Below are 115,343 nucleotides of genomic sequence, written 5' to 3'. Positions count from 1 at the left end.
TTGATGGCATAGCAAAGCAGGCGCATAACCGCGGCGATTCACAAACACCATGACCTGATTACCAGCATTTAGCTGAACTTGCATCTTATCAATCATGCCTTGCGCAATGCCATATTGCATTGGTTGGCCTTTAATATTCATTAAACGCTGTGCTGGCATTGCTGCACTGCCGGCTCTATTCGGCAACAAGATGTGCCGATACTTCTTCTCTAAAGCATTATGCAGACTCTCTAGGGAGGGTGTTGCACTTCCTAAAACTAAAGGAATATTCAATTGCCTTGCTCGATAAACAGCAATGTCTCTTGCGTGGTACTTTAAATTATCTTGTTGCTTGAAGGATTCGTCATGTTCCTCGTCGACAATGATCATTCCTGGGTTTTTCATTTCGGTAAAGATTGAAGAGCGAGTACCGATGATGATGCCTAGGCGACCCTCTTTAGCTTGCTGCCAAACTTGCAGTCGTTCTGTATCGTTCAAATTGGAATGTAAGGTACCAACTCTAATCCCAAAACGCTTTTCAAAACGCCCCACGGTTTGTGGCGTTAGTCCTATTTCTGGCACTAAAATTAGTACCTGTTTACCCGCAGCCAATAGGGGTTCTATAATTTGCAAATAAACCTCTGTCTTACCGCTTCCTGTCACGCCTTCAATCAACATCGTGTCGAAACTGTTCGCAAGATTGATGGTCGATATCGCCATTGCTTGCTCAACATTTGGAACCGGTTTTTCTGCAATGCTCAACTCAGCCTTCCAATCATTGACCTTTTCAACAAGCTCTATTTTTTCGATCAAGTTCTTTTCAGTCAGCGCTTTGATAATTGCTGGCGTAAATTGTTGCTTAATGATGGAAACGCGCAAGGGTCCTTTCTCAAGCATACGGTATAGATCAAATTGTTTCGCTGAACGAGCTAATAATTCATCTACCTCTTCATGCGCGCTGCTTGCTGGCGTGAGTTGTAAATAACTTTCTGTAGCAACCGAGGGTTTGGTTTTGCCACTTTGTTGTTTCCTCAAAGCGGCTGGTAATAAGGTGTGCAACACTTCTCCAATGGGGTAATGGTAGTACTCACTCATCCATTTTCCCAATTGCAACATTTGCTCAGAGCAAACTGGACTGCTATCGAGCACTTCAAGCACAGACTTTATCTTCGTGATTTCATACTCAGACTCAACGCCAACGCGCAATACAATGCCGACACACTTACGCGGACCAAACGGCACTAGCACTCTACAACCAATGAGAGCATCGTCGCCGCTGTCTGCAACAGCAGCGTTTGACACATCTAGCATGTCAATTTTGTAGTCGAATAATTGCGGCATTGGAACTGAGATGGCCACTTGTATAACTTGCAATGAAACCTCGTTGTTTTTTTAACTATCTAGTCATTCATACTGGTATTTGAGCATGAAATATTAATAATATGATATCAATCTTTGTTGAGTAGCTTCGAAATATTTTACTTAAATATCGTTCTATAACTCGAGATAGCCACAAACTGTATGATTGGCCCTGAATTAAAGCCCATTTCAACAGTTATTTCTTGATTAAGCGCACCAAGTCCATTATCATGCGCGTCCAAATTTCCGCAGTTGAATGTTCAGCTGCTTTTTAATTAATTGCGTTTGGTGTGCAACTTCGGGTTGTATAGCGAGACGGCCTAAATATATAAGGTATCCCAATGAAAGAAGGTATTCACCCTAAGTATGACGTAATCGAAGCAACTTGTTCATGTGGCAACGTCATGAAAGTTGGTTCTACTCTTGGTAAAAACATCAACTTGGACGTATGTTCTTCATGCCACCCATTCTACACTGGTAAGCAACGTAACGTTGACACTGGTGGTCGTGTTGATAAGTTCAAGAAACGTTTTGGTGCACTTAAAGCGAAGTAAGTTCTTATCGAACCCGCTTTATTTGCTAGAAAATTTAAAAAGAGTGCATTGCGCTCTTTTTTTATGCCCGTGTTTTATTGAACTGCATTTTCTGAGCGCTTTCCTCAAACAAATCTCTTATTCCAGTTTCGCTCAGTCCCAATTAACCCGATTAACCCAATTAACCCAATTAACCCAATTAACCCAAAACCAAGTTAAGCTATAGCTAAGTTAATCCAAACATAATATTCATTATAAGCGCTAGATTATAAAACTAAATAAAGCCTCAATTACTTATATAAAATCATGGTCTTACCAGTTCTTAATAATTTGCCTTAATGCCTTTTGTTTCCTTCATTGTTGAGCAATATGTGCTACATTTAAATTCTCAGAGAAACTTCCGTGTAAGTGACTCCGAAAACTTACTAAAACAGTATCATAAATACCTTCGAAAGGACCCTGTTCACAATGCCAGATTTTCGCCAACAAGCTCTCGATTATCATGAATTCCCTAAACCAGGCAAAATTAGTGTTGAGCTAACCACACCCGCCGATTCGGTTACTGACTTAGCACTTGCTTATAGTCCCGGTGTTGCAGAGCCAGTTCGTGAGATTGCCGCTGATCCGAGCGCAGCGTATCGCTATACGGCCAAGGGAAACTTGGTGGCGGTAATCACTAATGGTACTGCTATTTTGGGTCTGGGTAATTTAGGACCATTAGCATCAAAACCAGTTATGGAAGGTAAAGCGCTTTTATTTAAACACTTTGCCGGTCTTGATTCGATAGATATCGAAGTGAAACACCGCACCACTGAAGAGTTCATAAATACAGTCGCGAATATTGCTGATACTTTTGGCGGGATCAACTTAGAAGATATTAAAGCACCTGAATGTTTTGAAATCGAACAAGAGTTGATTAAGCGCTGCAAAGTGCCAGTGTTTCATGACGATCAGCACGGAACAGCAATCGTAACCGCCGCTGGCATGCTCAACGCACTAGAAATTCAAGGCAAGAAAATTGAAGAAGCTATATTTGTGTGTATGGGAGCGGGCGCAGCTGCAGTTGCATGCATGCAGCTTCTTATTAAGTGCGGAGCGATGCGCGAGAAAGTGTACATGCTTGATCGCAATGGTGTTATTCACACAAGACGTGAAGAACTCACACCACACAAAGCTTTATTTGCCAACAATACCGACAAACGTACTCTTGAAGACGTACTCGAAGGTGCAGATGTTTTCTTAGGCTTGAGTGGGCCAGACCTTTTACCTCCCGAAGCACTAAAACTGATGGCACCAAACCCTATTGTGTTTGCTTGCTCCAATCCAGATCCTGAAATAAAACCAGAATTAGCACACGCCATAAGAGATGATTTAATAATGGCAACCGGGCGTTCAGATTATCCTAATCAGGTAAACAACGTACTATGTTTCCCGTTTATTTTCAGAGGTGCTTTAGATGTTAGAGCCTCTGTCATAAATGATGAAATGAAAGTTGCAGCGGTTGAAGCTTTGAGAAGTGTATCCAAAGAACCTGTTCCAGAAAAAGTGTTGGTCGCCAGCCAATCTAAATCACTGGAATTTGGCAAAAACTACATTATTCCAAAACCCATGGACCCGAGACTTTGCAAACGTATCGCAACAGCAGTTGCTAAAGCAGCCATTGCATCTGGTGTGGCAAAAATAGAAACTATTCCTGACGATTATTTAGATAATTTCTAGTAAAAAAGGGCGTTCTTCACAAAGAACGCCCTTTCTATTTGAGTCATGTCTCGCTAAGCAGAGATTTATTACGCTGCTGCAGACTCTTTCTTTTGAACTGGCTTGCTCATTAGAATGTAATCATATGCAGCCAAGGACGCTTTAGCTCCTTCACCCATAGCAATTACGATCTGCTTATATGGCACAGTGGTCACATCGCCACAAGCATATATTCCTTCTTCGCTTGTTTGGCCTTTTTCATTAATAATCACTTCACCATATTGTGTTAAATCAACAACACCTTTGAGCATTGTACTATTCGGGACTAAACCGATTTGCACAAATACACCTTGCAATTCTAACTGATGCGCTTCGTTTGTTGCACGGTCGACATACTCAATTGCATTCACTTTGCCATCTTTCGCATGAATCTCTTTAGTCGCGGCATTCTTAATGACTTTGATGTTATCTCGTGCATTGATTTGATCAATCAACACTTGGTCAGCCTTCAATTCAGGTAAGAACTCAAAAACCGTAACTGATTTTACGATCCCTGCTAAATCGAGGGCGGCTTCAACACCTGAATTACCACCACCAATAACGGCAACATCTTTACCTTTGTAGAAAGGACCATCGCAATGAGGACAGTAAGCAACACCGTTACCAATATTCTCTTTCTCGCCAGGGACGCCTAGCTCTCTCCAGTTGGCCCCAGTAGCAACGATAATCGTTTTGGTTTCAATCACTTCACCTGAGGTTAAGGTCAAGGTTTTGATTTCGCCTTTTTCAATCTTGTCGACACGGAGGTGCTCTCGTATAGTCACCTCATAATCGTTGAGGTGCTCCATCAAAGAGGTCGTTAACTGTGGACCGGTCGTCTTAGGCACAGAAATAAGGTTCTCGATCCCCATGGTATCTTTAACTTGACCACCAAAGCGGTCGGCAACAATTGTCACTTTCAAGCCTTTACGTGCTGAGTAAATCGCTGCTGCAACGCCTGCTGGACCACCACCAATAACGGTGACGTCTTGTAAAGGTAACTGCTCGGCATCGTCATTCGCTGCAAACATTTCTGGCTGAGTCTCAGACAGTTTATCAATCAACTTCGCTGTATCAATCTGACCTGTGGCAAACACTTTTCCATTCATGAAGACAGTCGGTACACCTTGGATCCCGTTTTCTTCAACTAAGTCAGGGTAAACACTACCGTCGATCATTTCTGCTTCAATATTGTCGTTTAGCAAAGCAAATTGATTCATTGCTTGCACAACGTCTGGGCATGCGTGGCAGCTCAGGCTCACATAAACCTGAAATTTAAGTGGGTTTACCACTTTCTTGATCATGCTCTGAATGCTCTCATCAAGCTTTAGCTTAACGCCACCGGCTTGCAGCACTGCCAACACGAATGAATTAAATTCATGACCACCAGGCACTCCTGAGAATGTGATACCACTTGGCTTGCCATTTACTTCAAGACCGAAGCTCACTGGACTACGAAAACGTGCTGGCTCATCTCGTTCTTCGAAAATGATTTTTTCAGAAATCGATGCAAATTGACTAAGCATTTCCTTTAGCTCTGCACGCTTCGTATGCTCCCCTGTCTGCAACACTAACGTGACTGATTGCTTCATATCTAGTGTGTATTTTTTTAGTGCATTCAATATATCTTGCGTTAACATTTTTATTCCTTCCTTTCACTTAATTGGGCTGAATAGCAAAGGGCTTCACCATTTATTTTTACCTATTCATCAAAAAAAAGTCGCATAAAAGCCGGCTCAAGAGTTGAACCACAATGTTTGATGAGTAGGTTAATGTAATAGTTGGATAAAATAAAAGGTGAAAGCCTCTGCTTTCAAAATCTGGTTACTTCTACCTTGCTTTGCAGCATCGTGACTTCTCTAACTGTTCTATATATTGGGGAGCGAGCGCTCCCCAATCGTAGATTTTAGCTAAGCTTAGATCTTACCTACAAGATCAAGGCTTGGCGTTAATGTAGCTTGACCTTCTTCCCAAGCTGCTGGGCATACTTCACCGTCATTGTTTGCAACGTACTGAGCCGCTTTTACTTTACGAACCATGTCAGCTGCAGAACGACCAATACCTAAGTCATGGATTTCAGCTACTTTGATGATACCGTCTGGGTTTGCTAAGAAAGTACCACGAAGTGCACGGCCTTCTTCCTCGATCATGATGTCAAAAGCACGAGTTAAAGCGCCAGTTGAATCAGCAAGCATTGGGTATTTAATTGTACCGATTGCGTCGCTCGTGTCATGCCATGCTTTATGTACGAAGTGAGAGTCAGTAGAAACTGAGTAAACTTCTACGCCAAGGCTAAGTAGTTCGTCATGCTTTTTCGCCATGTCTTCTAATTCTGTCGGACATACAAATGTGAAATCCGCTGGGTAGAATAAGAAGATTGACCATTTGCCTTTTACATCTTCGCTAGTGATAGTTTTGAACTCACCATTGTGAAAAGCTTCTACTGAAAAATCAGGGATTGATTTGTTAATCAAAGACATTGTTTATTTCCTTTTAGATTACTGGTTAAAGTTATTAATAAAACGTTGACCGTTTTGCTTGATGTAAAGATAAGTGTTTTGAGTAAATAAATAAATTGAATAAAATCGATTCTATCAACCAATTAAATCGATTAAGCCTATGCTTGCTACTACAGGTAATTTTTAAAACATAAACTGACTTATTTCAATGTGAAGCTCAAAGTGAAGCACCTTGTATGCGCTTTTTTTTGCAATTCAAAGAGTCGTTTATTTACTTCTTTCCACCCGAAACGTCTTATATGGTTACGACAAAAGCAGATTTCAAGAATAAGCGAGTAATTTACCAATAAATTTCGGCGCTCATTGCAACTTTGCGACTTTTTTCCATCACTCTGATAACACTTGAGAGTTTATCGTCAATCCAACTGTCGAGATCTTCAGCATCTTGTAAGTCGACTTCCTCCAATGCACTTCGCAAAAACAATAAAGCTTTAACCTCATCGATGCCTTCAATAAGATCTAACCAAGGCGCTCTGAATTTACCGCGGCTCTCCGCAAACAGATCAGCCAATAGAAAGCCATTTATCAGCGTCTGACGAAGCAGCACTTCAAGGGCTATGTACTTTGTATAATCCATATCAACTTTTGTAGGCAAACTTTGCATAACCGTCTGCCAACCTTGTGATAACCAGCCTTTCGCGTGTTTGATAACCGGTATTTGATGTCCGCTTGCTTGTGACTGCCAAGGTTTTTCAATGAGTAATCTTGAGGCCCCGAGTTGTACTTGGCTGCTTTCCATGGATACCAGCAACTGCTCTGGTGATTGCACCGATAACAAACCTTCCCGTCGCCCATTCAAATAGCTCATCAAAGCTTGATGTTTAGGCACCCGGCGACTGAACGGCCCTTTATTCGAGCGTAGTTTGCGAATACACAGCAAGTCGTCCTGCCAAGACCATTGCTCCGACAACACAAGAAGTTGCTTATGTAAGTTGAGCAGTTCCTGACACTGCAGCACGGGCAAGTACAAAGACACACCTTGCAGCAATAATTGAACACTTTGCGCTATTTCCTTTAAAGCACCTGAATGACCTGATTGCAAATAGACATACTCATGGTGTTGCCAATGTGACAAGGCGCATTCTATCGCTTTGCACAATCCTTCTTCCGTCGTTTCCTCGGCTTTCAAGTCGAGAAAATCAGGTAACTTTACAGAATCTAAAACAGTCCCATTCATCAATTGATAGCCACGGGCCGCTTTGGTGATATTGCTCAAACGTACGGGCGTCACTTTGCTAATTTCATCGGCCAAATCAAACAAGGCTGTGGGCAAGCCTGACTTTAGTTCAATCTCTATTTCACCAATTGGAAGCGAACCCAAACTGTGTTTCACTTCACCAGAATCAAACACTAACTCGATGTGATTCTCACCATCCACAATATCAAAAGTGACACGGTGAAAATGTGTGGAAAACTGCACTTGCAACTGCCGATTTACGTCTTCGACATCAATGTCGTCTGACCAAATTTCAGGGTCGAACTTTTCTAAATCAGGATACGGCTTATCTAAATTCACGTTGTACTCAGGACGCTGATGTAAACCGCCTTTAACATTGCCCTGCGTTTTTATTGTCTGTTCAATATGATCATTCACACGCCTAATTCGGCACCCCATTTTACGCTTCCCTAAGAATTGCTCGGGTGTATCGTAATAATCGTTGAATACATCAAATGCGCTGCGAGTTACTTTACCTTTTAACTTTGGTAATAATGCTTGTTCGAAGCTAGTTAGCGCATCTTGATCAGTGATGAGTTTTAGTTCAATTTCCATGGGCTTCAACTTGTTAATCAGCTCAGCTTGTGAATATGGGTGTACCATATCCTTGAATGCCCATGTGAGCAAACTTTTCAAGGCATTCGCAAGTAAAATAGGCACTATCCGAATATGAACTTGTGAAAAATTTGCGCAGGCCCTAGAATCACCTACAAGACTTCATAACACTGTAGGCAACATGCGATTTTCGATTCTACTTTTTTCCATATTACTGGTTTATTCGCTATTTAGTCATCAGGCGATGGCTCAATCTACTCCATCAGAATCAGCTAATAGTAGTGAGCAAGAAGATATTCGCTATATCTCTGATGAACTATTTATATTCATGCATGCTGGTCCTAGCCGCAATTTCCGTATCTTGGGCTCAATTTATGCGGGTACAAAAATAGCTATTTTACAAATAGATGAAGAAGCTGGTTTTGTAAAAGTTAGAGACGATCGCGGACGCACTGGCTGGGTTGAGAATGACTTTGTGAGTCCAGAGCCCTCTATTAGAGTTGCTCATGAGCGTGCTACCAAAAGATTAGCTAGTCAGGAAACCAGTCTTAACTCACTGCAGACTCAGTTGAGTCAGGCTCTTAAAGAACGCAACGAAGCTGAACAAAAAATCGTCGTTATGAATAATGAGCTATCCGAGAGCATTGAGAGAAATGCAGACTTAACCACCCATATTGAACAAAAAGCTCAAATTGACCAAGCACTTTGGTTTACACGCGGCACGGTGTTAGCTCTTATAAGCGTTATCATTGGGTTTTTGCTAGGTTTATTCGCTCGTAAAAGAAACAAATCTAATCCATTGATGTAATTCCTGCTGGGGCAGAAGCTCCAGACTTGTTCACCCAACCATTGCTTTTAAAGGCTGAATGAATGCTAACATTTTTGCTCATCATCAATATCGCGGGTACCGCTGCGTTTGCCGTTTCCGGCGCATTATTAGCAGCTAAGAAAAAGATGGATTGGGTAGGTTTTGTGTTTATTGGCAACGTCACCGGTATTGGCGGCGGTACACTGCGCGATGTCATTCTTGACGTTCCTGTTTTTTGGCTTGTTGACTGGTATTACGTCGTTATTTGTAGCGTTTCTGCCGTAATTACTTACTTTGCTACTCAGCAGATTTCTCGCAAATCGAATGCCCTACTCTGGGCCGATGCCTTGGGCATGGCATTATTCAGCGTCTTAGGGGCGGAAAAAGCATTAAGACTTGGTGCGGAAATTCCTGTTGCGGTCATCATGGGTGTTTTCAGTGCTTGCTTGGGCGGTATTATTCGCGATGTCATCTTAAATGACGTGCCTGTCGTATTCCAAAAAGAAATTTATATTACAGCCTCATTGTGCGGCGCAATTGCCTACTGCGTTAGTTTTAGTCTACTGAGCATCATTGGATTCTATGCGATTGGAATTGGCTGCGTTGTCGCATTCACTGTACGTGCCATTGCAATTGTTACGAAGCTATCAATGCCTGCGCATAAAGGCCTGCAATAACTCGCGTTAATTGATAAACAACTGCCGTGAGAATGCTTGTGCTTAGTGACATTATCAGCAAGCAGAATAGTCTAAGTTCAGCTTTCAAACCTATAATCAAATGATGGAGCAGGCGTCACCTACTCCATATTTCTCTTTACTTGCTACTCGTCATCTTCAATCAAGGTCATTAACGAAGTATTACCACCAGACGCAGTAGTATCAACACTGATGGTTTTTTCCGTGACTAAGCGCTGTATCAAGTTGTCGTTATACTCCGCTGTGATCACCGGTAATATTGCACCTTCTCTCTCAGCTAACTTCGCTGAAATGTAAGCGCTTCGATCTGTACTACTATCGACAACAACACCGGCCAAACTTTTATTCATGAGCAAAGCTTCAAGGTGGCGTAAATTCGCTACTTGGAAGACGGTATTTGGCGCGCCAGTGCTGGCTAGTTTGTCCTTAAAGGTCAACGCCTCTTCATAAAATAAATCAGAGACAACTGAAATGACTGTATTACCTGTAGCCAAAGCAGTCACAATCGACAGTACCCAATACTCAAAGGTCACATCTTTATCTGCGAAACAGACCAAGACACCTCTAGGCTCAAGATGTAAGGTATTTGATTCACCTGTTGGCCCAGGCAATTTCGTCGGTGCGCGTAATCTTCTCTCGATCGCAATTAGCTGAGTACGAGCCGACGCTAAAGTCTTATTCAAGTCGTCTGCCAATTCTTCAACTATCTCGACTGTTGCGATTTTAGCCAGTAATTGGCGAACAAACGAAATGCGGTCATTCAAAGGCGTTAAGCGCCACTTATTTTCCACCGACATTGCAGATGCCATAAGTCCATTAGCCTGCTCAAACGCAACTTCATCACTTTGGATAGCTTTGTCGTCGGTAAACTTATTCACTTGAGATGAAAACTTCGGCGTCGCTTTCTCTTTCATTAAACGAGGCAAGTAGTTTGGACCGCCCGCTTTAGGACCCGTTCCTGAGAGGCCTCTACCACCGAAGGGCTGAACACCTACGATAGCGCCAATCATGTTGCGATTGATATAGACGTTACCCGCTCTTGATAGTCGCGCTAACTCATATGCACGCTCTTCGATGCGAGAATGAATACCCATCGTTAAACCAAAACCAGTGCTGTTGATTTGTTCAATGACTTTATCGATTTCTTTGCCTTTGAAGCGAACTAAATGCACGCAGGGACCAAATACTTCTTTTTCCAGTACGTTGATGTTATCAATCTCGAAGAAGTGTGGCGCGAAGAAGGTACCATCGTTTTCTTTAGGCAGCTCGCACTTATAAAGCAACTTGCCTTTTCCCTTCATGTATTCAACATGATCAGTAAGTGTTTTAAGCGCACGCTGATCAATAACTGGACCAATATCAGTTGATAGCAAAGACGGGTCACCTAGTGACAACTCCTTCATCGCACCAACAATCATGTCACTAACGTCATCAGCAATGTCTTCTTGCACAAATAAAACGCGTAAAGCGGAGCAACGCTGACCTGCACTTTGAAATCCTGAAGCAACAACATCATCTACAACCTGTTCAGGCAATGCGGTTGAGTCCACAATCATGCAGTTCTGACCACCCGTTTCAGCGATCAAAGGCACTTGCTCAGTACCACGAGCTGCTAATAATTGTGATATCAAAGTACCGGTTTGCGTTGAGCCAGTAAACATGACACCTTGAATACGCTCGTCAGGAAGTAATACATCACCGACGTCAGGGCCTCTTGCTATGACAAGGTTTACCGCATCTTCAGGTAAACCTACTGAGGTCATCAATTCCAATGCTCGTTTAGCAATTAAACTGGTTTGCTCTGCTGGCTTAGCAATGACCGTATTGCCCGCAACAAGTGCGGCAGCTATTTGTCCTAAGAAAATAGCGAGAGGGAAGTTCCAAGGGCTAATACATAACACAACCCCACGTGCTTGAAGTCTGTTCTCTGGATCGAGGCGCTTAGCTTCAACTGCATAGTAGCGACAGAAATCAACGGCTTCACGCACTTCATCAATGCTATCGACAGTAATCTTTCCAGCCTCTTTAATACATAGGCCAATTAACTCGTCCATATGCCGTTCAAGAATGTCTGCGGTGCGCATCAACAATCCTGCTCGATCGTCAACAGATTGTTGTGACCATACTTTGGCCGCTTCCGTTGTACGATCGAGCATAGCCAACATTTCTTCTTTGCTGTGCACTTTATGTGTGCCCACGATTTCACTGAGTCGAGCGGGGTTTCGAACGATAATTTGTCCATCAGCCTCTTTCACATTTTCCAATGCTTTGATGTGACCTTCAAACCACTTGTCTAATCTCATGGATAAATCTTGAGTAGCGTTTACGTCGTAAATATCAATCCCACGTGAATTGGCTCTATCCGGCGCATACAAATCAACCGGCATGGCGATTTGCTTGTTCTCACGCACTTGTAATCTTTGCGTGCGCTCGACAGGATCTTCGAGCAAAGACTCGACCGGTTGCGTGTCATCAACTATCGCGTTGACAAATGATGAGTTGGCACCGTTTTCTAATAAGCGGCGAACCAGGTAAGCGAGCAAATCTTCATGTACACCTACTGGCGCGTAAACTCGACATTGAATATTGTCTTTCGTTACTACTTGGTCATATAAAGAATCACCCATGCCGTGTAGACATTGGAATTCAAAACCTTCTTTATCATCACCGGCAAGCTCGATAATGACCGAGGCTGAATACGCGTTGTGCGTGGCAAACTGAGGATAAATACTGTCACGATAAGCTAATAATCTATTTGCACAGGCATGATATGAAACGTCTGTTGAGGTTTTGCGTGTAAATACAGGGAAGTCATCAAAACCACCTTGTTGAGTGTGTTTAATTTCAGTATCCCAATAGGCACCTTTCACTAAGCGAACCATCATTTTTCTGCCCACTTCAAGGCTCAATTGACGCAGCCATTCAATGACAAAAATTGCGCGCTTTTGATACGACTGAACCGCTAGGCCAAAACCATCCCAGCCATCAAGTTCAGGATCACTAAATACTTTTTCAATGATATCGAGGGAGATATCTAAACGCTCTGATTCCTCAGCATCCACCGTCAAACCAATATCGTATTTCTTAGCCATTAGGCAAAGGGCTTTTAATTTGGCTGGGATTTCTTCCATCACGCGATCATATTTCGCAAAATCATAACGCGGGTGAATAGCCGAAAGCTTCACGGAAATACCAGGACTCTTACGAGGGCCTCGTCCATTTGCCGCTTTACCTATAACTTCAATCGCCTTTACGTAGCTTTGGTAGTAACGCTCTGCATCACGGCTAGTTCTAGCGCCTTCTCCGAGCATGTCGTAGGAATAAACGTAGCCTTGAGTTTCTTTAGTGGCAGCTCGTTCAACCGCGTCTTCAATCGACTCGCCCATCACGAATTGGCGCCCCATCACTTTCATCGCTATTTTCATTGCGCGTCGAATAACAGGTTCACCTAATCTGCCCATGGTTTTTTTCAATAAACCAAATTGTTCAGACTTACGTTTGTCGGCATAGTTGACCATATTGCCGGTGAACAAAAGGCCCCAGGCTGAAGCATTTACAAACAATGAGTCACTATTTCCTAAATGAGGAGTCCACTCACCTTTTGAAAGTTTGTCGCGAATAAGTTCTTCTTGAGTATGTTTATCTGGCACTCGTAATAAAGCTTCTGCCAAACACATCAAAACAATACCTTCGGCGGTAGATAAAGAAAATTCATTTAATAGGGCATCAACGCCACCATGACCTTCTTGTTCACGGCGAATTTGCAAAACCATCGTTCGAGCTCGTTCCCATGCGCGTGAACGAGCGGCCATGTTCACTTCGGCCTCGGGCAAAATATGATCAATAGCTTCAGACTCACTAATACGATAAAACTCACGTATCTTCTGACGTATAGGACAAGAATTATTGATACTATTGTTCACTAACATTGTTCGCCTCATGATTGTTATTGCACTGCTTTTTACGCTCATACCGTGCGTTTAAATTGCGCCAATTAGGCACCCTAAAAGTTTGCGTACGATAAGCTTAAATGCATCGAAAAACTACCTTTGTAAGCAAAAAAAGTGTGCTATTTTTGTAAACCTCTTCAAAGACCTTTATATACAATGTTTTATGCACGCTTTTATGCTCAATAAATTTGTTAAAAAACAGCAAACAAATCCGCGTTTTCATTGGTAGTTTTGCACTAATCAGCTATGATTGAGTTTTACGAAATACAGGTAGCCTTATCTTCATTATCCAAGGCTCCCTAATATCGAGCATTTTTTGATCCGCGACGGTATTCAATCATTAGCGCAGATAAGGATTTTTATATGTACAGGCATGGTTTTTATTCAAGTTCATCAACATCACTGCAACAAGGTAAAGTGTCTCTTTGGCTCTCGGTGCCAGTAGGCTTTATTGCGACAATTATAATACTTTATTTTTTATTCGCTGATACCCTTTTGAAAAGTTTAGCACAAGACGCATTAGGTGATGCATCAGGGGCAGAAGTGAACATAGAAGAAGTGAGCCATACCTTGTTTCCATTCGGTCTCTCATTAACACACCTGCAAGCAACAGATAGCGCAAACCCGATTCGCAATAAAGTTGAAGTGGCAAAAGTATCCGCTGACGTCGATTTGATGCCTCTGTTAAACAAAAAGCTGATAGTGAATGAACTCCTTATTCAAGACCTTGAGTTTGACACCAAGCGAAGCGCTGCGGGCGAAGTTTATGTTCAACCCGATGCTCAAGCTTCGAGTTTCGCATTTCCGACATTAGAGGATTTACCTAGTGTTGATGAACTTCTTGAAAAATCGCCATTAAAAACAACGGCAGCTGTTGCTCAAGCACAAGAAGTTGTCACGAAATACAAGCAACCGATTCAAGAAAAATATGCGGCACTACCAAGCAAAGAAAAATTAACTGAGTACAAAAATCGTTTGGCCGCTTTAAAGGAAAAGGACTATAAAAATCCAATAGAATTAGCTGCCGCCAAAAAAGAGTTTGATGAAATCAAAGACTCAATTAGCAAAGATAAAGCGAATATCAGTGAGTTTGTTGACTTAGCTAAGGAAGCCAAGGCAGCATCTGCTAGCTCTGTCGCGGCATTGAAAAGCGCACCGCAAGAAGATTATGCATTATTAAAAGGTCTTGTTGCCGGTGATGAAGGCGCTATTGGTCAAGTCACTCAGCATCTTTTCGGCGAGAAAGCCAAAATGTATACAAAGGGCCTTCTTGTGGCAATGGATATGTTGTCAGGTAACAGCGAAGCGGTAAAAAATGAAGAAGAAGTTGTTGCTGATGACGGTTTGCCGAATGTTTGGATAAAGAAAGCAGCGGTCAATATTAAATGGCAAGATGAACAAATAGAGACAGCATGGCAAAACATCACCGACCAACATGCACTTGTTGGCAATCCGACAACCTTCTTGGTGAATTCGAGTAAAGCTAATAATTGGAACAACATCGACCTCAAAGGTAGCTTTGAAATTATCCAAGGTAAGGTGAATTCAAATCAAGATTGGGACATAAAAGGTCTTGTTTTAAATGCGGTCGAGCTGGTACCTGAAGAATCCAAACAAAAACTTAATGCCTTACTTGAGTCAGGTTTACTAGCAAGTAAGGGCGGTTTAAAAGTGGTTGATGGTAAAGTATCGGGTTCATCGGTATTTGACCTCAGCGCTCTAAACTTAAAAGCGAGTGGCAAAAACGACCTTACCAGCGCCATGGCGGAAGTGATTTCGGGTCTCACTGAGCTTAAGCTGAATACTGACTTTTCCGGCAGTCTTACAAGCCCTTCAATTAAAGTAAAATCAGATTTAGATAAAAAAATGCTTCAAGCCCTTTCTAGTGGCTTGACTGGCAATAGTTCTGGTAAACTAGGTGAGCTGAAAAGCAAATTGAATGCAAAAGCGGCTGAACAACTTGGACAGTCGAGTCAAGAGTTGAAGGCCGTTGAGACACTGTTAGCTGCCGCTCAAGGTGATACAGATAGCATCAATGAGCTATTAAAATCACAAATGAGCAATGCGTTAGACAAAAATAAAGATAAGTTACTCGATAAACTTGGCGACAAATTGTTTGGTAACGATTAACACCTAAACCACTAAGGAATGAGTGATGCGCAATAGATGGATACTCGTCATATTGATTGCCCTGCTAGGCTTGTTGCAGGCTCGTCTTTGGTTCGGCAAGAATAGCATTGCCGACTACAAACTGATGAAGTCAGAAGTAGAAGAACTGCAAAAGCAGAACGCAAATCTAAAACAACGGAATGCACTTTTAAAAGCTGATATCAGTGACCTTCAATTAGGCTTAGAGTCCATTGAAGAAAGAGCACGCAACGAACTAGGTCTGATTAAAGAAGGCGAAACTTTTTACCGAATTTTGCCTCAAGAGTAGTAATTTTGACAGCAGTAAACACATTTTTAGCCGTTGTACCTGCCGCCGGTATTGGTAGCAGAATGAAGTCTTCGGTGGCGAAACAATATCTAAAAATTGGTAGCCACACAGTTATCGAGCATACGCTTGATGCTTTGCTTTCTCATCCTCAAATTAAACGTATCGTTGTTGTCTTACATCCAAATGATGCCATTTTCGACACCCTGCAAGTTTCACAACACCCTCAGATCGATAAGGTAATTGGCGGTGACGAACGCGTCGATTCAGTCCTCAGTGGTTTGCGGCATTGTCATACCAAATATAGTACGGATGAAAGCACTTGGGTTTTAGTGCACGACGCTGCTCGCCCTTGCCTGACTCATCCAGAAATCGATGATTTACTCGCGAGCGCCAACACCTGTGAAGGTGCTATTTTAGCTGTTCCCGTTGCCGATACGATTAAGAAAGCAAACAGCAAGTCGAACGACGAAGTCGCGACAATACAAGAAACTATCGACCGTTCACAACTATGGCAAGCGCAAACACCGCAGTTTTTTCCACTTGCAAAGCTAATTGACGCAATTCGGTTGGCACGGCATGACGAGGTGAAAATTACTGATGAAGCGTCTGCGATGGAGCATTGCAATGCAAATATCAAACTCGTTGAAGGTCGCAGCACGAATATAAAAATTACGCGTCCGAGTGATCTCTCACTCGCCTCGTTTTACTTGAACACTGTATCCACAAACAATAATAAGTAAGGAGACTCTCTATGTTCCGTATAGGCCATGGTTACGATGTACACAAATTTGGTGGTATGGGCCCAATTACCATAGGTGGTATTTGTATTGCTCATGAGCGCGGTTTAATTGCTCACTCCGATGGTGATGTCGCCTTGCATGCACTTTGTGATGCACTGCTTGGTTCCTTAGCATTGGGTGATATTGGTCATCATTTCCCAGATAGCGACAAAGCTTATGAAAACATCAGTAGTATCGAATTGCTGCGACAAGTTTATCAACGCATTCAGGATCTTGGCTATATGCTAAGTAATGCTGATATTACGATTGAAGCTCAAGCGCCCAAAATGGCACCGCATATTACTTTTATGCGAGAAGCGATTTCCGACGCAATGGGCGTATCAGTGAAAGATATCAGTATCAAAGCAACGACAACTGAAGGACTTGGTTTTGTTGGACGTGAAGAAGGCATTGCCTGTCACGCAGTCGTCCTCATTTGTCCGCGAAGATAGATAATTACATGTCATTATCTGTTTCACATTGGTCAAGGTTATATGGTGACGCTCTTGGCAGCGCCACTCTAAAGCAAGAAATGCACGACTTCATTGTTGAAGAACAACTTGGCTTCGAGCCTAGTGGTGAAGGCGAGCATATTTTTTTGTGGCTAGAAAAAACCAACTTAAATACCGCGTTTGTTGCTGAATCACTCGCTAAGTTCAGTAACTTGCACTTGCGCGATATCACTTACGCCGGACGCAAAGATAAATTTGCCCTGACTCGCCAGTGGTTTGGTGTGCACATTGCAAATAAACAAGAGCCGAATTGGGATGAGTTTGACCTAGAAGGTGCTAAAATTCTAAAAGTCGCTCGTAATGATCGCAAGCTCAGAGTAGGTGTGTTGAAAGGCAATAGATTCGAGCTCACCTTACGCAATTTGACAGCAAATGATGATGAGAAAACAGAGTTCAATATTCAAGCCTTAGAAGAACGGCTAGCGCTTATCAAGCAGCATGGTGCCCCAAATTATTATGGTAGCCAACGCTTTGGTGAAATGAGAATAACACCGACGGAATCGAATGAAGCCGCTCCTGATAACAAGGTCGTGCAAGGAGGCAATTTAGCCTTAGCCGAAAAGTTAGTTGCGGGCGAAGCAATACGTAATCGCAATAAGCGCTCGATGGCAATTTCTGCATTGCGAAGTTGGCTATTTAATCAGGTTATTCATGAACGCATCGAGCGAGACTGTTTTCTGCAGCCTTTATTGGGCGACGCTATGCAACTAAGCGGTTCAAATAGCTTTTTCGTCTTTAACGATGACGCAGAAAAAGAGAAAATAATAGAACGCTTGTCCGAAAATGATATCAACATCACTGCACCCTTGTGGGGCGATGGCAAACTGCACTCGGACAAAGCGGCGAAGGCTCTTGAAGTTGACTGTGTAAAGCAGTTTCCTGAAATCATTCGAACGCTCAACTCACTCGGCCTCAAACAAGAAAGAAGAGCCATTCGAATTGTGCCGCAAGATTTCACTTGGCAAATAGAAAATAAACACTTAAAAATGCAGTTTTCACTCCCCGCTGGTTGCTTCGCAACTTCAATTGTCAGGGAGTTATTAGATGTATAAACAGACTAAAAATTTACAGGCAACTTTCAAATGAATATATTGCTAAGCAATGATGATGGTGTCAATGCAAAAGGCATTGCAGTGCTGTATGAGCACTTGTCGAAGGAACACGAGGTCACTGTCATTGCCCCCGATCGCAACTGCAGTGGAATGAGTAATGCATTGTCCTTACGCACACCTTTGAGAATAGAGGAAATGCCAAATGGCTTTTACTCGCTGAATGGAACACCTTCAGATTGTGTGCAGTTAGGGATCAATAAGTTTATGACGAACGAACCTGATTTAGTGGTTTCTGGTATTAATCATGGTGCCAATTTAGGGGATGACACTATCTATTCTGGAACGGTTGCTGCGGCCTTAGAAGGTCGTCATGTCGGCTTACCCGCCATCGCCGTTTCTTTATGTAGCAAAACCGAGGATCATTTCGCATCCGCTGCAAAAATCACTTGTGACATTATTCGACGATTAGCATCGCATCCGCTACAGCAGAACGAAATTTTGAATATAAATGTGCCTGCTATTCCTTATGAAGATATAAAAGGCATAGTAGCGACTAGGCTCGGTAAGCGTCATCGTGCTGAAACGATGGTTGAAAGTGAAGACCCTTTCGGCAATACAATTTATTGGTATGGCAAATTAGGCAATGAACAAGACGCAGGTGAAGGTACAGACTTCGATGCCGTCAATAAAGGTTATTGCTCGGTAACCCCCATGTCTGTGGATATGACAGTGCATCAAAAAGTCAGCAAAATGAATACTTGGTTAAACACCAAAGTCACAAATAATTAGGAAAAGACATGGCTATATCATCACGCAAGGGTATGCAGCTCGCGCAATTGTTAGAACAAGAAGGTGTAAAGGACAATAGGGTACTTACTGCCATTGCTAACACACCTCGCGAAATATTTATCCCTGATGCGTTGAAACATAAGGCTTATCAAAATACAGCCTTACCCATCGGCCAAGGTCAGACAATTTCACAACCTTATATCGTCGCGAAAATGACGGAGTTGTTATTGAGCGCGCCAGTACCACCAAAGAAAATTCTTGAAATTGGCACAGGCTCTGGTTATCAGACAGCAATTCTAGCAGGTATCTTTTCCCAAATATTCTCTGTCGAACGAATCAAGGCTTTGCAATTCCAAGCGAAACGTCGCATGAATCAACTCGACCTGCATAATATTTCAATGAAGCACGGAGATGGTTGGCAGGGTTGGAACAGCAAAGGGCCTTTTGATGGCATCATTGTTACCGCGGCAGCTGCACAACTACCCCAAGCCTTACTTGAGCAATTGAATGACGGTGGTCGCCTTATTATACCAGTGGGTGATGCGCAGCAAAGTCTGAAATGTATTGACCGCCAAGGCGAGGAATTCATTGAGGAAACGATTGAATCAGTGCGCTTCGTCCCCTTGGTCGCGGGTGACTTGCTATGAGGATTTTTGAAACTTGTTATGACTTGTGCCTTAAATGGGCGCAGCATAAACATGCTGAAAAATATTTAGCTGGCTTGAGTTTATCTGAATCCATGTTTTTCCCAGTGCCACCCGATGTCATGTTGGCGCCGATGGCTCTGAGTCAACCTCTGAAAGCTTGGCGTTTTGCTGCAATCACAACTATTGCATCGGTTATCGGTGGTATCTTGGGTTATGCATTGGGTTACTTTGCTTTTGAATCCTTAATTCAACCTTTAGTTATCGAATTAGGCTACCAAGACAAACTAAGCAAAGCGACTGCTTGGTTCGCGGAGTACGGTGTATGGGTGGTCTTTTTGGCAGGCTTTTCTCCTATACCCTATAAGGTTTTTACTATCAGCGCAGGCTTCTTACAAATGGCCTTACTTCCGTTCATTATAGCTTCAGCGATTGGTCGCGGTTTACGCTTCTTCTTGGTTGCAGCACTTATGAAATATGGCGGACCAATGATGGAAAGAAAACTAAAAAAATATATAGAAATTATCGGTTGGGGCACGGTCGTACTTGCTGTGGTCTTGTATTTAGTTTTCAGGTAACAGAAGCATGCAAACCTTGCACAAACGAACGATACAAAGCCCATTAATTGTCGGGCTTGTTGCCATTTCGTTTGTTTTTCTCAGCTCCTGCAGCGGCCGCTCACAGCCAGCCCCAGTTGTCTCCCTCAATACTTCAGTCACGAAGCAAAATAATCTTACTGAAATAGAAGGGGAAACTTACCAGGTACAAAAAGGAGATACTTTATTTGCCGTAGCCTTTTATAGTGGTAACGATTATCGCGACATCGCCAGCTATAATAACCTTCAAGCTCCCTACAACATATTCCCAGGCCAAGTTCTGAAATTGGTGCCAGCACCTGCTCAAAATAACAGCAATAAAAACAAGCCTATAAGTGGAAACACAGATAGAACGGCTAAAGTTGTGGTTGACCCTAAGAATACACAGGCGTATGGTGACAGTGAAGGTAAAATCAATCATAGAAGTATAGAAAAAACACCTAGGATATCGAAAAACCCAGTAAATACAGTAGCTTGGATTTGGCCTGCAACTGGGAAATCAACCTCAGCAGTGGTCGGTAGTGATGGTACAAATCGAGGGGTCGATATTAAGGGTGGCTTGTATTCCCCAATATACGCGGCAGCTAGTGGTAAAGTTGTTTATGCAGGTAACGCACTTAAGGGATATGGAAATTTAGTTATTATCAAACATGATAATAACTTATTAAGCGCTTATGCGCACAATGATACTATTCTAGTTGGTGAGCAGAGTTATGTTAAGCAAGGACAAAAGATCGCAACGATGGGTCGCACTGATTCTAGTGATGTCATGTTGCATTTCGAAATTCGTCGAAAAGGGAAGTCTCTCGACCCTTTCAAATTCTTACCTAAAAAATAATTCCTTTATTGGCTCATCCTTCATTGGAAATGTATTTTTGCCTGTCACTAAATTAACTTCACGAAGTTGATAAGGGGGTTCTATGAGCACAATACAAAAAGAAGCAAAGACCTTATTTAAAATTCGAGTTGATACTGAAGACCTTGATACGATAGAAGATATCGAAGAGACTCCAGACATTGATCTGAACGAGACTAATTTAGTCGGTGATGCGAAAAGCTCCTCTCAGAGCAAAACCAGCGACGAAATTACCACTAAGCAACTCGACGCGACTCAGATGTATTTAGGTGAGATTGGCTTTTCACCTTTATTAACAGCCGAAGAGGAAGTAAAGTTTTCCAGAGAAGCATTGCGTGGCAATGAAAAGTCTCGCGAGCGAATGATAGTCAGCAACTTACGTTTGGTTGTCAAAATAGCACGTCGATATAATAATCGAGGACTAGCATTATTGGATTTAATCGAGGAAGGTAACTTAGGCCTGATTCGAGCCGTTGAGAAGTACGATCCTGAGCGCGGTTTCCGCTTTTCCACTTATGCAACTTGGTGGATACGTCAAACTATTGAGCGGGCGTTAATGAATCAGACTCGCACAATACGTCTTCCCATTCATATCGTGAAAGAGCTCAACCTATATTTGCGAACAGCACGGAAACTATCTCAAGAATTAGATCATGAACCAAGCGCTGAAGAAATAGCCGAAGCTACTGGCGAACCCGTCGCTAGCGTTCAAAAAATGCTTAAGTTAAATGAGAGAATTAATTCTGTCGACACACCAATTGGCGGTGATGAAGAGAATAAAGCCTTACTTGATATCATTGCAGACGAACAAGATACTAGCCCGGAAAGTAAGTTACAAACAAGCGATATGAAGTTAAACATCATCAAATGGCTGCAAGATCTTAACCCCAAACAAAGAGAGGTCTTGGCTCGACGATTCGGCTTACTTGGCCATGAGCCAGCTACTCTCGAAGATGTAGGAACCGAAATAGGATTAACGAGAGAGCGTGTACGCCAAATACAAGTTGAAGCTTTGAAACGCTTGAAAGAAATAATGCGCCATCAGGGTCTTGATATAGAGTCTTTATTCACTTTCGAAGGATAAGCGAAGCTAACTATCATGAATTACGCTTTTATTCGCCTGTTGATGTCGGGACTTATCGCTTTTTTCTTCTATGCCGCTTGGGCCTATTATGCAAATAGCTTAGTCACTGATGATATTCAGGTTTTATACAAAGCAGCCTTAGTTCAAGGTACTTATAGTGGAGGTATTACCCTCTTATTCACTTTCATTTTGGAGCTTAGTTATAAAAACTTTAAATCTAAGCGTTACTGCCTTCCCTTTATTGTTCCCAACATGTTTAAATTTTCACTTTTTAGTAAAAAATGTGCCACGTCGCTCACAATAGAGCAGTCATTAAGGGAAATTGAGAGTGCATGCAAAGGAGTTTGTTTGCCGGGAATATTATTGACTCCCCTACCCGCGATCGTACTTCAGAGTATCTTTGTAATAAGCGTGAACATTCTATTTGAGACACCCAATTTATGGCTGACCGTTGCACCATCAATATTTTTTAGTACCATATACGGATATTTATACAGCTTTTCTTTAGCGAAAAAACTTAAGCTCGCTCAAGTGTAACAAAAGTATAGTCGTGAGGGTTTTTGTCATCTTTTTGATGGGATTCTCGGGCCACTTCTTTCCAGTTGGTATGGGCTTCGTAGTCGGGAAACTGAGTATCACCTTCAACTTTCAAATCGATGAACGTAAGATAAAGCCGTTGTGCTTGAGCCAACATAGATTGATAAATAGACCCGCCACCAATGATCATCACTTCATCATACGCAGAAGCTTCGAGCATCGCAGCTTCTATCGAAGACACAACGGTAGCGTCATCCAGAGTGTAGGACCTATTGCTTGTGATGACGATGTTTGGACGGCCCGGTAAAGCTTTACCAATCGATTCGTACGTCTTTCGACCCATCAACACCGGCTTGCCCATAGTAAGCGACTTAAAATGTTTTAAATCAGCTGGCAAGTGCCAAGGCATGTCGTTGTCAGCGCCGATTATCCGGTTATCTGCCATGGCGGCAATCATTGATATCATGTTTGTGAGTCCGATATAACGTTCAATAAGCGCTTAGTGTACTATTTACTTCAGATAAATTACTTCTGATGAAGCACGTCCGATAGTTTACTTCTGATAAATTACTTCGACATCATAGTCGTCGTCATCCCAATCATCATCGTCAAGATCATCATCTGCTTCATCGTTTTGATGTTCAGCAATAACTTGCTCATGATAATTATCCCATTTGAAAGTAGGCTCTTCTTCCTTGTTGAACATTTCTTCCTCAGGTGGAAGTGAGTCGATAAACTCCATAAGATCTTGGCAAAGCTCGTCAACGTTTAATTTTTGGAATGCCGAAATCTTATAATAATCATCTTCCCAACCTAATTTAGCTGCAATTTCCGCACAAAGCGCATTTGCTTCGTCTTCCAACATTAGGTCAATCTTGTTGAATACTAACCAGCGTGGTTTTGCCGCTAATTTTGGACTATATTTGTCCAGTTCATTTAGAATTGTTAAGGCATTTTCAACTGGGTCTGAACCGTCCGTTGGCATTATATCGATAAGATGGACTAATACTCTGCAACGTTCCAAATGCTTTAAAAATTGAATACCAAGGCCAGCGCCTTCTGAAGCGCCTTCGATTAAGCCTGGGATATCAGCAATAACAAAGCTAGCTTGACTATCAAGACGAACCACCCCTAAGTTTGGCACTAAGGTTGTGAACGGATAGTCTGCCACTTTAGGTGTCGCCGCTGAAACAGAGCGGATGAATGTAGACTTGCCCGCATTCGGCATACCTAACATACCAACATCAGCCAATAACATAAGTGCGAGCTCAAGCTTACGAATCTCACCTGGCGTACCATTAGTTTTGATGCGCGGAGCTCGGTTTGTACTACTCTTGAATCGAGCATTGCCTAAACCATGATAACCGCCCTGAGCAACTTTCATGCGTTGACCATGCTTAACTAAGTCACCGAGTAATTCCCCAGTGTCTTTATCAGTCGCACGAGTACCGACTGGCACAGGTAGAATTAAATCTTCACCGCCGCGTCCAGTGCAGTTTGCACCTTGCCCGTTAGTACCACGCTGAGCTCGATGGAATCGTTCAAAACGATAATCGATAAGTGTATTTAAATTCTCGTCAGCTTCAAGATAGACGCTTCCGCCATCACCGCCGTCACCACCATCAGGGCCACCTTTAGGTATGTATTTCTCGCGTCTGAATCCAATAACGCCGTTACCACCGTCTCCAGCTTCTACGCGTATTTCTGCTTCATCAACAAACTTCATATCTTTTCTCTAAACCTGTGGTTGGTGCATGTCAGCAAAATAATCCTATTGCCTCCATACGAAATTACATCTTCAGTATAACAGTTTTTGTTCTACTCGTAACTGGTCTTAAGACCAGCTTTTATCTCAAAATTTACTCATGCTCTACGTATAATAGTTTTTCTTAACATGTTGCCACTCACTACTAACAATCAACACATATCGCGATATTTAGCCGCATTTCCTTACCATTTTAAGTATATCAACTCATTTTTGTGCAAATCGCGTTTACGATCTGAGCTTGAAGCAATTTACCAAGTTCCCTTCCTCAAAAACCACGACAAGCTCATCCATGAGTGCTTAAACAATCACATCCCTGTGATTGTAAATTTTTGAGGAAGGGAACTTGGTAAATTTCTTCTCTTCAACTTTTGTTGTTACTTAAAATTTTAGTGCTTCGTGCTGGTTTTGCAACTTCATTGATATTAATTTTTCTTAGACAGCGCACTAAATATAAGTTTGCATGCTACCAAACCGCTTTTAGACCTTACAACTTACCCAAAACATCAGCACAACTAACGCTCACCACCAATGTAAGTATCTTATGGCAGAGTCCTTCCCTCAAAAATTTCAAATTTCATGGAAGAAATTTGTAAGCGCGCCATGGATGGCCTCGCAGCGTTTTTTGAGGGAAGGACTCTGCCATAAGGTACGGAATCAACAACCGAAGTAAGTTACGCCAACACCAGCTGACGTAAGGTTCAGCAACACCAACTGTCGTAAGGTACGCAAACATCAAATGACGCAAGATACCGCAACGTCAATTTAAGCAAGGTACAAAACAACAAAGTGCATATGAAAGCAAAGCGACAAAGCAAAAAAAACCCCGCTGAAAGCGGGGTTTCCGATATGCTTTAGACCGAATTACTCAGCAACGATGCTGACATACTTACGGTTTTTAGGGCCTTTAACTTCGAACTGTACTTTACCCTCTACAAGAGCGAATAAAGTATGGTCTTTACCGATACCCATATTGTCTCCAGGGTGGAATTTAGTTCCACGCTGACGAACGATAATGTTACCAGCTAATACAGATTGACCGCCATAGCGTTTTACGCCAAGACGTTTACTTTCTGAATCGCGACCGTTTTTGGTACTACCACCAGCCTTTTTATGTGCCATGAGTAATCGCTCCTATTATGCGTTGATTGCAGTGATTTTCACTTCTGTGAACCACTGACGATGTCCCGTTGTAGAACGACTATGCTTACGTCGACGGAACTTAACTACTTTAATTTTTTCGCCACGACCGTGAGTAACGATCTCAGCTGTAACTTTACCACCAGCAACATAAGGCGTTCCGATTTTTACGTCTTCGCCATTGCTGATCATCAAGATGTTATCGAATTCAACTGACTCACCTGGAGCCACTTCGATCTTCTCAAGACGAACGGTTTGACCTTCGGCCACACGGTGTTGTTTACCACCACTTTGGAAAACCGCGTACATATATTTCTCCGCTCTGCGCATACAAGCGCTTTTATTCAAAAAACAGGGCGCGAATTGTACGTTATGGTTTGCGATCTATCAAGCACAAAACCTAATTTTATTTAGTCTATTTTGAATTAGTCAAAAAAAGCTAAACAAAACAGTCAAAGTCACGCTTATTTGCATCAGTTTTGTACATGCGATTATAGATTAATGTACAATAACGGGCATTAATAATATTGATACAAATTAGGGCCTCGCCGAGTTAAATATGGATTTAGCAAGTATTCAAACACTATCAGCATCAGACATGCAGGCAGTTAACAAACTTATTCAAACGCAAGTTGATTCTGATGTTGCCTTAATCAATCAACTCGGGTTTTACATAGTTAATAGCGGTGGCAAGCGATTACGCCCATTATTAACAGTTTTAGCCGCTCGTGCTTTAGATATTAAGAATGACGAGCATCATACCCTCGCCGCAATTATTGAGTTCATTCATACAGCAACTTTATTGCATGACGATGTAGTTGATGAATCAACGATGCGTCGTGGTCGAGAAACCGCTAATGCGGTGTTTGGTAATCAAGCTAGCGTACTAGTAGGCGATTTTTTATATTCTCGCGCATTTCAAATGATGGTTAGCTTGCAGCGTATGAAGGTAATGGACATTTTATCAGATGCAACGAATCGCATAGCGCAAGGCGAAGTCATGCAATTGATGAATTGTAATGACCCAGATACTACTGAAGACAGTTACCTTGAAGTCATCTACAGTAAGACGGCACGATTATTCGAGGCAGCAACACAATTGGCCGCTATTCTGACTGAGCAAAACGAAGAAGTTGAGTTGGCAATGCAGGCTTACGGCAAGCATTTAGGAACGGCTTTTCAATTAATCGACGACGTTCTTGATTACTCAGCTGAAGCGGATGATATGGGTAAGAATGCCGGAGACGATCTTGCTGAAGGCAAACCAACTCTCCCTCTTCTACATGCTATGTGGAATTGCGAGCCTGCAGATGCAAAATTGATTCGAGATGCTATTGAGAACGCTAATGGCATGCCTCACTTTGATCATATATTAGCTGTCATGCAGGACACAGGGTCGCTAACATACACGCAAGAATGCGCAGAACTCGAAGCTCAAAAGGCTAAAGACGCTCTAAGTATCATTCCCAATAGTGAGTTCAAAGACGCCCTTATCGGTCTTGCCGACCTTTCGGTAAACAGAAGTCACTAAGTTTAATCGAACATGATTTTGGTAAGTACTCCAAACCGGGTGCTTGCCAAGTAATCACTTCCACTGCCAAGTCATTGAGTGAAGCTTCATAGAATCAAAAGTCATTAAACAAAAAAACAATAATTAAAGAACAATTAGGTATAGTGCATTTGAATAAAGCGCATTTAAATAAAGCGCATTCGCTCTATGAACAGCCATAATTGCTTAATATTTTTGGTTGTATCAACCAACTTTAGGTCGCCCATATGCCTAATTTTGTTCAATGGTACTCCACGAAAAAAAGGCATTCGACGAAAGTAGGCTTGCCCATTTTTGTGATAGACATAATGTTGAGTTCGAATAAGGACAAAAACAATAGGAAAACAGAGGAGCAACCAAATAGTCCACTGTTCATAAATAAATGAAATGATTTGTAATGGCACAGCACCATACAAAAGCGTATAAAAGACGCTGTTAAGAATAGAACGTTTCATAAAATCCTTTTAAAAACTTAATCTACTGACGACACTACTTCTCTCCATGAGTTGTGTTTAAACAATAGCAGAATTTTTGCTCAGTAAAAAGCGTTGTTAACCGTTCCTGTACTAAAAAACAAAATTAGTGCGCCCGCGACAAGAAGCAGCATACAAGCGGGCACATTTTCTATGATATTAACTATGGCGTAGCATATGCCCTTTCGCGCATTCGAGCTGCACATACTTAAATACTGAGTTATGGACTTAGTTGCTGTTTAGGCCTTGCTATTTAGACTTTACTGCTCGAATCTAAGCATTTATAACTAGCTAGACCTAACAACTTGAACCTAACTACCTAGCCCTAGCTCCCTAGTCATATTTTCATTACGTTCACGATGAACGATAATATTGTCTTCTATACGAATGCCGCCGAAAGGTCTAAATTCATCCACTACGTTCCAGTTGATAAACTTAGATTGTGCCGAGCCTTTTAGCTTAGCCAATAAACTATCGATGAAATATAATCCTGGTTCAATCGTAAATACTTGCTTGGCTTCAATAGTTCGTGTGCATCGCAAGAACGGATGGTTTTCTGGTGGTGGATTCGGTGTACCGCGATCATCTCCGGCATGTCCTGCAACATCATGCACTTGCAAACCCAAGAAGTGACCAATACCGTGTGGGAAGAATGTATTCACTATCCCATTCTCAATACAATCCTGTGCAGACAGATTTACGACGCCGAAATCATGCAGAATTTGTGCAATGCCAACATGAGCAGCCAGATGAATGTCAACATAGCTCATACCCGGTTTCATTTGCTCACCGAGCTTTATTGTCAATGTATCCACAGCTTTAATTAAATCAGCGAAGTCATGTTGTTTAGCACAGTAGGTACGCGTGATATCAGAAGCATAGCCATGATAGCTGGCGCCCGCATCAATCAGAAAGGTACGAAAATCTTTAGGTGCTACAGCGTCAGTTTGCATGTAGTGCAATATCGCTGCGTTCTCATTCAGCGCAACGATATTGTTGTACGGAACTTCATTTTCGCCTTGTCTCGCCGCTCTCAAGTACGCGCTATTGATATCGAACTCACTCTTTTCATCAAAGAACGCAGTTCTGGCTGCTGCATGAGCACCTACCGCAATGGCATTAGAATGGCGCATACATTCCAGTTCATAATCAGTTTTGTAAGCGCGTTGCCAATGCAAATAGTTTAATGCTCTATCAGGATTTACAAATTCGAAACCGAGAGCTTTTGCCACTTCAATGTATTCGCCGATATAGGCATACTTTATTTTGTCGTATGGTAGATGTTTTTCGACGGCATTAGCCTGTTTGAGATACACAATGTCAAAATGCTCAACCCAAAACTCAGTAGGTTCAGGTGGCACTTTGTGCCAAAAATCCTCTGGGCGGTAAAATATCAACTTAGGTTTGTCGGTACCATTAACCACCAACCAACAGTTAGGGTTATCAACAACGGGCAGCCATGCTTTAAACTGAGGATTTACTTTAAAGGGATAATAATTGTCATCCAAGAACATAATTTTACCTTGTCCCGAATGAATGATAAGTCCATCGATATTCTCTCGCTGAATAGCTTCTAAAGTGCGAGCTTGTAGAACCTTAATATGTTCTGCATAAGATGCTGAGTGGCTTGACATTTTTGTCCTCTTTAATGCTTTAAATTTGGCCTAGGTTGTATACTTTAAGTGCTGTCTTCCTCGACCTAACGTTACTGACTTTGCGTTGAATATTGCGAAGGCTATCATGCTACAGCCAGCTTGTCAGTGAATTAGGAGTAACTAACACTGACTCACTGTACAGCTAAGTATCATCGGCGATGCTAGTTGGGATCTGCATTTGCACTAACTCTCCAAACACAGACTCCTCGATTAATTTAGGGCTTTGCGGCAAATTCATTTCAGACAACTGATGTTGATATATTTGCTTGTATGCCATCACTGCTTTAACGTAATTTCGCGTTTCCTTATATGGGATTGTTTCTACCCACAAGTCTGCGCCAACGGTTTCGCTATTGGGCAACCAGCCTTTTACTCGACTCCAGCCCGCGTTGTAGGAAGCGGTTGCCAAAACCATATTGTTATCCACTTTATCCATCAAGTAGCGCAGATATTTACTGCCTAATTTGGCGTTAGTATTTGGGTTCATCAAAGAGCGATTCGACACTCGTTTATTTTCTAAGTATCTAGCGGTTGAGGGCAAAACTTGCATTAATCCAAAGGCTTTTGCAGATGACACTGCATCACTCATAAATGAACTTTCTCTGCGCGCGATGGCAAACGCCCACTCAGGATCAATTTTATTGCGCTCAGCTTCTTTGGTTAAAATATCAGAGTAAGCCATTGGAAAGCGGCGCGATACATCGTTTAAGTAACCTGAATTGGCGAATGTAAATATGGCTTGGTCGTGCCATCCCCATTGCCCCGCTAGGACTGCCGAGGCCAGTACCTCGTGCTCCGTTAACTGACTTTGCAGAAAGCGCCATTCCACTCTGGCTTCATGAAAACGACCAAGCTCTTTCAATTCGTATGCACGTTTGGCGCTAGGTAGTTGTTCAATACGATGCATTACTGCGCTTTCAATTTCCAGTGGCTGGTTTTGAAAATTAAATGACTGCCCTAGCCTAGCACTGGCAAGAAATCCGTAGTAATGACGCTCGCCAGCTAATTGCTGATATAAATCCTGCGCTTTTTGCTTGTTGTTCAATGCATCATAGCTGCGAGCAAGCCAATATTGATATTCGTTGGCATTCGTTAGCGTTGGTGACGCTTTTTCAATCAAATTAATGATGCTCGACCAATTTTTGTCATTCAACAAAATGGCTAAATGCCAACGCAAAACTTCTGGGTCTAATTCTAAAGATTCGGACTCAATTAGCCATGTTTCAGCATCTTCGTGCTTTGCTATCGCCAAGCTCACGGCGAATTTGTTAGCGACATATGCACGTTGTTCTTCAGTAAATGTGAATTTTTTCTGTGCCTTTTGCCATGTTTGGATCGCCCCGTTTTTATCTCGCCAAATTAAACGGCCTAAACCATACTTAATTATTTCCGTTTCTATTTCCGGATAATTGCCTATGAACTTGCTCAAGCGCTTTACCGTTCGAGGGGACTTTCTTGTTTTGTGCCATAGGTCTGAAAGATATTTTTTCTCGTCTGGCAACAGCGTTCGTAAGTACGAAATAATGGTGTGTTGTCCACCGTTGGCCGCTTTTGCGATGCGTTGCAGGATTAAATCCTCAGTTAACTGACCGTCTGCTTTCCACTTTTTAAAAAGAGGATCACAATCTTTAGGTTGTGATTTGCTCACATTCCATAAGTCAGCAATTTTTGGATATAACTCTTCTTTACTCACTCCATCTTCAAGCTGATAGCGCAAAAACCGGCAAGTTAATTTAATGTCGCCAACTTCTCGATAGAATTCTAAAAATAACTTTTTGCGGTTTTTCTTAGCCAAGTAGCGTAACCAAGGTCTTAAAATCCGACGCTCTGATGGTGTGCCTTCATATTCGCTAAGAAAAGCGCTTACTTGTTCCGCTTTCTTTGTCGTTAAGCCGTTAAGGATTTTAGTTTCTATGAGATAAGGTCTTAACGGGTAATCGCCCAAGTTAATAACGAGTTCCGCAAAATCTTCGTCACTTGTGTACCATGCTTGCTTTTCGATTCTTAAAAATTCGGCGCGTTGGCTTTCCAATTTTTCTTCGAAAGATTGGTTTTCAAAGGAGAGAGCACTATTCGAGAGAGAAATAGTGAATATCAAAACAATAGCGGAAATAAGTACTTTAGCCTTTAACAATGCGGCTCCCATCAAGTTTAGAAGTTAATTAGCTTAAACAAAGAAAAAAATAACTGGTACAATGAGTACTTGAAAACGTAGTATTCGTATCCATGTTGATTACCTAGCATTTTGTTCTATGTTAATTAGTAACATATTATTCAGTATATGGTTCAACAATAGTATAAAACACCTATCGGAAAATGGTGGGCAATCTTAACAATTTCTATCAAGCGTTTTGTAAATGTCACAGGAGAATATAATGATCTTTGAAGGCAAGAGTCTTTCAGTTGCACTGACAGACGACTCTATCGCTGAACTTGTGTTTGATGCACAAGGTTCAGTCAATAAATTCGACAGACAAACTGTTGAAGAACTCGACCAAGCCACAGCAGCCATCGCTGCCTCAAGTGATGTAAAAGGCGTATTAGTCCGTTCAGCAAAAAGTACCTTTATTGTAGGTGCTGACATTACGGAATTTACAGCATTATTTGATATGAACGAGGCAGATATCTTAACGTGGGTTGCAAAAACTTCACAAGTGTTTGACCGTTTCGAAGATTTAGCAGTTCCTACCGTCGTTGCCGTGAATGGTTTCGCGTTAGGCGGTGGCTGTGAAATGGCATTAGCAGGCGATATCCGTGTTGCAGATACAACAGCTAGAATTGGTTTACCTGAAGTTAAATTAGGCTTAATGCCAGGTTTTGGTGGCACAGTTCGTCTTCCTCGCATCATTGGTGCTGATAACGCGCTCGAGTGGATGACAACGGGACGCGATCGTCCTGGTGCAAAAGCTATGCAAGAAGGCGCTATTGACGCGGTAGTTGCACCTGAAGATTTGCACGAAGCAGGTCGCAGCATGCTGAAGGATGCCATAGCAGGCAAACTAGATTGGCAAGCTCGCAGAGCTCAAAAGAAAGCGCCACTAATGCTAAATGAAAATGAAGCCATGATGAGTTTCTCTACTGCAGCAGCCATGGTTGCTGCACAAGCGGGCAAACATTACCCGGCTCCTCATAAAATGGTAGAAACAGTTAACAAAGCGGCTGCTCTTGACCGTGATGGTGCTCTAAAAGTTGAAAATGAAGGCTTTGTAGTTCTTGCAAAAACCGATGCTTGCAAAGCACAAGTCGGTATTTTCTTAGCTGATCAACTGGTGAAGTCGAAAGGCAAGAAAGTAGCTAAAGGCGCAAGCAAAGAAGTGAAGCAACACGCTGTGTTAGGTGCTGGTATCATGGGTGGCGGTATCGCTTACCAAGGTGCGGTTAAAGGCATCAAAACGATCATGAAAGACATTAACCAAGGCGCATTGGACCTTGGTTTAAAAACAGCAGCAGGCATACTTGAAAAAGGCATGCAGCGCGGAAAAGTCGATGCTAAGAAAATGGCGTCGACACTCAACAATATCGTTCCAACTCTTGACCAAAATGCCATTGCAGATGCGGACTTGATTATTGAAGCGGTAGTTGAGAACCCAAAAATTAAGGCCTCTGTGCTCGCGGATACTGAAAAAACCGTTGCTGAAGACGCAATTATTTGTTCAAACACGTCAACTATTTCAATTAACCAATTGGCGAAAAGCTTAAATCACCCAGAACGTTTCTGCGGCATGCACTTCTTCAACCCTGTACATAAAATGCCTTTGGTTGAAATCATTCGTGGCGAGAAAACGTCGGACGAGACTATTAGTGCGGTAGTTGCTTCAACCTTGAAAATGGGTAAAACCCCAATTGTTGTTAACGATTGCCCAGGTTTCTTAGTTAACCGTGTTTTATTCCCTTACTTTGCAGGCTTCAGTCAGCTAATCATTGACGGCGCAGATTTTACTGCCGTTGATAAAGTAATGGAAAAAGTATTCGGTTGGCCAATGGGCCCTGCATTCTTACTTGATGTTGTAGGTATGGATACCGCGGACCATGCGTCTAGTGTTATGTCTGATGGCATTCCAGAGCGTATGCAGAAAATCGATAATGATCCGGTTACTTTGCTTTACAAAGCCGGTCGCTATGGCCAGAAGAACGGTAAAGGTTTCTACGACTTCTCTGTTGATAAACGTGGTCGCCCAACTAAGACAGCATCTGATGAAGCTTACGCTTTATTTGAAGGTCATGTTGCAGCTAATAAAGTATTCGATAAAGAAGAAATTATTGCTCGCGTTATGATCCCAATGGCTAACGAAGCGATTCGCTGTTTAGAGGAAGGCATTGTTGCTAGTGCTGCAGAAGCGGATATGGCTTTACTCTTCGGTTTAGGCTTCCCTCCATTCAGAGGTGGTATTTTCCGTTACATTGAAACCATGGGTCTCGCAAACTTTGTCGAATTAGCAGACAAATATGCAAGCCTAGGTCCAATTTATCAAATTTCAGATGGCGTGCGCGAAATGGCGGCTTCTGGAAAATCTTATTTCTCACAATCAGCCTAAGTCACCAGAGGAGATAAAAATGAAAGATGTCGTAGTTATCGATTGTATTCGTACCCCGATGGGACGTTCCAAAGGTGGCGTATTTAGAAATGTGCGTGCCGAAACATTGTCTGCGCACTTAATGACGAAACTCGTTGAGCGCAACCCAGGTGTTAACCCAGCTGAAATTGAAGATATTATTTGGGGCTGTGTTCAGCAAACCAAAGAGCAAGGCTTCAATATTGCTCGCAATGCTCAGCTATTAACGTCAATCCCAAGAAGCACAGCGGCTGTTACTGTTAACCGCCTATGTGGCTCATCTATGCAAGCCTTGCATGATGCGGCGTCTGGCATTATGTCAGGCCGCGGTGATATATACATGATTGGTGGTGTGGAACACATGGGTCATGTGCCTATGGATTTCAATCTCGACTTCCATCCTGGTATTGCAAAGCATGCCGCTCGCGCATCAGGAAGTATGGGAATGACAGCTGAATTGCTTGGTCGTCAAAACGGTATTACTCGTGAAATGCAAGATGCGTTTGCCGCTCGCTCACACCAGCGCGCTCACAAAGCAACTGTTGAAGGTCGTTGGAACGAAATAGTTCCTATCGAAGGCCATGATGCAAATGGCGTGTTGAAACTCATTGAGCATGATGAAGTAATTCGCCCTGAAACTACCGTAGAGGGACTTGCTGGCTTAAGACCCGTATTTGATCCAGTAAATGGAACAGTCACAGCAGGTACGTCATCAGCCCTCTCTGACGGTGCATCGGCAATGTTAATCATGTCCGCTGACCGCGCAAAAGAGCTCGGCTTAACACCACGAGCGAAGATCCGCGCAATGGCAGTAGCTGGTTGTGATGCGGCAATAATGGGCTTTGGTCCTGTTCCTGCTACACAAAAAGCGCTGAAACGTGCTGGGATGACGATGGAAGACATTCAATTAGCAGAATTCAATGAAGCTTTCGCAGCCCAAGCATTGTCTTGTATCAAGCGCTTAGGTTGGATGGATGAATACGAAGATAAAGTTAACTTAAATGGTGGTGCTATTGCTTTAGGTCACCCTCTAGGTTGCTCTGGTTCACGTATTTCTACAACGCTAATTAACTTGATGGAAGCTAACGACAAAGAAATTGGTTTAGCAACTATGTGCATTGGCTTGGGCCAAGGTATCGCGACTATTTTCGAACGCGTTTAATCGCTAGTATAATGACTAAGGGACGCCATTTATGGTGTCCCTTTTTTTATGTATATTTTCCAATAAGTTCTCTAAATTCTTCTTTTTCTTTAACCGACGAAAAAGCAGTTTTAGGAATGATCAATGCAAGGGTATTGTCCAAAAAAAGGTATAGGTCACCTTTGTTTTCTTCCACCGATTCTACACAAGCCCAAGAATAGAAAGACTGCGTAAGCGTCTGAGTTTCTCGTATGCCCTCTTCGGATATTTCTACCGTTTTTTCTCCAAGCATAATGCCATCTTCTTTTGGTTGCATTTGCCGTTGAAGCTTTATCATGTTGAAGACAAAATTGACGACGAATATCAACGGAAGTATGGCTCCGAAAGCCGCTGAGCTCCAATCAATTGAAAACTTTTCGTTTGTGAAGGATTGAATGGTCAACATGAAAAAAATAACAGCAAAAAACCAAATCACAAAGTTGATCAGAAAAGCGCCCTTTTGACTCTTTTTATCTGACACTCGCTTGAAAGCATATTTCGAATACTCCTTGAAACAATCTAAATCGATCTTAAAACTAACTATTGAGTTCATTTAAGCTCCTATTATGATTACAACACCCTGTTCACGCACACATAAACGCGCACGATTAGCTTAGTGTTCCTTTTGTCTGTTAGCACTTTCACTTTGCCACAAGCGCTTCGTACCAAAAAGATAATAAGCACCATAAACACAACATACAATAGAACTTACCATCCAAAAGGCCATAGAGTTTTGATGTATTGCAGGGCTTGTTGTGAGAAAAGGAAGTATGAGACCAGCCACGCCACGAATTAGATAAACCGCTGTAATTAGTACCAAACAAGTTTTAAGTAATGGTAATTTTACAATGAGTCCAGCTCCAGAAAACGCATAAAGCCCCCATACAGAGAGAATAGAGGCGATAACTAATGTAGCAATGGTTGGGTAAGTGTCTCCATCTGCTGCCATTTGGGCCATTTGCTCACCGGCACCAAAAAACCGATACCAATCTGGGCCGCCAAATATGCAGGCGATATGAAGAAGGGCTGCCAAGATACTTAAGCAGCCCGCTGTAATGAGTAGGTTATTCCGTTGCATGCAAATCCTTTTGGCTTATAGACGCTCACAAATGAGCGTGTTCAAATTCTTCGTTACGGGCTAATTCAAGCACTTAATCAATTGTTAACTCAAGACTCACAGGGCAATGATCTGAACCATGCACATCATTCAATATATCCGCATTTTTTATATTTTGCTTTAATGCAGATGACACCATGAAATAATCGATCCTCCATCCTACATTACGCTGTCTTGCGCCTGCACGATAACTCCACCAACTATATTTTACTGTGTCTGGGTTTACATCACGGAACGAGTCTACATACCCAGCGTCTACTAAGTTATCGATACCATCAATTTCAATTTGTGTATAACCTGCGCTTTTATTGTAATTCGGCTTTGGTCTGGCAAGATCTATGTCTTTATGTGCGGCGTTTAGATCACCGCAGACGACGACTGGTTTTGTTTTTTCAAGCTCTTTTAAGTAAGTCAAAAAGTCGGCATCCCATTGCTGGCGATAAGATAAACGCTTTAACTCACTACCAGAATTCGGTGTATACACAGTCACTAAGTAGAAGTCTTTAAACTCTGCACACAATACACGGCCTTCTTGATCGTGTTCTTCAATACCAATATCACGGCTAACATCGATGGGCTTAACTCGAGATATAATACTCGTGCCTGAATATCCCTTCTTCACCGCTGAATTGGCGAATATATGATAACCTTCAACTTCACATAGTGCCTCAATCACTTGTTCATCTTGCGCTTTCGTTTCTTGCAAACACAGCACGTCGCAATCCATTGATGCAAAAGACTGCATAAAGTCTTTTTTCATTACAGCGCGAACACCATTTACGTTCCAAGATACTAGTTTCATTTATTTCTCCACAAGATTACTTTTGATTCAGCGTGCTTTCGAGTTTCTCGAATTTAAAATTTTGCGAAATAATAGCTTCGCAAATTAATAGTCGCGTGAGCATTGTATAGAATCGACAGTCAATGCCAAGTGATAGTGGTGTGTCCTAGTAGAAAAAATGTATCAAAAAGGACATGCACATTTTCCGTACACTCGCGTTCCTGTTATTGGATGATCAAACTCTAGCTTCTCTGCATGCAATAAGAGTCGACTTGAAGCTTGATGGCTTTGAGCTGTTCCGTAGAGATCACAGCCGAGAATTGGATGCCCTAAATATTGGCTGTGAATACGCAGTTGGTGCGTGCGACCTGTTTTCGGATAAAACATCACACGACTGGCATTAGGTTCATTTGAGCGCTCGATAACTTGATAGTCTGTGAGCGCTTGCTTACCGCTAATTTGACATACTTTAAGGCGCGGAAACAACTTCGGATCTTTGGCAATGGCTGCGCTTATTTGCCCACGCTCATCATCAAGATGCCCATTTAATATGCTTTGGTAAATTTTGGTGACCGTACGTAATTGGAATTGCCTTGCTAAATTGGCATTGGCTGCTTTATTTAATGCCACCAGCATAATGCCTGAAGTACCCAGATCGAGCCTGTGTACCATGCTTGCAGTAGGATATTCCTGAATTAATCGATAATGCACCGAGTCATTGTTTAAGGGGTTTTTACCTGAAAGCGACAACAAACCGCTGGGCTTGTTTATTAATAAAAAATGCTCTTCTTCGACGAGTACTTCTATTTCTTGCATGCAAGGAGGAGCAACAAAATCATCTACGATGCTATTCATGCTCAATTCCATCTACAGTGCATATTGAGATCACTTCCCTGCAACGAATTCTTGCCAAGAATTTAGTACATTACTGAAGTCTTCTAAGCCACAGCCGGATATGGATTCCTGATCATACAATTCTGTGCCTTCGGGCAATTCGATTGGCGCATCAACGTCCAAAATTTTTGACCTAACTTCAACTTCATATGGGTCAAGCGACAAATTAATATCATTTCCTTCCAAAACAAATTCTTTGATTTCCTTGCTTTGCAATTGCTCAATTGCCTCGAGTATGCTGGAAATCTTACTTTGATCATCTCCCAGCTCTTCTGCAAACCAATGAGAGAAAATCTCGCTGCCCATATCGAATTGAGCAATGGGTTTACCTTGTTGATCACGCACAAATTGATAATTCATAAATATCTCAAGGTTAACAGTCATCACTTTGAGCGATAACAGACTGGTTCGAGTAAATTTCGCCTTTTTCTTCAAGATGAGTTAGATATACTCGGACATCAAACTCTATTTGATGATAGTCGGGTAACATGTGCTGACAAAGCTGATAAAAGGCTTTGTTATGCTCCTTCTCCTTCAGATGAGCAAGTTCATGCACCACAATCATATTTAGAAATTCTATCGGCGCATTCTTAAATAAAGTGCTGATACGAATTTCATTTTTGCTTTTCAATTTGCCGCCTTGAACTCGCGATACAAAGCTATGCAAACCTAGCGCATTATTAACAACGTGAATTTTCTTATCGAATATAACCTTACTCAAAGGCTGTGACTTTTTAAGGTACTGATTTTTTAAGCTCATCACATAATCGCGCAAGGCTGCGTCATTGGGAACATCATTAACCGTCGGGTATTTCTTCAGTAAATAAGCTGTTAAGCGATCCTGCTCCAACAACTGTGAAATTTGATGCTGCAGGTTAGGAGCATATGAAGCCAAATATTTTAACGAAGACACGTTGTCACTATTTATATTTGTGAATGAGGCCTTAGTTTACTCCGCTAACGATAGACTGTCATTAGCTGCTTATGCCACTCCAGCTTATATTGCATAGTTTACGCTTTGTGTTTATGCTTTTGGATTCAAAGCAAAACCTACTTCCAAGGAGTGACTACTATGTCTGGGTGGAAAGTGCCTTTCTCAATTCGCACCTTGCTTATCATAACCCTATGCACATCCCTTATTGCCTGTAATCAACAGCTGAATTCTGAGCATAGTACTTCTACCACTAAAGCCGCTGTCGCGATGCCTGACAGTTATAGTGCCGATGTAGCCCGAGATATTTTGCAAAAAGGAGGAAATGCAGTTGATGCTGCAATCGCGGCTCAGTTTGTATTGGCGGTTACTTTACCAGAAGCAGGAAATATTGGTGGCGGTGGTTTCATGCTTGTCTATAAGGATAAGAAAGCCGATTTCATTGATTATCGAGAGCAAGCGCCATTAGCAGCTCATAGAGACATGTATTTAGATGAAAACGGAAACGTTATTCCTAATCAATCCGTTTATGGCGTCCTTTCTACCGGTGTTCCGGGCACAGTTGCCGGTATGTGGTTAGCACACGAAAAGTATGGCACCTTGCCGTGGAGTGAATTAGTTCAACCTGCAGTTACCTTAGCAGAGCAAGGCTTTATTGTTCATCCTAAATTAGAACGGTCGATTGCACGATATGCTAAGAAATTAGAGAAACGTAATATCAATGTCAATTTTAATGACTATTTTGGCGCAGCAACTGCGAATGAATTATTTAAGCAGCCAGAGCTAGCGAGCACACTAACTCGCATAAGGGATCAAGGGAGAGACGGTTTTTATAAAGGCAAAACGGCTCAAATCATCAGTGAATTTATGCGCAAAGAAAATGGACTCATCACCGAGCAAGATTTGCTTTCATATCAAGCAAAGAGCCGCGCAGCGATTAAAGCAAAATGGCGTGACTATGAAATATTGACTTCACCACCGCCAAGCTCTGGGGGAATCGCTATTCTTCAGTGGCTAAAAATGTACGATCTGTTAAGCGAAAAACAAACTAGTTTAGAACCAAACTCTACACCATACATACATCTCTTAGCAGAGATAGGAAAACGAATTTTTGCTGATCGTGCGGAGTACTTAGGTGATCCAGACTTTATATCAGTTCCTGTCAAAGAACTCCTCTCAGATGACTATATTGCGATGCGCAGCCAAGGCATTTTGCGAGATCAGATTTCAGTCACTGAGAATATCAAACCGGGATTGAAAGAGAGAGAGCAAACTACGCATTTTTCTATTTTAGATAAATGGGGCAATGCCGTTTCCAATACTACGACCATTAACATCACTTTTGGAAGCGGCGTAATTGTAGAGGGCGCAGGTTTCATACTCAACGATGAAATGGACGACTTCAGTGTTAAACCAGGTGTCGCCAATGTTTTTGGCGCTGTTGGTGGTCAAGCTAATGAAATTCAAGCAAAAAAACGCATGTTGTCTTCAATGGCCCCTAGCATGGTTTTGCAAGACCATGATGTCGTGATGGTGACTGGTGCGCCAGGTGGAACAACAATAATCAGTTCCGTATATTTATCAATCTTGAATGCTCTTGAGTTTGGAATGCGCGCTGAAGAAGTAGTAAATAAGCCTCGCTTCCATCACCAATTATTACCTAAAAACGAAATACGTCATCATGCAGGGCTAGATGCACAAGTCATCACAGAGCTCGAAGCAATGGGTTATACCCTTCGAGAATCAAGGTTTGGCGACTTGCAGGTGATCATCGACACACCACAAGGGCTAGAAGCGGCGTCAGAGGCTTATGGGAGGGGGATATCCCTAGTATTCTAAGCACTATGCGATATAAAGTAGAATTACAAGCTCAATGTAACAAATTTAGATTCAGCCACTTTTCACCTTAACTTGGAGCGACATTCATGCGGGACAATATCATTCGATTTCTAGGCAGTATTTGCGCATCTGTATTTGCGATCCTACTCACAGTAGGACTATTAGATTTAATCTGGTTCACGCTCATATCTGGTGACTGGTATAAAACAGAAATGAACGGCCTATTAAGGGAGAATTTTATCTTGTGGCCTTGGCTGATATTCTATTTGCTATATGGTTGCATCACATTCATCCTCGCCGTTGTTCCCAATCGAGACAAACCGCTCTACTACGCCGGCATTGATGGCGCCTTACTAGGTTTAGCCAGTTACGGTGCTTATAACTTAACGAATTATAGTATCTTGGAAGGCTTTTCCCTTTTAATCATGATGATCGATTGGATTTGGGGAGTGTTTCTAACAAGCACAAGTGCTTTGTCTGGATGGTTTGCTTTTCAATTAATGCGAAAAGATAAGTGAGTACAAACGTGTACTCATAAAAAAATTGCAACAGGAGTTGATGACAAGCTATTAAAAAACCAAAATTGTCATGCTTCCTGCCAAAATTGACACTGTAGCAAATGATAGTTTAATGAATAGAATGGAAGGGTTAGTAATTTAGAATACTAATTACTATCATTTTATAGTTGAACATTTGCTAACTCGGCTCTATCCCCCCTATTTGCAGATAGTCAGAACAACATACTCAACAAATTTATTGAGCCTCTAAAAAGTGGACCGTTTCCTGCAACACAGTCATTGTTAGCAACTTTTAGCTACGCATTTTTACTGAGCATTTTCTAACACTGTACAGCTAAAATTTCGAATCCTCTATATGAAATAGGTAACAATATGGAATTAGATCCCTTAGTACTCTCGCGAATTCAATTTGCATTCGTTGTTTGTTTTCACGCCATATTTCCAGTTTTTACGATCGGTTTAGCAAGCACAATTGCAGGTTTTGAAACCTTAAGTTTCAAAACCGGTAACCCTATTTGGCAGAAACTTTCTAAGTTTTGGATCCAAGTGTTTGCCGTTGTATTTGGAATTGGCGTTGTGTCTGGCATTGTAATGTCCTTCCAATTTGGTACTAACTGGAGTAACTTTTCTTACGCGACGGCTAATTTTCTCGGCCCTGTTTTGAGTTACGAAGTGATTACCGCGTTCTTCTTGGAAGCCGCTTTCCTCGGTGTGCTGCTGTTCGGACGAGACCAAGTACCACAGGGTGTTCATTTATTTGCAGCAATCATGGTTGCGACAGGCACTTTTATCTCTTCATTTTGGATTTTGTCAGCCAACTCTCTTTTGCAAACACCAGATGGATTAGAGCTTATAGATGGTATGTATCACGTAAAGTCTTGGGCTGACGCGTTATTTACCGCCTCTTTTGCTTATCGATTCGTGCATATGGCTCTCGCTTCATTCCTTACTGCGGCACTCGTTGTAGCCGGTGTCAGTGCATGGTTTATTATTCAGAAACGAGAGTTGGAGGCTAATAAAAAAGCACTTTCAATCGCAATGTGGTTCTTGTTAGTTTTAGCGCCTGCACAAACTATTGTTGGTGACTTTCATGGTTTAAATACATTGAAGCATCAGCCTGTAAAAGTGGCCGCCATGGAAGGGAATTGGGAAACATCTACTGGCGTACCACTATTACTTTTTGCCATTCCAGATCAAGAGAATCAAACGAATCACTTCGAAATTAAGATCCCCAAACTCGCGAGTTATGTTTTAACTCACGAGTGGGATGGTGAAGTTCCTGGTTTAGACCAAGCACCTATTGAGGAGCAGCCGCCAGTATTTATCGTATTTTGGTCCTTTAGAATAATGGTTGGCCTTGGTTTACTCATGATTATATTTGCAGTTTGGGGCTTAGTATTGCGTCATAAAGGCCGTATTTATAAGTCGCCAGTATTTTTGAATGGTTTACGTTTAATGAGTTTGAGTCCCTTCATCGCCGTTCTAGCGGGCTGGGTAGTAACGGAAGTGGGTAGGTCGCCATGGTTGGTTTATCAACAAATGACTCATGCACAAGGTTTGACCCCCTCCCTCACTGGCGGAATGGCATTGTTTACTCTAATTGGTTATATCATCGTTTATGGCCTTGTATTCAGTGCCGGCGTTTACTACTTATTAAAAGTATTTAGAGGAGGTGTGGAGAAAGCAAATGCACCTCATGAAACAGACGAAATAGAACGTCCTAGCAGACCCTTTTCCGCAGCACACGTTGCCATTGATGGAGATGAATAAACATGGAACAACATTTTGATTTAACCATTATTTGGGCCGGTATTATTGGTTTTGGACTGATGATGTATGTATTAATGGATGGCTTCGATTTGGGGCAAGGGATACTATTTCCTTTCGCACCAAATGAGAAAGCCCGCGACACCATGATGAATTCTGTTGCCCCGGTGTGGGATGGAAATGAAACATGGTTAGTGTTGGGAGGAGCAGGACTTTTAGCCGCTTTCCCTTTGGTCTACTCAATTTTCCTACCTGCACTTTATATCGGGGTGTTTTTGATGCTGGCTGGGCTGATCTTTAGAGGCGTCGCTTTTGAATTTCGCTTTAAAGCCAAGACATCTAAGCATTTATGGAGCTGGTCTTTTGCAGTTGGTTCAACTGTCGCTGCATTTGCACAAGGCGCAGTGGTTGGTGCCTATATTCAAGGTTTCGAAACCGAAGGCTACGTATACTCTGGTGGAGCGTTAGATTGGCTAACGCCGTTCACGGTTATTACGGGGCTTGGATTAGTCGCCGGTTATGCGCTTTTAGGTAGTACCTGGCTTATCATGAAAACAGAAGGCGAATTGCAAGATTGGGCCTACAAGATTACGCCTCGCCTACTAGCGGGACTATTAATCGTTTTTGCTATTGTCAGCTTTTACACACCTTTCGTTGATGAAAGAGTGAAGCTTCGTTGGTTTGATAACATCAGTTTAATATGGCTCTTGCCTGCGTTAACACTGTATTGCTCCTTTATTGTTATCCGTGCTGTGAAAAAGAAACAAGATGGCACGCCATTCGTAGCAACTATGGGGATTTTCTTATTCAGCTACCTTGGTTTGCTAGTAAGTAAATGGCCATATATCGTGCCACCTAACTTTACCATTTACGATGCAGCGTCATCCTACAATTCACAACTGTTCTTACTATTAGGATTCCTGTTTGTTATCCCCATTGTATTAGCCTATACAAGTTGGACTTATTGGGTGTTTAGAGGGAAAGTCAAAGAAGGTGGTTACCACTAAGTTGATGACACAAACTGAGACAATTCGGCCTGCTCAAACAGGCCGAAACTTTCTAAATTCCCACGCGAGATCACAGCGCTTTCTGCTCTCAATGGCAGTATTAAGCGCGTCGTTGTCGACCGTATTGATGCTAGTTCAGTGGTTGAGTTTTGCTCTAGCTGCAGAGAAGCTCATCATTGAAGAAGCATCATTCGAAAGTATTGAATTCTGGCTGCTACTATTTGTGTGCTCGGTTATCGGTAGAGCACTGTTAACACGAATGCAAACTGAGTTTGCACAAAAAGCCAGTTTGAATATTAGGCGCACTATACGGAATGAACTCTTACTCCATTGGCGCATTTCAAACCCACTTCGAATTAAACAAGTATCTGCTGGAGCGTCCGCTGCACAATGGGTAGAGGAAGTAGAAACGATGGACGGTTATTTCTCTCGATACTTGCCACAACAAATGCTAGTAGTCATATCGCCACTTCTTATTTTAGGAGTTGTTGCATATTTAAACTGGTTATGCGCTTTACTATTATTGATTTCCGCTCCACTTATTCCCGTTTTTATGATTTTGATCGGTATGGGTGCGGAAAGTCTTAACCAAAAATATTCAACAATCAGACAACGATTGGCAGGCCACTTTCTCGATCGTGTCACACACCTTTCGACCATTAAAATACTAGGTGCAGAGGACGATGTTTTTCAGGAAGTCGCAGCGCAAAGTGATGACTATCTTAAAATAGTAATGAAAACACTCAAGCTTGCTTTTCTATCATCTACCGTACTGGAGTTTTTTACCAGTATCGCCATTGCTAGCTTGGCTATTTATATCGGGTTTTCTTTATACGGAGCAATTACTTGGGGCCCCGCTGAGGAACTGAGCTTATTTACCGGCTTACTTATTTTAATATTGGCTCCTGAATTTTTTCAGCCACTGCGCAATTTATCTCAATATTATCATGATAGAGCAAGTGCTTTAGGAGCTGCTAATAATCTTGTTTTAATGCTAAATGAAGACAAGCCGTTAGATAAGGATACAAATAAAAATGAACATAGTAAGGCCCACACCGAAGAAGTAAGCCCAAAGCTAGGGAGTTCACCAAACGTTAGTGAACAAAGCTTAAGACAATACACCTTGCATTTAAACGGGCTACGTATCGCTTATCAGAAGCAGAGTCCCATGAGCCAAGAAATTGAACTTAAATTGAATACAGGGCAAACCTTAGTCATAACCGGTAGCTCCGGCAGCGGCAAATCAACTCTGTTGAATATTATCGCGGGCTTCATACCCACTGTAATTGGAGAATTGCATATTTTCCCCAAAGAAAAGGTACCCATTGCTTACTTGCCTCAAAACGCGTGGATCAAAAATGACAGCATCTATAACAACCTTATTGCTTTGGCGCCCGCCGCTACCAAAAAAAGCATGTTCGATGTCCTGCACTCTCTCGGTTTAGCAAGTGAATTAACACTCAATCATGATGGCCTAAATACTATTATTGGGGAGCATGGCCAAGGGCTCTCTGGTGGTCAGATGCAGCGAATTGCCTTAGCTAGACTCATGTTAAATCCTGCACCTATCGTTTTATTAGATGAACCATCTGCGAGCCTGGACCTAATCAGTAAGCAATACATTATTGAAGCTCTCAAGGAGCTGAAAACAAAAACTATTTTAGTTATCGCAACTCACGATCCAGCTCTAAAATCTCTCGCTGATATACAAATCAACCTCGATAAAATAGAAGAAGGCAAAGATGCAGTATTGGTTTAATTTACTTTTTAAAAGCCAAAACCATCGTTTATATTGGGGCGTATTTTGGGCTTTCATGACCGCGCTTTCTGCCATTGGTTTGTTAGCGTTATCTGGTTGGTTTATTACGGCAACGGCGTTAACTGGCGTAGCAATTGGCGCTGGAATATTCATTAAATTTGATATGTATTTGCCAGGCTCAGGAATTCGCTTTTTTGCTTTAAGTAGAACATTGAGCCGATACATTGAAAGAATTTATAACCACGATACTATTTTACGCCTGATTTCGACTTTCAGGCTACGCCTATTTAAGGGGCTTTCTAGCCTTCCTTTCAGTGAATTGCGAGCCACTTCCGATAGTGATTGGTTAAGTAAACTTACGGCCGACCTTGACTCTTTAGATAGTATATTGATCCGCTATACAATTCCTCCTATTGTCGCTACGCTCCTAATAGTAACACTAAGTTTGTTCTTAAGTTTCATATGGTTTGAATTAGCTATTTATCTGGGGGCTTTCTTACTATTGTGCATCGCTTTTACTATTATTCTCAGCATTAAGAAAACAAAAGGCTTCGCTGAATCATCATCTCGCACTCTCAGTGAGTTAAGAGCCGACATTATAGAACATTTAAAAGGTGCAACTGTGCTTCAGTCTCAACACCTCATGCAAGCCCACGAAGCGCCGATTCTTAAGCGTTTAGATGAATTTTACAAAGTTGAGAATGCTTTCAATCAAAGCGTGGCAAACATTCAATTACTATTAGATATAACGCTTGGTTTGGTCATAACAGTTTTGGTTTTTATTGGCCTTTATTCGGTAGAGTCATCGAAAATAAGCGCGCCAACGGCGGTTATGTTGGTTATGTTATTTATTGGCGTATCCGAGATATTACAGAGTTTACCTAGTCAATTTAGCGCTTGGGGCAAAACAAGTTTTTCAGCAAATAGATTGAAACCTTTAGCAATGAGAAACAGTGATAAAGTAGAAGCTAAAGAGATAGTTGTTGAGTCAATCTCTGTAAGAGTCTCTAAACACCCAAACATACCGAAAAGCCATGAAAGTGAGCTTATGTTTACATTACAAGCCGAACGACTTCACCTTATTTATGGTCGCTCGGGAACGGGGAAATCTTCCTTGGCAAGGTTAATGCTAAATACGGACAAATTTGATTCAACGAACACCAAAATTGTGCTCAATTCAAAGACTAATCTGGCTGATATCCCGTGCACTGATTGGCATCGAAATATCGCATACTTGGAGCAAAGTAACGCCATACTCGCCGGTACACTTGTCTATAACCTCACATTAGGTATGAGTTCGATTTCCGAAAACCTAATATGGGAAGCTTTAAAGTTGGTAGAACTAGACACTTGGGTTAAAAACTTACCACAAGGATTGAATACTTGGTTGGGTGAAACCGGTGGAAAAGTATCAGGTGGACAAGCAAGGAGAATTGGTCTTTGCCGAATTCTTTTAAGGCGCCCACAGTTCGTAATTTTAGACGAACCGTTTAACGGCTTGGACGGTGATATGACTGAACGTATTTGGCAAAACATACAGCCATGGATTTTGCAAAGAATGACAGTCTTACTTACCCATGAAAAGCCTACTTTTTTAAATGACAATGAGGTTTTTAACCCTCAGTGCTTAGATGTTGAAAGAGATTAAAGTCAGAATAATATTCAAAAAATACATAGATAGCCAAGATAAAAGTAAGATTAAAGATTCAAAGGTTTATTTAAACGATTAGCGGAAATATGATGAAACGAATTAATAAAATCATAGCAATTATAATTGCTCTAACTTTTCTAGCGGCTTGTGTCAGCTCTCCTTTTAGAGCCTCGATTGAAGCTCCCCCCAAGCCATCAACTAAAGAAATTCAAACCCTAGAGTCATCGGTAAAATGGCAGGTGAAAAGCAAAGAGTACCAGCTTATTACGCGTAAAATTTATAAGGATGCAAGCCAAGTTATCATGAACAAGGCTACACCAAAGGTACCTTGGGTTGTCATCATGGATGTAGATGAAACCGTATTGGATAACAGTCAATATCAGGTGGATTTAAATATGAATGGGCTCAACTATTCAAAAACTAGTTGGGACAACTGGGTAAAAGATAGAAAAGCAAACTTAGTACCTGGCGCTAAACAGTTTATCGAGACTGTCATTAGTAAAGGTGGAAAACTAGTATTAATCACCAATCGAGATAAAGCTCTCGATAGCTTTACTTGGGAGAATTTACAAACTCTCGACCTACCAGTTAACGAAAACAACACTTGCTTAATCGGCAGAACCAAAGCTGATATTGATGCGGTAAACGATGTTAATTACATCAATGATAAAGATCTTCGGCGTGAGCAAGTTACTAATGGCAGCGCCAGCTGTTACTCAAGCGCCGACAAGGCCTCATTGACTTGGAAAAACAAGCAAGCTGTTCTAATGCAAGTTGGAGACAATATTGAGGATATAAATAATATCACTCAAGAGAATGCCGATATTGATAGTATTCTGCCGCGCTGGGGACTGGACATCATTATATTGCCCAATCCGATGTACGGCTCCTGGAATTGATCAAGTCACATTTACCCTTCAACACACTTAAGTGCAAAGTAACACCTAGTATCCTTGGGCAACGATGGCGTCTGCTAGACGCCTAAAGCCTACAATATTAGCGCCTTGAACGTAATTAGCTTTGTCATTGCCTTGCGCTCTGCTTTCATCCTCACACGCTTGATGAATGTCGCTCATCTTCTGCTGCAGCTTTTTATCTAGCTCGGCCTCGGTCTCATAACGCATCATTGCATTTTGCTGCATCTCAAAACCAGAGACGATGACGCCACCTGCATTTGCTGCTTTCCCTGGTGCATAATGAAGTTTGCTTTTAAGCAGCGTGTCAGATGCTTCTTGTGTGCATGGCATGTTCGCTCCTTCAACAACACCAAAACTAAGGTTTTTAACAATCTTCTTAGCAGTATCACCATTAATTTCATTTTGCGTAGCGCAAGGTATGCCAATATCGGCTTTAAGTGACCACGGAGACTCATTTTTCTTGTAAAGTAAGCCGTCTTTCTTAGCTAAGCTTTCCAGACTGTTTGTTTCCTTTTTACCTTCCTCTAACAACCAGTCAAGATGCTGCTGTGTCAAGCCCTCTTCAGCAATGAGAACACCTCTGCTGTTTGATAGTGAGAGTACTTTAGCGCCCAGTTGTAAGGCCTTTAAAGCAGCATGCAAAGCTACATTGCCGGCACCAGAGATCAATACACTATGCCCGTCAATCTGCTTGTCTTGGCTCTTAAGCATCTCTTGGACAAAATAGATAACACCGAATCCAGTCGCCTGCGCACGCAAACAACTTCCGCCCAAAGCAATGGGTTTACCAGACAGCGCGCCATCGTATGATTTGGCAAGACGAAGATATTCACCGAACATATAGCCAAGCTCTTTGTCACCTACGTTTATATCTCCTGCGGGCACATCTGTATTGGGACCAATATGTTTATAAATTGCTTGCATGTAGGCATTGCAGAAACGTCGAATCTCGTTCTCTGAGCGCCCTTTCGGATTAAAATCAGATCCCCCTTTCCCTGACCCCAGTGTCAGCTGAGTTAGCGCGTTTTTAAAGCTTTGCTCAAAGGCTAAGAATTTCAGTGTCGAAATATTCAACTGTGGATGGAAACGGGTTCCACCTTTGTATGGCCCAAGCGCGTTGCTATGTTGCACTCGCCATGCTCTGTTTACCTCTGGGTAGCCCTTATCGTTTTCCCAAGTCACGGTGAATTCTAATATTTGATCATGCGTTAATATTCGCTGTAAAACATTGTGCGCTTTATAGTCCTCGTTTGCGTTAACAATCGGGACAATATATTCACAGACTTCTTTCGCTGACTGTAAAAACTCATCTTGGTTTGGATTCTTCTCCTCTAACCAACTTATGGTGCGCTCTAGTAATGACATCAAATATCCTCATTTTCATTTATAGAAATAGTCCAGCAAATATCTGCCGGTTTATACAGCGAAAATCGCATGCATTATCGTTCAAATGTTAGTTTGAACTGCTACTCAGTAAGTCCAAGCTCCAGTTTGGGTGGCAGTCTTCTTGTTTAGCTTTTTTAAGCCACAATAAAGTATAGGTGGCGACTAAGGCCCCGGAAACAAGGTTGGAGACCGCTATCCCAATATAGACCCACGTTTCATCAAACCAAATGGAAGCAAGCATGCTCAGGGGAACATACAGTGCAAAAGTGCGTACTGCGTAGTAGCTAAATCCGCTTATCGATTTACCGAGTGAATTAAATGTCGCAGATGACACAATAACAAAGCCATAACCAACCAAACTAGCCGCCACAATAAGCAAATAAACTGTTGCCTCTTCCGCTACATTTTCGTTCGAGGCTAGTAATGACGTGAACACATCTGCGAAGGCGAAAAACACGCCGGCAATTAACGCTGACCAAGCCAGACAAAGTAAGTAGCAATACTGTACCGACTTGATAACTCGCTGTTTATTGCCAGCCCCCCAATTTTGTCCAGCAATTGGACCAATAGAGGCTGAAAGCGCTAGCATAGGTATGCACGCAAACGACTCTATTCTGGTTGCGACACCAAAAGCAGCAACCGTTTCCGAACCGTAGGCCGCGATAATGGTGGTCACTATGCCTATGCCAACGGGATTAACGACGCTTCCCGCCCCAGCTGGTAACGCTATTTTCAATACAGACTTGCACGAATCTTTAAACACCTCTAATTCTGGTCGACACAGTTCGATAATTTCCTCTCGGTAATAAGCGACATAAAGGGCCAAAATAAAAGTTACAATTCTCGCAATCATAGTGCTGATGGCTGCGCCCTCAATATTCATTGCAGGAATTGGTCCGATGCCGAAAATTAAGGCTGGCGTAAGCGCGATGTTAACGGCCGCTGCAAAAAACATGATAAAGCTTGGCCAAAGTGCATTGCCAACCGATCTAATAATGGCGTTGGCTACAATTGGTATAACTAGGAATGGCATCGATATATACCAAATTTCCATGTATTGAATAATGTAGGGCAGTGTTTTTTGCGTTGCGCCCATCAGCTTAAATAAAGGATTAATCGTAAAATAGCCAATTGCTGAGATAGTGATTACCAATACTACTGCTAACAGAAGGCTATCAGTAGCCAGACGTTTGGCTTGTCCTTTGTTATCAGCGCCGATGGCTCTGGACACTACTGAGGAGGCACCAGCACCCAAGCCGCTCGATAGACTAGCTATCGCCATTGTTACTGGAAAAGTGAAAGACAGTGCTGCGAGCTGGTCAGTGCCAAGCTTACCGACAAAGTAGGTGTCGACTAACGCCACTGAGAAAACCGCTATAATGCCAAAAATCATCGGTAACGCGAGTCTTGCAATAATAGGCAACAAGGCCCCTTCAACTAGACTGTTGTCGTCCTGTGAGCTTTTCTTTTTCGTTGACTTGGCCAAAATAGTCCTTCATGTCTGCTTTCTTCTTGAAATGTCGACAACTGACGTTATCGTTATAATTTAATAGGTATCCTACGTTGATTTAGCAAAAATAGATTAGGTAGAAGACCCTAAGGGATACTTCTAGGGTTTATTTTGGTGAGGAGCTATTGTCGCTCTTAGGTTAATAAACACTATTTGAATGAACAAAACCATTCGCAACAGAAGTAGTTATAAAGCTTGCTTTAGTTGCTTGATTATTAATCCGCAGGAAATAAGGTTAGCGCAATGACGGTATTACGATGAGCTTAGGCACTTGGCCTAATCCACACTGGCACACCATTTAACACTGCGTTGCCAGATAGCTCATCTACCACCAACTCATCGGTCAAATCATTCACGCTCACACCAGCATGTTGCTGTGCTACTTTCCAACGCATGCCTTTTCTATTGTGACCCCAGCCATGTGGAATTGAAATAACGCCAGGCATGATTTTCTCAGTAATTTCTGCTGGTAAACTAATCTCTCCCACTCGCGACCTAACCGTGATCATTTGCTTATCGTCAATGTTGAATTGTGCAGCATCATCTGGGTGAATTTGAGCTGTGCAACGTGACCAACCGTTATTAGTACCTTTCACCATACGTTGACTGTTATGCAACCACGAATTATTTGTTTTTAAATGACGACGACCTATTAATTGCAAACTACCTTCAACCGCCTCTGGCTGTTCAAAGAAATGTTTTTCTAACCGCGTTAAATCAGCCATAAAGTAATCGAAACTCAAATCGATCTTTTTATCCTGATGATAGATTGCGTTAGGTAAGTCGCTCTGCAACGGCCCTAAATCTATACCGTGGGGTAACTCCAATAGCGTTTCTATACTTATCGGTTTTCCCTCATGCTGATAAAGCCCCATTTTCAACATATCATCCACAACACCAGTGGGTGTTTTGTTCCATAAGTGTTGATATTTATCAGTCGCGACTCCATTCAATTTGTCGAGTCGCTCAGCTAAACCAAGGTAAATTTGCCAGTCCGTTTTGCTGTTTTCTTCAGGTGGGAAAATGGCAGGTGAATACTTTGCGCTATTTCTTACTGCGAAGTTATGGAAAACAATATCATAGTGATCGCGCTCTAATGCCGTCACTGGCGGAAGAATAATATTCGCATGCCTTGTCGTTTCGGTCATAAAGAAATCGACTGCCACAACAAAGTCTAAATTTTCAAACGCGGCATCCAGTTGCTGACCATTAGGAGTAGTTAAAACGGGATTTCCGGCACCAATTACCATCGCTTTAATTTGTCCCTCTCCGGTCGTTATCATTTCTTCAGCTAATGCTGACACAGGAAACTCTCCAGCAAACGCTGGAAGCTTTCTAACCCGTGTATGAAATTGACCCATTGAGCCTCTGCCCGAGTGAGGAAGTAAGTCTGCTGCAGGCTGGGTAAACATCATGCCACCGCGCTTGTCTAAGTTACCCGTTAATATGTTGAATAACATAATTAAGTACTGAGTTAAGGTACCAAAAACCTGCACGCTGGCGCCCATGCGACCATAGCAAACCGCTGACTCTGCTTCACAAAAATCACTGACTAATTGCTCAATTTGTTCAGCTGTCATGCCTACTTTATTCGCCACTTTATCTGCGGTGTACGCTGCGGTGTACTTCTTAATATCCATTAGCTGAGGTGCAAATTCTTGCAGTTTTCCCGGTGATACTTTGTTACTTGAAAATAGCGTGTTGATCATTGCTAGTAATAATAAGGCATCGGTACCCGGTTTGATAAAATGGTGTTCACTGCTCATATCCGCAGTTTCAGATTGCTTTGGATCAATGACAACGACCTTGCCATTTCGTGCTTGAATGGCCTTAAGTCTGCGCTTGATGTGAGGGACGGTCATGATACTGCCGTTCGATGCTAAAGGGTTTCCACCAATAATCATAAAATACTGCGTATGATCAATGTCTGGTATCGGAATTTGTGACTGGTGACCAAATAGTTTTCTACTCACTATATGATGAGGGAGTTGATCAACGGATGTTGCTGAGTAGCGATTGTGTGAGCGAAGTGCCTTGTAGAAATACGGGCCAAACAAAATTGACCCCATATTGTGCGCATTGGGATTGCCTAAGTAAGTCGCGATAGATTCAATGCCGTGCTTTTGTTGTGTTTCGTAAAGTGCATTCGCAACTTTATCCAAAGCTGTTTCCCATGAGATCTCTTGCCAACCATCAGCCGTTTTTTCCAAAGGCATTTTGATGCGGTCAGGATCATCATACAAGTCCTTTAATGCCATTGCTTTTGGGCACACATGACCTTCACTGAATGGATTTTTCTTATCACCCACTATTGATAGGATATCTCTGCCCTTCGTCGTCACTTCAATTCCACACATAGCCTCACAAAGTGTGCACGTGGAGTAATGTTTTTGTTCAATGTCAGTGTTTAAGTGAGCCATGAGTTATACCAAATTAGTCATTGATGAATATAAATTAGCGGGTATGCGAATTATAGACAAGCATCATCTATATTTATGTCTTATTTATCGCGCTGCTTATTGATACATTGATTGTTTTTGTAACGAATGAAAATTGAACAGCCCCTCGAATAAGAGGCTGTTTTTAAGAAGTTCGTATTAATTATCTAAGGTTTCATAAATATGGCGAGACATACTCTTTCTGTCACCATTTCTTAGGGTGCGAACTTTAGTAAACCAACTCCACCATTTACGCTCAGTGACGTCATCGAAATCAACTCTCACGCCATTGAAGGTCGCATCATTCACTACAGTTGCATAATTACCGCCTGCTCTATCGTCGGTAATTACTTCAAAGTGGTCAGCACTTTCTCCCATCAATACAACAAAGTTGTTAAACATTAATGAACTTGGTGCTCGGCTGCTTTTCAGTTGGCCATTAACACGAATGCTTCTGTTACAAGATTCATAATTACCTGCGTAACGAGCACCACAAGCACTATGCAAGGGAACAACGCTGTCATCACTACCTTGGATGAAAGGTTTAGTTAAGCTCGCGAAAGCACTACCTGTGCCCACAAAACGTAAACGAGGGAAGGCGAGGTTTTGTGGCGCTATGCTGCGTGCCGCAGAAGGGCGCAAGTCATTTACGACACCTAAGTTTTCAGGCACGACATCTAAACCAAGAAATAAGCCCACTACAACACGAATACTACTTTGAATAAATCCGCTGCTTTGTGAAACTGTTACGGCTAAATCTGCTAACTCAGTACCACCACCAGCACCAGCCAGATCGATTACAGCTAGTACCTTTACTCTGTTTTGGTCAATGCCCCATTGGCCCAATCGTGATAGAGCATCTCGAAGCACTAAATCACCAGTAGAATGAGTTACCCAAATACAACCTTGGGCACATTTACCATTATTCTCTAAGTCTTGAAAATGGCGTTTGAACTGATTTTTGATACCACCACTGACGCGATCAGCACTTGAGAAATAATGATGATCGTCGGCACGTTGTGTCCAAAATTCGCCAAAATAATCAATTGATCGTTGATTCAAATAAGCTTCATTTGGTGGAATGTTTTGTAGATCATCCATTTGAAATCCATGGACTAAAATGACAGGTTTACCGTTGATATCGGCCTGAACTGTTCCCGCCAGCATACCGAATAGCAATACTAATAGTGCTCTTGTTTTCATGTTTCACCTCGTTGTTTACAGTAGCGAACTACCAACGGGCAGCTCTTCCCCACTATGTTATTTTTATTATGAAATACTAACTTTTATTCAGTAGCTACTATGTTTTCTAAACACGGTTGCTACTTTAGTTCCCTAAACTTCTCAGGAATTCCGCACGTTCAAGAGCAATAGGATCGACATGTTTCACGTCGTCAAATTGATCGAAAGAAAAACCAGGCACTGCATAGCTCTTTTCTAGCGACTTACCGGGGACATCAAACTCTTCGTTATCATCAGCGCCTCTGTAGAGATTAATGTTTCGCAGGTTATAAGGGCCCTCTGAACCTGAATATTTAAGTGCTTGAATATGGGCTTGCAACAGAATTTTGCGAGAACCTTTTGATAAACGTGCCTCAGATTGCAAAGATATCAAAGGCTTAGCAGTTTCGGCATCTTCAAGCACTGCGCGTAAAAAATAATACCCTGACTCTTCAACGTCGAGTTTCACCGGTATATCTAAATTTGCGCCATTAGATTCAACGCGCCCAATACCGACAACATCCGCTGATGATTGAAAATATCGAAATCCTTGAGTAATAAAAAATTCTTCCCCATCAACTTTCACTAACGCTTTAAACAGCATCTCCGGTGTGAACTCACTATCTGAAACGCTAGCTGTATCCACACTTCCGACAAATAAAGAGCCATCTGAACTTACTAACTCTACGGGTGTTTGTAAGTCCTTCTTCGAGCTTGCAAACTTACTATCAACTTCAACATAAGCGCTAGATGGCGCACCCTTCACTGATAACTGAATAGCAATTGTTTCATCTTGAAAATACTGGAACTTATTCAGCGCAACCTTGACATTTAAAGTACCACCACCCTGCATGGGAAAAGGAATACTAAACTTCGCGTCTTCGAAAGGTGCAGGTTCGTAAACATCGTTCGGGTTTCGAATAGGTTGCGAGCCAACAGGAAACTGTGCTGTGTCCATATACGTATCCGCGATTTGAGAAAACTGAGCTTGGAAAATGACATCATCAGAAGGGAAATCATCGGAAATAAGCAAATCATCAGTTTGGACTTGACGTATTTTTGGTGATTCTGCCTGCTGCGGCTGTATGTTTGCAACTTGTGTGCTTTCGATTGGGCGCTTTTCAATTTCTTCGGGCGCACCAAATAACATGAGACTTGCAGCCACACCGATAATTAATAATACACTTAGTACAATGAATGCATTTTTCATCGAATTCGACCACACCTCAGCTCATCAGACCATTACTATATAGAATGGAAACCTGATTGTTAAGTTTTTATCTATATTTTTTACATTTAATTAACACAATAGTCTTAAGTATTACGTTCTAGCTTGTTCGCAGTAATTGCTTACAATTTCATCATGGTTAGATTTAACTTGTATTGCTAAAGTTAATAGCATGCATTGATTTAACAGGAGCTAACAGCATGGAATTTATTATAATGTTTAGTATCGGGGGCTTTGTTTTATTGCTATGGCTAGTGCCATTTATATTGATTATGTCTTCTGCTCGCACCCGTGGAGGGGAAAAAGTAGCTTGGTTATTGCTTATGTTATTCGTTTCTTGGTTCGCTTGGATATTCTATTTGGTACTTGCTCCCTTAAATGAAACGAGTGCTTCGAGATACCATTCTTAGCTAATAAAACCGATACTATTTTAATACAAAAAGTGTACAGTGGTGTCGAAAGTAGATACATTTGTTACGTACTTTGATAATAAGTGAATTTTAATAAGTGAGGATAAATGAAAACATTATTAGTTAGCGGATTTATCGTAGCAACATCCATGGCAACAATGTCATCTGCGGCGCATGCGCAAATTGTCAGTTCCGATGCTGTTATGCAAGCCCAAGAATCACATTACAATAAACAGAAACTTATTGGCTTAGTAAGCCGAGACGATGTGCAGCAAAAGCTTCTTTCGTTTGGTGTTCAACCACAAGATGCACTTAAGCGCATTCAAGCAATGACGGATGAAGAAGTTACGCAACTGAATCAACAATTAGGCGAAGAAAAAGCTGGCGGGATTGTTGGTGCAGTTTTGACAATATTAGCCTTTTTGGCCATCACCGATTTAATTGGTGTTACCGACGTATATCCATTTATTGAGCCAATCAATAGCTAGTATGACAAATAAGACATGGCGCCATAGTTTCTTAATAGGACTCATGGCGCTTTTTTATGGCTGCCAAGCTACCCCGCAAGCAGACTCATTTAATGCAAACATGCTAGAAAGTTTGCCTCATGAGCATTTGATCGCTTCAGTGCCATTTTTTCCTCAGCAAGAGTTTTATTGTGGCCCCACGACGTTGTCAGAAGTATTCAATTACTACGGCACTCAAGATAGTCCTGAGAAGATTGCACCAAACACATTTATCCCCAATCAAGAAGGCACTCTGAAAGTAGAGATGAACGTTGCGGCTAGGCAACATGGTTTCCTTGCCTATACGGACACAGGCACCCTAAGCGATATCATTTCACTTGTGAGTGATGACATTCCTGTGATTGTTTTCCAGAATGTTTCGACGTCTTGGTTTCCACAATGGCACTATGCTGTGGTGATAGGTTACGACATTCCTAAAAGAAAATTCATTCTGCATACTGGTCTAACGCCAGAACACATTATGTCTTTTGAATTATTTGAACGCACATGGGGAAGAGGTGAGTATTGGATGCTAGCACCTCTACCTCCTGAAAAAAACAGTCAACACCTGAAACCTTACATATACATCAATGCAGCCTATGACATGTTGACGGTCACAAATGAACAGAAAGGGATTCGCTTCCTTATTTCCGCTACTAAGCAATGGCCTAATAACTGGCTACCGTACTTTCTGATTGCCAATCACTTTATTGAAACAGCACCCGAGAAGTCAGTAAAGTGGTTCGAACAAGGTATGGAGGTCGGCCAATTTGAATCAGCCTATTTAAATAATTACAGCATTGCATTGTTAAATATAAAAGAATATGGAACAGCATTGAAAGTAATTAATAGTGCGATATCACGCTTCGAAGATGAGGCTATTCTGAAAGCAACAAAATCCAAAATTGAAAAGGAAATTCACCAGATCCGTGGCGCTTCAACTCAAATTTGATTTATCACCTTTGGTGGTAAGTAGAGAGTGAATTCATTAACAGGTTCAATAAGGACACTGTGTGCTGATTGCTGTTCTTCTTGTGTTACCAAACCCAAACGCCATCGATCGCAGTTTGCTTCGGCCTAGGATATAAAAATTTTTAATACTTCCTAGGCCTGTTGCTTCCCTACTTTGTTAAGTAGTTCAGCTTGCTAAAGACAAGCTTACTTTCTTCTAGGCTGTCTCTTTCTATCGCCTTGACCTTCGCGATTGCCATTTGGAGCATCTGTGCGAGGTTTTCTTGGCTTCTTGGGGCGCTTTGCTTTCAACGGCTTCAGTGCTACAGCCGGTAGCTTATCGTGGGGTTCAAAACCTTTGATCACTTCCGTTGCTATCACTTCACCGATTAAGCTTTGAATTTCACTGATGTTCTTTTTATCTTCTATCGTGGCAAAGCTATAAGCATGTCCGGCTGCGCCAGCTCGGCCTGTACGACCAATTCTATGCACATAATCTTCAGCAACGTTAGGCAGATCAAAATTGACAATTTGCGGAAGCTCGTTGATATCAATTCCTCTAGCTGCAATGTCTGTCGCAGCAAGTACTTGAACCGCACCACTTTTAAAGTCGGCTAATGCTCTTGTTCTGGCGCCTTGGCTCTTGTTTCCGTGAATTGCCGAAGCGGTAATGTTTTTCTTATTCAAATGTTTCGCTAAGCGATCTGCACCGTATTTTGTGCGGCAAAAAACCAAAACTTGGTGCCAATTATTCTCGACTATCAAATGGCTAAGCAATGCATTCTTATTAGTCTTATCTACCGGAATGATCACTTGTTCAACCGCTTTTGCTGTGCTGTTTTTCGGATTCACCGAAATTTCTACTGGGTTGTTTACAATCGTCTTCGCTAACTTACGAATATCATCCGAGAATGTTGCAGAGAAAAGTAGGTTTTGTCTTTTCTTCGGTAGAATGGCCATGATTTTCTTGATGTCATGAATAAAGCCCATGTCTAACATGCGATCAGCTTCATCTAGCACCAATATCTCAAGATCAGAAAACTTAACTGCCTTCTGCTGATACAAGTCCATTAAACGACCAGGCGTCGCCACTAATATATCAGCGCCTCTGCGGAGTTTTTGCATTTGTGGGTTTATGCCAACACCGCCAAAAACCACTTGGGTCTTCAGGTTCAAATGTTTGCCATAAAAACTAATGTTCTCGTTAATCTGAGCAGCTAACTCTCGGGTTGGCGTTAGTATTAGCGCCTTTACATTGTTCGATGTTGCAGGTTTCGAATTCTCAAACATTGAAAGAATTGGCAATGTAAACGCGGCAGTTTTACCTGTACCTGTTTGCGCTGCGGCCATGACATCCTTGCCGTTTAATACAACCGGAATACCTTGTTCTTGAATAGGTGAAGGTTGTTTATAGCCTTTTTCTTCAATAGCTTGAAGAATAAGAGGGGATAATCCTAAGGATTCAAATGACATGCATATACTCGTTTTAAACTGATAGGACTTAACTTAGAGTTAAGTAGGGATCGTCTAGCAATTTTTAATGTAATTTGCTATTCGATATTAAGGCGGCAGAGGGTACAGCAGAAAGCAAAAAGCCGCAATATAAATGCGGCTTTGATTTAGTCTATTAAAGCTTTTCAACCTTATAGCCTTGGGCTTTTAGTTTAGCGAAAATACTATCTTTACCCGCTAAGTGAGCTGTGCCGACAAGCACAAATTCCGTTGGCTCATCCTTCAGCATTTTCGTGATCTTAGGCATCCAATTATTATTGCGCTTCACAATTAAATCGTCATAGATAACAGGTGAGCTCGACGCCATTTCTTTAATAACGGTTTCGTTCAATCTATCCAAATCACCATTTTTCCAACTCAATAGCATGTCGTCCATTACCATTGGCAAAGTTTCAATTTCCTTCAAGGTATAATTGATCATGGCGTTTTCATCATCCCCACCCAAATTAACAATGAAGTCTATTTGCTCATCAATCGATTCAAACCATTCAATGCCCTTGCCGTCTTTGCTGGCTTTCGTTGCGTAAATTTTGTCAACGCCCTCTTGATCGAAACCGTTTGCCTGGTATTCCATCACAGTAATGGTCAGCGCCGTTATTGAAGGTTTTAGTGCATGAAAATTCTCAATTGGCATGCCTTTCGAGTCTAAATATTCTTTCAAGGCTGCGTAAGTTTGCTTATTTAATCGAGTTTGTAATGTACTGCCATCGCTTAATGTCATTTTTGACATCAGCTTTTGCTGGAACTCAGCGCTTTGCGCCCCCATGATATCTGTCTCAAAAATCACTTTATCTGAAGCGGCGTAGGCCTCATCATACTCCGGAGATAAAGGTAAGTTATCAGCATTTAAAATGTGAACGGTGCCACCAAAATACACGGTATTCTTACCATCACTCACTTTCCATACTGAAGCAGCCTGCAGTGACAGGGGAAGTGTTAAAATTGCCGCTAAGGCGAGTTTTTTAAATATTGTCATAAACATCCATTAGGTAGTTATCGATACAAACACATAGTATGACATTTTAGCGCCACTGAATATGTTGCCGTAAAATCCTGAAACAAATATAGTCGTGACTCATCGTCGTACTAAATTTAGTATGAGGGTAATTATTCCGCCTCCATCATATGAAAAGGAGACAAATTTGCTTCAAAAACATGTAGGTTTTGCGCTAAGTGTTATTGCTATTGGCCTCTTCGTCCCGGGCATTTTAGCGCCTATGTTTTCTTTGAATATGGAACTCGCCGTTTTTCTTTCTGGGCCAACGATTTCATCTGAATTGATTAACAAAGAGTTGTCGATAGTTGGCACGGTGCAGGAGTTGCTTCATGAAGATAGAGTTCTTGTCGCCATTCTCATATTTACATTTTCAGTGATCATTCCGCTGATGAAGACCAGTCTGATAACAAGCGTATATTTCACTCACAATATAGAGTACCAACACAAAATAAGTAAATTTGTCGCGGCAATTGGCAAATGGTCAATGGCTGACGTATTTGTTGTCGCGATTTTCTTAGCGGTGCTTTCGACTAATCACGCTCAAAGTGCCGAGGCTCATGAACTATCTTTTCTCGGCATAACTTTAGACTTTGAAGTAAGCACACAAACCATGTCGAATGTAGGAGTCGGTTTTTACTATTTCGTGGCTTATTGTCTTGTTTCTTTATTAGGCTCCCAGCTAATGCTAAGCGCCATTAACAATGAAATAAACTTAGTTAAAAACACCCACTTACGAAAAAATGTTGACAAAACACCAGAAAATGCGGTTAAAAGCATCGAAAAGGAGTAGACTAACTATCGAAAACTATAAAACCAAAGAACTTCCTTTTGGTAGCTAACGCAAAACCTTTGCCTATTAAGATTTGGAAACGTCATTGCATTTTAGCTAAAATGGCCACGATTGATTAGGAAGATTGATTGTAAGTAAGACGGGTGCAGAGTATCAAGAAATGGATGATAGAAAGCTTTATACAACGATTAATAACGCCGACATTCGACAGTTTTTAAAAAAGTCCAACTGGCAAGGCCTAGCCCTCGTCAGTGCTAACTGGGCACTTATATTATTCGCTTTTATCATTTCAGCTATTTGGCCACATTGGTTAACATATCTATGCAGTATTATTTTGCTGGCGAATAGGCAACTTGGTATCGCTATTTTGATGCATGAAGCTGCGCATTACATGCTTTTCAAAAATAAGAACCTCAACATTTGGGTTGGTAGAACTCTTTGCGGCGCACCTGTTATTGCCGACTTAGATGCATATCGCACCTATCACTTGCAACATCATAAAGACGCTGGAAGCAAAGACGACCCCGACTATCCCAATTATAAAGATTATCCAGTAACAAGAATTAGCTTTATTAGAAAACTAGCTCGAGATATTTTTGGGATTACCGGCATCAAAACTTTTTACGCCACCCTAAAAATGAATGCTGGCTTGGTAAGTTATGATTTCGTTTATAAAAATGTAGATCAAAAAAGAGGCTTATCATCTAGGCAAATAATAAAGAATTTGATCAGTGGTTTATGGCTTCCAGTCCTAAGTAATGTTGTTTTATGGCTGTGCTTATATCTTTCAGGTAATGGTAATTTGTATTTGTTATGGGTGATGTCCTATTTCACTGTGTACCCTTTATTCTTGCGTATTAGGAATGCAGCGGAACATGCAGCGGTACCAAACCTTTTAGATAAAGAACCACGCTTGCATGCCCGCACTACTCACGCAAGGTGGTGGGAGCGTCTTACGGTAGCTCCCAATTACGTGAACTATCATTTAGAACATCACCTGCGTCCCAACATTCCTTGCTATCAACTAAAGGACTTTCATCAATATCTAATTAGAATTGGCTACTATCGTGAGACTAAAATTGCCAATGGCTATTTAGACGTTATCAAGCAGTTAACTCGCCCCGCCTAGCCGGCTATTGAAGGTTAATCTTATTGTCTTTAATATCCGCTTCGATCAGCTTGCCATACTGCTTAACGCTGTCTCTTATCTCATCGGCTTTACCGACAATCACAAACTGCATATTTTCCTTTGGAAAATACTTTGCGATCACTTCTTTACTTCGCTCTAGTGTTAACATATTAACTTGTTGAGTAAAGCGATTGATAAAAGACTCGTCAAAATCATAAACAAACATCTCTGCTAACAAAAAGGCAATATCAGATGAAGTTTCGTATTTAGGAGGAAATTGACCTTTCACATAAGATTTTGCTGATTCCAAGGTTTTCTCATCAAGACCTTTTTCCCACAATTTCGAGTATGTTTTCAAGGCTAAATCAATTGCTTCTGTCGTAGTTGAGGTTTTTGTGAAAGTTGAAATCAGAAAGCTCCCACCTTCTTTATTACTGGAGAAACGACTACCTGCACCGTATGTAAGGCCGGTGTTGACTCTCAATTCATCATTCAACCAACTAGTAAACCTACCACCTAGGATTGTGTTGATAACAGAAACCGCAACATAATCTTTATTGCTTCGCTTTATACCGGGGCCGCCAATCACAAAAGTGCTTTCCGTTGCATCTGATTTATTTACTAAAAGCACATTAGCCTGACTTGGAGCGCTTAACGCTTTGCTAGGCTTAGCAGTAATTTTCTCGCCTTGCCATTCACCAAATAAGCTCTTCAATCGTTTTGCCATTTCTTTTGTTTCAATATCACCTGTAACAATCACCGCTGAATTATGGGGGCTAAACCATGTTTTATGAAATGCCTTCACATCATCTAGAGTAATACTCTGCACTGAATCAACGTTACCACTGAGTGAATTGGCATACGGATGATCCGCATATAAAAGGGCATTAAAAAACTGTCCAATCTTTGCTCTTGGACTTTCTTTTTGACGCTCTAGGCCAGCTAGGTATCGTGCCTTATCTTGCTCAAACTCCGCCTTATCAAATGCCGGAGTTAACAAGATGTCACGAAACAAAGGCATAACTGTGTCGATGTCTTTGCTAGCCAATGACGCACTTAATACACTGTATTCGAGGGCTGCACTACTGTTTGTTTCGGCACCAATGAAGTCGAGTTTCTCTTGCAGGTCTTGTCGCGTTAATGACTGAGTGCCTAGTAGCAAATTACTCGCAGTCATTTGCGCTAAACCGGCCTTGTCATCATTAATCGCTCCAGCTTTAACTATGGCCACTACATCAACTAATGGCACTTCATCCTGCTTCATTAAGTAGACTGTCAATCCATTCTTTAGAGTTAGCTTTTCATATGCAGGCAATGTAAATTCTGTAGCACTTGTGAAAGTAGCGAGAGTTAATAAGGCCGTGGAAGTAAGACCTACTATTAGTTGATTAAAGATCGTTTTCATTGCTATCCTCCTTGGCGTCCAAGATTCCTACAGTACGATTTGCTTTGCGCAGGTATTTTTTCGCTACGCGTTGAACATCTTCCTTCGTCACTTTATTAAGCGAGTTTGGTAGTTCAAATAGTGCTTTGTAATCGCCAAAATAAAATTCGTATGAACCAATGGTATTGGCTTTGCCGTTAATTGTGGCCATCTCTCTATAGAAATCGACTAATTGGCGATTTTTAACTTTTTGCAACTCTTGGTCAGTAACACCGCTTTTCATCACTTCATTTATTTGAGCAATGAGCCCTTTCTCTAAAGAGACTGCGTCCACATTCGGAGCGGCAATGGCATAAAAATAGAATAAGTTGGGATCGATTGATTCAGAGGCAAAGGCAAACACCTGTGCAGCCAATTCTTGTTTGTAGACCAACTCTTTGGATAACCTTGAAGTATCACCATCACTTAAAATACCTGCTAAGACTTGCAAGGCGTAATAGTCCTCGTGCTTGGTTTCTGGAACATGATAAGCCAGCATCACATTGGGGCTGCTGACTGATGCTTTTTGAACATACACGCGTCGCTCACCGATTTGCTCTGGTTCAACTGTGTGCACAGCTCTTGGCTCTGCTTGTGCTGGAATGGGTTCAAAATACTGTTTCGCTAGGCGCTTCACTTCATCAAGTTTAACCGCTCCAGCAATAACAACTATTGCATTGTTTGGCGCATAGTAGGTTTTGTGGAAATCCTTTAAATCTTGCAGCTTCCAGTTAGCAATATCAGACTCATGTCCAATAACGGACCAGCTATACGTGTGAGCACGAAATGCGGCTGCTTTAACTTGCTCACTCAGCATTCGATAATTTGAGTTCTCTAGCCCAGTGGAGCGCTCTGATGTAACAACGCCACGTTCACTTTCCACAACCTCAGCGTTAATATCGAGGTTCTGGATACGATCAGCTTCTAAATCGAACATTAATTCGAGTGCATCGGCGGGAAACCAATCAGTGTATACGGTCGAATTCTCTGTTGTGTAAGCGTTGTTAGAACCACCAGCGGCTTCCATAGTGCGATCAAACATCTTCGGCCCATACTTTTTTGAACCGTTAAACATCATGTGTTCGAAAAAATGCGACAAACCTGTAATTCCCGGATATTCGTTTCGTGAACCTACCTTCCAAAATAAATACATATTTGCATTTGGAATTGAATCGTCTTCAAGAACGATTATTTTCATTCCATTGTCTAAAGTAAATTGTTTAATATCTTCAGCTTTGGTTAAGGCTTGAGACTGGTTTGAAAGCAAAACGGTCGAGCAAAGTGCGTATAACAACCACTTTTTGATTCCGGGTAATTGCATTAGAAAACTCCAATTATTTCGTTAGCATACGAGCACTCGCTTGTGCTGCGCGCGAATAGTAAAGAGTCCCCAGGAATTAAACAATCTATGCTTTGTTAACAAATGTAACATCATTAAGTTCCCTTCAAATACCGTCGATTATTGAAAGTGAATAAACCTTTCAAAAGCAGACACAATTTATGCATCAAACCAACTTTAGTACAGCTGTGTAGCTCGCAAAGCAATGCTAATGTAGACCTTCGTAGAGCGCAGTATCATGTGCCGCGATAATTTGCATAGCTTCAGTTTAAGGAACCAAGGATTGGTTTCTTAAGCTGTATGGAAGCATGCTTATAGAATCAATTACTTTAAATAATTTAAGGATGAATTAAATATGAAAAATTTGACTGATGCAGAACAAAAGATGATTAGCGGCGGGAATCCTCTAGCAGGCTTCTTATGGACTTATTTGGGTGAAAAGTTAGTTGAAGCAGCCCTTGAGGCTGCGTCGGAGGTAGATGATATGTACCAAAATCCTGATATGCGCCTGCCGTACAATCGACTTTAAGCAAAGTGTGCGCTTATAAAAATGTAAAGGCCCTCGAACGGGCCTTGTTTCTTTAAAATCTTATCTAAATTTTAGGCCTCAACCTAATCAACGAAGGCTTAGACTAAACTTAACATTGGAGCAATTAATGAAAAGGTCTCACTTTGGTTTATTGGCGTTTACTTTTCTACTATTGAGCATCTGCTCATTGTTTGTTATTCATAGCAATTTTGTAACAGGCTTAGCTTGGAATATTGTTCCGCAATGCCTGATACTATTATTTTTTATTAGTTGTATTGCTTATGTCTACCCTAACATCTCTAACAAAGGCTTTGTCATATATAGTACTTCAATGATGCTAGCATGCTTAACGAATCAATTAAGCGAGTTTTGGTCTTCGACAAGTCTTTTAGTAGTAGCGTTTATGTCGGCTCTTTTCGTAACTGGACTTAGCAACTATGTTTACTTTAAATTTGCCAACAGACTTTAAGTCATCAGGAAACATCTGTGATTAAGTTGTCGGTTGACAATAAAAATGAAGAAAAAAAAAGGAAAATGACAACCCACCGTAAACTTAAGCGATACAAAGATGGCGCCTCTAACTCACTAAAAAACACACTAATATCTAAAATAATAACACTGTTTCATTGACATGTTGTTGCTCACATAATAGTGTTTTTAGCGGCAATAGGATTTGCCGATTTTTTTAACATGTAATTTAAACAGGAGTTTAATTAGATGAGACTTAGAAATAAAACTAAACTTTTTGCTTGTATGGCGGTTATGGGGATGGCATTCGCCGCACCTAGCTTCGCTGGGACCGTTTGTAGTACAAGTGTTATGACTCAAGAAGGTAGCATTGACGCGAATGATTCGCTTATGTATGCGATGGAAAGCTTTATCTTGAGTAAGGACTTTGACCCTTCGTTACCATACAAGGTGACGAGCGAGAAAAGTCAGTGTAGTAAATTGAATAAAGCCCAACAATCTAAATCTACATACAAAAACACTCTAAACGGTATTCCACTGCCAGACCCTAATCCTTCTGAAGGTGATACAAGAACTGTCACTCGAACAAGACCCGATGGAACTAGATCCTGGGCTTACACATATACTGATGGTGCGTGGGTGTTGACCGGATGGAGCTTCACTCCAAAAGCTCATGAAGAATCAGATATAGAACAATAAACTTCAAATCAGTTAATAATTTTGAATTTCAAAGGTCGCTAATAGCGGCTTTTTTTAACTGTAAATATTGGCTTCAATGGCGTAAATACCGCTTTAATTTTTCGCATACATATTCCAAAAAACATTGAATACTAACTAACTAACGCTACCAAATATTGTAAATCAATAAATTGTTAGATAGTTTGTTAACAAATTTTCTTTTGGACCAACATTGGTTGATTCGTCGGATTTAATTGGTCACACGTGCTTTACGAATGAACGACTACTAAACAGGATCGAACAAAAAAGGACTGAAATAAACTGCTGGTACTAAATTAAATTGTTAGAAAGATCGGTGTTTCGGAGATTGATTAATTACTTGGATGAGTTATTTTTGTGGGGATGTTTTTAAATGCAGAAATAACGAGGCGATGCAGACGCATCACCTCATAAGAAACTTAGATTGTTTCAACGTTTGCAGCTTGCAAACCTTTTTGGCCTTCTTCTACTTCGAAAGACACTTTTTGGCCTTCTGGAAGAGTTTTATAACCTTCAGCAACGATTGCTCTAAAATGAACAAAAACGTCTTTGCCGCCATTGTCCTGAGTAAGAAAACCATAACCTTTATCGGCGTTGAACCACTTAACTGTGCCTGTAACTTTAGACATGTAAACCTCAAATATATATAAATTTAACCGCGCAAATAGCTGCGCATTTCGAATTTCTGGCAAGATGACTTACTGAGATTTTACTTACAAATGGAAAAACGTCTAACTGATGGTCACGGACGTGAACAAAGAGGTTTATAGCACTTACAGTAACAAACTAAATAACATTGTCTTTTCAGAAACGACGCTAGTGTAGCACAAAAAATGCCATTGCAAATTATTATTCGTTGAAATTGCTAAATAAACGAACAAAAATCAACATTGGCATTCGTATAAAATTCGTACAAAGCGTTACGGACGTAGCGCTTTGTCCCCTCTTGCCAATCCACAAACACCAGTGCGCGCAGACTCAATAATATCCGCGCATTGCGACATTACATCTTCAAAAGCACAAAGCTTGTCGCTCGTGCCTGTAATTTCGATGGTGTAATTATTAGAATTGACATCGAGTATGCGGGCGCGAAAAATGTCAACGTTTCGCTTCACTTCTGCTCGAGACAATTCCGTTCTTGTTGCAACCTTAATTAACATCAACTCACGCTCGATATGCGGTCCTTCGGTTAACTCCGCCACTTTCAAAACGTCAATTAACTTATTCACCTGCTTTGTGATTTGCTCAATAACTTTATCATTACCCTGGGTAATGATCGTCAAGCGAGATAAGCTTTCGTCATCTGTTGGTGCAACACACAATGAGTCCACGTTAAAGCCTCGTTGAGAAAAAACACCTACAATTCTTGATAGTGCACCTGGTGCGTTTTCCATTAGTACTGAAATAATTCGTCTCATTATGTACGCTCCGTTTTACTCAAGCGCATGTCGTCCATGGCACCGTACTTAATTTGCATTGGATATACGTGTTCACTTTGGTCCACCATGATATCCATAAAAACAAGGCCTTCTGTTGCAAAACAACGCGCCATTGCATCATCTAACTCGTCCAAGTTATCAACTTTAATGCCTGTGTGGCCATAAGCTTCAGCTAGAGCTACAAAATCGGGCATTGAATCCATATAAGAATGTGAATGACGTCCTTTATAATTCATATCCTGCCACTGACGCACCATACCTAATGCGCGATTATTTAAGGAAATAATTTTTATAGGCAAGCCATATTGTAAACAGGTCGACAACTCTTGAATATTCATCTGAATACTACCATCGCCAGTAACCACAACAGATACGGCATCAGGGTGTGCGAACTGCACGCCCATTGCTGCTGGAAGACCAAAGCCCATAGTTCCCAGTCCACCTGAGTTAATCCAGCGTCTTGGTTTTGCAAATGGATAGTATAAAGCGGCAAACATTTGGTGCTGGCCAACATCCGAGCTTACATAAGCATCACCTTTCGTGTGCTCATACAAAGATTGAATAACTTTCTGTGGCTTAATGACTTGGCTTGATTGATCAAACGCCAAGCAGTTTTTGCCACGCCATTCTTCAATTTGCTCCCACCAATCAGCTAACTTTTCTTCCTGAGCAGTGAAGTCTGCATTAGCGAGTAAATCAAGTATCTGTAGAAGCACTCTGTCAACTGAACCCACGACTGGAATATGCGCATTCACAATTTTAGAGATTGAAGCGGGGTCGATATCAACGTGAATAATATCAGCGTGAGGACAAAATTTATCAACGTTATTGGTTACCCGATCATCAAAACGAGCACCCAAAGCGATAATACAATCTGAATTGTGCATGGTTTTGTTAGCTTCAAGCGTTCCATGCATGCCCAACATCCCAACAAACTGTGGATGCACGGATGGGAAAGCACCTAAGCCCATCAAAGTACTACAAACTGGCGCCTTTAAAAGCTCAGCTAGTTGTGTCACATATGGGGCGGCTTCTGCTGCGATTGCACCACCACCCACGTAAAGAACAGGGCGTTGTGCTTTTAACATCGACGCGACTGCTTTTTTAATCTGCTTATTATGACCTTTCGTCGTAGGATTATATGAACGCATTGAAACGTCACTTGGAAAAACGTAAGGGTGCGAATCTTGAACATTCACTATGTCTTTTGGAAGATCAACAACAACAGGACCTGGACGGCCTGTATTGGCTATATAGAAAGCCTTGGCAATCGCCATTGGGATGTCTTCAGCTTTTTTGACTAAAAAGCTATGTTTAACGACGGGTCGAGATACTCCAACCATGTCACACTCTTGGAAAGCATCCTCGCCTATATGCATTGAAGGTACTTGCCCTGACAAGACTACCATTGGAATAGAATCCATGAATGCGGTTGCAATGCCAGTGATAGTGTTTGTAGCACCCGGACCTGAAGTAACTAGAACAGCACCCGTTTTCCCGGTTGCGCGAGCGTAGCCATCAGCCATATGTGCCGCGGCTTGCTCGTGGCGCACTAGGACGTGCTTGATATCTTCTTGAGCATAAAGGGCATCATATATATCGAGTACCGCCCCGCCCGGATAACCGAACAAGTGCGTTACACCCACATCTTTTAGCGCCTCTACCACCATAGCGGCGCCAGACATCATCTTCACAGGACTCTCTCCTTAACTGTTTTATCATAAAATACGAGCTTATAGCTGGAATATAGCCCAGCACAAACAAAGATAAAACCCAAAAGTGAGAAAAAGTGAAATTATCATCCTAATATGCGTAATAAATAGGATGAATATACCAACGAAGAATGTTAATAGCTTGTAAACAGGATGTGCAGCCTAATTAATCATCCAAATCAATATCTATATCATCATCTACGTCATTTACTAAATCGTCATCTAATCGGCTATCGCTTGACGCTTTTTTCGTACCATGAATACTTGCATATTTTGGTCGATTTATACGATTTTGATATTTTAACCAAGCGCGCTCAGCGATTGTATCAGGTTGCTTTCGTCCAAACGCAGCATCGATGAAGCCTTGTTCCTCTTCACTTGAAGGGGCTAAATGACCATCGACGAGCGCGGCAATTAAACAGCCATATCGTGATAATGCTTGACTCTCAGCGATAGAAAAATCGCCAGAGCGGGAAAAACCATAAGGATAATGTTTAGGATCGCTAAACATACGTTTTAAAAGTGATTCGCTATTCATGTTTAACACAAGAAATTGCTCCCCGAAATGAGACCAAAAAACAATGGGACTTGCTTACAGGAGGCATTAGTAATCTGAACTTGAGGTGATGTCAATAGCTAATTTTAATATCATTATAAAAAGCAACATTTCGTTGCTTTTATACTAGTAAAAATACTGTCCGGGCCGGTTATTTATGGTTTTTATCCACCCATGCCCAATGCATTTCAGCAATAACTGGCTCATTTCCGCTTTCATCAGTTACTTTTACATCAACAAGAAAGTCGCCTTTAGGCTCTGTTTGTAGTTTATGAATCTGTTCATCACTCAAGCTCGCCACAGCTTGCATATCACCATACGCTCTTTTTACGTATTTAAGATTCATGCTCTTTATTAACGGCAAGCGATCACTTGGTAAATTTATGCCGACGACAAAGCCAGTTGCCGATTCAGCGATCAGCGCCATTGCCGCTGCATGCACGGAGCCAATGTGGTTTTGTACTTTTGTCCTATTTTTAATGAAAAAAGTAACGCTTTTCAAATCCGTTTCTTTTATGTCAATTTTGCATGTTCCGACGAGTTTAACTTTATACCTGAACACCCACGTAAGTATTTTAAAACGCACAAAAAGCGGCGCTTTCATCACTTTATCAACAAAAGTTCTTAATGGGTTTACAGAAGACATATTAATTTCCGCGTTTAGTTAAATTATATATTAATGAGGGAGGTCGAAGTCTAACAGTAGAGCAGTTTTAGTTTAAGCTCAAATGTGCCTGAGGATATAGAATGAGATAGTAGAAACAAAAAAAGCACAGTAAAAACTGTGCTTTTTTTTGAATTTGGAGCGGGAAACGAGATTCGAACTCGCGACCCCGACCTTGGCAAGGTCGTGCTCTACCAGCTGAGCTATTCCCGCAATCTGGAGGCGCATTCTACAAAAATATCGCCACAGTGCAAGCTTATTTTCCAATTATTTTCAAAATAAGCCTCAAGCGCTTAAATCTTAAACACATTCTCACGATAGAACTTCATCTCGTCAATTGACTCGATAATATCATCTAGTGCCAAATGGACTCCCCGCTTTTTGAAGCCTGTTAGAATCTCTGGTTTCCACCTAGCTGTTAGCTCTTTTATGGTACTCACATCGATACTGCGGTAGTGAAAATATTCCTCTAACTCTGGCATGTATTTAACAAGGAATCGTCTATCCTGACCAATGGTATTTCCGCAAAGGGGTGACTTTCCTTTTGGTACATACTTCTCTAAGAACTTAATTGTTTCTTTAGTTGCTGCATCTACGTCGTATTCACTGGCTCTGCAGCGGTCCGTTAAGCCCGTTGCACCATGTGTTTTTATGCACCACTCGTCCATATTATCGAGCACATCATCTGGCTGGTATACTGCGATAACAGGACCTTGCGCCAAAATATTAAGTTCTTTATCAGTGACGATAGTTGCAATCTCCATCACAACGCAAGTTTCAGGATCTAGCCCTGTCATTTCCATATCGATCCAAACTAAGTTTGAGTCATTTAGTACTTCGTTCCCCGCCATGATTACCCCAGCTGTTAAATATCATGAAAATTATAGCTAAAAAAGGTAACATGCGTTTAAGAATTTCGCCAACAAGTATTCAATACACAAGGTTCACGTGGCTAAAAAACCTAAATTATCTGATCGCCAAAAACGACAGGTCAAAGATAACCGTACAAAACGCTTAGCAAGTAAACAAGTTGTGCACAGTGATGAGCATTTAGGTGCCGAGTTAAAAGGTCGCGTCATTGGCCGCTTTGGAAAACACGCAAACGTAGAATCCATTGAAGATGGCAGCGTTCACAAATGTCATATTCGACGCACAGTAAACTCTGTTGTTTGTGGTGATAACGTTTTATTTCGTCCATCACAATCCGACGACTCACGAGACCGCGGTGTGATTGAAGTCGTTTTGGACCGAGTTACCACACTAACTCGCCCAGACTTTTACGATGGGGTAAAACCGATTGCGGCGAACATTGATCAAATCATCGTAGTAAACGCCATTGTTCCTCAACTCTCCGCACATATCATAGACAGGTATTTAGTTGCTTGCGAAGACGTCGGCATACCGCCGGTGATTGTGATAAACAAGATGGAACTACTCAGTAACGAAGATCGTGAATACGTAAAAGAAGTTGTCGAGATCTACGAGGAAATTGGCTACACAGTAATTTACATGAGCTGTGTTACTCAAGAAGGTGTTCTTGAACTGTCTGGCTTGTTAAAAGATAAGATTAGTGTTTTTGTTGGTCAAAGTGGTGTTGGTAAATCAAGCATTATTAACCAACTTCTTCCGGATGCCGAAGAGGTAGTTGGTGATATATCTAAAAACTCAGGTCTTGGTCAGCACACCACGACTGCAGCTAAACTCTTACACTTCGAACAAGGTGGTGACTTAATTGATTCTCCTGGTGTCAGAGAGTTTGGTCTTTGGCATTTACCGGTCGAAAAAGTTACCTCAGGCTTTATAGAGTTTCGTGATTATATTGGTGGCTGCAAATTTACTGATTGCAAACATGGCACTGATCCAGGTTGTTTAATCAGACAAGCCGTTATGGAAGGGAAAATCACCGAGGATCGTTACGAGAGCTACCATAAAATTGTAGATTCCCTTGAAGAAAACCGACCCGCTTATTCGAAAGGGTAATTTCACATAAGAACTTAATTCCTCATTCTTTTATTCTTTGTTGTACAATGAGCGCGAATAAATTATGGAGAGAATCCAGTGTTAGATTGGTTTAAAGTTCGCGTTCAATACATACTTCCAAAACACCTGCTATCTAGAATGGTCGGTTGGCTTGCGGCCGCTGAAGCAGGCTTTGTTACTCAGTTTTTGATCAAGATATTCGTAAAAGCATTTAAAGTAGATATGTCAGAAGCGAAACACTCTGACCCCAGCTACTACAGAACATTTAATGCATTTTTCACACGCGAACTAAAAGATGACATTCGTCCAATCGAAGATGATGAGAAGCAACTTTGTCATTCCGTCGATGGCCGTGTTAGTCAATTCGGAAAAATTATTGGCGATGATATTTTTCAAGCCAAGGGTCACAACTACAGTTTAACAACTCTATTAGGTGGCAAACCTGAACTCGCAAATGTTTTCAAAGGCGGCGACTTTGCTACCATTTATCTATCTCCGAAAGATTACCATCGTATTCACATGCCTATCGATGGCAAACTTACAGACATGCTGCATGTACCCGGTGAATTGTTCTCAGTTAATCCATTAACCGCTGCAAACGTTCCAGGCTTATTTGCTCGTAATGAACGAGTTGTCACTATCTTTGATACGCCCGTTGGTAAAGTTGCAATTGTGCTTGTAGGAGCAACAATCGTTGCTAGCATCGAGACAGTTTGGGCAGGTAACATTACACCACCTGCAGGCAAAACGGTGCAGCACTGGCAGTATGAAGACCAAGAAATTACTTTGAACAAAGGTGAAGAGATGGGTCGCTTTAAGCTAGGTTCGACAATTGTTGTTTGCTTTGAACCAAATGCTGTTGAATTTACAGATCTTCAAGCCGGAATGGTGACTCGTTTGGGTGAAGCATTTGCATCAATTAAAGAAGATGAAGACAACTCTAGCGACGCTAAGTAATCTTGATGGATCCAGTCAAAAAAAGCCTAATATCATTGCATATTACAGTAATGTTATTAGGCGGCACTGCCCTGTTCTCTCAGCTAATCCCATTAGATTCAATTGATATCACCTTCGGGCGTTCCTTTTTCGCCTGTTTATTGCTTTTTGCGGTTGCAGCGTTCTCGGGTGAAGGCTTACGTTTAAATTCGAATAAAGACTATTTCATTGCATTCGGTCTAGGCATTATCATGGCGGTACATTGGGTTAGCTATTTTATGGCAATGCAATTATCGAGTGTATCTGTTGGTATTATTGCTCTATTTACCTTCCCAGTAATCACCGTTTTTCTTGAGCCTTATTTCGAGAAAACCTGTGTCCTGTGGCAAGACATTGTTAGCGCACTAGTAGTATTACTTGGTATAGCTTTGATCGTACCTGATGTCTCTTTAGATAACGACGTAACCCTTGGCGTTATTGTGGGTATCTTATCTGCATTTCTTTATGCTATTAGAAATTTGTGGCATCGCAATTACTTTTCTCATTATAGCGGCGCGAAAGCCATGGCTTGGCAAACGCTAATTATTTGCCCTACCCTTGTTTTCTTCGTTTCTGATGACTTAGTTCTGATTGATACTAATACCCTTTGGTTACTTGTTGCGCTCGGTACCTTTTTTACTGCTGTGCCCCACGCGATGGTCGCAAGTTCACTCAAGCATTTGCGAGCAAAAACCTTTTCCTTAGTTGCCTGTATGCAACCATTTTATGCCATTCTATTTGCTATCATTTTGATTAATGAACAGCCTACTTGGCAAACTTTAGTAGGCGGGCTACTGGTAATTTCGGCGGCAGTATACGAAACTATCAACACGCATAGAGAAAACCAAAAAGTTAAACAATGCTCGTAATTGCTCATCGTGGGTTCAGTAGCCAATACACAGAAAATACTCTTGTTGCTTTCAGTCGTGCTTTAGAGCTTGAAGTAGATGCAATCGAGCTTGATATCCATCAGGTAGGCAATGAGTTTTTAGTCTTCCACGACCCCTATGTCAACAAATTAACTAACGGCGAAGGTCGTATTTTCGACATGACCTTCGATCAGGCGCGTCTACTTCAAGTGAAAGGCGAAGAGCAGATTCCAACCTTAAATGAAGTTGCCTCTCTGATAGGTGATAAAGCAATACTCAACATTGAAGTTAAAACACTGATATCAGTAAAAGACTTTGTAAGCTATGCTAAAAACCTGATGAAAGCATACCGTTGCAAGGTCGTTGTTTCTTCTTTCGACCATCCACTGTTAATGGCTATCAAATATAGTTTCACTGATTTTGCTGAGACTGAGGCACAGGCAGATGAAGTTTATCCTATAGAATTTGCGGGTTTAATTGCTCATGCGCCCTTCGACCATGCAAAGTTTGCTAGTAGTTTAGGTGTTTCCATAGCCGCAACAGATTGGAATACTGTGAATGCCGACTTCGTGGAAGACGCTCATAAACGAGACCTTAAGGTGTGGTGTTACACCGTAAACCACCAAGAAACTTTACTAGAGCTGCAGGCAATGGGCGTTGATGGTATTTTTACTGATCGCCCTGACTGGGCACGAAAACTTCTTAATCAATAGTAATTCATTTAGCTCAAATCACTTATTAACTATGCGAGCTAGCTTAATTTTCTAAGCACTGATTCGCTGCCAATGGTGAAGCTAAAGACACACTAGGATCCCAAATTCTATCCCAAATCAATGCGACCTTACTCATGTCAGGTCGCATCGTAATCTTCTCAAAGCTTCCACTTTGTACTCCAGAATCGTTTTTTTCACCAACAACGAAATTAAATGCATAGCTGCACTCTACACCCATTCGCAGATCTGAAAGAATCACTTTGTTTTCGTTCTGCCTTATAGAGTAAAAGCCTTTTGTAAACCACTGTAAGCGCTCTACTCCCCAAACATTACTGATGCCTTCAAGTAGTTCGGGATAGCTTTTATAGGCCGTTAAGCTTAGCTCGGTAGACTCATCAAAAACTGAAGCATAGCCTTCATAATATTGATTATCAGACATAACAACAATTCGCCACAACAATGTATTCAGTGGTGCTGGCGTACTTACATATTTAGCGTCGTTAATGCCGCGCTCAAGTAATGCCGTATCTACTTTATGATCAATAAGTACTTTGGCAATTAAAGACCAAACAATATAAGCGCTGCTCAGTACTAAACCAAACCCATTAATCTGGCTTCTTCTCGCTAAACTTATTTTAGGCATAAGTGTGAAGCCTACACCAACTAACAATGGCAAGGTATATAAGGGGTCGATAATAAAAAGATTGGACACACCAACAGGATATTCCGTAAGTGGCCACATGAGCTGAGTCCCATAAACGGTAAAACTATCGAGAATTGCATGAGTTGATAAACATAAAAACACCAGACAAAACCAGCGTGTACGATATTGCCGAGTTTGAGTGTGTATTTTCAGGATCAACCAAGTGATAAATGGGCTAGCGAGAAGATGGACGAAAAGGGAGTGGCTAAAGCCTCGGTGATAAGTGAAGGCCTCGACCTCACCACCATAAGGTAAGAAGACATCTAGATCAGGCAAAGTACCCAATACTGCACCCCAGACAACGGCTTTACGACCAACCTGCTGTCCTAGAACTGCATAGGCAACAGCTCCGCCTAGAGCGACCTGAGTTAAAGAATCCATTTTTGCTTAATGCTATTTGCTCGAACCACACTCGTCTTCACAAGTTTTACAGCTTTTGCACAAACGCATATTTGTGATGTGAGCAGCAATAATTAGAAATGCACCAATCGCGATGGTAAATGGCTCATATTGTTCGCCAAAGATATCTTTGTTCCAATAAATTAAGCCGCCTAATACCAAAGAATATAAAGGGTAGAGTTGACGATGATACTTGTGAAAGCCTATGAACAAGGCCGCAAAGCCTATCATAATAGAGAAGCTGAGTATCATGCGCTCAAACCAAACTTCCGCAAAGAAACTACTTGCGACTAGTGGTGCAATAGGGAGTAACAAGGGAAGGAGTAAGCAGTGGACTGCGCAAAGGCTAGACACCCAAATACCGATGCGATCCAAAACGACATTTTCCGTTTTCACGTCGACATTAGCTTGAGCAGGCTCAATAACACCAGCATCTTCACTTAGTATTTGTGGCTTCAGTTCAGCTACTTTGCTGTTCATTTACTCTTCTCTTTAAACTGATTAGGATCGGCTCATTGCCAACTAGCGTTATAATATAACATCTAAAAGGAAGAGTGTAAAAGTATTAAATTTGTACGAGTGTATTTTTTATTAAACTACTGAGGAGCGATGTCCGAAGTAGGAAGATTAGTTTCTTTCGCAAGTCTTGGCTGCTCAAATTGATATTCACTGATTGAACCGTCACCAGCTAAATACTCACTCACGGTGATCAACTCAATATCGTCAGGTAAATTGGCTAACTTTTCTTTTAAGAATTCAATACTAACAGCGTACGGATGTGCAATCCCTATCACCGAGCCATTACGTCGAGCCTTTCGAATTAGTTGCTCAAATTGTTTTTCAAGGAAGGCTTCAGTAGCGTAGTGATCAAGAAAGACATGTCTTTGTGCGCTTGCCACGCCTCTTTGCTGTGCAATTTTCAACGCTTTTGTGAATTTGGTGGTACGGCTATCAATGAAGTACAAATTATTATTACTTAACACATCCATCACGGCATTCATTTGTAAGGTGATTTGGGTCAACTTACTGCCCATATGGTTATTCACACCTATGGCGTGTGGAACTGACTCCAATGCTAGCAGTAAATTACTTTCAACTTCCTTGGGATACATACTCGCAAGCAAGGCTCCATCACCTAATGACTCTCCATGTAATGACTCCATTGGCATGTGGAGCATTACTTCTCGACCTTGATGGAAGGAATAAGTTGAGTACTCTGTTGAGAATCTGGTATGGGGTAAAATTGAAAAAGTTACTTTTTCGGAGAGAGCAAAAGCGTCGGCATCAGCTCGTTTATTTCCGATGTCGTCTATAATGATGGCAATCTTGGCCTTTTTTTGCTTATAGCTTTGGTATTGCTTTACTTGTTGTGAACTTGCTATATGCGAATTCGCTAGCTTTGCATTCACAATACTGCCTTTAACTTGGCTATTTTTAGTTAATAGCTGAGCGGCATTTACAAATAAGCTGACAGAAGCCAACAGCACGACTATTGTTATTTTTTTTAGCACACTTATTCTTCACTTTTTATTACCAATTGCATATCTGGTAACACAAGTTGATTGTTATTATTATTAGTCAGTTATAGGATATCAATGGTCTGCAAAAATTGCACCTAAATGAAGGTAAAAAGTGTAATTTAGTCAAAAACACCAACGTTGCTTTTTTCTAAATCGCTGAATGCACTGTATAACCTGACCTGCAGAGAATCGGTGGCATAGCTTATTTTTTGAATGCTGTGCTAAAAAGTAAAATAGCAAATTAAGTCACCACTAGAATCGTCAATTTAATGTCTATTTTTAATACATTTAGACAAACAAAGCCTTTTGACCTTGCTTCATGGAAAATGAGATTTACCTCAAAAACAAAGTACTTGCACATTTTAGGAGTCAGTAATGGCGACACCCGAAGAAATGCTACAAACGATGATAAGTAACCTCCCTGAAAAAACAGGTAAATCATTAGATGAATGGCTTAAGTTAACTACAACGAAAGGCTTTGCGAAACATGGTGAGTGTCTTAAGTACTTAAAGTCTGAGCATGCGGTCAGTCATGGCTTTGCTAATCTTATAGCTAGTAAAACACTGGAAGCAAAGGCGCAACAAACAGGTGCGGTTGAGGTAGACCCATTGCAAGCCCAGTACTCAGGCGCAAAGGCGGGATTAAAACCTATTTATGACAAGATAATCACTCAGGTAACAAACTTTGGTCCTGACCTTGAGATCTCTGTGAAAAAAACCTATGTCAGCTTGCGCAGAAACAAGCAATTCGCATTGATACAAGCGTCAACAAAAACCAGAGTCGACCTAGGCTTGCAATTACCAGGAACTCCAGTAACTGATAGACTTGAGTTATCAGGTAGCTTTAACAGTATGGTGTCGCATCGTGTGCGATTACAATCCCCAGAAGATGTTGATTGTGAGTTGATTGATTTACTCGAAATAGCTTATGACCGAAATTAATTGGCGCGCTCTAAATTGAGTCTAGTTGATATCGCCAACTAGCATAGGTCAGAAGGCTTTCATTCCATATACCACTGCGATACACTAAAGCGCGGGAAATAAAAAGAATAATTATCATATGGAAATGACGCAAACGTCTAAACTACTTAGAAGAACTTCTAAGGACATATCACAGCGCTCAATCGCTGGCATTTTAATATATCCGATTTTTTGGCCGCTACTAGCTTACGGTAGTGATTTTGATAAAAATTACCCGACTACAGTTTTAACTCTCACTATTCTTCATATTGTCATCTCAGCAGTGCGCTTGGTGCACGTTTATTTGCATGAAAAAATTCCAGAAAGCTCCCTTGGTTTGTGGATGAAAGTTTCATCTACTTTGGTTGTTTCTCAAGGTGCACTTTGGGGGCTCATGTTCGCAGTCTCGTTATTAAGCCCAAATGAGCAGTTTCAATTTTTTATGACGATGTCTTCAGCTGGTGTCGCAGCCGGCGGCACAAACACATTCGCACCCAATAAGCTTTTAGCTGGCGCATTTGCAATAGTGCTACTATTACCTACGATGGTAGTGACACTATATAGTCAAGATTATATTGTCTCCGCAATCATCCTTGCGTATTTATTCTATATTTTTGGATTATCACGCAACCAATATAATGAATACTGGCGCTCCATAAAAAATGAGCTATTACTCGAAAAACAATCGCGTACCGACTCTTTGACTCAACTCGATAACCGCCGTTTCTTTGATGAGAAGCTTGATGAACTCTGTCACCTAAGTTCACGAAATCATGAAATTTTAGCCGTTATTGTGATTGATTGTGACCACTTCAAATCTATCAATGATAACTATGGCCATGATGTCGGTGATCTTTGCTTAAAACATATTGCTGACACTTTAAAACAAGCCTTACCGAGAGCAACCGATGTTTGTGCTCGCTATGGTGGAGAAGAGTTTAGTGTCTTACTACCAGGGACAGACAAAGAAGGTGCCATTCGCGTTGCAGAGCGGATTCGTCAGAGCGTAGAACAAACACCACTTTGCTACAAAAAATTCGTTATCGAAATGACTGTTAGCATTGGCGTTACCGCCCATCACATCAACAAATTTCAACCTGAACTTCCCAAAGAACTATTTAAAGAAGCCGACGATGCCTTATTTCAAGCTAAAGAAAAAGGCAGAAACCGCTGTGTCTTTTATAGCGAATAAATTAGCTAATTAGGACAATTACTCGACTATGCCAGTCGATACGGATACAAACCTACCAACGGTCTAATATCCAATAAACGGCCAAGCCACCGACTACGACTGATAAAAACTGAACACCATACCAACAGTAGTGTTTATTCTTTCTTAGTTTTAACAATATTGGCAGTAGTAATAATAGAATTGCGATTTGGCCAAGTTCCACACCTAAATTAAACGCCACAACACTCAGCAGTTGATGTTGATCGGAAAGGCCCAATTCAGATAATGCCCCCGCGAAGCCCATGCCATGTATTAAGCCAAACACAAACGTTATTAGACTCAACTTATGAATGAACGGGAATATATTATTGACCACATTAAATAAAATTGATGCGGCGATAACCACTTCAATCCAAGACCCCATTGTCGGTATTAGTCCTAAGGCAGTGCCTGAGAGCGTAATTGAGTGAGCAAGTGTGAATGAGGTCACAATCCATAGCGTTTTCTTGATAATAGTCCGTGATGATTCAATTCCTTTCCATTCTCCCTTTTCTCTGTAAAGACAGACAGTCAGCAGCAAAGTAAATAGAAACAAAATATGGTCTAAGCCAATTAAAATGTGGAATATGCCCTGATAGATAAAGGTCATGAATGTAAAGAAGATTGAACTCTCGTTTAAATCAAGATTAATGGAGTGCTGAGTGTTTTTATCGTCCATGATAAATACATGCTCTTCTTGTTCTAGTTGAACACGAAAGATTGCTTTGTGATTTGCTGCAGCCTCAAAGAGTAGCGAGTAGGATATGCGTAATGTACTCAAGTCATCACATTGAGAGGTAAACGGTAAAACTAAATAACTCACACCATTTAACTCTTGCAGCGCTATGTTTGCATCAAAATTCAATGCGCAAGGTGAGTCTCCCATAATCAAGCTCATACCACTGGAAACATAAGCCTGAACGCGGTTTGTACTGCTTTCAATTTCTCCCCAAGTTAATTGTCCATCTAAATCTAAATCCAGATTGAGAACTTCTTTTAAATCGAGGATATCTAATTTTACTTCCCCGTCGAGTTTGTGTTCTTGATCTACACCAATGGAAACATATGTGGTACTCAACTCATGAGCGTTTAAACTACTTGAAAATAAAAGTAAGAAACTCAATACCATTACTGACTTAATCATGAAGAGTGCCCTGGTTCGTTTTGCTCACTAAGGTCGTTTGTATTTTAGTTTGGGTCATCGATAGTAAATCCTTATCTTCCAGAAGCTTTGCTTGCTGCCAGTTCACCAAGGCCCATTGATGCGCGACTTCGTAATTTTGTTCAATATGAAAATAGTAGAGAGCAATATCAAAAGCATGCTCCTTATCTTGGCGCGCCTCTCTTAGATCAACTCTAGCTTTAGCCTGACTTCGCCAATAACTCGTCTTTGCGCCAATTTCTTGCTCGGCAATCGCAAGTCGCAGTATTAAAGCGTCATCTTTAACATTGCTTGCATTCACTACTTTTTGAACCTGTGACATCACTTCAGTCGGTCGAGCTAATTCCAGCTGTATGTCCGACCAAAGTACCCAAAAACTTAGCGGCAACGTCTTATCTAAAAACGGTGATAATAATTGATCTGCCATCAGAGTATTACCATTTGCTTTCACTAAGCTGGCATAAACTTCAGTAATCCAAATTGATAGTTCATCATCCTTTGGTACTTGGTTTTCTAATAGCATTGAAAGTTGCTTAACACTTTCTGTCAGCTTGCCGTCTTGAGCAGCAGCATTCAATGCACATGTCGCCACGATAGTTTGGTCTGTGCTTAATAGTAATTGTACACACATTTTTTTCGCCATTTCCGCATCTCCTAATACAGAATAAATATTGGAGAGCAATAACGTAGCATTCACATGGCCCGGATCTATCTGTAATACTCTAAGTAACAAAAGCTTACTTTCTTCAAAGCGATGGTAGTGCTGCTGAATAACGGCATCAAAATACAGTTTCTGTGCCTCTGATAAATCGCTTGAACTTGCCTTCGCTAGCAAACTAGATGCAATCGAATAATTTGCACTATTACCTGGATAAATTGCTTGTTCTAGTAAATTTACTAGTTGTTCACGAAAGGATTCCTCGGTCGTCTTCGTAGCCCATTGAGCAACAACGAAGTCTTTAGAAATTGGGATGAAAGGTTCGGATGCGTCACTTTTGTTAGATATAAAACTGAGAGCAATGAAAAAGTAAATACTGGTTTTCATAAGTGAGTAATCCTTGCTACTGAATAATTTGCTGTGTGTTAAAAAATAATTTTGGTGAAAAAAGATGCCATCCTTGGCAAAACTGCTTTAATTCCCGTCGATCAAATCTTGATAATCTGTCTGATCATTAGTGTCTTTGATAATAACTCGGCCATTCAGTCGCAATGGCGAATCACTTTCTGCAGCCGCAAATGCTTCACGGCTGTAGCTTAAAAAGGACACTTCAAGGGCTTCAATAGTAATGCTTACTGTCGCTGAAGCCTCTAGGCCACCTGCATCTTTAACAACATAGGTGAAGGAATCGCTTCCAGTCACTTCATTGAAAGGTTGGTAGGTGTAGCTCCCTGAGCTATTCAAAGAGATACTGCCCAACTGCGGTTGAGTGAACAACACGAAGGTAAGTGCATCTCCATCTGGGTCAGAGCCCGAAAGCTGATCAGTAATTGGCACCTCTGTTTGTGTCAACAAATTCACCGATACAGCTGAAGGCGCTTGATTGGGTGATACTGTTTCAAAGTTGGTATCGTCACTGTCAAAACAAGCAGTCAGACTCATGACTCCAGCAATTAAAACACCTACTTTTATTGCGCTTTTTTGAATTTTCATCATATTCTCCTCAATAACAATTATTCAGAACCAGCTATTGGTGCAGCAAGGTATGGGAATGTTGTCATCATCATATTAGCGTTGCTTGGTGCGCCATCTGTGAATGGTACGTTACCAACACTCGCATCTTCTGGAGTACAAATACCTAGGTTAGTTGGTTCACCCGCAATTGGGATTGGGTGACATAAAGCGCCCATCACAACACGTAAAGCGATATCAACAACATCATCACCAGGTCGACGACCATTAGGGAAGCCTGCAAGATCATCACCGGCAACACCAAATGGGCTTTGCTCAGCGGCTACTGTTGCAGATATTGCAGTATTTAAACGCAGCATTTCAGAAGGTGTGACTATTTGCATTTGGTTTACACCTTCAAAGCCTGTCAAAAACGCTGTGACTAAATCGACTCTTGGGAAGTTAGTTGGCGCAAGTGTTTCTATATTCGCACCCAACGTTGTATTTACCGCGTCTCTGAAAAGTATATTCAGTAATTCTGGTAACGAAGGATGAGTCACATAATCAGCAAATTGACCATCGTTTTTTGGATGTGAAGACGAGAACTTATCTTTGTCTTTAATACCAATCACTAGCTCATTCACCAATGGCGAACCTAATCGAGATACTTGTGTTAAAGCACCACCATTTACTTCTGTTTTATCAAAAGTAGGATTTGGGTTTAGGATCCTTGCTTGTGGCAAGCTTGCTGTAGTCCAAGCACCAATAGTGCCATTTCCTTCACCAGTAACACACGCTTTTGGTACTTCGATAGCAATACTCGTTACGTTCTTATCCGCTAGATTATCATTTGCAGAGGCTTGCGTAATACCACCTGGAAAGCCTTCACCATCGCCGTTACCAGGAGCACTATCGCCTTCAACGGGTACATAGTTGACCAAATCAAAGGTTTTGCCTAGGTTAACAACGAATGGGTCTTTACGCTGTCCAACGAACACGCGAGCTGCAGCTTCACAACCTGGTATTTGCACGTTGTAAATAAAGCTGTTTGCATACTCGGAGTAACCAGCAGCACTAGTAAAGGTTTTGTTACCGATATAATCGAGCGGCTTTTTGAAAGCTGCTCCTGACGCAGTAATCGATGTTTTTGTACCTGTACTCATTTCACCTTCAACTAAGGTTAGATCATAGGTCTCGGCAAAATTCGCATTCGCATCACTTTGTGCACTGATGCCGCCAACATTAATTAGTGGCACTGCGACAGACTTTTGATTACCTTCTGGACCAACCATAAGGGCAACGCCTTGATTATCGTTAGGTAAAGACTTAGCAAAGTTAAATGCAAAAGTCATATCTTCAATAGCATCACCGTCATTATCGATATGAATACTGTATGTTGCTTCTGGATCCATTGCGAAGTAGTTAGGGCCGCCATAAGCATCTTGTAGAGGAATATAATTTGCAATCATCGTGACATAGTCACTACGACCTTCTTCATAACTGTTAAATATATAAAAATCCGTTGAGTCTAATGTCGGAAATCGAGTGATGTTTGGTGCTTCGCGGTGACTTGAAGCATTGACAAACCCTGAGGCCAACACTGCAGCTATCGTTATTGCTAATTTAGAAACTTGTTTGTTTTTCATTTGGTTTTCCTTTGTTTTCTAAGTATGAATTAAACATTCAGAAAGCCAAACGCGTGAAACTTTAGATTGGATGCAAAAAAGATTAATATTTTTTTAAAAAAAATGGAGCAGCACTGAAGGCTGCTCCACAGAAGGGTTTACTAATTATAAATACGCGAGCTCTGTTGCATAAAGCACTTCAGTAGGTGCACCATTTGGTGAACCGCCCTTAGGTTCCTTACTAACTGCAATCGCAGCAATTTCTATATTGTCAAAATCACTCGGTTTTGAAAGATAGAACTCACCTGACTGCTGCATCACACCCAGTGAAATAGGTGCGGCTCCTGAAGCTGGAACAATCCATAACTGATAGTCATTGTTCGCTAGTCTTGGTACCGATGCCGTTACTTTCACTCTTATTTCAGTGCTCAGTACATCAATTGACCAAAGCGCTTTTTCATCAGCACTGTTTATGACAGCGATACTCTGGGCTTGTTGCGGTGCAACTGTGTCCAAATTAGTTGAAACAACAACGGCAAGTATCAATGCTGCAGCTGTCGCCAAACCTGACCACCACTTCCAAGCAACATTAACATTACTGCTTGATTTGCTACCTTGTTTAATTTGCACAACGTTACTGTTGCTGGTATCTAATTCGGACCGACTTTCAGCACTATTCGCAAAACCTAAACGTTGGCGTATATTTTGTAAAACGTAGTCTCTTGGCTGAATCGGCTCTAAGTGCAAAGCCATTTCATTCAAATGAGCTTCCCAATAACCAATTTCTCTTGCGACATTCTCATTTCCAAATTTTAGTGACTCAAAACGTTCTCTTGCTTTGCCTCGTAATGTGCCGAGAACATATTCGGCAGCTAAGGCTGATATAAGTTGTGGGTTTTCATAATTCATAAACCTAAACACCTCTGTAAACTTGTCAATCCTCGTCTAATCCAACTCTTAATCGTGCCTAACGGAAGATTTAAATGGGCCATTACTTCAGAATGAGAAAGGCCGTTAAAATATGCTAAATGAATAGCTTGTCGCTGCTGCTGCTCTAGCTCGTTCATACATGTTTCAATTTTGATATCATACTGAGACTCTTCGATATCTTCTGAACCTAACTCGAGGATATTCTCGTCGGTCAGGGTATCTTCTTTCCTTACTTTTTTGCTTCGAAGCATATCCAGAACACGATAACGCACGATACTCACCATCCACGTAAGTACGGTGCCTTGCCCCTCTTTATAATAATCTGCCTTGTACCAGATACTCACATAGGCTTCTTGCACCGCTTCTTCTGCGCTATCACGGTTCTTTAACATCTTGAGGGCAACAGCAAAAAGTTGCCCACTTGTAAGCCCATATAACTCATTAAAGGCGTGTTGGTTGCCTGTAGCAACTCTCCGTAACAAGACCAACAATTCTTCGTGTTCCATAGAATTCCTTAGTGACGTTCATAGATCCAAACGGCTAAGCAAAGCGATTGGATGCAAAGAATTAAAAAAACTGATTCACTATAAGCGTATCAAGTAAATCGTGTATATTTGAATGTTCAGGTATTATTCATCAACAGTACCCTAAAGTATTGTTCGTATATTAATACAGGTTTGCGGCTGATAGTCCATTTTTAAAAGGAAGTGATATGAGAACAAGCAACTGTCCACAAAGAGTCAAGTCAAAACGAGTGACAACTACAATAGTCTTGAGCATCTTCACTTCTGCATGTTTGTTTGCCAGCCCTGTCTGGGCTGATTCAGACGCTACTCAGCCATACTCGAACACCTCTGTGCTGGACAAAGCTAAGGCGCTAAGTGCACAAGGCAAGCACACCGATGCCTTTAAGTTACTCAAAACTATCCCAAAAAGTGAATCTAGCTACTTAGCCATGATCACGAATTTAGCCAGTATTGATTTAGATGATGCAGAGGAAACAGCGGATGAAGCCGTCGGCGCATTTCCTAACAGTGCTGAGCTTCACTTTCTACGTGGCGTAATAATGGGGAACCAGGCTCAAAGCTCAATATTCAGTGCCTTATCCTATGCCGAAAAATCCCTTAATAGTTTTGTAAAAGCAAGTCAGCTTGAGCCAACAGAAATTAAATACCGCAAATCGCTCATGAGTTTCTATCTTGTTGCACCCTCAATTGCTGGCGGGGATGAGAAACTTGCTTTAGAGCAACTGAAAGCAATTCAAGACGCTGACCCCTTCGAAGGAACGTCATCTCAAGTGATGTTTTTCCGCATGAGCGGTCAAGCAGAGAAAGCTGAAGAAGCTCTCGTGCAGGCGATAAGCACATACCCTGATGAAATTAGTTTCGTGTTTCAATTAGCGAGCTTTTATGCGCAGGAAGAAAAATATGTGCAAGCCATGCCTCTATTTCAAAAAGCAGCAAACATGCCTTCACCGGAATTTGCCATTAATGAAACAACAGGAGAAAGCGAAGACATTTTTGTTCGAAATGCGAGTGCCAAATTAAACGCTTTATATCAAATAGGACGGACCGCTGTACTTACTGAGAAAAATACGACGGAAGGCCTTGCGGCGATGGCGAAACTGCAAGCGGCGATTGAGCATACTAAGCTCGATGATGAACAACTTCCTAATATGGAATGGGCTAAAGCCAGGATTGCAGAGCTTCATATTCAGTCGGGAGACAAAAAAGCCGCTTCTGAGCTTTTGGCAAAAATTGCATTTGAAGGTAATAAAGATTTAAAGAAACAGGTGAAGAAATTAAAGAAACGATTGTGAGGCTTCTGTTATGCGAAGCTTTGATAAAACGAAGTTTTGATACAGCTGAGTTTTGATACTGCTGAGCTCGAATACTGCTGAGCTCGGATACTGCCGAGCTTGAATACCGCTGAGCGTGGATAATGTTAAACTTGCCCAATATGAGTGTTAGGCATTGGCTGAGCTGAGGAGACCGACTTACGCAGTCTGCGAGATTGAATTGCGTGAGAGCTCTATCCATATTGGATTTAGTTTAGCAATTTCCAATTGCTCTTCCAAAATACTCGCTAAATGCTCTTTTGTAGTCAGTGGATTGGCTAGCACAACACGAAAAACAGTAATCACTTCGTCATTATATCTTTCAATTTCAATGCGCGTTCTTGATACAAAGGATTTACCCGCTTCACGCTGTTGCTTCTGTACTGCAACCGTTAAGCTATCGAGTTCTTGATTGATACCTTTAAATTCGCTTTCCGGCATTTTTGCTAAATTCACTAGATTACGAGGCCGCAGACGATAGGTAAGCAATGACAAAGTGGGTTGTGTCATTAGTTCAAAATCAGGATGTGCCTCAATCATACTGGCAAATTCCAACGCCAATTCAATGCACTTGTTGATCAGTAATTCGTAACCACGGCGACCGAAAATATGTAGCGAAGAATAAACCATCATCGCCATACCGTTGCGTGAACCTTCGAGTGTGGTAGCTCCTAAATCTTTAGAACCCTCACGTAATATATACTGTGCGTGATGACGCACGGCATTGCTGTGTTTAGGATCTTTGAACAAGGCCATGCCCGCGCCCATTGGTACATACATTTGTTTGTGCGCATCAATGGTCACTGAATCTGCTTTTTCGATGCCTGCCAGCTTGCTACGATAGCGCTCCGAGAATAACGTCGCGCCACCCCACGCTGCATCAACATGAAACCAACAGCCTAACTCTTTGGCGACGTCCGCTAATTCATCCAAAGGGTCGACATGCCCAGTTTCCGTTGTTCCTGCGACACCGACTATCGCAAGTAGCTTATTTCCACTTTCTTGATAGGCTTTACCTAGTTTCAATGCTTGTTCTGGATCTAGCTTTTGTGTCGGGCTGTGCACGGTTAACATATTGTCTCGGCCAATTCCAAGTACGTCGACCGTTTTCGATAAGGAATAGTGCCCTCGATTGGAGGACATGACACCAATATTCTCGTAACCATAATGCTTATAAGCAGCTGCTAAACCAGCCTTCGCAACGCCAGGGAATTTGCCATCTGGCGATAAAAGGTGATTTCGAGCAATCCAAAGCGCAGTGATATTTGCCACCGTTCCACCCGAGCAAAAAGCCCCAAGTGCATGGTCAGCGCTATGCAAATATTCCTCATAAAAGTTATCGCTTTGTTGGTAAATCAAATTATGCATCATGCCAAGTGTTTGTCTTTCAAGAGGTGTGAACGCTTTTGAAGTTTCGATTTTGACTAGATTTTGGTTCAGGCCAACAAGCAGTTTGGCTAAGGTTAAATGGAAGTAAGGTAATGCCGACGTCATGTGCCCAATAAATGTTGGCGCATAAGTATTAACCGAATGCGCAACGAGTTTATCTAGCAATGATTCCGCATGTTCAGAAACAAATTCAGGACTGTCAGGAACAGCAGCGCTGAAGAAATCTTTTTCAATCTCTTCTAAAGAGGTCTTTTTGGTGACCACATGCTGAGAAAGGAAATCCGAAATATTGTCGGATAAATGCCTTTCTATTTTGGCTAACGTTGAATCACTGTGTTCTGGCTTAGTAAAAACCCTGAACAAATGATCTAAGCTAACTTCTGCTTTTGACAAATTGTAACCTTAGCGAAAACTTTTGAGGGCGAACTTTAACCCACTTCTACGTTAATACCAAGATACCGGATGCGACAATTACTAACAAATTAGCCGAAATTGCGCTAAAAACATTCGATTTTCTTTAAAACACTAAAGACATTACGCACCAAGCTGATATATATTGAACACACGTTTAATTTTTAACCTAAGCAAATTACAGGCAAGGTACTTAAATGGGTCATCATCAGGTCGAAGTAGAATTTAAAATGGAACGCGTTGTTCCTTACTTTCAACCAATCATGAACTTACAGAGCAACCGAGTATGGCGATACGAATGCTTAGCTAGATTGCTGGGTGATAAAGAGCACATTTTCCTTCCCAGTGAGTTCTTAACAATAGTCGAGCAAAAGAACTGGAATGAGGAATTAACGCACCATATATACGAACAAAGCCGGCGTTATTGTTTTCATCGCAATATGCCTTGGAGCATTAATTTAGGTGACTCAGACTTAAGTAATGAAGCATTAGTTGCCTGGCTCATTCACTCCCATCAAGATTCGACGAGTACCCTGTTTGGCATAGAAATTTCCCAAACGACGCTGCAAAATAACTATCCTGTCGTTATTCACTTCAGGGATAAATGTCCAAACCTAGCGATTATTGTGGATGACGTATCAAGCGCTAGTGATCTCTTAAAAGAAGCATTAACACTGAATATCCAAGCCATTAAACTGTGTGGTTCACTCGTTAACGACCCAAGTATCAATCGAAGTAAATTGGCCGAGTTTGTTGATTTGTGCAAAGCGAATGACACCAAGCTAGTCGCTGAACATATTGAGGATGAAGCGACGCTTGATTTAATGACGTCGCTTGGTGTTGACTATGGCCAGGGCTTCTACCTATCGTCGCCATCAGCGAGCGTTTGAAGCTCCCAACAAGTTTGGCCTGACTCTGTATATTTACGTTCAAAGGGCGTGATTGGCTCGCCAGATACTTCTGCAATTTCACTTTTCACCCCTTGTAATTCCAACGCAAGTTGAAACTCTTGAAGATAAACCAACCAATTACTTCTAACTTCAATATTCTTTGAACAGGCTAACAAAGCAATAAACGATGGGCTTGCATGCCAGCGCTTTTGTACTTGCGCTTTTTTAGGATAAGGGTTCGGGTAAAACACACACTGTTTCGAAATATTCCACTTCGCTACTTTGACTTGCTCGGCCATTAATCGCCAGAAGTCGTTCAAATCAGCCTGAAATACTCGAACATTATCATCGACACTTTGCTTTGCTTGTTGCTTATAGTGTGAATGCTTGTCCAAGCGAGCGACTGATTTGTCGACGCCTATGATCTTTGCGTTCGGATAGCGCTGGGAAAGCACAAGACTACTTTCCCCAACACCACAGCAAGCATCGATAATAACGTCACCTTGCCAATTGCCAAGCCATTCAACAGCAGCATCAAAGCTTTCTTGGGTATGCTGAGCAATGGGTTTCTTAAATTGTGAATGCTTGTACTTATTCACAATATCGACTAGGTCTTCGTGTATCCCTGTTTGATTGGTCGTTATTTCTCTTGGGCTTTTTTCCATTAAGAGCGAATTCCTGTGCCTTTCGATAACAAGCGATAAGCCACGGCAAAAAGCACAATGTTGAAGCCAACTAGAATAATCAAAGCCACCACATAGTTCACATCAGCACTACCTAGGAAGCCATAACGAAAAGCATTGACCATATGATAGATAGGGTTGACTTGAATAACACCCTGCCAAAACTCGTTAAACACTTTTTCCAGCATTGAGGCTGAATAGAAAACACCACCCAAATAGGTTAGCGGCGTGAGCACAAAAGTAGGAATAATACTGATGTCGTCAAAATTTTTCGCATAAATGCCATTAATCAAACCGGCCATTGAAAACATGATGGAAGTTAACAAAATAGTTGCAACAATCACTGCATAATTAGCGATTTGGATGTCGATGAATAGTGTTGATACGAAAATGACAATAACACCAATGATGCATGCCCTAGCAACACCGCCGCCAACAAAGCCAAAAATAACAACCCACGTAGGTACTGGTGCAACAAGTATCTCTTCTACGTTGCGCTGGAACTTCGCACTGAAGAAAGATGATGACACGTTGGAATAGGAGTTAGTAATAACTGCCATCATAATTAGGCCAGGAACGATGAACTCCATATAGCTAGAACCGTCTATTGGCCCAATTCTGTCGCCAATGAGCTTGCCAAAAATAACGAAGTACAAAGACATGGTTATGGCAGGCGGAACTAAAGTTTGCACCCAAATGCGCATAAACCTTGTGCACTCTTTTATCCATATTGTCGACAGCGCCGTCATGTTGCGATTACTCATCCTTTGTTCCCCTCTTCTTGATTCGCTTCAACCAAACGCACAAATAACTCTTCCAAGCGATTCGACTTGTTGCGCATACTCATGACTTGTACGTTTTGTTTTGATAACTCTTCAAACACAGGGTTCAGGCCGCTAGCTTTGGGTACATCCACTTCTAAAGTTTGATCGTCATTTGCACGAGACTCAAAACCAGAAATGTTGATTTGTTCAGCACCAGAGGCGATGTCGAATACAAAAGTTTCAACATTCAAAGTTGCCAGCAAGGCTTTCATGCTCGTGTTTTTAACAATCTTACCTTTGTCGATAATGGCAATATTTCGACATAGCATTTCAGCTTCTTCTAAATAGTGAGTCGTTAAAATAATTGTGATGCCTTGCTCATTGATTTTCTTTAGGAAGGTCCACATAGATCGGCGCACTTCAATATCAACGCCGGCGGTTGGTTCATCAAGAATTAACATGCGTGGCTCGTGCATGAGCGCTCGGGCAATCATCAATCGTCGCTTCATACCGCCAGACAGCTCTCGGCCTGCGGCATTGCGTTTATCCCACAAGTCGAGTTGCTTAAGATATTTCTCCGCTCGCTCTTTTGCAATTGAGCGTGGAACACCGTAATAACCCGCTTGGTTAACGACAATTTGAAACAGCGTCTCGAATTGATTGAAGTTAAACTCTTGAGGAACGAGCCCTATGCAGCTTTTAGCATTAACAATATCTGTTGCTAGATCATGCCCAAATATTTCGACACTGCCTTCTGATTTATTCACCAAAGAACTAATGATACCGATCGTGGTGGATTTCCCTGCACCATTGGGACCAAGGAGCGCAAAAAAGTCGCCTTCATCTACCGTTAAATCAATCCCCTTCAGTGCCTGCACTCCGCCCTTATAGGTTTTAGCCAAGCCCTTTATATCTAATGCTTTCATTATTCCTCTCAAGCCATTTTCACTAGTGTGAATATAGTCGCATTGCGCGTACCGCAAAAAGTGGCGCTATTATGCCAAAATTCAAGATGAAAAGTTACCGTTGAATAGAGTAAGTGAGAAACTAAATGGCTTTAGTGACATTTGCCGAGATGAGAAAGTAACTTGGTGATAGTTCAAAAAGGGCAGATTGCCGACATTGACTTGACCTCCGTTTTATAAACACCCAAGGTCGTTACCGCAATGGCGCAATGCTGCTTAAAATAGCGAGATTAACTCGTTTGTTTGCGCTTTGACGACCACAATCATTAGTGCAGTTTGGATTTTATTTAGCTATAACTCAACAAAAGACATTATCATTTTTACTGGGGAAAATGTTATATTGCTATCCAAAGTCTTGTGAGTATTTACCTTTGCAACGCTTCTAGAAATGCTTATAAGTAGCTTGCATATGATTGATTTACTCTAGTGCGCATATAATCTACTCACTCGTGATCACTTTTGTGACTCTTGTTCATAAGATACAGAGATGCTGCAAGTGCAAAAACAGACAATGCTAAGTATATAGCATCGAGCGCGGTTGAAAATTTAATATCAACAACCGCTCTAAAAAACTCGATGATGACCGCAAGAATGACTACTCGAACAATTTTATCTTTCAGCTCATCGAAGGATTGTATGTTAAAAGGGTGTTTGATTTCGCTGGTTTCAGATTCATCAATCGGAGAGATAAATAATCTGTAAATACCAGCACCAAAGATAAGCAAAACAATCGCAATTAGATAAATATCTATGGCTAATATGATGTCTTTAACAATAAAGTCATGAATATCTGGGCTCTCGCTGCCAAAATAATAGTTAATACTTTTAGTAGTTACGCTAATAATGTCAACAGTCCCCACTATGAATAGGACTAACGAACCAAGTAAACTTGTAATTACTGGGATTAGAACCAACAAACGAGAGTTCCATAAAAAGTGTTCGAAAACTGATTCTATTTTTTTCACTAGGTCACGCTCCAACTGAAAACAAAAATGTTTAAAACGCAGCTTTCAGCTGCTATAAAAAGCCATCAATAGTAACTTATTTAAAACTCAAGCCACAATCCCCTTTTATTAATCTGAGTTCGGATAACTTATATCTCCGCGACACATATGCAGCAGCATTTTGATGAGCGAATATATTAGCTTAGGCACAGCTTTCTATCAGTTAAATACCGAATACAATAAAACTTAGGCCCAAGTAAACTACATAGGCAGTCAAGAGTACTGCACCCTCCAATCGATTTAGACGACGCCCCGTATACAAAAACAAAAAGAGTAGTATCGCCGACCCTAGCATCACCCATTGATCAAATTGTAAAATTCTCACGTTTACTGGAAGCGGTTGAAGTAAAGCCGATACACCTAAAATGCCAAACAAATTAAAAATATTACTACCAAGTATATTTCCTATAGCCACATCAGCATGCCTACGCAAAGCAGCAATCACAGAAATTGAAAGCTCTGGAAGAGATGTTCCAACAGCAACTAGTGTTAAGCCTATAACGGCTTCAGAAACGCCTAGATTCTCAGCAATACCAACTGCCCCGATAAGTAATACCTGTGATCCTGAAATCAAAAGTAGTAGACCAATTATTACAGCGGTTAATGTCCAAGCAATTGATTTGGGTAATTCCTGAACTTCTTCAGCCTCAGCGATGTTTAGTTGCGCAGAAGGTGCGTGAATGCGTTCACTCCTATAAGCCCATACTAAATATATCAGTAAAGCAAACAGCAAAAACATACCATCCGCACGACCCAGTGAGCTTCCACCAACTAAAACCAAAAAAAGTATACTAGCAGCAACTACAGTGACAGCATCTCTGCGCAATGCCAAAGGCTTGATTGTCATCGGCGCGATTAAGGCACATATCCCAAGGATGAGGAAAATGTTACCAATATTACTACCCACTACGTTTCCAATAGCAATATCTGGCTGTTGATTTAAGGCTGCATTCACAGAAACCACCAACTCTGGTGCTGAGGTTCCGAAACCCACAATAACCAGACCACTTAATAGTGGCGACACACCAAAACGCTTGGAGGCTGCTAAAGACCCCCGAATAAGAGCCTCTCCTCCAAGGGTAAGTAAACCAACGCCGAGTAATACAAAGAAAAGGTTAACCATGATTCGTAGACTCCTAGTTTAAATTTCCATAAGCCTGCAGAAAATACACGTTAGATGTAGGTTTTAATATCACACCTATACCGTAACAATACAGCTCGTCACAATATCTTCTTAGCTTAGGAAAAGAAATAAACTTCTCATGAATTTTGTATAGCGAATTACTATATTGAGTCGCGGATGCGACAGAGTCTGTCAAAAATTCACTTTTTAGCCGTTTAAAAGCATATGTACACCAATGCTTGCTCCGTATCCAAGAGCAATTGCAGGTGTCCATTTCAAATGGCTGAAGAAAGTGTAATGACCACGAGCTTGCCCCATCAATGCAACACCAGCAGCAGAACCAATCGATAGCAAGCTACCGCCAACTCCGGCTGTTAACGTGACCAACAACCATTGTGCCTCACTCATTTCTGGGTTCATTGTTAAGACAGCAAACATTACCGGTATGTTATCTACAATTGCAGATAGAACACCCACTAAAATATTTGCATTCAGCGCCCCTAATTGCCCATACATAAATTCGGATGTCATGCCTAAGTAGCCCATGAAACCTAAGCCGCCAACAGCTAAAATAACACCATAAAAGAAGAACAAGGTGTCCCATTCGGCTTGTGCAATTTTGTTGAAAATATCAAATTTGCCGTAGCTACCATGTGGTGTTGAACCTGGCGACGCATCAGGATCTTGTTCCCAATCTTGTGACTGTTGTTTTAGGTAGAAAGCGAACAACTTCAAGTAAGCAAAACCTGTCATCATGCCGAATACTGGTGGCATATGCAGTACAAGGTGGAAGCTGATTGCGGTTACGATTGTTGCTAAAAACAAACCAACAATGACTAAGCCGCCTTGTTTGATTTTGAATGCAGGAGCATAAGGTTCTGTTGCAGGCTTACCTGAAGGCAAAGCAAAGCTAATGATAAAAGCAGGAATTATGTAGTTTACTACAGAGGGAATAAACAAATTAAAGAATGTCCAAAATTCCAAAATTCCTTTTTGCCAAACCATTAAAGTCGTGATGTCACCAAAGGGACTAAATGCACCACCTGCATTTGCCGCAACAACAATATTGACACAGGCTAAACCAATAAACTTAGGTTCATCTTTACCAACCGCCATAATGACAGCACACATCACAAGTGCGGTTGTTAGGTTATCCGCAATAGGCGAAATAAAGAATGCTAAGATGCCGGTTAACCAAAATAGTCCTCTATAACTTAGACCCTTGCGCACCAACACATCCCGAAGTGCATCGAAGACACCGCGTTCAAGCATGGCATTGATATATGTCATGGCAACCAGAAGGAAGAAGAAGAGCTCTGCGTATTCTAAAAAGTTGTGCCTTATCGCGTGTTCTACCAAGGTTTTATCTGTCTGGCCTAAATAAGCGATAGCAATTAGTATCCAAATAATCCCCGCTGCTAACAAAACCGGTTTCGATTTTCGTAAATGAATTTTTTCTTCTAAAATGACGAACACATAAGCAATGACAAAAACAGTAAGAGCGATAAATCCATAAGCAGAAGCGGTCAAGTTCAGATTAGATGCAGCAATTTCGCTTACTTGTTCTGTGGCCATGACAGAAAAACTCGCACATACAGACATTATTAGCGCAACGACAACGCGAAAACTCATTTTAGACTCCATTTGGATAAGGGTTTTGAACTTAAATATTAATGATTTAAGCTGACAGCATAAGGGAACATCTACAGTAGAATATAAGACAATAGTCTAGCCAGGCCTTTTTCTGCGCGGGATTCTACTACAAGTTGCCCCATCGTTCTGATCTTTATATCCTTTTCTTAATAGCGTTTATTCATAAACGAAATCAATACTGATTATATTGTGAATAAAGAATCGAGGATTGTGTAAAATCAGGGCAAATTATAAGAATTAATTTACAAGGCTTTATTATCAAACCTAAAGAAATACTATTTTTAAGAAAGAGTGAATTTAATGTGGCTTAGCAATAAGAAAATTGTCGATTCTACGATCTGGGAGTATCAAGATTTACTATTAAACTCCAGCCCGAATCATGTCGTTATCGACAATTTATTTGATACTTCCAAGCTTAACGAGCTCACTCAGGTTTTGCATGATAACCGTTCCTGGGAAACTCAAAGGCACACTTATTCTGCCTTGTATGTTGATAATGATAATTGGCAAGGTGCCAAAGACGAGCATCGTTTTGTTCAAAGAGACGTCTGGCAAGGTGAAACTCACAATAGGAACGCCAACAATATAGCCCATTCATTCCTTTCATTTTTACGCGGTGACGAGTTTTTAGCTTTGTTATCACGCATTTTTAACGTGACATTGACCGATAAGAACGTTGCGAACCCGAGAGTAAATACTAACTATTTTCGCTTAGGACCTGCCGATTTTGTTAACCAACATGCTGATGATTCTCCTGGCAGAGAAGTTTGTATGCTGCTGTATTTAAATAAAGATTGGGATGCCAATAGTGGCGGTGACCTGGTGTTTATGGGGAAGAATGGCAAGAGTGTCAGTATCGCACCTTTGTTCAACCGCTGTGTTCTGTTCGATCCTTCTTCTGAAGGGGCTGAGCATTGGGTGAACACTGTGAACGTTGTGAACGAGAATAGTGCAAGTAACTATCGATACAATATAACGAGTTGGTATTGGTCTGAATAGGAAAGGAGTTTTTAGTTAAAGTATAGATACTGAGCATCTTAGATTTCGATTGTTTGCTAAACCGCTAAGTTGATAGAAAAGTAATTTGAAATCGATTGTGCATTTCGAATAAAGAGAACACCCATGATTGCGATGGGTGTTTTTATTTACCTAAAAAAATATTAACTTCATTTCTCAAATGCTTTTTAGCTTGAACCAGCGGTTTGCGCTGCCACTTCAATTTCGTATTTTCGAAGTAAAAAGCGATGTTAAGAGTTTGAAGTTTCACCACCCGCCGGCGGTCTTGTGCCTCCAGATGTTTGACTCGCTGGAGCCGTGCTAGGACTTCTTGGCGTTTGATTTGCTTCTGCTTGTTCTTCAGCAGGAGCCTCTTCAGTGCTTCTATCGTTAACGTGATCTTCTTTTGACATTGTTTTTCTCCAAATGGATAAGTGTTTACGGTCACTAGTTGTTTACCGCGCTAGCGCAACCTTCAAGATTGAGTTGCAACTCCCCACATATCGCTTTTCAAATTGGTGATAATTCTGCAATGTATACTTCTCGCTAAGCGTTTCTACTTGTACTATATTTGTACAGACAATACAAACAAGCATTCATTACTGAGGGAAATCTCCCACGATGACCAACACTGGAAGTAGGATTCAAGTAACCAGGGCGATTAACTTGTTCGAGACGGTTTTCTACTATTTATGTTTATCGATAGTAATCATATTCTTAGCTTTAGGTGCTTTAGGAACCGCCAGCTTAAACAAAGAAGAAGGGCAAGCTATTCAGCAGTACGGCGCTGCCATTTTTAAATATCCTTTACTAAATCGATATGTCATTTTTTCTCACGACGACTCAAGCTTAAAATTACAGAAAATCACAAGTAGTCGTGTTTTCAAAATCAATTCTTGCGATGCTTCAAAGTATGACAGTATCAATGCTCTTTTCGAATGTGCCAATGTAGGTGATGCAAAGAAACTTAGTCTTGGCTTAGAAAAATATGGCAAACTCGGAACATATGAAATAAGCAAAATAGAGAAGCCAAATACTACAGTTGAGGATACGGAAAAAGATAATCAAGAAACTAGTAAAAGAAAGAAACATGATGTTGTTTATCTCCTCCTAGACTCATTTCTGCTTATTCTGTCACTGGGTTTATCACTACTCTTATTTAATAAGGCGCGTCGATTCTTATCTGGCTACTTAATTAGCTTAACTTTGCTATTAGCAGCGGGCGAAAGTAAGTTTTTTTATATTGGTTCGAATGCGCTTGATGCAGGTTTTGTAGAGTCCATACGCATCAGTTTGGCTTTGCTAGTCGGCCCAATTGGCCTCTATTTCTTTCCGCAAGCTGATCACCAAGACTTTTGGCGAAGACCACTATTTTACGCTGTTGTATTTTGCGTTTTACTTATGATTATTAGTTTTCAGCTAATTGACTCAGGTCTTTATTCCAACTCATTTTCTGTTTACTTGGCCAGTATTAGCTTTTCACTGTTTGTGATTGTTTTGCACTTTATTTTTAAGTTTCGCAAAGTGCTAAACATAAAAGAGCGTAAGCAAGTACTCACTATGCTTTTTTGTCTCTGTGTAGGTTTGATATTGTATTTCCCTCTGATGACTTGGGGAGGAAAATATGGCGTATTGATTGGACGCTACATTATAGTGCTAAGTATTGGTTTGGGTATTTTCTTTGCCCTTATGCGTTACGGCCTTTGGCAGGTTAATTCTTTAATTTCTAAATCGGCCACTTTAAGTTTGCTTTCCATAGTGGCTTTTTCTGCATGGGCAGGACTTGATCAAGGTATGCAGGTTTTGCTTAACCAAACCTTGGGTTTGAGTAATAAAACGTTCTCAGCATTTGTGGCGGCAGCTATCAGCTCACTTTTTGCTATTCCAGCCTATCAATATATTTCAAAATCATGTGATGCTTTTTTCAATAAAGACTTACACATGCTTAAACGATTCCTTTCAAAAGATATCTTGGTGCTTGCTGAAACTCAAAAGCTAAACGTATTTGTTAAGCAACTCGGTAATCGTCTACTTGAGTTAAGTGGAGCACACAAAATAGAGCTTAGCTTTATTGACCACAATCGCTTGCCTGAGCCAGTTCGCTTCTCGAGCAGCAAAGAGGAAAAAGAGGAGTTCTATTTCAACAAAGATGAAGTGTTTGATTACCAGCTTGACCAAATCTTAACGCTACACTTTACGCTGCATTTTATAGATAGGCGCATCAACAACGAGATTAAGCATGAATTGTCAGAAGGTACTGATGAAATAGCGCGTGCTCTGGCTTCTTGCACGCGTTGGAATCATTTGGAAGGCTGATGAATGTTTGATTTGAAATAGATAAATGAACAGCACGCTTCTACTCGCTGTTCTTATCCATTAGGCGCTGCTCTCTTCTGCGCCACATAACTTTTGCAAGTTGTTTCATGCTGACGTTTGTATCACTCTCATCAACTATTTGAATACCTAATAAGCTTTCAAGTAAATCTTCCAATGTAAGTAAACCTTCCAAACCACCATACTCATCGACTACAAGCACCATATGAATGCGGGATTTAAGGAATTGATCAAATGTGCTTGAGAGTGGCATATTGCTCAATACCGTTGGCAAGGAGTTAGACAATTCGCTTAACTTTTTATCGCCCTCTCCATTTGCTTTAGCCAGCAGAATGTCCGACTTGATAACATAGCCACTAATGTTTTCACGATGTTCATTCTCATAGATGGGAATACGAGAGAACTCCGTTGGTAGCTTTTCTTCCACAAACTCATTCACCGTAATGGATTCTGGTACTGAAAATACAACGGTCCTGTGGGTCATCGCGTCTTTCACCGATAACTCATGTAGTTGTAATAAACTCTTCAAAAAACGAGATTCTTGCTTGGCTAGCTGTCCTTCCTGACCAGACAATTCAGCCATTGCCAATAATTCACTTCTACTCAGGCCTTTTAATGGGCTCTCTTCGGTAAACCCGCTGGTCATCTTTTCTGACATCTTAACGAAAGGGTATAAAACAATGATGAGGTATTTAAGAAAGTGTGCAGTAATCGGTGCAAGTTGACGCCAGAATGTCGCGCCAAGTGTTTTTGGAATAATTTCTGAAAAGACTAAGATTAAAAAGGTTAGTACGGCAGAAATCAAACCTAAATATGCATCACCAAAAACGGCGGCAGCCTGTGCTCCAGCACCTGCGGCGCCCATAGTATGGGCAATAGTGTTCAACGTGAGAATGGCGGATAGTGGCTTGTTGATGTCATTTGTTAATTTACTCAGGAGCTTACCTGACGCTTTGCCCTCTTTTTCTAGCAGGGAAATGTAAGCTTGTGAAACGCTTAGGATGACGGCCTCTGCAATTGAGCAGATAAATGAAAAACCAAGTGCAATCAGCACATACACGATAAGCAAAAACATAGGACTAGGTGATTCTCAACAATCAAAAAAATGATTGTATCACTTAGAGCGCAGTTATCTCAGCGTTCTAGAAATATTTTCAATATTTCTGATGAAAAAGCTGTTTTGACTAGCGACAAATTAATGTCGGTGACGAGCTCGGATGCTAAATACAATCCAAAAAACAACCAATGCAATTGTCACTACAAGCGCACTAATATTCACTGACGGTAGTTTATTCATGATATTAAAATCGAAGAATTCAGAAATAATCGATAGATAGAAAAAAGCCAAACACACTACTAACGCGCGAGTTAAGTTGCGAGTCGTTAATAAAGTCATGGTATTTACTCCTAGTATATAGCTGCTCTGAGTTTTCTCTCAGGCTTATTATTCTTTAAATTTTTGCATTACTCAGTCGTGTTTTTACTCAGTCAAATCACATTGCTCTAAAAGGCATTGAATTGTAGGAATAAAACGCGTTTTCAGTGACCTGAATAATTTGCGTACTCTGTTATACGCAATAAGATAATCAGAATCAATACCTACGTATGTAAAAATAGACGGTCAATTGCAAACAATATGGGAAGTCAATCTCTTACAGGCCCTATCCATCAAGTCTGACGCAATTTTGCAACAGGCAAACCATGAATACCTGTATAAAAAATAAACCAATACAGCGACTTGCTCAATTATTGAGCGAACAAAAAAAAAGCTACTTTTATTGATGATGAAAATATTGAAAAAAGCCTTTCGGATGGTCTTTGTGAGTTATATCGAGTGATTTCCGACAAATTACTTAGAAAATACTAGTCGCAATTGTCGCAGACTTACTAATATGTCTTTTACAAACAAAAAACTGTATCTAGCGTTTCATCAAGGAGTTCAGTAATTAGTATGCCCTGGCATATCTGCATTTATATACAGCTGTCGCTTTTAGCTCTGGCCTGTATTGTCTTTAATACCAAAATTCTAATGAGAGCCTTAGGGTGCAGCCAGAATAAGCGAGTAATATTAGTGTCTTAATATTTGAGAGCTAGTCAAACCAATAATTTCAGCGTACAATTGTAAGCTGAAATTAAATAAGCCTTTTTAAGCAGTCAAAGTGAAACAAACAGATATCCCAAAAATACACCAATACAGTCAGCTAGAAGAGCGTTTAAATGCCTTAACACACTTCCTCGGTTTCGCATTAGCGGTACTTGGTTTTGTCGCATTGTTATTAAAAAGTAACAGTCCTATAGAATCTATATCATCTATGATTTTCGGCAGCTCCATGGTGTTATTGTTCGGTGCATCAACCCTTTACCACTGGGTTAAAAGCCCTACATTGAAACCAGCACTGAAGCGCGCAGACCATATCGCAATTTACTTGCTAATAGCGGGTACATACACGCCATTTTTATTGGTAGCAATTAGTGGCTGGGTGTCCTTGGTGAGTATCATTACCATATGGACGGTGGCATTGTTTGGCGTTGGTTTTAAGGCTATTTTCAAAGAGAAATATCCAAAGCTCGCTGTTACCACATATGCCGTGATGGGGTGGCTAGCACTGCTCATTATTGTACCTATTTACAAAGCGGTTCCATTGACCGGCTTTGTGTTTCTATTCTTAGGTGGTGTCGCCTACAGCATGGGTATTCCGTTTTACATGGCAAAACACAAACACTACACGCACGCCATTTGGCACTTATTTGTATTACTGGGTGCAGCTTGCCACTTTTATGCAATCTATGCCTTTGTTATTGGGCAAGAACTGGTAAGCTGAAATTAGGATTGCATGCGCTTCTTGGTGCTTGCTGTTGCAGGCGAATTAGCAGGATCGTCAGGCCAAAAGTGTCGAGGATATCTGCCCTTCATTTCCTTCTGAATTTCTTTGTAACTTCCACGCCAGAAACCAACAAGATCTTCCGTTGTCTGCAATGGTCGCTGAGCGGGTGACAATAATTCACAAGTAATCGGCAAACTACCATTTAACAAGGTTGGATGTTCCTTTAAACCATATAATTCCTGCATGCGAACAGACAGTATCGCTTTACCTTCATCGTTATAATTAATTGACGCATTTCGTCCAGTTGGAATAGCAATGATTTCAGGCAACAAAGTATCGAGTTTCTTCATTTGCTGATAATCCATCTGTTGGCTCAGTAATTGAAAGAATGGTAGGTTTGTAATTGCTTGCCAACTATTCTTATCCTCTAAGAAAGGCAGTAGCCAAGAATCGATATGGTCTAATAGCGCTTGATCAGAAAAGTCTGGAAATTCACCTTCTTGCAAGCTTGAAATCTTAGCCTCATTGATAAGTGTAACTCGCTTAATTAGCTGTAGTGCTCGTTCGTTAAATGGCAGAGATTGAATACCTCTCTTGTGAATTTGTTGCTTCCACACTTCAGCCAAAGCAGCTGAACTAGGCTTTGGTAATGCTTTCTTAGAGAATGGTATGCGAGCAAAATATTGTGACTCAGATGCCGTAATACGTTGTTTACTTTCGTCCCATTGCACAATCTCTCTTAGGTCAAAGAAATCGGGGAAATGCTTCTGCAATAAATGAAAGTCGATGAGTTCCGCATACCGGATTAACGCACTATCGGATTGCTTATCACTTAGTTGCATATTCCCAATTGCTAGCCAACTCTGCTGTTGTCCAGAGGATGAATGTTCAGCAAGATGACGCAATAATTCGTCTTCTGGACGCAGTGTTGCTCCGCTACCATTTGCTAAGCTAAATCTTCCTTCAGCCCGATGTTTAGCAATCCATTGAGGAAATCCGAACGCGAGCACTAGTCCAATATCGTGAAGTGGCCATTCGACTTGGGAGATATTCAATTTACGGTGCCACTGTTTTATCAATAGGCAAATACTGTGATGTTTATTTTTAAGTAGGAAAGTCAATCGCGGCCTTATTTCAACAGTGCCTGATTGCGGCAGCGGATCTTTGCTTTCCAGCAAGGCAGCGAGAGCGCACGCTAGGCTTTGATGCGCTAAGCTCAATTCACGGCTCTTTAGTAACATAATGGCGATATTCGCATTGCCTCCAAGGGCATGAACTTGGCGTCCAAAGTCGGTGATTCTCCTGTCTGAGTCAATCACATCGAGTTTTGTTAGTTTCTCTTCAGCCTGTGACAATTGCGCAGGAATAGGCTGGTCAATTAACGCGAGGTCAGCCATAGGCGCGCCCCAAATCGCGGCCTCTAGTACGAGGTCTGAAACATCTGATTGTAGTATTTCAGGCAACGACTGCTGCGCCAAGCGACCGTGCAATTCTTTTGACCATAAACGATAGCAGGTGCCAGCCATAAGGCGCCCTGCCCGCCCCGCCCTTTGTGTTGCGGATGCCTGTGATATTTTTTGGCTAGTAAGGTGGGTAATGCCTCGGCGTAAATCAAAAATAGCTTTTTTCTCAATACCACTATCTACAACGACTTCAATGCCCTCAATTGTCAAACTCGTTTCTGCGATATTGGTTGCTAACACGATTTTGCGTTTGCCATCTTTGTTCGGCATGAGTGCTTCTTGCTGATGTTGTTTATTGAGGTCGGAAAACAATGGCAAGACAATACAATTTTCAAGCTTTCTCGAAAGCAATTCAGCTGCTTTTCGAATTTCGTATGCACCCGGTAAAAAAACTAGAAAATCCTTCTCATGATGTGGAAATTTTTGTACAACAATATCGCACACTTGTTCGACAATGGAAGCCCGCGAGTTTGAAGCGACATGTTGAATATCAACCGGATAGGATCGGCCCTGTGACTCTAGTAATTTCGCTTCAGGCATGATTTTCGAAATTGCCTCAGCATTTAATGTTGCTGACATAACGAGAATGCGTAAATCATCCCGCAGTGCTTGCTGCACTTCTAAACTCAGCGCTAGTGAAAAATCTGCATGAATACTGCGCTCATGGAATTCATCGAAGATTAGCAGTCCTACACCCGGAAGTTCTGGAGAGGACTGCAACATGCGCATAAGCACCCCTTCAGTAACGATTTCAAGCCGAGTATGTGCACTCGTTTGATTTTCTCCACGAACACGGTAGCCCACCGTCGTTCCGACTGTTTCACCGAGTTGCTCTGACAAGTAATACGCAATATTTCGAGCAGCAATGCGACGTGGTTGAAGCATGATAATTTTGCAGTGCTGAAAAGCCGGTTGCTCTAATAAAAACAATGGCAAGGCCGTTGACTTACCGGCACCCGGCGGAGCAACCACAATAGCGTTACCAAGCGTCAAATGCTGTGCGAGCTCACTGAAAATTTCTTGTACGGGTAGCAAATGAATGTCAGTCCTAATTGATGAGCCGAAGCGACTTCATGGAAGCTGGCTGATGACTATCTAGCAAAGCACAATAGTAGCAAAACCCCGCCTTTGATTCAGTAGAATTCAAATACGAACAAACTAAAATGGTGATTGATTAATAATGACAAAGGAATGTCAGGGTATGCAAAAGCTAGAAAACAAGAAGCGTGACAGAGAATGTCAGTGGTACAGTCGACTACAAAATAATAGGTCTAACTCATTTACTAAGTCAAAAGGGACGACTTTAGTTGAAGTTATGGTTGCCGTTGGCATCCTCGCGATCCTAGGAGGCCTTGGTGTGCCCGGATTGTTGTCAATCATAAGTAAAGCTCGGATTACTGCAGAAACTAATCATATTAATAGTTTAATTCGCTTTGCAAGGTTTACAGCCATTGACCAAGAAGAACCAGCAGTTTTATGCCCTGCAAAAGACTACAGTGTATGTGAAAGCGACTGGAGTTCGCCGAAAATAGTCTTCATAGATAGGAATAACAACAACGAACGAGATCCGCAAGAGCCCATGCTAATGAGCTTGCATGAAACTACAAAAAGCACTGTTGTTTATAGCCGCAATAAACTTATTAGGTTTTATGAAAGCGGTATAACAGCAAGTCCAGCTAGCGTGCGCATTTGTCCAGAATCTCAGGATGAGCATTACGCCCGCCTGTTGACTGTCAGTTTGCAAGGCAAAGTAAAGCTTTCAAGTGACAGGGATGATGATGGTGTTCATGAGAATAACAGTGGCGTGCCCTTAACTTGTTCATAATACTTGCGAACAAATTCTTTCACCTGTCGTCAGTGACGAGGATGAAGTTAACTTGCTTTGCCTTGCATCCAAGCCACTCTATAACTGGGCTATCAAACCCGTTATCGAAAAAATCAACGAAACAGCTTATAGCACTATTACTTTTTAGCAATAATCCAAACCGCGTGAACGACTCCCGGAATGTAGCCTAAAATTGTGAGTAAAATATTAAGGAAGAAATGCTTTGTGAAGCCTACCTGCAAAAAAACTCCTAGTGGCGGTAAGATGATCGATAAAATAACACGTAAAAGGTCCATAAAATCTCCTTTGCTGATTGTTATCAGCATAAAAATAATCTATTCATTTTGAATGATAGGCAAAACGCCGTTCTGGCGCGTTACTTATCTTGTAGGTCTGCAAAGCTTGTACCAACCTGTAAGCTCGCTGGTTTCCTGCAGTTATAGCCTTGTTTTAGTGCTTCAGACGCAAGTTACGAAGTATAGATTGAGTCATATTTTCAGTTCAGTGATATAAACGTGACACACTACTTTGTAAGTTTTACATATTGCAGCTATTTTAAGCTGATTGCTAGCTCGGGCTGATCTTTAAGTTGAGACTCACGTTAAAATATTAATCAAATAACGCAGAGGTTACAGGCCTTACAGATTACAGGGACAGTCCATTCCAGTAGCTGCATATACACAAGCAGCGGCCCGACTCTCGATATTAAAGGTAAGTTCAGCTCCAAGATATTAGAAGGAATGATAAAATCATGAATGGTTACGCAATAAACACCGAAGTAGAGTGGAAATGGGGTCAAGGTAAAGCGCAAGGTAAAGTCACCTCTAGGTTTACCGAGGACGTGACCAAAACAATTAAAGGTAATGAAGTCACGAGAGAGGCTAGCGAGGAAAAACCCGCCTACTTAATTGAGCAAGATGATGGTGATGAAGTGCTTAAGTCACATAGTGAAGTTTCGAAAGTCAGAAAGTAAAAAAAATCTAGGGTGTTGCTGTTGTTAAGCATGCCGTGGGTTTACTCTTAAAATATTTTTAGAGTCTTGGTGGTTTTTGAAAAGAATCAATAAGAGTTAATTAGTTCCTGTACTTTCTCACGTTCACTGAGTACAAATAGCAAGATCAGATCGCCAGCCTTCGCGCGTTCAAATATCTTTCGAGTACCATCCAAAGGATCGTTGGCCAACATAATGTTACTTTCGGTTATACCTGATTTTAGAAGATGATTTTTAACCAAAAGCGATATTTCCTGCAACTCTCGCCCTCTAAGGTATTTCTCAATTTCAGTTAGCATGTAAGTTTTTGGGTTCAATTTACTCACAGCATCAGCTACTTCGCAGATAGCTTGATCCGAGCGATCGCCAGCATGGCTGAACATCACATGCTTAGCATTCGCAGGCATATTTGAAGCCATATCAACTATTGCTTGCATACTATGACGGTTGTGAGCAAAGTCGATGACAACCGTGATGCCATTTACATCGTAAATGTTACCACGACCGGGGTTGTCTTCAGCATTACTCGAAAAACGCATTAAACCTTGACGAATATGTTCATCACTAATGCTCAAGGCTTTCGTTAAGCCGATAACACCCAACGCATTTTGGATATTATGCTTTGCTGTGCCATTCACCGTCATCGGAACATCTGCTACATTTCCCATGCTGATTTGTTGTTCATGGCTGTACGTTAAAATACCATCTTTAACGAACACACAGGGTTCCTTGCGACTCAAAGCCTGCTGGATAAGTGGATGATTGTGGTCTTCGCTAAACCAACAGATAGGCACATTCAGTTTCAGAGACTCTTCCACTAACATCGGATCATCAGCATTCAAGACAAGCGTTCCCTTGCTGAAATCATTCCCTTCGGGAATAGCTTTGGAAACCATCGTTTTAACCGTGGCGATTTCTTCCACCGTGTTAATTCCATATTGCCCTAAATGGTCACTGGCGACATTGGTTACCAAAGCAACATTGGCATACTGGACAGGCAAACCTCTTCTCAACAAGCCGCCTCTAGCTACCTCCAAGAACGCCATTTCCGTGCGTGTATCCCGAAGTAACATTCTTGCTCCTCCAGGGCCAGAATAATCGCCTTCATCAATTATGCTGTCACCTACTTTGATAAAATCTGTAGAAGTAACACCCGCATTGAATGAGGCTGCTTTTGCAATTTCCGCAGCTAACCGAACACTCGTCGATTTGCCATTTGTACCGGTAACCAAAGCAAGAGGAATTGAGTCATACTGCTGCCAGTCGACTGTTGCTGGCTCTGGGAATTTATCAATTGCCCAAGTTTTAGACTTCAGGCCCATCCCTAGGCTAATTTCATCATCATCAACCAAGCACACAACTTTGTGTGATCTAGCTTCCTCCATGAATGCCAGCAATCTTGGATTTCGTTCTTCTATGATTGTTTCTTTTAAAGCCGCTAGCCGAGGTAACATGTAGACACTGGGAGATCGCTCAACCCGCAGCGACAATTCGGCCACGCAAAGATCCCATGCAAGTTCTGCTAAATCACAAGCACTATAAAGTAAGTCCATAGGAGCAGATATTGAAAAACTAGCCCCTCCCTCAAATATCCTTGCATAAGAATTGGACGGCCAAGCATAATCGCTACCCAAAGAAACTTGGCAGTGATAAAGGTGTTTCTTCCAGCATTCTAGGACGAGTTCGGGTGCAACATCAGTAAAAAATACATCAATAATAGCGCCGGGCTCATCAGACAATAAGTTAGGTCCTGTTAATCTTCTAACATCATCAAGTTCAAATGACATACTGCTTCCTTGTTATTTCTTTTTACTTGAGTACATTAATCAGACTCTTCATCACGCTCTACCACAATGTGCACACCACGTTCGTCTTGTACAATGCGCGTCCCTTCTTGTAATTCAAATTTGTGTTCTACTGGTTGATATAGTTTTTCAGGGAAATCTCGTGAAGGTGCATCTTTCTTCGTAACTTTCTTCTCAGAAACATTATTAAAGTGCACAATCTGTTTCCAGCAACGGGTAATGTTGTCGCCTAAAATAATTAGCAAATCACCAGGTTCACAGCTCGCTAGGCCCGCTTCAATTGCATCAACTTCGCTTGGGATTGTTTGAATGTCACTGGCTGATACACCATTTTCCTCAAGCGTCTTTTTAAGCAACATCGGTACTTCGTCATGTCCACGACCTCGACGATCGTCATCCGCTTTACACACAAATGTATCGAAGGTAGAAGACACAATTTTGGCTGCTTCAAGTATATCTTCATCGCGTCTATCGCCAGGCATTGCGATAACAAGTCTGCGTCTGCCTTTTACTTCTAAACGGCCAGCCAAGTCTGTAATAGTTTGAATTGCCGCTGGGTTGTGCGCGTAATCAAGAATGACTTTGAATGGGTGTTCATCGAAGATATTAAGACGGCCAGGTGCTTGATAGAAGGACGTATTGAAGATCCTCAAGCCTTGGCGAATATTCTCTAAAGATGTATCAAAGCTGTATGCCATTGCGGTTGCAAACATTGCATTTTGCACGTTGTGCATCGCTTTACCTTCAATCGTTGCAGGTATTAAATGCGTCCATAACAATGGAATGTGAGCGCCTTTGTCATAGATTGTGATCATGTCGCCGTTAATGCCTTTTTCGAGCACAACAGCCATACCGCCTTGGCGAATATGCTCACGTACAAGTCCATGTCCAGAGTCGACCGTGACATAGCATATTTGTTTCGCTTGGCAGAATTCGGCCATTTGTAAGCAGTGAATGTCATCAGCATTCAGAACGACGCAATCTTGTGCGACCTCCACTACAACACGCTTAATTTGTGCCAATTGTTCTAATGTATCAATACCTCGTTGTCCTAAATGGTCAGCCGAGATATTCAAGCACGCACCTACATTACATGTGCTGTAACCTAAACCGCGTTTGACAATACCGCCACGCGCCGTTTCCATAATAGCGAAATCAACACTTGGATCGCGTAATACTATTTGTGCGGAAGTTGGCCCTGTCATATCACCTTTTACAGTGAGATGGCCATCAATATAAACACCATCTGTAGAGGTCATACCCGTAGTAAAACCAGCGCTTTTCATTATGCTGGCTAACATACGTGAGGTAGTCGTTTTTCCATTTGTTCCGGTAATGCCTGCCACCGGAATTCGGGCATTGCTTCCAGCTGGGAACAGCATATCCATCACTTTTCCGGCTACATCTCTTGGCTTACCTTCACTCGGTGCTACATGCATTCTGAAACCAGGTGCCGCATTGCATTCGCAAATACCACCGCCGATTTCTTTATATGACTTACTAATATCGTCCGTTAGAAAATCCACACCGCCAATGTCTAGTCCTATTGCCCGAATGGCACGAACTGCCATATCTCGGTTATCTGGATGTACGATATCTGTTACATCGATTGCTGTGCCACCTGTTGATAGGTTTGCGGTGGAGCGAAGGAAGAATCTTTGGTCTTTTTCAAGCACTGTATCTTTGCTATAACCCGCCTCTTCCATAAGTCGTAAGGCTTGAGTATCCAGTTCTAGCTTTGTCAGCACTTTTTCATGGCCTACACCACGGCGTGGATCTTGATTCACTACATCAACAAGCTGTTCAATAGTGTGAATGCCATCACCGATAACGTGCCCAGGCACTCGCTTAGCAACCGCAACAAGCTCATTGTTAACCACTAACATGCGATGGTCATAGCCAGTGATGAAGCTTTCAACTAAGACAGCTCTGCTCGTGCCATGCTTTTGCGCTTCACCGAAGGCCGCCGCAACTTCTTCGTCTGTCGTCAAATTAATACTAACGCCACGACCGTGGTTTGCGTTCAGCGGTTTTAATACTACTGGAAAACCGATACGCTGAGCCGCTCGAACCGCCTGCCTTTCACTGTAAATCATTAACTGTTGGGGAACAGGTAAACCTAAATCATTAAGTAAATTATGGGTATCTTCTTTGTCGCAAGAAATCTCAACGGCAATATGTTTGGTTTCACTCGTAATTGTGGCTTGAATACGTTGCTGATATTTACCTTGGCCAAACTGAACCAAGCTATAGTTATTTAAGCGTAACCAAGGAATGTCACGTGCTTCCGCCGCGGCTACCAAAGAACCCGTGCTTGGTCCAAATTCTTTACGCTGCGCCATTTTGATGAAATCAGTTAATTCTTCAGCGAAGTTAAAATCGTCTTCGATATTTGCATTAATGGCAGTTTGTACTTCGCTTGGCATTAGGTGCGTTAATAGCTTTAAGCCTAATGCGCCGGCCTCAAGCCCAACATCTCGTTGATGATATTGATAAACAACGTAGTAACAGCCCTTGTCTTTTAGGCTTCTGGTGCGACCGAATGAAACTGAAGATCCTGCTAAGTTTTGCAGCTCGATTGCGACATGTTCCCAAATATGACCAATCCAAGTGCCCTCGTCTTCTTTTAGACGTCTTAAAAAGCCACCTTCTTCTCCATAGGAACAACCATGTTGTTGCAAAGATGGAAGAGCTGCGACGAGACCATCAATAAAACCTTCCCCTAATTTTACTGAAGGCCAATTCTCTAACTCACCAATATCTATTTGATAACAGATAACTGGGAAATTAGCGTAGACATTTGGCCCAACGTAAACATTTTTACTTAGAATTTTCATGATGACAGTTCCCTTCCTGTAACTCTTTTTATTACTTAACGATAGCTATGAACCAAGCTGTTTCTTGTGTGCCCAAGCTTTAAGGATTGGCTCATCAAATAAATTGGATGATAAGGTCAAGTTAAGTGCGATTACTACGTATCTAAAGTACATAAAAAAGGCAGCTTAAGCTACCTTTTGAAGAGAATTTATTTTGATCTCTTATACACCCGAACGAGTTAAGAGAATTTGTGTATCTTGATGATTAGCTTACATAAGCTTTTCGGTTCGAAATATCGAATCTACCGCCCGCAGCTAAGATATGTAACTTAACATTCAGCAAGGTTAAGGCATCGCCCGTTCTGGCTTCCGCCATTGACGAATATTCGATGTCGCTTGGGTCAACAACGGTAATTGCTCCGCTACCAACAACCGTAAAAACGTTGTCGTGATCGATGAATGCAGCGGTGTCTTCATCCAAACCGATACCAATCAAAAACGGGTTATAACTAACAGCTGAGAGTAGGCGAGCTAAACGATTTCTTTGGTTGAAATGTTGATCAACCACAATCGTATTTATCAAGCCCATACCCGGCGCTAAATTTACGCCATCTTCGGTTGGAACAATTCCAGTGCTACCACCAGTGATCATGTGTTGTGACACAATTGCAGCACCAGCAGAAGTGCCCGCATAGTTAACACCTTGGGCGTTTAACTGACGGATCGTTTTTGCAATAGGTGTGCCGCCTAAGATAGTCGATAACCGTAGTTGGTTTCCGCCGGTAACAAAAATACCGGTGCTTTTTTCTAAGGTTTTCACATAGTCAGGGTTTTGCGCATCGCTGCGCTCAGTAATAGGTAAAGAATAAGTTTTCTTAACCCCTATTTCTTCAAATATCTTTTGATAACGCGAACCCGTATCGTCCAGCTGTGACGCTGTTGGAATAACAGTGATCACCGCATCTTTACCACCGCTAAGCTCGACAAATTTGGCTAAAATTTCAGGGTTATCTATTTTTTCTTCTGCACCACCAATAGGAATTACATATCCTCTTTGGGTGCCATCTATAGTTGGAGAGGGCATAATATTTACTCGAAAGTGCCTTTTTTGATTTGTTGTTTATGTTTAACATGCCAATGACCCATGGCCATCACGTGCTCAATCCGATTTTGTTTGTTCAAAATGATGATATCGGCATCAACACCTTTTTGTATTCGACCTTTATGATGAAAATTCATCAGTTGCGCAACATTCTTAGTAAAAAAGGGTAAGAAGGTTTCTATCGCTTGGCCGTCATCAATGAGTTCATAAAAGATATCAGTCATCGATTGCGATTCAGCAAAATCCATTTTTTTCAGACTACCGTTAGCATGGAAATCGGGTAAACATCCGCCACCATCCGAGCTAATCGTTAATTTATCTTGTGGCAAATCTTGCTGCATATAACGCAGCAATGCTTCGCCGGGCTCATAACCAACATCACCCGTTTCAAACGCAGTGACATCCACCCAACAACCTCTTTTTGCAAGCTCACAGGCCTCTTCAAATAAAAAGCGTTGGCGATTGATATGCGTTGGGTTGTAAGTTCGAGGTGGTATTTCCGCAGTCTCAAGCGCTTCTCTAATCAAGCTTAAGCCACGTTCACCATCACCTAAGTGCAAATGAAGCATTCCGGCTTTGCCCGTCATTAAACGCGCAACATGAGCCTCTGAGGCAATCTTTAACAGTTCATTCAAAGTAGGTTGGCTTGAGCGATGATCGCTAATAGCCAATTCGCCCACACCGATGACAGGTTCAATAAAAACGATATCAGACTTAACCGAGCCGGTTAGAGTAGTTGGAGGTAAATGATAACCGCCAGTGTAGCAATAAGCCGAGAAACCTTCTTCACGCAATGCATAAACTTGCGCAACAAGAGATTCAGTACTGCGAGTTAAATCATCAGTACCTAACAAGCCAACAGCAGTCGTTACACCTGCTCGTGTAAACTTACTTAAAGGAACGGGGGGAACGCGAGTTGAAAAGCCAGCTTCGCCACCACCACCTGTAATGTGAGTATGACCATCGATAAAGCCAGGCATGACCACACAACCTTGGGCATCAACAATTTCATACTCAAGATTTAGCTCAGGTAATGTATCACCGATGTAAACGATTTTGTTTTCCGCAATAAGGATATGCTGCAAGCCTAAGTGTTCAGGCGCATATACGTCAGCATTCTTAATTATAGTGATCAAAACCGAAACGCTCTTTTCATAAGTTTATATAATGCGCTAATTCTATCGCTTGAGGGCCAAAACACATAACCCTTTTTACACTATTTATATTTAGGGCGATTAGAAAAGCGCTTATTGCCTACTTAGTACGCAATAAGCGCCAAACCGCAGAATAATCAAACAGAAACACGATGCTTAATGGTTGGCTACTGTATAACAGGTAACCAGCTACCCATTGTGACAGCAAAAGTGCCCAACATGAAGTAAACGGTGATAGCTGCAAGACTGCCAGTCACTGCATAAATAAAAACACTATTATTCGAATTGCTAGCCCGTCTATATAGTTCGTAAAAGACTATCGGGAACACGTAGCATATAACGCTTATGGCAAGCACCGTAGGACCAGTAAAAGTTTGGAAGTCGATACCAACGGGCCCGAATAATACTAAGAAGCCAAACAGAATAATGCGAAAATAAAGCACACCATTCGCCACAATGAAGAGGCGCGTCGCCCAGATCTGATGCACAGCAATGTTACGCGCTCTGGCATAAGCAAAGGCCAAGAAGCCACAGATGATAGTAACCACACCGTTGAAGGTCGTAAGTGAGTGCATCGTCAAATTGCCAACCGTTCCGCGAGTCCAGATCATGTATATCCCCACGAATGAAATAGTCAGCGCAAGGAAGACATACAGGCGACCATTGATTCGATGAAAACGAAGATATTTATTACGGATGCGCGGAATCAATTGCAAAGGCCCGCCCGCAATCATCACAATAGCGAGCAATACATGCATCCCAAAAGCAATATTCCCAAGCGTGTCACCGGCAATGAAAGCGCCTCCAGAATTTCCATTCCACTTGGCGAGATCACCACTAATTGAAGGCATCGCATAAGCAGCTATCAAGTAAAGGATAAACAGCATTTGGCACAAAACCAACACGCTTAACCAAGCTTTGCCGCTCCAGCTCAATACACGCTGTGCGGTTTTAATTTTTGATTTGTTATCTGCTCCCATTATGTCAGCGGAGTCGACTGTGAGTTTCGTTGTACTTTCCATAAAAATCCCAAGTGCCTAGTACGATCCATCGATTGGACATGTAGAAGGCGTTTAATTTAATAATCAAATACACGTTAGCAGAAGCTTAGGCTTAAAAAAGGAAAGTGACACGAATACTTACAATTGGAAGATTAAAGTTACATATGAATTTAGAGATTTTGTTTATTGAAGACAAATGCCAACGCATGGCGTGTTTGAACTCAGGTTAATTGCATTATGCATATCGTTAAATTGTTCAGTGATATTATTCTGAAAAGTACTGTTTTTAAGCTTTCTAGTTGGTTTGGGAGGTTCCCAATCAAGTTGGGAATGACGTGTCTTCGTAGTGATATTATTCTGAAAAGTGCTGTTTTTAAGTTTTCTAGTTGGTTTGGGAGGTTCCCAATCAAGTTGGGAATGACGTGTCTTCGTAGTGCTATTATTCTGAAAGGTGCTGCTTTTAAGCTTTCTAGTTGGTTTGTGAGGTTCCCAATCAAGTTGGGAATGACGTATCTTCGTAGTGATATTATTCTGAAAAATGCTGTTTTTAAGCTTTCTAGTTGGTTTGTGAGGTTCCCAATCAAGTTGGGAATGACGTT

103 protein-coding genes and 1 tRNA gene (1 of these 104 running past the window's edge) are annotated in these 115,343 nt (G+C 41.5%); 44 read left to right on the top strand and 60 right to left on the bottom strand.

The annotated features are described in order from the left end of the window. Window positions 1–1,353 carry the 5' portion of a primosomal protein N' gene (gene priA, locus ACKLNX_RS08165; protein WP_412971958.1) on the bottom strand. Its footprint begins 876 nt before the window's first position, so only the first 1,353 of its 2,229 coding nucleotides appear in the window; its start codon is at window positions 1,351–1,353; its stop codon lies beyond the left edge, outside the window. A 326-nt stretch (window positions 1,354–1,679) separates the two neighbouring features. On the opposite strand from priA, the gene rpmE reads away from it, so the two are divergent. Beyond that, window positions 1,680–1,892 carry a 50S ribosomal protein L31 gene (rpmE, locus tag ACKLNX_RS08160; protein ID WP_412971957.1) on the top strand — a complete coding sequence of 71 codons (213 nt, stop codon included), beginning with the start codon at window positions 1,680–1,682 and terminating at the stop codon, window positions 1,890–1,892. Between the two features lie 447 nt (window positions 1,893–2,339). Beyond that, window positions 2,340–3,590 (top strand): malic enzyme-like NAD(P)-binding protein, encoded by a 1,251-nt coding sequence (locus ACKLNX_RS08155; protein WP_411693322.1) that lies wholly within the window; start codon window positions 2,340–2,342, stop codon window positions 3,588–3,590. Window positions 3,591–3,658: 68 nt separating this feature from the next. On the opposite strand, the gene ahpF is transcribed toward ACKLNX_RS08155, so the two are convergent. The 3 genes from ahpF to ACKLNX_RS08140 all read right to left on the bottom strand — a co-directional run bounded on the left by ahpF (window position 3,659) and on the right by ACKLNX_RS08140 (window position 7,898). Then, a complete protein-coding gene (ahpF, locus tag ACKLNX_RS08150) occupies window positions 3,659–5,248 on the bottom strand; it encodes an alkyl hydroperoxide reductase subunit F (protein ID WP_412971956.1) in 1,590 nt (529 codons plus the stop codon). A gap of 276 nt (window positions 5,249–5,524) precedes the next feature. Further along, window positions 5,525–6,088, bottom strand: a complete 564-nt coding sequence (gene ahpC, locus ACKLNX_RS08145) for an alkyl hydroperoxide reductase subunit C (protein WP_412971955.1) — start codon at window positions 6,086–6,088, stop codon at window positions 5,525–5,527. A gap of 319 nt (window positions 6,089–6,407) precedes the next feature. Then, window positions 6,408–7,898 carry an inorganic triphosphatase gene (locus tag ACKLNX_RS08140; protein WP_412971954.1) on the bottom strand — a complete coding sequence of 497 codons (1,491 nt, stop codon included), beginning with the start codon at window positions 7,896–7,898 and terminating at the stop codon, window positions 6,408–6,410. 244 nt (window positions 7,899–8,142) lie between these two features. On the opposite strand from ACKLNX_RS08140, the gene ACKLNX_RS08135 reads away from it, so the two are divergent. Further along, window positions 8,143–8,706 carry a TIGR04211 family SH3 domain-containing protein gene (locus ACKLNX_RS08135; protein ID WP_412971953.1) on the top strand — a complete coding sequence of 188 codons (564 nt, stop codon included), beginning with the start codon at window positions 8,143–8,145 and terminating at the stop codon, window positions 8,704–8,706. 62 nt (window positions 8,707–8,768) lie between these two features. After that, on the top strand, window positions 8,769–9,383 hold the full coding sequence (locus tag ACKLNX_RS08130; RefSeq protein WP_411693327.1) for a trimeric intracellular cation channel family protein: 615 nt from the start codon (window positions 8,769–8,771) through the stop codon (window positions 9,381–9,383). A 143-nt stretch (window positions 9,384–9,526) separates the two neighbouring features. Here the strand turns inward: ACKLNX_RS08130 and putA are convergent, their stop codons facing one another. Then, a complete protein-coding gene (gene putA / locus ACKLNX_RS08125; RefSeq protein ID WP_412971952.1) occupies window positions 9,527–13,330 on the bottom strand; it encodes a bifunctional proline dehydrogenase/L-glutamate gamma-semialdehyde dehydrogenase PutA in 3,804 nt (1,267 codons plus the stop codon). A 384-nt stretch (window positions 13,331–13,714) separates the two neighbouring features. Here putA and ACKLNX_RS08120 point away from each other — a divergent pair, with 384 nt between their 5' ends. The 10 genes from ACKLNX_RS08120 (at window position 13,715) to rpoS (ending at window position 22,100) form a co-directional block, all read left to right on the top strand. Then, window positions 13,715–15,481, top strand: coding sequence for a TIGR03545 family protein (locus tag ACKLNX_RS08120; protein ID WP_412971951.1), 1,767 nt, complete (start codon window positions 13,715–13,717; stop codon window positions 15,479–15,481). Window positions 15,482–15,506: 25 nt separating this feature from the next. Then, window positions 15,507–15,788, top strand: a complete 282-nt coding sequence (ftsB, locus tag ACKLNX_RS08115; protein ID WP_411693330.1) for a cell division protein FtsB — start codon at window positions 15,507–15,509, stop codon at window positions 15,786–15,788. Window positions 15,789–15,793: 5 nt separating this feature from the next. Next, window positions 15,794–16,528 carry a 2-C-methyl-D-erythritol 4-phosphate cytidylyltransferase gene (gene ispD, locus ACKLNX_RS08110; RefSeq protein WP_412971950.1) on the top strand — a complete coding sequence of 245 codons (735 nt, stop codon included), beginning with the start codon at window positions 15,794–15,796 and terminating at the stop codon, window positions 16,526–16,528. A gap of 11 nt (window positions 16,529–16,539) precedes the next feature. Continuing rightward, complete coding sequence (ispF, locus tag ACKLNX_RS08105; protein WP_411693332.1) at window positions 16,540–17,019, top strand: 2-C-methyl-D-erythritol 2,4-cyclodiphosphate synthase; 480 nt, start codon at window positions 16,540–16,542, stop codon at window positions 17,017–17,019. Between the two features lie 8 nt (window positions 17,020–17,027). Further along, window positions 17,028–18,131 (top strand): tRNA pseudouridine(13) synthase TruD, encoded by a 1,104-nt coding sequence (gene truD, locus ACKLNX_RS08100; RefSeq protein ID WP_412971949.1) that lies wholly within the window; start codon window positions 17,028–17,030, stop codon window positions 18,129–18,131. Window positions 18,132–18,161: 30 nt separating this feature from the next. Continuing rightward, entirely contained in the window at window positions 18,162–18,920 is a 759-nt protein-coding gene (gene surE, locus ACKLNX_RS08095) for a 5'/3'-nucleotidase SurE (RefSeq protein ID WP_412971948.1), read from the top strand. Between the two features lie 8 nt (window positions 18,921–18,928). Beyond that, entirely contained in the window at window positions 18,929–19,567 is a 639-nt protein-coding gene (locus ACKLNX_RS08090) for a protein-L-isoaspartate(D-aspartate) O-methyltransferase (protein WP_411693335.1), read from the top strand. Then, on the top strand, window positions 19,564–20,142 hold the full coding sequence (locus ACKLNX_RS08085) for a YqaA family protein (RefSeq protein WP_412971947.1): 579 nt from the start codon (window positions 19,564–19,566) through the stop codon (window positions 20,140–20,142). Before ACKLNX_RS08090 ends, ACKLNX_RS08085 begins: the two co-directional genes overlap by 4 nt. Window positions 20,143–20,149: 7 nt before the next feature. After that, complete coding sequence (locus tag ACKLNX_RS08080; RefSeq protein WP_412971946.1) at window positions 20,150–20,998, top strand: peptidoglycan DD-metalloendopeptidase family protein; 849 nt, start codon at window positions 20,150–20,152, stop codon at window positions 20,996–20,998. An 82-nt stretch (window positions 20,999–21,080) separates the two neighbouring features. Beyond that, window positions 21,081–22,100: an RNA polymerase sigma factor RpoS gene (gene rpoS / locus ACKLNX_RS08075; RefSeq protein WP_412971945.1), complete on the top strand. Its 1,020-nt coding sequence runs from the start codon at window positions 21,081–21,083 to the stop codon at window positions 22,098–22,100. Window positions 22,101–22,617: 517 nt separating this feature from the next. On the opposite strand, the gene folA is transcribed toward rpoS, so the two are convergent. The 4 genes from folA to rplU form a co-directional block, all read right to left on the bottom strand. Further along, entirely contained in the window at window positions 22,618–23,094 is a 477-nt protein-coding gene (gene folA / locus ACKLNX_RS08070) for a type 3 dihydrofolate reductase (protein ID WP_412971970.1), read from the bottom strand. Window positions 23,095–23,190: 96 nt separating this feature from the next. Then, window positions 23,191–24,363 (bottom strand): Obg family GTPase CgtA, encoded by a 1,173-nt coding sequence (gene cgtA / locus ACKLNX_RS08065; RefSeq protein ID WP_412971944.1) that lies wholly within the window; start codon window positions 24,361–24,363, stop codon window positions 23,191–23,193. Window positions 24,364–25,266: 903 nt separating this feature from the next. Continuing rightward, window positions 25,267–25,524 carry a 50S ribosomal protein L27 gene (gene rpmA, locus ACKLNX_RS08060; protein WP_411693346.1) on the bottom strand — a complete coding sequence of 86 codons (258 nt, stop codon included), beginning with the start codon at window positions 25,522–25,524 and terminating at the stop codon, window positions 25,267–25,269. Window positions 25,525–25,539: 15 nt separating this feature from the next. After that, on the bottom strand, window positions 25,540–25,851 hold the full coding sequence (rplU, locus tag ACKLNX_RS08055) for a 50S ribosomal protein L21 (protein ID WP_411693418.1): 312 nt from the start codon (window positions 25,849–25,851) through the stop codon (window positions 25,540–25,542). Between the two features lie 250 nt (window positions 25,852–26,101). Between rplU and ispB the strand changes: the two genes are divergently transcribed. Further along, window positions 26,102–27,073: an octaprenyl diphosphate synthase gene (gene ispB / locus ACKLNX_RS08050; protein WP_412971943.1), complete on the top strand. Its 972-nt coding sequence runs from the start codon at window positions 26,102–26,104 to the stop codon at window positions 27,071–27,073. A gap of 802 nt (window positions 27,074–27,875) precedes the next feature. Here ispB and pepQ read toward each other — a convergent pair. Together pepQ and ACKLNX_RS08040 are read right to left on the bottom strand one after the other, a co-directional pair. Then, entirely contained in the window at window positions 27,876–29,198 is a 1,323-nt protein-coding gene (gene pepQ, locus ACKLNX_RS08045) for a Xaa-Pro dipeptidase (RefSeq protein ID WP_412971942.1), read from the bottom strand. A 163-nt stretch (window positions 29,199–29,361) separates the two neighbouring features. After that, on the bottom strand, window positions 29,362–31,353 hold the full coding sequence (locus tag ACKLNX_RS08040) for a transglycosylase SLT domain-containing protein (RefSeq protein ID WP_412971941.1): 1,992 nt from the start codon (window positions 31,351–31,353) through the stop codon (window positions 29,362–29,364). Window positions 31,354–31,594: 241 nt separating this feature from the next. Here ACKLNX_RS08040 and fadB point away from each other — a divergent pair, with 241 nt between their 5' ends. After that, window positions 31,595–33,754, top strand: a complete 2,160-nt coding sequence (gene fadB, locus ACKLNX_RS08035) for a fatty acid oxidation complex subunit alpha FadB (RefSeq protein ID WP_412971940.1) — start codon at window positions 31,595–31,597, stop codon at window positions 33,752–33,754. A 19-nt stretch (window positions 33,755–33,773) separates the two neighbouring features. Next, window positions 33,774–34,934, top strand: a complete 1,161-nt coding sequence (gene fadA / locus ACKLNX_RS08030; RefSeq protein WP_411693351.1) for an acetyl-CoA C-acyltransferase FadA — start codon at window positions 33,774–33,776, stop codon at window positions 34,932–34,934. Between the two features lie 46 nt (window positions 34,935–34,980). Here fadA and ACKLNX_RS08025 read toward each other — a convergent pair whose 3' ends face one another. The 6 genes from ACKLNX_RS08025 to ACKLNX_RS08000 form a co-directional block, all read right to left on the bottom strand. Then, a complete protein-coding gene (locus ACKLNX_RS08025) occupies window positions 34,981–35,505 on the bottom strand; it encodes a YcxB family protein (protein WP_412971939.1) in 525 nt (174 codons plus the stop codon). Window positions 35,506–35,565: 60 nt separating this feature from the next. Continuing rightward, window positions 35,566–36,030 carry a hypothetical protein gene (locus ACKLNX_RS08020; RefSeq protein ID WP_412971938.1) on the bottom strand — a complete coding sequence of 155 codons (465 nt, stop codon included), beginning with the start codon at window positions 36,028–36,030 and terminating at the stop codon, window positions 35,566–35,568. 73 nt (window positions 36,031–36,103) lie between these two features. After that, window positions 36,104–36,871, bottom strand: a complete 768-nt coding sequence (locus tag ACKLNX_RS08015; protein WP_411693354.1) for an exodeoxyribonuclease III — start codon at window positions 36,869–36,871, stop codon at window positions 36,104–36,106. A gap of 162 nt (window positions 36,872–37,033) precedes the next feature. Beyond that, a complete protein-coding gene (locus ACKLNX_RS08010) occupies window positions 37,034–37,705 on the bottom strand; it encodes an RluA family pseudouridine synthase (RefSeq protein ID WP_412971937.1) in 672 nt (223 codons plus the stop codon). Between the two features lie 30 nt (window positions 37,706–37,735). Beyond that, on the bottom strand, window positions 37,736–38,104 hold the full coding sequence (locus tag ACKLNX_RS08005; RefSeq protein ID WP_412971936.1) for a YacL family protein: 369 nt from the start codon (window positions 38,102–38,104) through the stop codon (window positions 37,736–37,738). A 13-nt stretch (window positions 38,105–38,117) separates the two neighbouring features. Next, entirely contained in the window at window positions 38,118–38,657 is a 540-nt protein-coding gene (locus ACKLNX_RS08000) for a YgjP-like metallopeptidase domain-containing protein (RefSeq protein ID WP_412971935.1), read from the bottom strand. A 159-nt stretch (window positions 38,658–38,816) separates the two neighbouring features. On the opposite strand from ACKLNX_RS08000, the gene ggt reads away from it, so the two are divergent. The 7 genes from ggt to ACKLNX_RS07965 all read left to right on the top strand — a co-directional run bounded on the left by ggt (window position 38,817) and on the right by ACKLNX_RS07965 (window position 48,115). Next, the gene (ggt, locus tag ACKLNX_RS07995; protein WP_412971934.1) at window positions 38,817–40,514 is read left to right on the top strand and encodes a gamma-glutamyltransferase; all 1,698 of its coding nucleotides are present in this window, start codon (window positions 38,817–38,819) and stop codon (window positions 40,512–40,514) included. Between the two features lie 86 nt (window positions 40,515–40,600). Continuing rightward, window positions 40,601–41,032, top strand: coding sequence for a DUF2177 family protein (locus ACKLNX_RS07990; protein WP_412971933.1), 432 nt, complete (start codon window positions 40,601–40,603; stop codon window positions 41,030–41,032). A gap of 372 nt (window positions 41,033–41,404) precedes the next feature. Continuing rightward, entirely contained in the window at window positions 41,405–42,802 is a 1,398-nt protein-coding gene (locus ACKLNX_RS07985; protein WP_412971932.1) for a cytochrome ubiquinol oxidase subunit I, read from the top strand. 2 nt (window positions 42,803–42,804) lie between these two features. Next, window positions 42,805–43,806 (top strand): cytochrome d ubiquinol oxidase subunit II, encoded by a 1,002-nt coding sequence (gene cydB, locus ACKLNX_RS07980; RefSeq protein WP_412971931.1) that lies wholly within the window; start codon window positions 42,805–42,807, stop codon window positions 43,804–43,806. After that, the gene (cydD, locus tag ACKLNX_RS07975) at window positions 43,793–45,565 is read left to right on the top strand and encodes a thiol reductant ABC exporter subunit CydD (protein ID WP_412971930.1); all 1,773 of its coding nucleotides are present in this window, start codon (window positions 43,793–43,795) and stop codon (window positions 45,563–45,565) included. The genes cydB and cydD overlap by 14 nt, the downstream gene beginning before the upstream one ends. Beyond that, complete coding sequence (locus tag ACKLNX_RS07970) at window positions 45,549–47,213, top strand: amino acid ABC transporter ATP-binding/permease protein (protein WP_412971929.1); 1,665 nt, start codon at window positions 45,549–45,551, stop codon at window positions 47,211–47,213. The genes cydD and ACKLNX_RS07970 overlap by 17 nt, the downstream gene beginning before the upstream one ends. Window positions 47,214–47,305: 92 nt before the next feature. Further along, complete coding sequence (locus tag ACKLNX_RS07965; RefSeq protein WP_412971928.1) at window positions 47,306–48,115, top strand: HAD family acid phosphatase; 810 nt, start codon at window positions 47,306–47,308, stop codon at window positions 48,113–48,115. Window positions 48,116–48,160: 45 nt separating this feature from the next. Here the strand turns inward: ACKLNX_RS07965 and gdhA are convergent, their stop codons facing one another. The 5 genes from gdhA to ACKLNX_RS07940 all read right to left on the bottom strand — a co-directional run bounded on the left by gdhA (window position 48,161) and on the right by ACKLNX_RS07940 (window position 55,898). Then, on the bottom strand, window positions 48,161–49,498 hold the full coding sequence (gene gdhA / locus ACKLNX_RS07960; RefSeq protein WP_412971927.1) for an NADP-specific glutamate dehydrogenase: 1,338 nt from the start codon (window positions 49,496–49,498) through the stop codon (window positions 48,161–48,163). An 88-nt stretch (window positions 49,499–49,586) separates the two neighbouring features. After that, complete coding sequence (locus ACKLNX_RS07955) at window positions 49,587–51,005, bottom strand: MATE family efflux transporter (protein ID WP_412971926.1); 1,419 nt, start codon at window positions 51,003–51,005, stop codon at window positions 49,587–49,589. Between the two features lie 287 nt (window positions 51,006–51,292). Then, complete coding sequence (locus tag ACKLNX_RS07950) at window positions 51,293–53,449, bottom strand: molybdopterin oxidoreductase family protein (protein ID WP_412971925.1); 2,157 nt, start codon at window positions 53,447–53,449, stop codon at window positions 51,293–51,295. Between the two features lie 177 nt (window positions 53,450–53,626). Continuing rightward, window positions 53,627–54,670: a hypothetical protein gene (locus tag ACKLNX_RS07945; protein ID WP_411693363.1), complete on the bottom strand. Its 1,044-nt coding sequence runs from the start codon at window positions 54,668–54,670 to the stop codon at window positions 53,627–53,629. Window positions 54,671–54,794: 124 nt separating this feature from the next. Next, window positions 54,795–55,898, bottom strand: a complete 1,104-nt coding sequence (locus ACKLNX_RS07940) for a hypothetical protein (protein WP_412971924.1) — start codon at window positions 55,896–55,898, stop codon at window positions 54,795–54,797. 218 nt (window positions 55,899–56,116) lie between these two features. On the opposite strand from ACKLNX_RS07940, the gene ACKLNX_RS07935 reads away from it, so the two are divergent. The 3 genes from ACKLNX_RS07935 to ACKLNX_RS07925 all read left to right on the top strand — a co-directional run bounded on the left by ACKLNX_RS07935 (window position 56,117) and on the right by ACKLNX_RS07925 (window position 57,784). Continuing rightward, complete coding sequence (locus ACKLNX_RS07935; protein WP_411693365.1) at window positions 56,117–56,326, top strand: hypothetical protein; 210 nt, start codon at window positions 56,117–56,119, stop codon at window positions 56,324–56,326. Between the two features lie 107 nt (window positions 56,327–56,433). Beyond that, window positions 56,434–56,814 carry a PA2779 family protein gene (locus tag ACKLNX_RS07930; protein ID WP_412971923.1) on the top strand — a complete coding sequence of 127 codons (381 nt, stop codon included), beginning with the start codon at window positions 56,434–56,436 and terminating at the stop codon, window positions 56,812–56,814. A 43-nt stretch (window positions 56,815–56,857) separates the two neighbouring features. Then, entirely contained in the window at window positions 56,858–57,784 is a 927-nt protein-coding gene (locus ACKLNX_RS07925; RefSeq protein WP_412971922.1) for a PA2778 family cysteine peptidase, read from the top strand. 206 nt (window positions 57,785–57,990) lie between these two features. Here the strand turns inward: ACKLNX_RS07925 and ACKLNX_RS07920 are convergent, their stop codons facing one another. Together ACKLNX_RS07920 and ACKLNX_RS07915 are read right to left on the bottom strand one after the other, a co-directional pair. Further along, the gene (locus ACKLNX_RS07920; RefSeq protein WP_412971921.1) at window positions 57,991–59,256 is read right to left on the bottom strand and encodes a DEAD/DEAH box helicase; all 1,266 of its coding nucleotides are present in this window, start codon (window positions 59,254–59,256) and stop codon (window positions 57,991–57,993) included. A 154-nt stretch (window positions 59,257–59,410) separates the two neighbouring features. Continuing rightward, window positions 59,411–60,271 (bottom strand): TraB/GumN family protein, encoded by an 861-nt coding sequence (locus ACKLNX_RS07915; protein ID WP_412971920.1) that lies wholly within the window; start codon window positions 60,269–60,271, stop codon window positions 59,411–59,413. A 166-nt stretch (window positions 60,272–60,437) separates the two neighbouring features. Here ACKLNX_RS07915 and ACKLNX_RS07910 point away from each other — a divergent pair, with 166 nt between their 5' ends. Both ACKLNX_RS07910 and ACKLNX_RS07905 read left to right on the top strand, forming a co-directional pair. Next, window positions 60,438–61,082 (top strand): paraquat-inducible protein A, encoded by a 645-nt coding sequence (locus ACKLNX_RS07910; protein WP_412971919.1) that lies wholly within the window; start codon window positions 60,438–60,440, stop codon window positions 61,080–61,082. Window positions 61,083–61,206: 124 nt separating this feature from the next. Beyond that, complete coding sequence (locus tag ACKLNX_RS07905; protein WP_412971918.1) at window positions 61,207–62,211, top strand: fatty acid desaturase family protein; 1,005 nt, start codon at window positions 61,207–61,209, stop codon at window positions 62,209–62,211. 4 nt (window positions 62,212–62,215) lie between these two features. Here the strand turns inward: ACKLNX_RS07905 and ACKLNX_RS07900 are convergent, their stop codons facing one another. Further along, window positions 62,216–63,616 carry a M16 family metallopeptidase gene (locus tag ACKLNX_RS07900; RefSeq protein ID WP_412971917.1) on the bottom strand — a complete coding sequence of 467 codons (1,401 nt, stop codon included), beginning with the start codon at window positions 63,614–63,616 and terminating at the stop codon, window positions 62,216–62,218. Then, window positions 63,600–64,955, bottom strand: a complete 1,356-nt coding sequence (locus tag ACKLNX_RS07895; protein ID WP_412971916.1) for a M16 family metallopeptidase — start codon at window positions 64,953–64,955, stop codon at window positions 63,600–63,602. The genes ACKLNX_RS07900 and ACKLNX_RS07895 overlap by 17 nt, the downstream gene beginning before the upstream one ends. A gap of 373 nt (window positions 64,956–65,328) precedes the next feature. Here ACKLNX_RS07895 and ACKLNX_RS07890 point away from each other — a divergent pair, with 373 nt between their 5' ends. Beyond that, window positions 65,329–65,502 carry a hypothetical protein gene (locus ACKLNX_RS07890; protein WP_411693374.1) on the top strand — a complete coding sequence of 58 codons (174 nt, stop codon included), beginning with the start codon at window positions 65,329–65,331 and terminating at the stop codon, window positions 65,500–65,502. 717 nt (window positions 65,503–66,219) lie between these two features. Then, on the top strand, window positions 66,220–66,669 hold the full coding sequence (locus ACKLNX_RS07885) for a hypothetical protein (protein ID WP_412971915.1): 450 nt from the start codon (window positions 66,220–66,222) through the stop codon (window positions 66,667–66,669). A gap of 437 nt (window positions 66,670–67,106) precedes the next feature. Here ACKLNX_RS07885 and ACKLNX_RS07880 read toward each other — a convergent pair whose 3' ends face one another. From ACKLNX_RS07880 to orn, 7 genes are all read right to left on the bottom strand, one after another. Next, entirely contained in the window at window positions 67,107–67,316 is a 210-nt protein-coding gene (locus ACKLNX_RS07880) for a cold-shock protein (RefSeq protein WP_006009840.1), read from the bottom strand. Window positions 67,317–67,607: 291 nt separating this feature from the next. Then, window positions 67,608–68,105 carry an acetolactate synthase small subunit gene (ilvN, locus tag ACKLNX_RS07875; RefSeq protein WP_411693376.1) on the bottom strand — a complete coding sequence of 166 codons (498 nt, stop codon included), beginning with the start codon at window positions 68,103–68,105 and terminating at the stop codon, window positions 67,608–67,610. Then, window positions 68,105–69,820, bottom strand: a complete 1,716-nt coding sequence (locus tag ACKLNX_RS07870; RefSeq protein WP_411693377.1) for an acetolactate synthase 3 large subunit — start codon at window positions 69,818–69,820, stop codon at window positions 68,105–68,107. The genes ilvN and ACKLNX_RS07870 overlap by 1 nt, the downstream gene beginning before the upstream one ends. A 184-nt stretch (window positions 69,821–70,004) precedes the next feature. Beyond that, window positions 70,005–70,385, bottom strand: coding sequence for a DUF413 domain-containing protein (maoP, locus tag ACKLNX_RS07865; protein WP_412971914.1), 381 nt, complete (start codon window positions 70,383–70,385; stop codon window positions 70,005–70,007). 160 nt (window positions 70,386–70,545) lie between these two features. After that, entirely contained in the window at window positions 70,546–71,040 is a 495-nt protein-coding gene (locus ACKLNX_RS07860; protein ID WP_412971913.1) for a DUF4442 domain-containing protein, read from the bottom strand. A 155-nt stretch (window positions 71,041–71,195) separates the two neighbouring features. Beyond that, window positions 71,196–71,271 (bottom strand) — tRNA-Gly (locus ACKLNX_RS07855). Between the two features lie 80 nt (window positions 71,272–71,351). Next, window positions 71,352–71,909, bottom strand: a complete 558-nt coding sequence (gene orn / locus ACKLNX_RS07850) for an oligoribonuclease (protein ID WP_412971912.1) — start codon at window positions 71,907–71,909, stop codon at window positions 71,352–71,354. A 97-nt stretch (window positions 71,910–72,006) separates the two neighbouring features. Here orn and rsgA point away from each other — a divergent pair, with 97 nt between their 5' ends. From rsgA to ACKLNX_RS07830, 4 genes are all read left to right on the top strand, one after another. Further along, window positions 72,007–73,038, top strand: a complete 1,032-nt coding sequence (gene rsgA / locus ACKLNX_RS07845; RefSeq protein ID WP_412971911.1) for a small ribosomal subunit biogenesis GTPase RsgA — start codon at window positions 72,007–72,009, stop codon at window positions 73,036–73,038. Window positions 73,039–73,116: 78 nt separating this feature from the next. Then, window positions 73,117–73,995 (top strand): archaetidylserine decarboxylase, encoded by an 879-nt coding sequence (asd, locus tag ACKLNX_RS07840; protein WP_411693382.1) that lies wholly within the window; start codon window positions 73,117–73,119, stop codon window positions 73,993–73,995. A gap of 5 nt (window positions 73,996–74,000) precedes the next feature. Next, window positions 74,001–74,882, top strand: coding sequence for a DMT family transporter (locus ACKLNX_RS07835; protein WP_412971910.1), 882 nt, complete (start codon window positions 74,001–74,003; stop codon window positions 74,880–74,882). Further along, the gene (locus ACKLNX_RS07830) at window positions 74,873–75,595 is read left to right on the top strand and encodes a glycerophosphodiester phosphodiesterase (RefSeq protein WP_412971909.1); all 723 of its coding nucleotides are present in this window, start codon (window positions 74,873–74,875) and stop codon (window positions 75,593–75,595) included. Before ACKLNX_RS07835 ends, ACKLNX_RS07830 begins: the two co-directional genes overlap by 10 nt. A 43-nt stretch (window positions 75,596–75,638) precedes the next feature. On the opposite strand, the gene ACKLNX_RS07825 is transcribed toward ACKLNX_RS07830, so the two are convergent. The 3 genes from ACKLNX_RS07825 to ACKLNX_RS07815 form a co-directional block, all read right to left on the bottom strand. Then, window positions 75,639–76,679, bottom strand: a complete 1,041-nt coding sequence (locus tag ACKLNX_RS07825) for a metal-dependent hydrolase (RefSeq protein WP_412971908.1) — start codon at window positions 76,677–76,679, stop codon at window positions 75,639–75,641. Between the two features lie 12 nt (window positions 76,680–76,691). Then, window positions 76,692–77,177: a MerC domain-containing protein gene (locus ACKLNX_RS07820; RefSeq protein WP_412971907.1), complete on the bottom strand. Its 486-nt coding sequence runs from the start codon at window positions 77,175–77,177 to the stop codon at window positions 76,692–76,694. Between the two features lie 116 nt (window positions 77,178–77,293). Next, complete coding sequence (locus tag ACKLNX_RS07815) at window positions 77,294–78,208, bottom strand: divergent polysaccharide deacetylase family protein (RefSeq protein ID WP_411693387.1); 915 nt, start codon at window positions 78,206–78,208, stop codon at window positions 77,294–77,296. A 384-nt stretch (window positions 78,209–78,592) separates the two neighbouring features. Here ACKLNX_RS07815 and ACKLNX_RS07810 point away from each other — a divergent pair, with 384 nt between their 5' ends. Both ACKLNX_RS07810 and ACKLNX_RS07805 read left to right on the top strand, forming a co-directional pair. Further along, on the top strand, window positions 78,593–79,159 hold the full coding sequence (locus ACKLNX_RS07810) for a DUF4287 domain-containing protein (protein ID WP_412971906.1): 567 nt from the start codon (window positions 78,593–78,595) through the stop codon (window positions 79,157–79,159). Between the two features lie 118 nt (window positions 79,160–79,277). Beyond that, entirely contained in the window at window positions 79,278–80,369 is a 1,092-nt protein-coding gene (locus ACKLNX_RS07805; protein ID WP_412971905.1) for a GGDEF domain-containing protein, read from the top strand. A gap of 52 nt (window positions 80,370–80,421) precedes the next feature. On the opposite strand, the gene ACKLNX_RS07800 is transcribed toward ACKLNX_RS07805, so the two are convergent. The 6 genes from ACKLNX_RS07800 to ACKLNX_RS07775 all read right to left on the bottom strand — a co-directional run bounded on the left by ACKLNX_RS07800 (window position 80,422) and on the right by ACKLNX_RS07775 (window position 86,219). Next, window positions 80,422–81,531: a HupE/UreJ family protein gene (locus tag ACKLNX_RS07800; protein WP_412971904.1), complete on the bottom strand. Its 1,110-nt coding sequence runs from the start codon at window positions 81,529–81,531 to the stop codon at window positions 80,422–80,424. Next, on the bottom strand, window positions 81,524–82,594 hold the full coding sequence (locus ACKLNX_RS07795; protein WP_412971903.1) for a hypothetical protein: 1,071 nt from the start codon (window positions 82,592–82,594) through the stop codon (window positions 81,524–81,526). The genes ACKLNX_RS07800 and ACKLNX_RS07795 overlap by 8 nt, the downstream gene beginning before the upstream one ends. An 87-nt stretch (window positions 82,595–82,681) precedes the next feature. Further along, window positions 82,682–83,200, bottom strand: a complete 519-nt coding sequence (locus ACKLNX_RS07790; RefSeq protein ID WP_412971902.1) for an Ig-like domain-containing protein — start codon at window positions 83,198–83,200, stop codon at window positions 82,682–82,684. Between the two features lie 20 nt (window positions 83,201–83,220). Then, window positions 83,221–84,804 carry a DUF4331 domain-containing protein gene (locus tag ACKLNX_RS07785; protein ID WP_412971901.1) on the bottom strand — a complete coding sequence of 528 codons (1,584 nt, stop codon included), beginning with the start codon at window positions 84,802–84,804 and terminating at the stop codon, window positions 83,221–83,223. 144 nt (window positions 84,805–84,948) lie between these two features. Beyond that, the gene (locus tag ACKLNX_RS07780; RefSeq protein WP_412971900.1) at window positions 84,949–85,692 is read right to left on the bottom strand and encodes an anti-sigma factor domain-containing protein; all 744 of its coding nucleotides are present in this window, start codon (window positions 85,690–85,692) and stop codon (window positions 84,949–84,951) included. Then, window positions 85,689–86,219, bottom strand: coding sequence for a sigma-70 family RNA polymerase sigma factor (locus ACKLNX_RS07775; RefSeq protein ID WP_412971899.1), 531 nt, complete (start codon window positions 86,217–86,219; stop codon window positions 85,689–85,691). The genes ACKLNX_RS07780 and ACKLNX_RS07775 overlap by 4 nt, the downstream gene beginning before the upstream one ends. A 206-nt stretch (window positions 86,220–86,425) precedes the next feature. Between ACKLNX_RS07775 and ACKLNX_RS07770 the strand changes: the two genes are divergently transcribed. Then, on the top strand, window positions 86,426–87,532 hold the full coding sequence (locus tag ACKLNX_RS07770) for a hypothetical protein (RefSeq protein WP_412971898.1): 1,107 nt from the start codon (window positions 86,426–86,428) through the stop codon (window positions 87,530–87,532). 177 nt (window positions 87,533–87,709) lie between these two features. Here ACKLNX_RS07770 and panP read toward each other — a convergent pair whose 3' ends face one another. After that, window positions 87,710–89,332 (bottom strand): pyridoxal-dependent aspartate 1-decarboxylase PanP, encoded by a 1,623-nt coding sequence (gene panP / locus ACKLNX_RS07765; RefSeq protein ID WP_412971897.1) that lies wholly within the window; start codon window positions 89,330–89,332, stop codon window positions 87,710–87,712. 215 nt (window positions 89,333–89,547) lie between these two features. Here panP and ACKLNX_RS07760 point away from each other — a divergent pair, with 215 nt between their 5' ends. Then, on the top strand, window positions 89,548–90,240 hold the full coding sequence (locus tag ACKLNX_RS07760; RefSeq protein WP_412971896.1) for an EAL domain-containing protein: 693 nt from the start codon (window positions 89,548–89,550) through the stop codon (window positions 90,238–90,240). Here the strand turns inward: ACKLNX_RS07760 and trmB are convergent. The 6 genes from trmB to nhaD all read right to left on the bottom strand — a co-directional run bounded on the left by trmB (window position 90,210) and on the right by nhaD (window position 96,411). After that, the gene (gene trmB, locus ACKLNX_RS07755) at window positions 90,210–90,905 is read right to left on the bottom strand and encodes a tRNA (guanine(46)-N(7))-methyltransferase TrmB (RefSeq protein ID WP_412971895.1); all 696 of its coding nucleotides are present in this window, start codon (window positions 90,903–90,905) and stop codon (window positions 90,210–90,212) included. The genes ACKLNX_RS07760 and trmB overlap by 31 nt on opposite strands. Then, complete coding sequence (locus ACKLNX_RS07750) at window positions 90,905–91,687, bottom strand: ABC transporter permease (RefSeq protein WP_412971894.1); 783 nt, start codon at window positions 91,685–91,687, stop codon at window positions 90,905–90,907. Before ACKLNX_RS07750 ends, trmB begins: the two co-directional genes overlap by 1 nt. Continuing rightward, window positions 91,684–92,613: an ABC transporter ATP-binding protein gene (locus ACKLNX_RS07745; protein ID WP_412971893.1), complete on the bottom strand. Its 930-nt coding sequence runs from the start codon at window positions 92,611–92,613 to the stop codon at window positions 91,684–91,686. Before ACKLNX_RS07745 ends, ACKLNX_RS07750 begins: the two co-directional genes overlap by 4 nt. A gap of 482 nt (window positions 92,614–93,095) precedes the next feature. Beyond that, window positions 93,096–93,617 (bottom strand): YqhA family protein, encoded by a 522-nt coding sequence (locus tag ACKLNX_RS07740; protein WP_412971892.1) that lies wholly within the window; start codon window positions 93,615–93,617, stop codon window positions 93,096–93,098. Between the two features lie 202 nt (window positions 93,618–93,819). After that, window positions 93,820–94,779, bottom strand: a complete 960-nt coding sequence (locus tag ACKLNX_RS07735) for a calcium/sodium antiporter (RefSeq protein WP_412971891.1) — start codon at window positions 94,777–94,779, stop codon at window positions 93,820–93,822. Window positions 94,780–94,986: 207 nt separating this feature from the next. Then, window positions 94,987–96,411, bottom strand: a complete 1,425-nt coding sequence (nhaD, locus tag ACKLNX_RS07730; protein ID WP_412971890.1) for a sodium:proton antiporter NhaD — start codon at window positions 96,409–96,411, stop codon at window positions 94,987–94,989. A gap of 321 nt (window positions 96,412–96,732) precedes the next feature. Here nhaD and ACKLNX_RS07725 point away from each other — a divergent pair, with 321 nt between their 5' ends. Then, window positions 96,733–97,431 (top strand): 2OG-Fe(II) oxygenase, encoded by a 699-nt coding sequence (locus ACKLNX_RS07725; protein ID WP_412971889.1) that lies wholly within the window; start codon window positions 96,733–96,735, stop codon window positions 97,429–97,431. Between the two features lie 248 nt (window positions 97,432–97,679). Here the strand turns inward: ACKLNX_RS07725 and ACKLNX_RS07720 are convergent, their stop codons facing one another. After that, complete coding sequence (locus ACKLNX_RS07720; protein WP_411695682.1) at window positions 97,680–97,841, bottom strand: hypothetical protein; 162 nt, start codon at window positions 97,839–97,841, stop codon at window positions 97,680–97,682. 208 nt (window positions 97,842–98,049) lie between these two features. Between ACKLNX_RS07720 and ACKLNX_RS07715 the strand changes: the two genes are divergently transcribed. Continuing rightward, the gene (locus ACKLNX_RS07715; RefSeq protein ID WP_412971888.1) at window positions 98,050–99,744 is read left to right on the top strand and encodes a hypothetical protein; all 1,695 of its coding nucleotides are present in this window, start codon (window positions 98,050–98,052) and stop codon (window positions 99,742–99,744) included. Between the two features lie 40 nt (window positions 99,745–99,784). Here the strand turns inward: ACKLNX_RS07715 and ACKLNX_RS07710 are convergent, their stop codons facing one another. Both ACKLNX_RS07710 and ACKLNX_RS07705 read right to left on the bottom strand, forming a co-directional pair. Further along, a complete protein-coding gene (locus ACKLNX_RS07710) occupies window positions 99,785–100,837 on the bottom strand; it encodes a CNNM domain-containing protein (protein WP_411695684.1) in 1,053 nt (350 codons plus the stop codon). A gap of 120 nt (window positions 100,838–100,957) precedes the next feature. Further along, window positions 100,958–101,158 (bottom strand): hypothetical protein, encoded by a 201-nt coding sequence (locus ACKLNX_RS07705; protein WP_411695685.1) that lies wholly within the window; start codon window positions 101,156–101,158, stop codon window positions 100,958–100,960. A gap of 763 nt (window positions 101,159–101,921) precedes the next feature. On the opposite strand from ACKLNX_RS07705, the gene trhA reads away from it, so the two are divergent. Beyond that, window positions 101,922–102,584 carry a PAQR family membrane homeostasis protein TrhA gene (gene trhA, locus ACKLNX_RS07700; RefSeq protein ID WP_411695686.1) on the top strand — a complete coding sequence of 221 codons (663 nt, stop codon included), beginning with the start codon at window positions 101,922–101,924 and terminating at the stop codon, window positions 102,582–102,584. A gap of 2 nt (window positions 102,585–102,586) precedes the next feature. Here the strand turns inward: trhA and hrpB are convergent, their stop codons facing one another. Then, a complete protein-coding gene (hrpB, locus tag ACKLNX_RS07695) occupies window positions 102,587–105,085 on the bottom strand; it encodes an ATP-dependent helicase HrpB (protein WP_412971887.1) in 2,499 nt (832 codons plus the stop codon). 166 nt (window positions 105,086–105,251) lie between these two features. Here hrpB and ACKLNX_RS07690 point away from each other — a divergent pair, with 166 nt between their 5' ends. Continuing rightward, a complete protein-coding gene (locus ACKLNX_RS07690; protein WP_412971886.1) occupies window positions 105,252–105,875 on the top strand; it encodes a GspH/FimT family pseudopilin in 624 nt (207 codons plus the stop codon). Window positions 105,876–106,012: 137 nt separating this feature from the next. Here ACKLNX_RS07690 and ACKLNX_RS07685 read toward each other — a convergent pair whose 3' ends face one another. Next, window positions 106,013–106,171: a YqaE/Pmp3 family membrane protein gene (locus ACKLNX_RS07685; RefSeq protein ID WP_412971885.1), complete on the bottom strand. Its 159-nt coding sequence runs from the start codon at window positions 106,169–106,171 to the stop codon at window positions 106,013–106,015. Window positions 106,172–106,626: 455 nt separating this feature from the next. Here ACKLNX_RS07685 and ACKLNX_RS07680 point away from each other — a divergent pair, with 455 nt between their 5' ends. After that, entirely contained in the window at window positions 106,627–106,848 is a 222-nt protein-coding gene (locus ACKLNX_RS07680; RefSeq protein ID WP_412971884.1) for a DUF2945 domain-containing protein, read from the top strand. A gap of 86 nt (window positions 106,849–106,934) precedes the next feature. Here ACKLNX_RS07680 and ACKLNX_RS07675 read toward each other — a convergent pair whose 3' ends face one another. The 6 genes from ACKLNX_RS07675 to ACKLNX_RS07650 form a co-directional block, all read right to left on the bottom strand. Beyond that, on the bottom strand, window positions 106,935–108,653 hold the full coding sequence (locus ACKLNX_RS07675; RefSeq protein ID WP_411695691.1) for a Mur ligase family protein: 1,719 nt from the start codon (window positions 108,651–108,653) through the stop codon (window positions 106,935–106,937). Between the two features lie 35 nt (window positions 108,654–108,688). Continuing rightward, window positions 108,689–111,508, bottom strand: a complete 2,820-nt coding sequence (gene cphA / locus ACKLNX_RS07670; RefSeq protein ID WP_412971883.1) for a cyanophycin synthetase — start codon at window positions 111,506–111,508, stop codon at window positions 108,689–108,691. 244 nt (window positions 111,509–111,752) lie between these two features. Further along, window positions 111,753–112,571 (bottom strand): cyanophycinase, encoded by an 819-nt coding sequence (locus ACKLNX_RS07665; RefSeq protein WP_411695693.1) that lies wholly within the window; start codon window positions 112,569–112,571, stop codon window positions 111,753–111,755. Between the two features lie 5 nt (window positions 112,572–112,576). Beyond that, a complete protein-coding gene (gene iadA, locus ACKLNX_RS07660; RefSeq protein WP_412971882.1) occupies window positions 112,577–113,725 on the bottom strand; it encodes a beta-aspartyl-peptidase in 1,149 nt (382 codons plus the stop codon). Between the two features lie 185 nt (window positions 113,726–113,910). Continuing rightward, window positions 113,911–114,765, bottom strand: a complete 855-nt coding sequence (locus ACKLNX_RS07655; protein WP_412971881.1) for a DUF2306 domain-containing protein — start codon at window positions 114,763–114,765, stop codon at window positions 113,911–113,913. Window positions 114,766–114,927: 162 nt separating this feature from the next. Continuing rightward, window positions 114,928–115,343, bottom strand: a 416-nt coding sequence (locus tag ACKLNX_RS07650) for a hypothetical protein (protein WP_412971880.1), incomplete at its 5' end; no start/stop codon positions are given.

Origin of the sequence: Glaciecola sp. MF2-115, assembly GCF_047250385.1 — a bacterium.
Classification (GTDB): Bacteria; Pseudomonadota; Gammaproteobacteria; order Enterobacterales; family Alteromonadaceae; genus Glaciecola.
This window is presented reverse-complemented; position numbering and strand designations above follow the sequence as displayed.

Excerpts from the sequence above, each read along its gene's own strand:
- rpmE (WP_412971957.1), top strand. The coding sequence starts at position 1,680 with ATGAAAGAAGGTATTCACCCTAAGTATGACGTAATCGAAGCAACTTGT.
- ACKLNX_RS08155 (WP_411693322.1), top strand. The coding sequence starts at position 2,340 with ATGCCAGATTTTCGCCAACAAGCTCTCGATTATCATGAATTCCCTAAA.
- ahpF (WP_412971956.1), bottom strand. The coding sequence starts at position 5,248 with ATGTTAACGCAAGATATATTGAATGCACTAAAAAAATACACACTAGAT.
- ahpC (WP_412971955.1), bottom strand. The coding sequence starts at position 6,088 with ATGTCTTTGATTAACAAATCAATCCCTGATTTTTCAGTAGAAGCTTTT.
- ACKLNX_RS08140 (WP_412971954.1), bottom strand. The coding sequence starts at position 7,898 with ATGGAAATTGAACTAAAACTCATCACTGATCAAGATGCGCTAACTAGC.
- ACKLNX_RS08135 (WP_412971953.1), top strand. The coding sequence starts at position 8,143 with ATGGCTCAATCTACTCCATCAGAATCAGCTAATAGTAGTGAGCAAGAA.
- ACKLNX_RS08130 (WP_411693327.1), top strand. The coding sequence starts at position 8,769 with ATGCTAACATTTTTGCTCATCATCAATATCGCGGGTACCGCTGCGTTT.
- putA (WP_412971952.1), bottom strand. The coding sequence starts at position 13,330 with ATGTTAGTGAACAATAGTATCAATAATTCTTGTCCTATACGTCAGAAG.
- ACKLNX_RS08120 (WP_412971951.1), top strand. The coding sequence starts at position 13,715 with ATGTACAGGCATGGTTTTTATTCAAGTTCATCAACATCACTGCAACAA.
- ftsB (WP_411693330.1), top strand. The coding sequence starts at position 15,507 with ATGCGCAATAGATGGATACTCGTCATATTGATTGCCCTGCTAGGCTTG.
- ispF (WP_411693332.1), top strand. The coding sequence starts at position 16,540 with ATGTTCCGTATAGGCCATGGTTACGATGTACACAAATTTGGTGGTATG.
- truD (WP_412971949.1), top strand. The coding sequence starts at position 17,028 with ATGTCATTATCTGTTTCACATTGGTCAAGGTTATATGGTGACGCTCTT.
- surE (WP_412971948.1), top strand. The coding sequence starts at position 18,162 with ATGAATATATTGCTAAGCAATGATGATGGTGTCAATGCAAAAGGCATT.
- ACKLNX_RS08090 (WP_411693335.1), top strand. The coding sequence starts at position 18,929 with ATGGCTATATCATCACGCAAGGGTATGCAGCTCGCGCAATTGTTAGAA.
- ACKLNX_RS08085 (WP_412971947.1), top strand. The coding sequence starts at position 19,564 with ATGAGGATTTTTGAAACTTGTTATGACTTGTGCCTTAAATGGGCGCAG.
- ACKLNX_RS08080 (WP_412971946.1), top strand. The coding sequence starts at position 20,150 with ATGCAAACCTTGCACAAACGAACGATACAAAGCCCATTAATTGTCGGG.
- rpoS (WP_412971945.1), top strand. The coding sequence starts at position 21,081 with ATGAGCACAATACAAAAAGAAGCAAAGACCTTATTTAAAATTCGAGTT.
- folA (WP_412971970.1), bottom strand. The coding sequence starts at position 23,094 with ATGATTGCCGCCATGGCAGATAACCGGATAATCGGCGCTGACAACGAC.
- cgtA (WP_412971944.1), bottom strand. The coding sequence starts at position 24,363 with ATGAAGTTTGTTGATGAAGCAGAAATACGCGTAGAAGCTGGAGACGGT.
- rpmA (WP_411693346.1), bottom strand. The coding sequence starts at position 25,524 with ATGGCACATAAAAAGGCTGGTGGTAGTACCAAAAACGGTCGCGATTCA.
- rplU (WP_411693418.1), bottom strand. The coding sequence starts at position 25,851 with ATGTACGCGGTTTTCCAAAGTGGTGGTAAACAACACCGTGTGGCCGAA.
- ispB (WP_412971943.1), top strand. The coding sequence starts at position 26,102 with ATGGATTTAGCAAGTATTCAAACACTATCAGCATCAGACATGCAGGCA.
- pepQ (WP_412971942.1), bottom strand. The coding sequence starts at position 29,198 with ATGTCAAGCCACTCAGCATCTTATGCAGAACATATTAAGGTTCTACAA.
- fadB (WP_412971940.1), top strand. The coding sequence starts at position 31,595 with ATGATCTTTGAAGGCAAGAGTCTTTCAGTTGCACTGACAGACGACTCT.
- fadA (WP_411693351.1), top strand. The coding sequence starts at position 33,774 with ATGAAAGATGTCGTAGTTATCGATTGTATTCGTACCCCGATGGGACGT.
- ACKLNX_RS08025 (WP_412971939.1), bottom strand. The coding sequence starts at position 35,505 with ATGAACTCAATAGTTAGTTTTAAGATCGATTTAGATTGTTTCAAGGAG.
- ACKLNX_RS08020 (WP_412971938.1), bottom strand. The coding sequence starts at position 36,030 with ATGCAACGGAATAACCTACTCATTACAGCGGGCTGCTTAAGTATCTTG.
- ACKLNX_RS08015 (WP_411693354.1), bottom strand. The coding sequence starts at position 36,871 with ATGAAACTAGTATCTTGGAACGTAAATGGTGTTCGCGCTGTAATGAAA.
- ACKLNX_RS08010 (WP_412971937.1), bottom strand. The coding sequence starts at position 37,705 with ATGAATAGCATCGTAGATGATTTTGTTGCTCCTCCTTGCATGCAAGAA.
- ACKLNX_RS08005 (WP_412971936.1), bottom strand. The coding sequence starts at position 38,104 with ATGAATTATCAATTTGTGCGTGATCAACAAGGTAAACCCATTGCTCAA.
- ggt (WP_412971934.1), top strand. The coding sequence starts at position 38,817 with ATGTCTGGGTGGAAAGTGCCTTTCTCAATTCGCACCTTGCTTATCATA.
- ACKLNX_RS07990 (WP_412971933.1), top strand. The coding sequence starts at position 40,601 with ATGCGGGACAATATCATTCGATTTCTAGGCAGTATTTGCGCATCTGTA.
- ACKLNX_RS07985 (WP_412971932.1), top strand. The coding sequence starts at position 41,405 with ATGGAATTAGATCCCTTAGTACTCTCGCGAATTCAATTTGCATTCGTT.
- cydB (WP_412971931.1), top strand. The coding sequence starts at position 42,805 with ATGGAACAACATTTTGATTTAACCATTATTTGGGCCGGTATTATTGGT.
- ACKLNX_RS07970 (WP_412971929.1), top strand. The coding sequence starts at position 45,549 with ATGCAGTATTGGTTTAATTTACTTTTTAAAAGCCAAAACCATCGTTTA.
- ACKLNX_RS07965 (WP_412971928.1), top strand. The coding sequence starts at position 47,306 with ATGAAACGAATTAATAAAATCATAGCAATTATAATTGCTCTAACTTTT.
- gdhA (WP_412971927.1), bottom strand. The coding sequence starts at position 49,498 with ATGTCATTACTAGAGCGCACCATAAGTTGGTTAGAGGAGAAGAATCCA.
- ACKLNX_RS07950 (WP_412971925.1), bottom strand. The coding sequence starts at position 53,449 with ATGGCTCACTTAAACACTGACATTGAACAAAAACATTACTCCACGTGC.
- ACKLNX_RS07945 (WP_411693363.1), bottom strand. The coding sequence starts at position 54,670 with ATGAAAACAAGAGCACTATTAGTATTGCTATTCGGTATGCTGGCGGGA.
- ACKLNX_RS07940 (WP_412971924.1), bottom strand. The coding sequence starts at position 55,898 with ATGAAAAATGCATTCATTGTACTAAGTGTATTATTAATTATCGGTGTG.
- ACKLNX_RS07935 (WP_411693365.1), top strand. The coding sequence starts at position 56,117 with ATGGAATTTATTATAATGTTTAGTATCGGGGGCTTTGTTTTATTGCTA.
- ACKLNX_RS07930 (WP_412971923.1), top strand. The coding sequence starts at position 56,434 with ATGAAAACATTATTAGTTAGCGGATTTATCGTAGCAACATCCATGGCA.
- ACKLNX_RS07925 (WP_412971922.1), top strand. The coding sequence starts at position 56,858 with ATGGCGCTTTTTTATGGCTGCCAAGCTACCCCGCAAGCAGACTCATTT.
- ACKLNX_RS07920 (WP_412971921.1), bottom strand. The coding sequence starts at position 59,256 with ATGTCATTTGAATCCTTAGGATTATCCCCTCTTATTCTTCAAGCTATT.
- ACKLNX_RS07915 (WP_412971920.1), bottom strand. The coding sequence starts at position 60,271 with ATGACAATATTTAAAAAACTCGCCTTAGCGGCAATTTTAACACTTCCC.
- ACKLNX_RS07900 (WP_412971917.1), bottom strand. The coding sequence starts at position 63,616 with ATGAAAACGATCTTTAATCAACTAATAGTAGGTCTTACTTCCACGGCC.
- ACKLNX_RS07895 (WP_412971916.1), bottom strand. The coding sequence starts at position 64,955 with ATGCAATTACCCGGAATCAAAAAGTGGTTGTTATACGCACTTTGCTCG.
- ACKLNX_RS07890 (WP_411693374.1), top strand. The coding sequence starts at position 65,329 with ATGAAAAATTTGACTGATGCAGAACAAAAGATGATTAGCGGCGGGAAT.
- ACKLNX_RS07885 (WP_412971915.1), top strand. The coding sequence starts at position 66,220 with ATGAGACTTAGAAATAAAACTAAACTTTTTGCTTGTATGGCGGTTATG.
- ACKLNX_RS07880 (WP_006009840.1), bottom strand. The coding sequence starts at position 67,316 with ATGTCTAAAGTTACAGGCACAGTTAAGTGGTTCAACGCCGATAAAGGT.
- ilvN (WP_411693376.1), bottom strand. The coding sequence starts at position 68,105 with ATGAGACGAATTATTTCAGTACTAATGGAAAACGCACCAGGTGCACTA.
- ACKLNX_RS07860 (WP_412971913.1), bottom strand. The coding sequence starts at position 71,040 with ATGTCTTCTGTAAACCCATTAAGAACTTTTGTTGATAAAGTGATGAAA.
- orn (WP_412971912.1), bottom strand. The coding sequence starts at position 71,909 with ATGGCGGGGAACGAAGTACTAAATGACTCAAACTTAGTTTGGATCGAT.
- ACKLNX_RS07835 (WP_412971910.1), top strand. The coding sequence starts at position 74,001 with ATGGATCCAGTCAAAAAAAGCCTAATATCATTGCATATTACAGTAATG.
- ACKLNX_RS07830 (WP_412971909.1), top strand. The coding sequence starts at position 74,873 with ATGCTCGTAATTGCTCATCGTGGGTTCAGTAGCCAATACACAGAAAAT.
- ACKLNX_RS07825 (WP_412971908.1), bottom strand. The coding sequence starts at position 76,679 with ATGGATTCTTTAACTCAGGTCGCTCTAGGCGGAGCTGTTGCCTATGCA.
- ACKLNX_RS07820 (WP_412971907.1), bottom strand. The coding sequence starts at position 77,177 with ATGAACAGCAAAGTAGCTGAACTGAAGCCACAAATACTAAGTGAAGAT.
- ACKLNX_RS07810 (WP_412971906.1), top strand. The coding sequence starts at position 78,593 with ATGGCGACACCCGAAGAAATGCTACAAACGATGATAAGTAACCTCCCT.
- ACKLNX_RS07805 (WP_412971905.1), top strand. The coding sequence starts at position 79,278 with ATGGAAATGACGCAAACGTCTAAACTACTTAGAAGAACTTCTAAGGAC.
- ACKLNX_RS07800 (WP_412971904.1), bottom strand. The coding sequence starts at position 81,531 with ATGATTAAGTCAGTAATGGTATTGAGTTTCTTACTTTTATTTTCAAGT.
- ACKLNX_RS07795 (WP_412971903.1), bottom strand. The coding sequence starts at position 82,594 with ATGAAAACCAGTATTTACTTTTTCATTGCTCTCAGTTTTATATCTAAC.
- ACKLNX_RS07790 (WP_412971902.1), bottom strand. The coding sequence starts at position 83,200 with ATGAAAATTCAAAAAAGCGCAATAAAAGTAGGTGTTTTAATTGCTGGA.
- ACKLNX_RS07785 (WP_412971901.1), bottom strand. The coding sequence starts at position 84,804 with ATGAAAAACAAACAAGTTTCTAAATTAGCAATAACGATAGCTGCAGTG.
- ACKLNX_RS07780 (WP_412971900.1), bottom strand. The coding sequence starts at position 85,692 with ATGAATTATGAAAACCCACAACTTATATCAGCCTTAGCTGCCGAATAT.
- ACKLNX_RS07775 (WP_412971899.1), bottom strand. The coding sequence starts at position 86,219 with ATGGAACACGAAGAATTGTTGGTCTTGTTACGGAGAGTTGCTACAGGC.
- ACKLNX_RS07770 (WP_412971898.1), top strand. The coding sequence starts at position 86,426 with ATGAGAACAAGCAACTGTCCACAAAGAGTCAAGTCAAAACGAGTGACA.
- ACKLNX_RS07760 (WP_412971896.1), top strand. The coding sequence starts at position 89,548 with ATGGGTCATCATCAGGTCGAAGTAGAATTTAAAATGGAACGCGTTGTT.
- trmB (WP_412971895.1), bottom strand. The coding sequence starts at position 90,905 with ATGGAAAAAAGCCCAAGAGAAATAACGACCAATCAAACAGGGATACAC.
- ACKLNX_RS07750 (WP_412971894.1), bottom strand. The coding sequence starts at position 91,687 with ATGAGTAATCGCAACATGACGGCGCTGTCGACAATATGGATAAAAGAG.
- ACKLNX_RS07745 (WP_412971893.1), bottom strand. The coding sequence starts at position 92,613 with ATGAAAGCATTAGATATAAAGGGCTTGGCTAAAACCTATAAGGGCGGA.
- ACKLNX_RS07735 (WP_412971891.1), bottom strand. The coding sequence starts at position 94,779 with ATGGTTAACCTTTTCTTTGTATTACTCGGCGTTGGTTTACTTACCCTT.
- nhaD (WP_412971890.1), bottom strand. The coding sequence starts at position 96,411 with ATGAGTTTTCGCGTTGTCGTTGCGCTAATAATGTCTGTATGTGCGAGT.
- ACKLNX_RS07725 (WP_412971889.1), top strand. The coding sequence starts at position 96,733 with ATGTGGCTTAGCAATAAGAAAATTGTCGATTCTACGATCTGGGAGTAT.
- ACKLNX_RS07720 (WP_411695682.1), bottom strand. The coding sequence starts at position 97,841 with ATGTCAAAAGAAGATCACGTTAACGATAGAAGCACTGAAGAGGCTCCT.
- ACKLNX_RS07715 (WP_412971888.1), top strand. The coding sequence starts at position 98,050 with ATGACCAACACTGGAAGTAGGATTCAAGTAACCAGGGCGATTAACTTG.
- ACKLNX_RS07710 (WP_411695684.1), bottom strand. The coding sequence starts at position 100,837 with ATGTTTTTGCTTATCGTGTATGTGCTGATTGCACTTGGTTTTTCATTT.
- ACKLNX_RS07705 (WP_411695685.1), bottom strand. The coding sequence starts at position 101,158 with ATGACTTTATTAACGACTCGCAACTTAACTCGCGCGTTAGTAGTGTGT.
- ACKLNX_RS07690 (WP_412971886.1), top strand. The coding sequence starts at position 105,252 with ATGCAAAAGCTAGAAAACAAGAAGCGTGACAGAGAATGTCAGTGGTAC.
- ACKLNX_RS07685 (WP_412971885.1), bottom strand. The coding sequence starts at position 106,171 with ATGGACCTTTTACGTGTTATTTTATCGATCATCTTACCGCCACTAGGA.
- ACKLNX_RS07680 (WP_412971884.1), top strand. The coding sequence starts at position 106,627 with ATGAATGGTTACGCAATAAACACCGAAGTAGAGTGGAAATGGGGTCAA.
- ACKLNX_RS07675 (WP_411695691.1), bottom strand. The coding sequence starts at position 108,653 with ATGTCATTTGAACTTGATGATGTTAGAAGATTAACAGGACCTAACTTA.
- cphA (WP_412971883.1), bottom strand. The coding sequence starts at position 111,508 with ATGAAAATTCTAAGTAAAAATGTTTACGTTGGGCCAAATGTCTACGCT.
- ACKLNX_RS07665 (WP_411695693.1), bottom strand. The coding sequence starts at position 112,571 with ATGCCCTCTCCAACTATAGATGGCACCCAAAGAGGATATGTAATTCCT.
- ACKLNX_RS07655 (WP_412971881.1), bottom strand. The coding sequence starts at position 114,765 with ATGGAAAGTACAACGAAACTCACAGTCGACTCCGCTGACATAATGGGA.